118 protein-coding genes and 1 tRNA gene (1 of these 119 running past the window's edge) are annotated in these 97,999 nt (G+C 57.0%); 83 read left to right on the top strand and 36 right to left on the bottom strand.

Annotation, left to right across the window (positions count from 1 at the left end; all coding sequences use genetic code 11):
* Positions 1 to 46: 46 nt before the first annotated feature.
* Both AUC45_RS04680 and AUC45_RS04675 read right to left on the bottom strand, forming a co-directional pair.
* Positions 47 to 478 carry a hypothetical protein gene (locus AUC45_RS04680; protein WP_067598766.1) on the bottom strand — a complete coding sequence of 144 codons (432 nt, stop codon included), beginning with the start codon at positions 476 to 478 and terminating at the stop codon, positions 47 to 49.
* On the bottom strand, positions 468 to 785 hold the full coding sequence (locus AUC45_RS04675) for a hypothetical protein (RefSeq protein ID WP_156423737.1): 318 nt from the start codon (positions 783 to 785) through the stop codon (positions 468 to 470). The genes AUC45_RS04680 and AUC45_RS04675 overlap by 11 nt, the downstream gene beginning before the upstream one ends.
* Before the next feature lie 126 nt (positions 786 to 911).
* On the opposite strand from AUC45_RS04675, the gene AUC45_RS04670 reads away from it, so the two are divergent.
* Entirely contained in the window at positions 912 to 1,610 is a 699-nt protein-coding gene (locus AUC45_RS04670) for a S24 family peptidase (RefSeq protein WP_067598760.1), read from the top strand.
* Here AUC45_RS04670 and AUC45_RS04665 read toward each other — a convergent pair.
* On the bottom strand, positions 1,607 to 2,068 hold the full coding sequence (locus tag AUC45_RS04665) for a GNAT family N-acetyltransferase (RefSeq protein WP_067599102.1): 462 nt from the start codon (positions 2,066 to 2,068) through the stop codon (positions 1,607 to 1,609). The two genes, AUC45_RS04670 and AUC45_RS04665, sit on opposite strands and share 4 nt — an antisense overlap.
* A gap of 97 nt (positions 2,069 to 2,165) precedes the next feature.
* On the opposite strand from AUC45_RS04665, the gene AUC45_RS04660 reads away from it, so the two are divergent.
* Positions 2,166 to 2,807, top strand: a complete 642-nt coding sequence (locus tag AUC45_RS04660) for an MBL fold metallo-hydrolase (protein ID WP_067599100.1) — start codon at positions 2,166 to 2,168, stop codon at positions 2,805 to 2,807.
* Positions 2,808 to 2,838: 31 nt separating this feature from the next.
* Here the strand turns inward: AUC45_RS04660 and AUC45_RS04655 are convergent, their stop codons facing one another.
* A complete protein-coding gene (locus AUC45_RS04655; RefSeq protein WP_197409505.1) occupies positions 2,839 to 3,234 on the bottom strand; it encodes an MAPEG family protein in 396 nt (131 codons plus the stop codon).
* Between the two features lie 226 nt (positions 3,235 to 3,460).
* On the opposite strand from AUC45_RS04655, the gene rpmF reads away from it, so the two are divergent.
* From rpmF to AUC45_RS04630, 5 genes are all read left to right on the top strand, one after another.
* Positions 3,461 to 3,640 carry a 50S ribosomal protein L32 gene (gene rpmF / locus AUC45_RS04650; protein ID WP_067598757.1) on the top strand — a complete coding sequence of 60 codons (180 nt, stop codon included), beginning with the start codon at positions 3,461 to 3,463 and terminating at the stop codon, positions 3,638 to 3,640.
* 37 nt (positions 3,641 to 3,677) lie between these two features.
* A complete protein-coding gene (gene plsX / locus AUC45_RS04645) occupies positions 3,678 to 4,790 on the top strand; it encodes a phosphate acyltransferase PlsX (RefSeq protein ID WP_067598754.1) in 1,113 nt (370 codons plus the stop codon).
* Positions 4,787 to 5,782: a beta-ketoacyl-ACP synthase III gene (locus tag AUC45_RS04640; RefSeq protein WP_067598751.1), complete on the top strand. Its 996-nt coding sequence runs from the start codon at positions 4,787 to 4,789 to the stop codon at positions 5,780 to 5,782. Before plsX ends, AUC45_RS04640 begins: the two co-directional genes overlap by 4 nt.
* Before the next feature lie 136 nt (positions 5,783 to 5,918).
* The gene (locus AUC45_RS04635) at positions 5,919 to 6,218 is read left to right on the top strand and encodes an integration host factor subunit alpha (RefSeq protein ID WP_067598749.1); all 300 of its coding nucleotides are present in this window, start codon (positions 5,919 to 5,921) and stop codon (positions 6,216 to 6,218) included.
* Between the two features lie 50 nt (positions 6,219 to 6,268).
* Entirely contained in the window at positions 6,269 to 6,691 is a 423-nt protein-coding gene (locus AUC45_RS04630) for a MerR family transcriptional regulator (protein ID WP_067598746.1), read from the top strand.
* Between the two features lie 14 nt (positions 6,692 to 6,705).
* Here the strand turns inward: AUC45_RS04630 and smc are convergent, their stop codons facing one another.
* The 4 genes from smc to AUC45_RS04610 form a co-directional block, all read right to left on the bottom strand.
* Positions 6,706 to 10,128 (bottom strand): chromosome segregation protein SMC, encoded by a 3,423-nt coding sequence (smc, locus tag AUC45_RS04625; RefSeq protein ID WP_067598743.1) that lies wholly within the window; start codon positions 10,126 to 10,128, stop codon positions 6,706 to 6,708.
* Between the two features lie 23 nt (positions 10,129 to 10,151).
* Complete coding sequence (locus tag AUC45_RS04620) at positions 10,152 to 10,913, bottom strand: thioredoxin domain-containing protein (RefSeq protein ID WP_067598740.1); 762 nt, start codon at positions 10,911 to 10,913, stop codon at positions 10,152 to 10,154.
* A gap of 100 nt (positions 10,914 to 11,013) precedes the next feature.
* Entirely contained in the window at positions 11,014 to 11,784 is a 771-nt protein-coding gene (locus AUC45_RS04615; RefSeq protein ID WP_233998523.1) for a thioredoxin domain-containing protein, read from the bottom strand.
* Positions 11,781 to 12,350 (bottom strand): DUF721 domain-containing protein, encoded by a 570-nt coding sequence (locus AUC45_RS04610; protein ID WP_082700968.1) that lies wholly within the window; start codon positions 12,348 to 12,350, stop codon positions 11,781 to 11,783. The genes AUC45_RS04615 and AUC45_RS04610 overlap by 4 nt, the downstream gene beginning before the upstream one ends.
* A gap of 14 nt (positions 12,351 to 12,364) precedes the next feature.
* On the opposite strand from AUC45_RS04610, the gene AUC45_RS04605 reads away from it, so the two are divergent.
* Positions 12,365 to 13,405: an A/G-specific adenine glycosylase gene (locus AUC45_RS04605; protein ID WP_233998522.1), complete on the top strand. Its 1,041-nt coding sequence runs from the start codon at positions 12,365 to 12,367 to the stop codon at positions 13,403 to 13,405.
* Here the strand turns inward: AUC45_RS04605 and AUC45_RS04600 are convergent.
* A complete protein-coding gene (locus AUC45_RS04600; protein ID WP_067598732.1) occupies positions 13,402 to 13,623 on the bottom strand; it encodes a hypothetical protein in 222 nt (73 codons plus the stop codon). The two genes, AUC45_RS04605 and AUC45_RS04600, sit on opposite strands and share 4 nt — an antisense overlap.
* Positions 13,624 to 13,752: 129 nt before the next feature.
* Here AUC45_RS04600 and AUC45_RS04595 point away from each other — a divergent pair, with 129 nt between their 5' ends.
* From AUC45_RS04595 to AUC45_RS04565, 7 genes are all read left to right on the top strand, one after another.
* Positions 13,753 to 15,081: a serine hydrolase gene (locus tag AUC45_RS04595; RefSeq protein WP_067598729.1), complete on the top strand. Its 1,329-nt coding sequence runs from the start codon at positions 13,753 to 13,755 to the stop codon at positions 15,079 to 15,081.
* Entirely contained in the window at positions 15,081 to 15,983 is a 903-nt protein-coding gene (nudC, locus tag AUC45_RS04590; RefSeq protein WP_067598726.1) for an NAD(+) diphosphatase, read from the top strand. The genes AUC45_RS04595 and nudC overlap by 1 nt, the downstream gene beginning before the upstream one ends.
* Before the next feature lie 11 nt (positions 15,984 to 15,994).
* A complete protein-coding gene (locus tag AUC45_RS04585) occupies positions 15,995 to 16,696 on the top strand; it encodes a DsbA family oxidoreductase (RefSeq protein WP_067598723.1) in 702 nt (233 codons plus the stop codon).
* A gap of 15 nt (positions 16,697 to 16,711) precedes the next feature.
* Entirely contained in the window at positions 16,712 to 17,587 is an 876-nt protein-coding gene (locus AUC45_RS04580) for a DUF1295 domain-containing protein (protein ID WP_067598720.1), read from the top strand.
* A gap of 33 nt (positions 17,588 to 17,620) precedes the next feature.
* Complete coding sequence (locus AUC45_RS04575; protein ID WP_067598717.1) at positions 17,621 to 18,424, top strand: SDR family oxidoreductase; 804 nt, start codon at positions 17,621 to 17,623, stop codon at positions 18,422 to 18,424.
* Positions 18,425 to 18,558: 134 nt separating this feature from the next.
* Positions 18,559 to 19,056, top strand: coding sequence for a cytochrome c (locus AUC45_RS04570; RefSeq protein ID WP_067598714.1), 498 nt, complete (start codon positions 18,559 to 18,561; stop codon positions 19,054 to 19,056).
* 22 nt (positions 19,057 to 19,078) lie between these two features.
* On the top strand, positions 19,079 to 19,750 hold the full coding sequence (locus AUC45_RS04565) for a cytochrome b/b6 domain-containing protein (RefSeq protein ID WP_067598711.1): 672 nt from the start codon (positions 19,079 to 19,081) through the stop codon (positions 19,748 to 19,750).
* A gap of 76 nt (positions 19,751 to 19,826) precedes the next feature.
* Here the strand turns inward: AUC45_RS04565 and AUC45_RS04560 are convergent, their stop codons facing one another.
* The 3 genes from AUC45_RS04560 to mgtE form a co-directional block, all read right to left on the bottom strand.
* Positions 19,827 to 20,294, bottom strand: coding sequence for a GNAT family N-acetyltransferase (locus AUC45_RS04560; RefSeq protein WP_067598708.1), 468 nt, complete (start codon positions 20,292 to 20,294; stop codon positions 19,827 to 19,829).
* A gap of 220 nt (positions 20,295 to 20,514) precedes the next feature.
* Positions 20,515 to 20,904, bottom strand: coding sequence for a DUF1489 family protein (locus tag AUC45_RS04555; RefSeq protein ID WP_067598705.1), 390 nt, complete (start codon positions 20,902 to 20,904; stop codon positions 20,515 to 20,517).
* 31 nt (positions 20,905 to 20,935) lie between these two features.
* The gene (gene mgtE / locus AUC45_RS04550; protein ID WP_067598702.1) at positions 20,936 to 22,399 is read right to left on the bottom strand and encodes a magnesium transporter; all 1,464 of its coding nucleotides are present in this window, start codon (positions 22,397 to 22,399) and stop codon (positions 20,936 to 20,938) included.
* 124 nt (positions 22,400 to 22,523) lie between these two features.
* Between mgtE and AUC45_RS04545 the strand changes: the two genes are divergently transcribed.
* The 5 genes from AUC45_RS04545 (at position 22,524) to miaB (ending at position 26,204) form a co-directional block, all read left to right on the top strand.
* Entirely contained in the window at positions 22,524 to 22,985 is a 462-nt protein-coding gene (locus tag AUC45_RS04545) for a peptidylprolyl isomerase (RefSeq protein WP_067598699.1), read from the top strand.
* Entirely contained in the window at positions 22,985 to 23,449 is a 465-nt protein-coding gene (locus AUC45_RS04540) for a hypothetical protein (protein ID WP_067598696.1), read from the top strand. The genes AUC45_RS04545 and AUC45_RS04540 overlap by 1 nt, the downstream gene beginning before the upstream one ends.
* 13 nt (positions 23,450 to 23,462) lie before the next feature.
* Entirely contained in the window at positions 23,463 to 23,918 is a 456-nt protein-coding gene (locus AUC45_RS04535; protein ID WP_067598693.1) for a hypothetical protein, read from the top strand.
* Positions 23,919 to 24,037: 119 nt separating this feature from the next.
* A complete protein-coding gene (locus AUC45_RS04530; RefSeq protein WP_156423736.1) occupies positions 24,038 to 24,820 on the top strand; it encodes an alpha/beta hydrolase family protein in 783 nt (260 codons plus the stop codon).
* A gap of 61 nt (positions 24,821 to 24,881) precedes the next feature.
* Positions 24,882 to 26,204, top strand: coding sequence for a tRNA (N6-isopentenyl adenosine(37)-C2)-methylthiotransferase MiaB (miaB, locus tag AUC45_RS04525; RefSeq protein WP_067598687.1), 1,323 nt, complete (start codon positions 24,882 to 24,884; stop codon positions 26,202 to 26,204).
* Here the strand turns inward: miaB and AUC45_RS04520 are convergent.
* Positions 26,190 to 27,113 carry a hypothetical protein gene (locus tag AUC45_RS04520; RefSeq protein ID WP_067598685.1) on the bottom strand — a complete coding sequence of 308 codons (924 nt, stop codon included), beginning with the start codon at positions 27,111 to 27,113 and terminating at the stop codon, positions 26,190 to 26,192. The two genes, miaB and AUC45_RS04520, sit on opposite strands and share 15 nt — an antisense overlap.
* A 162-nt stretch (positions 27,114 to 27,275) precedes the next feature.
* On the opposite strand from AUC45_RS04520, the gene AUC45_RS04515 reads away from it, so the two are divergent.
* The 4 genes from AUC45_RS04515 (at position 27,276) to AUC45_RS04500 (ending at position 30,766) form a co-directional block, all read left to right on the top strand.
* Positions 27,276 to 28,328 carry a PhoH family protein gene (locus tag AUC45_RS04515; RefSeq protein ID WP_082700948.1) on the top strand — a complete coding sequence of 351 codons (1,053 nt, stop codon included), beginning with the start codon at positions 27,276 to 27,278 and terminating at the stop codon, positions 28,326 to 28,328.
* Positions 28,329 to 28,334: 6 nt separating this feature from the next.
* Positions 28,335 to 28,826, top strand: a complete 492-nt coding sequence (ybeY, locus tag AUC45_RS04510) for an rRNA maturation RNase YbeY (RefSeq protein ID WP_067598682.1) — start codon at positions 28,335 to 28,337, stop codon at positions 28,824 to 28,826.
* Positions 28,827 to 28,861: 35 nt separating this feature from the next.
* Positions 28,862 to 29,788: a hemolysin family protein gene (locus AUC45_RS04505; protein ID WP_067598680.1), complete on the top strand. Its 927-nt coding sequence runs from the start codon at positions 28,862 to 28,864 to the stop codon at positions 29,786 to 29,788.
* A 93-nt stretch (positions 29,789 to 29,881) separates the two neighbouring features.
* Positions 29,882 to 30,766, top strand: coding sequence for a LysR substrate-binding domain-containing protein (locus AUC45_RS04500; RefSeq protein WP_082700947.1), 885 nt, complete (start codon positions 29,882 to 29,884; stop codon positions 30,764 to 30,766).
* Positions 30,767 to 30,774: 8 nt separating this feature from the next.
* Here the strand turns inward: AUC45_RS04500 and AUC45_RS04495 are convergent, their stop codons facing one another.
* From AUC45_RS04495 to AUC45_RS04465, 7 genes are all read right to left on the bottom strand, one after another.
* A complete protein-coding gene (locus AUC45_RS04495; RefSeq protein WP_233998521.1) occupies positions 30,775 to 31,698 on the bottom strand; it encodes a 1-acyl-sn-glycerol-3-phosphate acyltransferase in 924 nt (307 codons plus the stop codon).
* Positions 31,699 to 31,710: 12 nt separating this feature from the next.
* Complete coding sequence (locus tag AUC45_RS04490) at positions 31,711 to 32,133, bottom strand: Fur family transcriptional regulator (RefSeq protein WP_067598677.1); 423 nt, start codon at positions 32,131 to 32,133, stop codon at positions 31,711 to 31,713.
* A gap of 167 nt (positions 32,134 to 32,300) precedes the next feature.
* The gene (locus tag AUC45_RS04485) at positions 32,301 to 32,732 is read right to left on the bottom strand and encodes a MucR family transcriptional regulator (protein ID WP_067598675.1); all 432 of its coding nucleotides are present in this window, start codon (positions 32,730 to 32,732) and stop codon (positions 32,301 to 32,303) included.
* A 126-nt stretch (positions 32,733 to 32,858) separates the two neighbouring features.
* On the bottom strand, positions 32,859 to 33,335 hold the full coding sequence (locus AUC45_RS04480; protein WP_067598671.1) for a GNAT family N-acetyltransferase: 477 nt from the start codon (positions 33,333 to 33,335) through the stop codon (positions 32,859 to 32,861).
* Positions 33,332 to 33,952, bottom strand: a complete 621-nt coding sequence (gene tsaB / locus AUC45_RS04475) for a tRNA (adenosine(37)-N6)-threonylcarbamoyltransferase complex dimerization subunit type 1 TsaB (protein ID WP_067598668.1) — start codon at positions 33,950 to 33,952, stop codon at positions 33,332 to 33,334. Before tsaB ends, AUC45_RS04480 begins: the two co-directional genes overlap by 4 nt.
* A 68-nt stretch (positions 33,953 to 34,020) precedes the next feature.
* Entirely contained in the window at positions 34,021 to 34,629 is a 609-nt protein-coding gene (locus tag AUC45_RS04470; RefSeq protein WP_067598665.1) for a malonic semialdehyde reductase, read from the bottom strand.
* A gap of 23 nt (positions 34,630 to 34,652) precedes the next feature.
* Positions 34,653 to 35,231: a NifU family protein gene (locus AUC45_RS04465; RefSeq protein ID WP_067598662.1), complete on the bottom strand. Its 579-nt coding sequence runs from the start codon at positions 35,229 to 35,231 to the stop codon at positions 34,653 to 34,655.
* A 111-nt stretch (positions 35,232 to 35,342) separates the two neighbouring features.
* On the opposite strand from AUC45_RS04465, the gene AUC45_RS04460 reads away from it, so the two are divergent.
* From AUC45_RS04460 to AUC45_RS15840, 8 genes are all read left to right on the top strand, one after another.
* Positions 35,343 to 38,342 (top strand): pitrilysin family protein, encoded by a 3,000-nt coding sequence (locus AUC45_RS04460; protein ID WP_067598659.1) that lies wholly within the window; start codon positions 35,343 to 35,345, stop codon positions 38,340 to 38,342.
* Positions 38,343 to 38,475: 133 nt separating this feature from the next.
* Positions 38,476 to 39,861: a class II 3-deoxy-7-phosphoheptulonate synthase gene (locus tag AUC45_RS04455; RefSeq protein ID WP_067598656.1), complete on the top strand. Its 1,386-nt coding sequence runs from the start codon at positions 38,476 to 38,478 to the stop codon at positions 39,859 to 39,861.
* A 120-nt stretch (positions 39,862 to 39,981) separates the two neighbouring features.
* The gene (locus AUC45_RS04450) at positions 39,982 to 41,052 is read left to right on the top strand and encodes a sensor domain-containing diguanylate cyclase (protein ID WP_067598653.1); all 1,071 of its coding nucleotides are present in this window, start codon (positions 39,982 to 39,984) and stop codon (positions 41,050 to 41,052) included.
* A gap of 61 nt (positions 41,053 to 41,113) precedes the next feature.
* Complete coding sequence (gene egtB, locus AUC45_RS04445) at positions 41,114 to 42,448, top strand: ergothioneine biosynthesis protein EgtB (RefSeq protein WP_082700946.1); 1,335 nt, start codon at positions 41,114 to 41,116, stop codon at positions 42,446 to 42,448.
* A 4-nt stretch (positions 42,449 to 42,452) separates the two neighbouring features.
* Complete coding sequence (gene egtD, locus AUC45_RS04440) at positions 42,453 to 43,439, top strand: L-histidine N(alpha)-methyltransferase (RefSeq protein ID WP_067598650.1); 987 nt, start codon at positions 42,453 to 42,455, stop codon at positions 43,437 to 43,439.
* A 31-nt stretch (positions 43,440 to 43,470) separates the two neighbouring features.
* On the top strand, positions 43,471 to 44,424 hold the full coding sequence (locus AUC45_RS04435) for an NAD(P)/FAD-dependent oxidoreductase (protein ID WP_067598647.1): 954 nt from the start codon (positions 43,471 to 43,473) through the stop codon (positions 44,422 to 44,424).
* 68 nt (positions 44,425 to 44,492) lie between these two features.
* Positions 44,493 to 45,254: an SDR family NAD(P)-dependent oxidoreductase gene (locus AUC45_RS04430; RefSeq protein ID WP_067598643.1), complete on the top strand. Its 762-nt coding sequence runs from the start codon at positions 44,493 to 44,495 to the stop codon at positions 45,252 to 45,254.
* A gap of 45 nt (positions 45,255 to 45,299) precedes the next feature.
* Positions 45,300 to 45,476, top strand: a complete 177-nt coding sequence (locus AUC45_RS15840; RefSeq protein WP_197409504.1) for a DUF5522 domain-containing protein — start codon at positions 45,300 to 45,302, stop codon at positions 45,474 to 45,476.
* 1 nt (position 45,477) lies between these two features.
* Here the strand turns inward: AUC45_RS15840 and AUC45_RS04425 are convergent.
* Both AUC45_RS04425 and yghU read right to left on the bottom strand, forming a co-directional pair.
* Positions 45,478 to 45,552: transfer RNA gene (locus AUC45_RS04425), tRNA-Gln, on the bottom strand.
* A 76-nt stretch (positions 45,553 to 45,628) separates the two neighbouring features.
* Positions 45,629 to 46,486 carry a glutathione-dependent disulfide-bond oxidoreductase gene (gene yghU, locus AUC45_RS04420; RefSeq protein ID WP_067598638.1) on the bottom strand — a complete coding sequence of 286 codons (858 nt, stop codon included), beginning with the start codon at positions 46,484 to 46,486 and terminating at the stop codon, positions 45,629 to 45,631.
* A gap of 189 nt (positions 46,487 to 46,675) precedes the next feature.
* On the opposite strand from yghU, the gene AUC45_RS04415 reads away from it, so the two are divergent.
* Entirely contained in the window at positions 46,676 to 48,745 is a 2,070-nt protein-coding gene (locus AUC45_RS04415) for an NAD(+) synthase (protein WP_067598635.1), read from the top strand.
* Between the two features lie 7 nt (positions 48,746 to 48,752).
* On the opposite strand, the gene AUC45_RS04410 is transcribed toward AUC45_RS04415, so the two are convergent.
* The 6 genes from AUC45_RS04410 to AUC45_RS04380 form a co-directional block, all read right to left on the bottom strand.
* Positions 48,753 to 49,151, bottom strand: coding sequence for a hypothetical protein (locus AUC45_RS04410; RefSeq protein WP_067598631.1), 399 nt, complete (start codon positions 49,149 to 49,151; stop codon positions 48,753 to 48,755).
* A 65-nt stretch (positions 49,152 to 49,216) separates the two neighbouring features.
* Positions 49,217 to 49,597 (bottom strand): hypothetical protein, encoded by a 381-nt coding sequence (locus AUC45_RS04405; RefSeq protein ID WP_067598628.1) that lies wholly within the window; start codon positions 49,595 to 49,597, stop codon positions 49,217 to 49,219.
* Between the two features lie 48 nt (positions 49,598 to 49,645).
* Positions 49,646 to 50,317, bottom strand: a complete 672-nt coding sequence (locus AUC45_RS04400; protein ID WP_067598625.1) for a glutathione S-transferase — start codon at positions 50,315 to 50,317, stop codon at positions 49,646 to 49,648.
* Complete coding sequence (locus AUC45_RS04395; RefSeq protein ID WP_082700944.1) at positions 50,314 to 51,339, bottom strand: rhodanese-related sulfurtransferase; 1,026 nt, start codon at positions 51,337 to 51,339, stop codon at positions 50,314 to 50,316. Before AUC45_RS04395 ends, AUC45_RS04400 begins: the two co-directional genes overlap by 4 nt.
* Before the next feature lie 3 nt (positions 51,340 to 51,342).
* Positions 51,343 to 52,422 (bottom strand): branched-chain amino acid aminotransferase, encoded by a 1,080-nt coding sequence (locus tag AUC45_RS04390; protein WP_067598621.1) that lies wholly within the window; start codon positions 52,420 to 52,422, stop codon positions 51,343 to 51,345.
* Positions 52,423 to 52,957: 535 nt separating this feature from the next.
* The gene (locus tag AUC45_RS04380; protein ID WP_233998530.1) at positions 52,958 to 53,605 is read right to left on the bottom strand and encodes a hypothetical protein; all 648 of its coding nucleotides are present in this window, start codon (positions 53,603 to 53,605) and stop codon (positions 52,958 to 52,960) included.
* Here AUC45_RS04380 and AUC45_RS04375 point away from each other — a divergent pair.
* A complete protein-coding gene (locus AUC45_RS04375) occupies positions 53,568 to 54,341 on the top strand; it encodes a TlyA family RNA methyltransferase (RefSeq protein ID WP_067598612.1) in 774 nt (257 codons plus the stop codon). The genes AUC45_RS04380 and AUC45_RS04375 overlap by 38 nt on opposite strands.
* Here AUC45_RS04375 and AUC45_RS04370 read toward each other — a convergent pair.
* Positions 54,338 to 54,994, bottom strand: coding sequence for a hypothetical protein (locus AUC45_RS04370; RefSeq protein ID WP_067598609.1), 657 nt, complete (start codon positions 54,992 to 54,994; stop codon positions 54,338 to 54,340). The genes AUC45_RS04375 and AUC45_RS04370 overlap by 4 nt on opposite strands.
* Before the next feature lie 181 nt (positions 54,995 to 55,175).
* A complete protein-coding gene (locus AUC45_RS04365) occupies positions 55,176 to 55,442 on the bottom strand; it encodes a hypothetical protein (RefSeq protein ID WP_067598606.1) in 267 nt (88 codons plus the stop codon).
* Between the two features lie 369 nt (positions 55,443 to 55,811).
* On the opposite strand from AUC45_RS04365, the gene AUC45_RS04355 reads away from it, so the two are divergent.
* From AUC45_RS04355 to AUC45_RS04335, 5 genes are all read left to right on the top strand, one after another.
* Positions 55,812 to 56,360, top strand: coding sequence for a TspO/MBR family protein (locus tag AUC45_RS04355; RefSeq protein WP_067598600.1), 549 nt, complete (start codon positions 55,812 to 55,814; stop codon positions 56,358 to 56,360).
* A 67-nt stretch (positions 56,361 to 56,427) separates the two neighbouring features.
* Complete coding sequence (locus AUC45_RS04350) at positions 56,428 to 56,676, top strand: accessory factor UbiK family protein (RefSeq protein WP_067598597.1); 249 nt, start codon at positions 56,428 to 56,430, stop codon at positions 56,674 to 56,676.
* An 18-nt stretch (positions 56,677 to 56,694) separates the two neighbouring features.
* Positions 56,695 to 57,297 carry a DNA repair protein RecO gene (locus tag AUC45_RS04345; RefSeq protein ID WP_067598594.1) on the top strand — a complete coding sequence of 201 codons (603 nt, stop codon included), beginning with the start codon at positions 56,695 to 56,697 and terminating at the stop codon, positions 57,295 to 57,297.
* 23 nt (positions 57,298 to 57,320) lie between these two features.
* On the top strand, positions 57,321 to 58,379 hold the full coding sequence (gene leuB, locus AUC45_RS04340) for a 3-isopropylmalate dehydrogenase (protein WP_067598592.1): 1,059 nt from the start codon (positions 57,321 to 57,323) through the stop codon (positions 58,377 to 58,379).
* Positions 58,380 to 58,388: 9 nt separating this feature from the next.
* Positions 58,389 to 59,495: a glycosyltransferase family 2 protein gene (locus tag AUC45_RS04335; RefSeq protein WP_067598589.1), complete on the top strand. Its 1,107-nt coding sequence runs from the start codon at positions 58,389 to 58,391 to the stop codon at positions 59,493 to 59,495.
* A 13-nt stretch (positions 59,496 to 59,508) separates the two neighbouring features.
* On the opposite strand, the gene AUC45_RS04330 is transcribed toward AUC45_RS04335, so the two are convergent.
* Together AUC45_RS04330 and AUC45_RS04325 are read right to left on the bottom strand one after the other, a co-directional pair.
* Positions 59,509 to 60,849, bottom strand: a complete 1,341-nt coding sequence (locus AUC45_RS04330; protein WP_067598586.1) for a phospholipid carrier-dependent glycosyltransferase — start codon at positions 60,847 to 60,849, stop codon at positions 59,509 to 59,511.
* A 44-nt stretch (positions 60,850 to 60,893) separates the two neighbouring features.
* Complete coding sequence (locus AUC45_RS04325; RefSeq protein WP_067598583.1) at positions 60,894 to 61,304, bottom strand: hypothetical protein; 411 nt, start codon at positions 61,302 to 61,304, stop codon at positions 60,894 to 60,896.
* Between the two features lie 74 nt (positions 61,305 to 61,378).
* Between AUC45_RS04325 and AUC45_RS04320 the strand changes: the two genes are divergently transcribed.
* The 8 genes from AUC45_RS04320 to apaG all read left to right on the top strand — a co-directional run bounded on the left by AUC45_RS04320 (position 61,379) and on the right by apaG (position 69,215).
* Positions 61,379 to 61,930 (top strand): TetR/AcrR family transcriptional regulator, encoded by a 552-nt coding sequence (locus tag AUC45_RS04320; protein ID WP_233998520.1) that lies wholly within the window; start codon positions 61,379 to 61,381, stop codon positions 61,928 to 61,930.
* A gap of 49 nt (positions 61,931 to 61,979) precedes the next feature.
* A complete protein-coding gene (metZ, locus tag AUC45_RS04315) occupies positions 61,980 to 63,200 on the top strand; it encodes an O-succinylhomoserine sulfhydrylase (RefSeq protein ID WP_067598580.1) in 1,221 nt (406 codons plus the stop codon).
* 280 nt (positions 63,201 to 63,480) lie between these two features.
* Complete coding sequence (locus tag AUC45_RS04310; RefSeq protein WP_067598577.1) at positions 63,481 to 63,996, top strand: cyclic nucleotide-binding/CBS domain-containing protein; 516 nt, start codon at positions 63,481 to 63,483, stop codon at positions 63,994 to 63,996.
* A gap of 188 nt (positions 63,997 to 64,184) precedes the next feature.
* Positions 64,185 to 65,699 carry a SulP family inorganic anion transporter gene (locus tag AUC45_RS04305; protein ID WP_067598574.1) on the top strand — a complete coding sequence of 505 codons (1,515 nt, stop codon included), beginning with the start codon at positions 64,185 to 64,187 and terminating at the stop codon, positions 65,697 to 65,699.
* 63 nt (positions 65,700 to 65,762) lie between these two features.
* Positions 65,763 to 66,383, top strand: coding sequence for a 2-hydroxychromene-2-carboxylate isomerase (locus AUC45_RS04300; RefSeq protein WP_067599077.1), 621 nt, complete (start codon positions 65,763 to 65,765; stop codon positions 66,381 to 66,383).
* A 15-nt stretch (positions 66,384 to 66,398) separates the two neighbouring features.
* Positions 66,399 to 67,472: a phosphotransferase gene (locus tag AUC45_RS04295; protein ID WP_067598572.1), complete on the top strand. Its 1,074-nt coding sequence runs from the start codon at positions 66,399 to 66,401 to the stop codon at positions 67,470 to 67,472.
* Position 67,473: 1 nt separating this feature from the next.
* Positions 67,474 to 68,544, top strand: a complete 1,071-nt coding sequence (locus tag AUC45_RS04290; RefSeq protein ID WP_067599074.1) for a hypothetical protein — start codon at positions 67,474 to 67,476, stop codon at positions 68,542 to 68,544.
* Positions 68,545 to 68,807: 263 nt separating this feature from the next.
* Complete coding sequence (gene apaG / locus AUC45_RS04285) at positions 68,808 to 69,215, top strand: Co2+/Mg2+ efflux protein ApaG (RefSeq protein ID WP_067598569.1); 408 nt, start codon at positions 68,808 to 68,810, stop codon at positions 69,213 to 69,215.
* A gap of 8 nt (positions 69,216 to 69,223) precedes the next feature.
* On the opposite strand, the gene AUC45_RS04280 is transcribed toward apaG, so the two are convergent.
* Positions 69,224 to 70,732, bottom strand: coding sequence for a DUF1036 domain-containing protein (locus tag AUC45_RS04280; protein WP_197409503.1), 1,509 nt, complete (start codon positions 70,730 to 70,732; stop codon positions 69,224 to 69,226).
* A gap of 426 nt (positions 70,733 to 71,158) precedes the next feature.
* Between AUC45_RS04280 and AUC45_RS04275 the strand changes: the two genes are divergently transcribed.
* Both AUC45_RS04275 and AUC45_RS04270 read left to right on the top strand, forming a co-directional pair.
* The gene (locus AUC45_RS04275) at positions 71,159 to 71,950 is read left to right on the top strand and encodes a LysR family transcriptional regulator (RefSeq protein ID WP_067598563.1); all 792 of its coding nucleotides are present in this window, start codon (positions 71,159 to 71,161) and stop codon (positions 71,948 to 71,950) included.
* On the top strand, positions 71,943 to 72,461 hold the full coding sequence (locus AUC45_RS04270) for a GNAT family N-acetyltransferase (RefSeq protein ID WP_067598559.1): 519 nt from the start codon (positions 71,943 to 71,945) through the stop codon (positions 72,459 to 72,461). Before AUC45_RS04275 ends, AUC45_RS04270 begins: the two co-directional genes overlap by 8 nt.
* A 4-nt stretch (positions 72,462 to 72,465) precedes the next feature.
* Here the strand turns inward: AUC45_RS04270 and AUC45_RS04265 are convergent, their stop codons facing one another.
* Complete coding sequence (locus AUC45_RS04265; RefSeq protein WP_067598556.1) at positions 72,466 to 73,131, bottom strand: hypothetical protein; 666 nt, start codon at positions 73,129 to 73,131, stop codon at positions 72,466 to 72,468.
* A gap of 216 nt (positions 73,132 to 73,347) precedes the next feature.
* Positions 73,348 to 74,082 carry a LuxR family transcriptional regulator gene (locus tag AUC45_RS04260; protein WP_067598554.1) on the bottom strand — a complete coding sequence of 245 codons (735 nt, stop codon included), beginning with the start codon at positions 74,080 to 74,082 and terminating at the stop codon, positions 73,348 to 73,350.
* A gap of 264 nt (positions 74,083 to 74,346) precedes the next feature.
* On the opposite strand from AUC45_RS04260, the gene AUC45_RS04255 reads away from it, so the two are divergent.
* The 29 genes from AUC45_RS04255 (at position 74,347) to AUC45_RS04110 (ending at position 93,183) form a co-directional block, all read left to right on the top strand.
* Complete coding sequence (locus AUC45_RS04255) at positions 74,347 to 74,880, top strand: winged helix DNA-binding protein (protein ID WP_067598551.1); 534 nt, start codon at positions 74,347 to 74,349, stop codon at positions 74,878 to 74,880.
* Between the two features lie 476 nt (positions 74,881 to 75,356).
* Entirely contained in the window at positions 75,357 to 75,728 is a 372-nt protein-coding gene (gene rpsL, locus AUC45_RS04245; RefSeq protein WP_007164630.1) for a 30S ribosomal protein S12, read from the top strand.
* Between the two features lie 133 nt (positions 75,729 to 75,861).
* Positions 75,862 to 76,332 (top strand): 30S ribosomal protein S7, encoded by a 471-nt coding sequence (gene rpsG, locus AUC45_RS04240; RefSeq protein ID WP_067598546.1) that lies wholly within the window; start codon positions 75,862 to 75,864, stop codon positions 76,330 to 76,332.
* A 111-nt stretch (positions 76,333 to 76,443) separates the two neighbouring features.
* On the top strand, positions 76,444 to 78,576 hold the full coding sequence (fusA, locus tag AUC45_RS04235) for an elongation factor G (protein WP_067598544.1): 2,133 nt from the start codon (positions 76,444 to 76,446) through the stop codon (positions 78,574 to 78,576).
* Positions 78,577 to 78,667: 91 nt separating this feature from the next.
* On the top strand, positions 78,668 to 79,843 hold the full coding sequence (tuf, locus tag AUC45_RS04230) for an elongation factor Tu (protein ID WP_067598541.1): 1,176 nt from the start codon (positions 78,668 to 78,670) through the stop codon (positions 79,841 to 79,843).
* A 312-nt stretch (positions 79,844 to 80,155) separates the two neighbouring features.
* Positions 80,156 to 80,467, top strand: coding sequence for a 30S ribosomal protein S10 (gene rpsJ, locus AUC45_RS04225; protein WP_061924928.1), 312 nt, complete (start codon positions 80,156 to 80,158; stop codon positions 80,465 to 80,467).
* 203 nt (positions 80,468 to 80,670) lie between these two features.
* Entirely contained in the window at positions 80,671 to 81,519 is an 849-nt protein-coding gene (rplC, locus tag AUC45_RS04220) for a 50S ribosomal protein L3 (protein WP_067598538.1), read from the top strand.
* A gap of 3 nt (positions 81,520 to 81,522) precedes the next feature.
* Positions 81,523 to 82,146: a 50S ribosomal protein L4 gene (rplD, locus tag AUC45_RS04215; RefSeq protein WP_067598533.1), complete on the top strand. Its 624-nt coding sequence runs from the start codon at positions 81,523 to 81,525 to the stop codon at positions 82,144 to 82,146.
* Positions 82,139 to 82,459 (top strand): 50S ribosomal protein L23, encoded by a 321-nt coding sequence (locus AUC45_RS04210; protein ID WP_067598530.1) that lies wholly within the window; start codon positions 82,139 to 82,141, stop codon positions 82,457 to 82,459. The genes rplD and AUC45_RS04210 overlap by 8 nt, the downstream gene beginning before the upstream one ends.
* On the top strand, positions 82,459 to 83,295 hold the full coding sequence (gene rplB, locus AUC45_RS04205; RefSeq protein ID WP_067598528.1) for a 50S ribosomal protein L2: 837 nt from the start codon (positions 82,459 to 82,461) through the stop codon (positions 83,293 to 83,295). The genes AUC45_RS04210 and rplB overlap by 1 nt, the downstream gene beginning before the upstream one ends.
* 6 nt (positions 83,296 to 83,301) lie before the next feature.
* The gene (gene rpsS, locus AUC45_RS04200) at positions 83,302 to 83,577 is read left to right on the top strand and encodes a 30S ribosomal protein S19 (protein WP_067598524.1); all 276 of its coding nucleotides are present in this window, start codon (positions 83,302 to 83,304) and stop codon (positions 83,575 to 83,577) included.
* The gene (gene rplV / locus AUC45_RS04195) at positions 83,577 to 83,954 is read left to right on the top strand and encodes a 50S ribosomal protein L22 (protein ID WP_067598520.1); all 378 of its coding nucleotides are present in this window, start codon (positions 83,577 to 83,579) and stop codon (positions 83,952 to 83,954) included. The genes rpsS and rplV overlap by 1 nt, the downstream gene beginning before the upstream one ends.
* A gap of 3 nt (positions 83,955 to 83,957) precedes the next feature.
* Positions 83,958 to 84,653 (top strand): 30S ribosomal protein S3, encoded by a 696-nt coding sequence (rpsC, locus tag AUC45_RS04190; protein WP_067598517.1) that lies wholly within the window; start codon positions 83,958 to 83,960, stop codon positions 84,651 to 84,653.
* Positions 84,654 to 84,677: 24 nt separating this feature from the next.
* Entirely contained in the window at positions 84,678 to 85,115 is a 438-nt protein-coding gene (gene rplP / locus AUC45_RS04185) for a 50S ribosomal protein L16 (RefSeq protein ID WP_067598514.1), read from the top strand.
* Complete coding sequence (gene rpmC, locus AUC45_RS04180) at positions 85,115 to 85,321, top strand: 50S ribosomal protein L29 (RefSeq protein WP_067598511.1); 207 nt, start codon at positions 85,115 to 85,117, stop codon at positions 85,319 to 85,321. Before rplP ends, rpmC begins: the two co-directional genes overlap by 1 nt.
* Positions 85,322 to 85,332: 11 nt before the next feature.
* The gene (gene rpsQ / locus AUC45_RS04175; RefSeq protein ID WP_067598508.1) at positions 85,333 to 85,635 is read left to right on the top strand and encodes a 30S ribosomal protein S17; all 303 of its coding nucleotides are present in this window, start codon (positions 85,333 to 85,335) and stop codon (positions 85,633 to 85,635) included.
* Positions 85,636 to 85,708: 73 nt separating this feature from the next.
* Positions 85,709 to 86,077, top strand: a complete 369-nt coding sequence (gene rplN / locus AUC45_RS04170; protein WP_010411138.1) for a 50S ribosomal protein L14 — start codon at positions 85,709 to 85,711, stop codon at positions 86,075 to 86,077.
* Positions 86,078 to 86,079: 2 nt separating this feature from the next.
* Positions 86,080 to 86,400 (top strand): 50S ribosomal protein L24, encoded by a 321-nt coding sequence (gene rplX / locus AUC45_RS04165; RefSeq protein WP_067598505.1) that lies wholly within the window; start codon positions 86,080 to 86,082, stop codon positions 86,398 to 86,400.
* The gene (gene rplE, locus AUC45_RS04160) at positions 86,393 to 86,968 is read left to right on the top strand and encodes a 50S ribosomal protein L5 (RefSeq protein WP_067598502.1); all 576 of its coding nucleotides are present in this window, start codon (positions 86,393 to 86,395) and stop codon (positions 86,966 to 86,968) included. Before rplX ends, rplE begins: the two co-directional genes overlap by 8 nt.
* 61 nt (positions 86,969 to 87,029) lie before the next feature.
* Positions 87,030 to 87,335 carry a 30S ribosomal protein S14 gene (gene rpsN / locus AUC45_RS04155; RefSeq protein WP_067598499.1) on the top strand — a complete coding sequence of 102 codons (306 nt, stop codon included), beginning with the start codon at positions 87,030 to 87,032 and terminating at the stop codon, positions 87,333 to 87,335.
* Between the two features lie 11 nt (positions 87,336 to 87,346).
* Positions 87,347 to 87,742 (top strand): 30S ribosomal protein S8, encoded by a 396-nt coding sequence (rpsH, locus tag AUC45_RS04150; protein ID WP_067598496.1) that lies wholly within the window; start codon positions 87,347 to 87,349, stop codon positions 87,740 to 87,742.
* Positions 87,742 to 88,275 (top strand): 50S ribosomal protein L6, encoded by a 534-nt coding sequence (rplF, locus tag AUC45_RS04145; RefSeq protein WP_067598493.1) that lies wholly within the window; start codon positions 87,742 to 87,744, stop codon positions 88,273 to 88,275. Before rpsH ends, rplF begins: the two co-directional genes overlap by 1 nt.
* A 1-nt stretch (position 88,276) precedes the next feature.
* Entirely contained in the window at positions 88,277 to 88,621 is a 345-nt protein-coding gene (rplR, locus tag AUC45_RS04140; protein ID WP_067598490.1) for a 50S ribosomal protein L18, read from the top strand.
* 2 nt (positions 88,622 to 88,623) lie between these two features.
* On the top strand, positions 88,624 to 89,448 hold the full coding sequence (rpsE, locus tag AUC45_RS15945) for a 30S ribosomal protein S5 (protein WP_156423734.1): 825 nt from the start codon (positions 88,624 to 88,626) through the stop codon (positions 89,446 to 89,448).
* Between the two features lie 6 nt (positions 89,449 to 89,454).
* A complete protein-coding gene (gene rpmD, locus AUC45_RS04130) occupies positions 89,455 to 89,631 on the top strand; it encodes a 50S ribosomal protein L30 (protein ID WP_067598487.1) in 177 nt (58 codons plus the stop codon).
* Positions 89,632 to 89,700: 69 nt separating this feature from the next.
* Complete coding sequence (rplO, locus tag AUC45_RS04125; protein ID WP_067599068.1) at positions 89,701 to 90,204, top strand: 50S ribosomal protein L15; 504 nt, start codon at positions 89,701 to 89,703, stop codon at positions 90,202 to 90,204.
* Between the two features lie 118 nt (positions 90,205 to 90,322).
* Positions 90,323 to 91,687, top strand: coding sequence for a preprotein translocase subunit SecY (secY, locus tag AUC45_RS04120; RefSeq protein WP_067598484.1), 1,365 nt, complete (start codon positions 90,323 to 90,325; stop codon positions 91,685 to 91,687).
* Between the two features lie 68 nt (positions 91,688 to 91,755).
* The gene (locus AUC45_RS04115; RefSeq protein WP_067599067.1) at positions 91,756 to 92,400 is read left to right on the top strand and encodes an adenylate kinase; all 645 of its coding nucleotides are present in this window, start codon (positions 91,756 to 91,758) and stop codon (positions 92,398 to 92,400) included.
* Positions 92,401 to 92,481: 81 nt separating this feature from the next.
* Complete coding sequence (locus AUC45_RS04110) at positions 92,482 to 93,183, top strand: hypothetical protein (RefSeq protein ID WP_067598481.1); 702 nt, start codon at positions 92,482 to 92,484, stop codon at positions 93,181 to 93,183.
* A gap of 26 nt (positions 93,184 to 93,209) precedes the next feature.
* Here the strand turns inward: AUC45_RS04110 and AUC45_RS04105 are convergent, their stop codons facing one another.
* On the bottom strand, positions 93,210 to 94,610 hold the full coding sequence (locus tag AUC45_RS04105) for an H-type lectin domain-containing protein (RefSeq protein ID WP_197409502.1): 1,401 nt from the start codon (positions 94,608 to 94,610) through the stop codon (positions 93,210 to 93,212).
* A gap of 472 nt (positions 94,611 to 95,082) precedes the next feature.
* Between AUC45_RS04105 and rpsM the strand changes: the two genes are divergently transcribed.
* From rpsM to AUC45_RS04080, 5 genes are all read left to right on the top strand, one after another.
* The gene (gene rpsM, locus AUC45_RS04100; protein ID WP_067598475.1) at positions 95,083 to 95,451 is read left to right on the top strand and encodes a 30S ribosomal protein S13; all 369 of its coding nucleotides are present in this window, start codon (positions 95,083 to 95,085) and stop codon (positions 95,449 to 95,451) included.
* A gap of 58 nt (positions 95,452 to 95,509) precedes the next feature.
* Complete coding sequence (gene rpsK / locus AUC45_RS04095; RefSeq protein WP_007164597.1) at positions 95,510 to 95,899, top strand: 30S ribosomal protein S11; 390 nt, start codon at positions 95,510 to 95,512, stop codon at positions 95,897 to 95,899.
* A 136-nt stretch (positions 95,900 to 96,035) separates the two neighbouring features.
* Positions 96,036 to 97,091 (top strand): DNA-directed RNA polymerase subunit alpha, encoded by a 1,056-nt coding sequence (locus AUC45_RS04090; RefSeq protein WP_067598473.1) that lies wholly within the window; start codon positions 96,036 to 96,038, stop codon positions 97,089 to 97,091.
* An 80-nt stretch (positions 97,092 to 97,171) separates the two neighbouring features.
* Positions 97,172 to 97,600, top strand: a complete 429-nt coding sequence (gene rplQ / locus AUC45_RS04085) for a 50S ribosomal protein L17 (RefSeq protein WP_067598470.1) — start codon at positions 97,172 to 97,174, stop codon at positions 97,598 to 97,600.
* Between the two features lie 85 nt (positions 97,601 to 97,685).
* On the top strand, positions 97,686 to 97,999 hold the start of the coding sequence (locus tag AUC45_RS04080) for a serine hydrolase (protein WP_067598467.1). Its footprint extends 1,108 nt past the window's final position; the window shows 314 of its 1,422 coding nt (coding positions 1–314); its start codon is at positions 97,686 to 97,688; its stop codon lies beyond the right edge, outside the window.

The following is a 97,999-nucleotide window of genomic DNA, read 5'->3' as shown; positions in this document are numbered from 1 at the left end:
GGCTATGCCCAGGCTCAGGCGGATGCCTGAGCCCCCCGGAAAAAGCTTACACTTCCTCGAGCAGCAGCAGCACCGCCGTCACAATCAGCCGTTCTTCAGCGCCGAAACGATGGTCGACTTCATTCACCGTCGCCTCTGCCACCAATTGGCCGGGGATTGTGAATTCGTGATCGGGTAGGTTTGCGATAAAATCTTCCCCCACCTCAACAGCGCGTGCACCTTCGAATTCAAGCACGACTTCATGCCGGGTGCCCGAAAACGTAATGGATGCCCAAGCCGTCTCTTCGTGACTGCGAATATCGGCTTCGCCCTTCGACAATACGATCAGCGCTTCACGAACCCGATCGGCCAGCGTGCGGCGCGGGCGATATCGTGTCGCGCGCTTGGCATCGAGCGAGGGGCTGGTCGCTGACTTCGTTTCGATATCAGCGGGGAGAGTGAGCGGGCTTTCAGCAAGGCGAGATTGATCAAGCAGCATGGGAAAGCTCCTTCGTATTGTGTTTTGCTTTGTGATTGGGACTGTCAGTGAAAACCGGATCGGGGATGGAAAATCTAAGGTCGGACACGTCGTCGCCTGCATTGCGACCTGCGGCACGAGCGGCTTTTCTGGCAGCGACCTCGTATTCGGCCATCCACCCTCTGGTTCGCGCTTCGGTTGCGCGGCGGGGCGTGCGGCCCATGCGCAAATCCAGCACAAAGCGCGGATCATGGGCGGCAAGCCGCCCGAACTTGGTGGCGGGCATATCGTATTGTTTGAGGAAAGCCTCAACGGCGCGGAGTAGCATGGTGATCCCTCTTGTCTGTCTCACCTCGATTGCCGGGGCGGGTTGGGCGAATCGCTCGGTGTTCACTAAATGTTCCATGTCATTTCCTACTTGTCTAGGAAAATTCCTTCATGTAGGAATGTTCACATGATTAAAGACTCGCAATCACCCGATTCCGTCCGCGCCCGACTGCTTGAATTGTCGCAGGAACGCGGCGCAAGTCTCGCCAGCTTGTCGGAGCTATTGGGGAGAAATCCTTCATATCTCCAACAGTTTATCACCAAGGGCAGCCCGAGAAAGCTGGCGGAGACCGATCGCAGGACGCTCGCGCAATTCTTCGGAGTGGATGAGCGGGTGCTGGGCGCTCCTGAACCCAGCGAATCATCCTTAACGAAGGATAAATCCTACAATGGGACAGTTTCAGCGAGTTCTTTGATCAAAAGAAACTGGGTGGATGTTCCGCGACTCGACATTGGAGCTTCTGCTGGGCCGGGCGCCTTGCCTGGACCGGAAGATGCCTTCGATACTTTTCGTTTCTCACGTCAATGGCTCAACGAACACGGCCTTGAAGGCGCGCAGCTTTCGGCGATTACGGTAGAAGGCGATTCCATGGAGCCTCTGCTGAACGATGGCGATGATATCCTGGTCGACCTCAATCAAAAATCTCTGCGTGATGGCATCTATGTCGTACGCCTCGGCGAAACGCTGATGGTGAAACGCGTTGCGAACGCTGGAGGAGGGCAGTTGTCGCTGCTGAGCCAGAATCTTGCCTACCCCCCGGTGCAGGTGGCGGTTGAGGAGATCGAGATTATCGGGAAAGTCGTCTGGAAAGGTGGGCGGGTTTAGCGCAGCTTCAGTTTGAAGCCCGTATGTGTCGGGCGAAATCCCAGCCTCTCATAAAAGCGATGCGCGGCCGGTCTATTTGTGTCGCTTGTTAGCTGGACAAGGCCGCATCTTCGTTCCTTGCATCGCTCAATCGCCCAGCGCATCATCTCGCCCCCAATGCCTTGGCCCTGATAATCGGGGTCTACTCGGACTGACTCAATCTGGCCGCGCCATGCGCCCTGTCGCGATACGCCAGGGATAAAGCTCAGCTGGAAGCTTGCGACTGGAACGCCCTCAAATTCCGCCACAAGCAGAAGATGATTGGGATCCTTCTGGATTGCCAGAAAGGCCTCGTTTTGATCCGCTTCATCCTGCGGCATTGCCGGATCGCGACGTTTTGAAACCGGATCTGTATCAATAAGACCGACGATAAAGTCCAAATCGTCAGCATCGGCCTCGCGTATCGAGAGTTTCGTCATGGCCTTGCGCTTATCACGAGCCAAGTGAATTGGCTTGTCTGTTGAATTGAACTGCATCTCGCTCCAAATACGCGAAATGACAAACCCCAATCCTCCGATGCGCGCGGCCATCATCCCGGTGACGCCGTTGCAGCAGAACTGCTCGCTTATCTGGTGCACCAAGACGATGAAGGGCGCACTTACTGATCCGGGCGGCGATCTTGATCGTTTGAAAGAGGGCGTGGCCAAGGCAGGTGTGACGCTCGAAAAAATCCTCATCACCCACGGCCATCTCGATCATTGCGGGCAGGCAGGGATGCTGGCGGATGAATTGGGGCTTCTCATTGAAGGTCCGCACAAAGACGATCTGTTCTGGATTGAGCAATTGGACGATGATGGCGCTCGCTGGGGCATGGAGGCCAAGACATTCACGCCCACACGCTGGCTGGAGCACGGCGACACCGTGACAGTGGGCGAGTTGACGCTCGATGTGATTCACTGTCCCGGCCACACGCCGGGCCATGTCGTCTTCTTCCACGGACCCAGTAAGTTCGCCATTGTCGGCGATGTACTGTTTCAGGGGTCAATTGGGCGGACGGACTTTCCCAAGGGCAATCACCAAGACTTGATCGACAGCATCACAAAACGCCTCTGGCCGCTGGGCGAAGACATAACCTTCATTCCCGGTCACGGGCCGACAAGCACCTTTGGCCAGGAGCGCAAAACGAACGCATTCGTTTCAGATTACGCGCTGTCTTGATCGACATCGTCCCGGCTTAAGGGAGCGGTCATCACATCACGCCAGCGCCAATCAGAGCTGCAACCACGCCAAGCCCAAGCAGTATAAGCAAGGTTGAGACGGTTCCGATCATGCGACCGAGTTGCATAGAGCCGCCATCCATACCGAACGCATGCGCCACGCGCGCGATCATGTAAAAGCCGGCCACGTAAGCAAGCCATGGCTGCCCCTTGCCGGACAGTTCGATCGCAGCAATCAGGACAAGCACAAAAGGCGTGTTCTCTACAAAGTTCGCTTGCGCACGCATCCGCCGCGTCAGTGGTTCATGTCCATCATCGCCGACGCTGATACCTGCTGCCTGTCGAACGGCTCCAATCCGGATCGAAAGCCAAATGTTGAGCACAGCTGCAGCGGCGGCCGCGGTCAATGTCACGGGTAGAATAATCATGTATGAGACCCCACTTATTGTCTGGTTCCCTCGCTAACGGGCCAGACACACGCTTGCAACGCGCGAATTTTGCGCTATAGCGCGCGCCTTCCCGCCCGTTTGGCAAGGATACGTCTCCGTGCAAGTTTGCTTGCGCGCACAACACCTTTGTCCTAGGGGCAGCAGCAGATTTCGGGGCGAAAGCCCTACACAAACACACGTATTTATTTGAGGAAATGGTGCCGCCATGGCTGTCCCAAAGAGAAAAGTATCCCCGCATCGCCGTGGCAATCGCCGCGCGCACGATTCGCTTAAAGTCGAAGCGTTCCACGAATGCCCGAACTGTGGTGAGCTGAAGCGTCCGCACAATTTGTGCCCAGCTTGCGGCTATTACAATGGCCGTCAGGTCATCGAAGTCGGCGTTTAAGAGCCGTCGAACACTTAGAGAATAGGAAGAAGTTGCCATGAGCCTGCCGCGTATCGCTGTTGATGCGATGGGCGGTGATGAAGGCGTGCGTGTAATGGTCGAAGGCGCTGCACTGGCTCGCCGGGATCACGACAGCTTCAATTTCCTATTGGTGGGTGATCAGGCGCGGATAGAAAAAGCGCTGGCCGATCATCCCAATATGCGCGGCGCCTCCGAAATCCTCCATTGCGAAGATGTCGTCGAAGGCGATGAATTGCCAAGCCGTGCAATCCGCCGCGCCAAATCGACCAGCATGGGTCTTGCCGTCAACGCCGTGAAGGAAGGCGAAGCAGGCGCAGCCGTCAGTGCGGGCAATACCGGCGCATTGATGGCGATGAGCAAGATTGCCTTGCGCACCATGCCCGGCATTGATCGCCCAGCGCTTGCTGCCTTGATGCCGACGCTCAAATCACACGATGTCGTAATGCTGGACCTTGGCGCCAACACCGAAGCGGATGCGCGCAATCTGGTGCAGTTCGCGGTAATGGGCGCAGCCTATTCGAGGATTGTGAACGGTTTTGATAAACCCAAGGTTCGTCTCCTCAATATCGGCACCGAAGAGATCAAAGGCACCGATGCCCTGCGAGATGCGGCCGCTCGTCTTCAGCAGGCGGCTGACAAGGGTGACGGCGGGCTAGCGCTGCAATTCGATGGCTTCGTGGAATCTGATAAGATCAACCGCGGCGAAGTGGATGTGGTCGTCACCGACGGCTTCTCGGGAAATATCGCGCTGAAAGCTATCGAAGGGTCCGCTCGATTCGTAACCGACCTGTTGCGCCAGGCCTTTACCAGTTCGCTGCGTTCCAAATTCGGTTTTCTGGTGTCCAAACCGGCCACCGAATTGCTGCGTCACCACCTTGATCCGAACAATCACAATGGCGCGGTGTTCCTTGGCCTTAATGGCGTCGTCGTGAAAAGCCATGGAAGTGCAACGGCAAAGGGTGTGGCGCATGCAGTGGCAGTGGCAGCGCGCCTGCTTGAAAACAAACTGACCGAGCGCATTGCGCAGGACTTGGCCGAATTGGGCGAAGACGCGCTGCGCACCAACGGAAATGGCAAAACACCAACGGCGAACGCTGCTGGAACGCCCGAGAGTGGGGAAGCCGCGTGACCTTTGCTGGGCCAGGTGCTCGGCTGGTCGGGACAGGTTCAGCTTTGCCTGAGCGGGTTGTGACCAATGCCGAATTGGCGGCCAAGATCGACACATCTGATGAGTGGATCATTGAGCGGACCGGCATTCGCCAGCGCCATATCGCCGGTGATGAGGAAACCACTTCCAGTCTCGCGACCAAGGCTGCGCGAACTGCCCTTGATGATGCAGGCTTGGAAGCCTCTGACATCGGCCTGATCGTCCTTGCGACCGCCACACCTGACAACACATTTCCGGCCACCGCGACAAAGGTGCAGGATGCGCTCGGCTGCAATGGCTGTGTGGCATTTGATGTTGCAGCGGTGTGTTCCGGCTTTCTCTATGCCTTGGCGACTGCCGATTCGCTTTTGCGCACGGGAATGGCAAAGCGAGCCCTTGTAATTGGGGCAGAAACTTTCAGTCGCATCCTAGATTGGGACGACCGCACCACCTGCGTTTTATTTGGCGATGGGGCCGGTGCCGTCGTGCTCGAGGCTCCTGATACGAGCGCGGCGACACCACAAGATAGCAGCGCTTCCGGCATCCTCGCGAGCAAGCTCCACGCGGATGGTGCTCAGCACGATTTGCTCTATGTCGATGGTGGTCCGTCAACCACGCAAACGGTCGGGCACCTACGAATGAGGGGCCGTGAAGTGTTCCGCCACGCTGTCGTCAATCTCTCACAGGTTCTCCACGAAGTGATTGAAGAAGCTGGTGTTTCGGTGAGCGATATTGACTGGGTCGTGCCTCATCAAGCCAATGCGCGGATCCTGGATGCAACGGCTAAAAAGCTTGGCATTCCAGCAGAAAAGGTCGTGGTAACCGTGCAGGATCACGCCAACACTTCGGCAGCGTCGGTGCCATTGGCGCTCGATACAGCGCGCCGAGATGGACGCATAAAGCCTGGCGATCTCATCATGCTCGAAGCCATGGGCGGTGGTTTTACCTGGGGCGCTAGCTTGATGCGCGTTTAAGCTGAGGCGTCATCGCCACAAGCTCCGAATTTAATTTTTTGCAACGAAGCCTGCTTCCATTGCGAATTCAGCACTTAACGAGTATGGTACCCGCAAGCTTCGAATGGGTCGCACCGACGAAGGGAGAAGGCGATTTATGCGTTCAATGGGCACACTTACGCGCGCCGATTTGGCAGAGACAATCAATCGGAAAATGGGCTTTAGCCGGGCTGAATCGCTCGATATGGTTGAGGCTATTCTGGGCAAGATGTGCGATGCGCTCGCCGATGGAGAGAATGTAAAAATCTCCGGGTTCGGCAGCTTCATTCTGCGCGACAAGAATGAGCGTGTGGGCCGCAATCCCAAAACTGGCATCGAAGTTCCAATCACGCCTCGCCGTGTCATGACATTCCGCGCAAGCCAATTGCTGAAAGAGCGGATCACAGCTGGCACATAGCATAACAGTGTGGTCTACTTCGCCCCTATCCGCTGGGGAAGACTGATATCATGGCAGATTTTGACGACGGGAAAGATGATGGGGCCTTGCGCACCATCGGCGAAGTCAGCGAAGCGCTTGGCATCAAAACTCATGTCTTGCGATATTGGGAGCAGCAGTTTTCGCTGCTCAAACCTCTAAAGCGTAGCGGCGGACGGCGATACTATCGCCCATCAGACGTCGAGCTGGTCGAAACGATCAACCGCCTCGTCAACGAAGAAGGGTACACGTTGAAAGGCGCGGAATCTGTCCTGCGCTCCAGCGGCAAATCAGAATTTGATCGGCGCGAGGATGATCGCCGCGCAAGCGATCGTCGATCCGCTGTTGAGCTGCGACGCGCGAGCGATGACGACGGATCGAAACGCAGCAAAGCCGAGATGGTCGCACAGCTAAAGGGCATTCGCGATCGGCTGGACAGCGCGCTCAATTCCTAAGTGAACTGGGCGCGTTATTCCGCCGCCATCAACTCCGCCTCGCCAAGGTCGACACTGACGAGGCGCGAGACACCTTTTTCAACCATGGTTACGCCAAACAGCCGGTGCATCCGGCTCATCGTCACCGCATTGTGCGTAACGATTAGATAGCGCGTATTTGTAGTGCGAACCATGGAATCGAGCAGGTCACAGAAGCGTTCGACGTTGGCATCATCAAGCGGCGCATCGACCTCATCGAGGACGCAAATTGGTGCGGGATTCGTAAGGAACAGCGCAAAGATAAGCGCGGTTGCTGTCAACGCCTGTTCGCCTCCTGACAGCAGCGAGAGGGATTGCAGGCGTTTGCCCGGCGGCTGGGCATAAATCTCGAGGCCCGCTTCCAAAGGATCATCGCTATCGACCAGCGCGAGATGCGCTTGCCCTCCTTGGAAAAGCCGGGTGAACAGCACACGGAAATGGCCGTCCACTTCCTGAAATGCCGCGCGTAAACGTTCGCGGCCTTCGCGGTTGAGATTGCCGATGGAGCCGCGCAAACGGTTCACTGCTTCGGCAAGTTCAGCCTGCTCGGTGGCGTTGGTGCCATGCTCTTCCTCAATCCTTGCAAGTTCTTCGGCTGCGACCAGATTGACCGGACCAATCCGTTCGCGGCTGGCATTAAGGCGCTCAAGCTCGGTCGATTCATCCGATGCGTCTTTAATTTCCGCTTCGTCAAAATCGTAGTTTTCGGCGAGCATTGGGGGAGGGCAGCCGAAGCGTTCGCCCGAAATGCGGGCCATTTCGCTGCGTCGCGCTTCCTGGCTTTCAGCGCGCGCTGCGAGCGTTGCACGGCCTTCGCGTGCCTGGATCAGTGTTTCATTGGCTGCAGATAGAGATTTGTCAGCATCGTTTGCGGCTGATTGACGCGCTTCCATCGCCGCTTGCGCTTCGGCCAATTCGCGCGTCAGTTTCTCGCGCACCGCATCGCCTTGTTCGATCTCGTCAATCAGCGATTGCGGTTTGGCAGCGACAATGCTGCGCTCTTCCTCGATTTCTTCAAGCCGTCGCCCGGCCTCAGCCACGCGCATGGCAGCTTCGCCAGAGCGTTTTTCCCAGTTGGACTGCTCGGTCTTTTGCGCTGCCAACCGCTCGCGCGCGACGGCCAGGGCCTGATCGTGTGAAGCAAGCTCTGCCATCGCAGACTGCACCGCCATACGCGCGGCGTCATTCTTTGCCTGGGCCGCTTCGAGAGTTGCGCGGCCTGTGTCCGGGGCAGGGAGTGAAGCGCGCTTTTGCTGTGCTTCGGCTTGTTCTTGCTCGGCTAGGGTGAGTTGCGCGGCAAGCTCTTCGGCCGATTGTTCAAGTTCAGTAAGGCGCGCCGCATTGCGTTCACGCGCAGCCTCTGCCCGGTCGAAATCGCGCAATGCCTGGCGCTCGGCTTCAATCGCACCCGCAATGGCGCGTTCCTGCGCCACCAAATCGGACTGAAGGGATTGTAATTCTTCGTGGCTCGCAGCTTCGGCCTGCTCTGCCTCCTCAGCGGCAGATTGGAGATCGGGAAGGATACTTTCCAATTCAGCCAAACGGTTCGCAGCCTCAAGTTTTGCAGCCTCGGCCGATCCTTCGCCACGTGCGATGAAACCATCCCAACGGCGCAGCTGACCCGATGTTGTGACTAGCCACTCACCCGGCGCTAGAGCGCGGCCATCATCGCTCTCTGCGCAATGGACGAGAGCGAGGCGCGCGCGCAATTCCTCAGGGCAATGCGTTACGTGATCGAGCAGGCTATCAGCGACGGGAGACGGCGCATCAGATCCCGTCCAAAACCGACCATCGCTCATCTCCTCCGGCGTGCCCAGAGGTGACTTGCCATCGCGGCCCAGCACTGCAGCGAGCGCGCGCTCATATCCCTTTGCGACGCGGACTTTATCGAGTGCGGAAGCCAGACCCTTGCGCGATTGCGCCGCCTTCTCCCGCGCATCGCGATCACGGGCGAGGGCATTGTGCTCGCGCTCAATTCCGGCAAGCTCTGCCTTGGCGCTAGCAAGCTTCGTCGCCGCTTCATCGCGAGCTTGCTGTAAATCGACCTTTCGCGTCTGTGCTTTTTCCAAAGCTGACCGAAGCTCTGCGAGTTCGCTCGATGCCTCATTCGCCGCGTCGCTCGCAGCGATCATTGCAGCTTCGCTCTCTTCATCGCTTTCCAGCGATGCGCGGGCTTCGGCAATACGCGCTTCGTCTGCTTTCAATCGCTCTAGTCGGCGTTCAGCCTGCTCGATTGCCGCTTCGGCGACACGCCATTCAGCCTCGACGCCAGCATGATCAGCGGTTGCCTTGGCAAGAGCCAGCTCTGCCGCCCGGCTTGAGCGTTCAGCATCTTCCGATTTCGCAGCCAGCGAGGGGCGTAGCTTCTCGTTTTCCTCGACCGCGCGTGCGGATGCATCGGCATCCTGGCTGAGCTTCTTAAGCGCATCGGCCGCATCCGCCGTCAACCGATCAGCTGCTTCTCGGTCTTCCTCAAGCCGCTTTTTCTGCCTTTCAAGATCTGAAAGTCGGGTTTGCGCCGCTTCCAGTTTTTCTGTGAGCGCCGCCATCCTGTGCCCATGCGCGCTCGCATCATCGCGGCGGTCAGTCAGAGTTTCGCGCGCTTCTGAAAGTTCCACGGCCAGCCGAGTCTGCTCAGCCTGTGCCGCGTCCACCGCCTTTTGCGCTTCAGCGACACGTGCATCTGCATCTTGCGCTGCATCGCGTGCTTCTTTCGCGGCATGCGCTGCCTCGCGCCAACGGGCGAACAGCAGGCGGGCTTCTGCGGCCTGAATTTGGGTGGTTAGGACCTTGTACCGCTCGGCCTGCTTTGCCTGACGGCGAAGCGAATTCATCTGGCTATCAAGACCCGCCATAAGGTCTTCAAGCCGGGCAAGATTTGCCTCGGTTGAGCGCAGCTTGCTCTCGGCATCCTTGCGCCGCACGTGCAGGCCCGAAATCCCGGCGGCTTCTTCGAGCATCTGGCGGCGTTCGGCGGGTTTTGCCGCGATCACTTGAGCGATTTTGCCTTGCGAAACGAGCGCTGGCGAATGCGCACCTGTCGCAGCGTCGGCAAATGTGAGCGCGACATCTTTTGCCCGGACATCTTGCCCGTTGACGCGGTAAGCGCTGCCTGCACCGCGCTCGATCCGGCGGGTTACGACTAGTTCTTCGCCTTCATCATCTGCGGCGTGCAAGACAACTTCGGCAAAGGCGCGTTCGGGCCGGGTTGATGTGCCTGCGAAGATCACATCTTCCATTCCGCCAGAGCGCATCGACTTGGCCGAGGTTTCACCCATGACCCATCGGATCGCTTCCAGCAGGTTCGATTTGCCGCAGCCGTTTGGCCCGACAACGCCTGTCAATCCGGGTTCAATGCGCAATTCAGCCGGCTCGACAAAGCTCTTAAATCCAGAGAGCTTGAGGCGGCTTATTTGCATGAGTGTGCCGTATTCCCCGCGCTTTACCGAGCGCCCGCGCGCTGGAGGATGGGTTCAAGTTCGCCCCAACTCGTGACATCCAGCGTTCGACCATTGAGAATGAACGTTGGTGTCGCATTGATATTCAATTCGTCGGCTTGTGTGCTCGAATTGTCAGCAATCGTTTCGACTTTTGCCTTGTCAGCAAGGCAGGTGCGCGCTTGATCAGAAGATAGCCCGCGTGCAGCGAAGAAATCGATCAGGCCAGCAGCCTCCGCGATGGTGACAAAGCGCTGTTCCAATGGCTGCGCACTGGCAGCTTCATACGCTGCATTGTTCTGCTGCACATTGGCAAACGTATCATTCAAAACCGTCCATGCCTGATCAGAAAGTGGCTGGACGTTTTCCTTGGCACCGCAGCGAACGAGGGTCGCAATAGTAAGGTCGATTGGATCGCGCACCAGATTGCGCTGTTCGAAGCTGACGACACCCGAGGCGATGTAATCGCTGATCAGCTTGTCTTTTGCCTGAGCTGAGAACGCTGCGCATCCGCCGCAAGTGTGAGAGGCGTATTCTACCAGCTTCAAAGGCGCATCGGGATTGCCAACGATGTACCCGTCAGATTCGCTCACCGTGACCGTCTCTGCCCATGACGAGCCATCGGGAGCGGGAATTGATGCGATTGCATCGCCTTCAATCGAGCCTTCTTCTTCAGCGCCATTGCACGCAGCCAAAACCAGGGCCAGCGGCGCGGCGAAACTCACAGTGCGCCACAGCGAACGGGTTGAAGTATCTGTCGATGCCATCGGTGAGAATCCTTATTTGATGAACTGAAAATAGCCGAGCTATGGGTGTTGCCCAAGGGTATTTACCCACGTGCTTGTGCACAAATGTGTCAGTTTGGAGTCAATTTGCCTCGTTTGAGGGCGCAATTTGGCCCGAAAGCACCGGATAAAGCGCGCCCCAAGAGTGGACGCCCTGGAGAAGCTGTCCGTTGAAGGCAAAGCTGGGAGTACCCGTGACGGCAAAGTCTGCTCGGTCAGCGTTGCTGTTTGCGACCAGTTTTTGCGCTGCCGCATCGTCAGAAAGGCATTGGTTTATTTGAGTGCGAGTAAGTCCGCGCGCTTCCATCAGATCATCAAAGCCCATGGCGCTCGCTAACCCGATCCGCGCGTTGCGATCACCGCGCGCCCAGATTTGTTGCTGCGATTGCGGTGCGTTCGTGAGCTTTGTGAGCCATTCGTTCTGCTTCGCCAAGAAAGCGCGATGGCGGTTCTTGAACCCGTCAGCATCGCCGCAGCCGACCAAAAGCGAAATGGTAAGATCGGGCGCATTGCGGATGACGGTCCGGATTTCGGCGCTCATATGGCCAGGTGCCAGCAGCGCCAGATCAATTGCGCCATCAGCCTCACGCGAAAAGCTCGCGCAATGGCTGCATGTGTAGCTGATGAATTCAATGAGAGCTGCGTCTGCATCAGGATTGCCGAGCAGATACCCGCGCTCTGTACGTTGCACTTCGGCATGCCAGCTGCGTCCGTCTCGCGCGGTAAAGGAACTGCGCGGATCGGACAGCTGATTGCCTTTGCCGCTTCCTGTATCTTGAGCAGAAAGGTTCGCTGCCAACGGAAGAGCCAATGCGGCCATTGCCGTCATCGCGCCCAGCAATGCAGTTTTCATCGATAGTCCTTCTTTTCCCCATCGCCCAGACTGCGCGCCAGCGATTCCAGCACGGTGCGCAGTTCCGGATCGCCAATATCGCGCAAGCTTTCCCCGAGCTCCATCGGGATCGGCTTCAATGATGGCGGCGGTTTTGCGGGCTTTTCAGCAGAAACGGGCTTAACCTGCCCTTGACGGATTTTGACCCGCGCCACCGCCTTATAGCCGAAGAAGCGATTGACCCGCTCCATAATCTCTTCGGTCACTTGCTGGATGAGCGGAGCATGGGCCGGGGCGACTACGAGTTGAAGGATGCCCTCGGCGCGCTCTCCGGGCGGAAATCGGATCGCCTCGGGACTGCAAACGCGGGCATGATGAGGGCCAACAATTTCGGGCCAGCGGGTGACAACAGAGCTCTGGACAAAGCCGAAGCGGCGAAATGCGGTTCGGCCGATTTCGGGCGTCAAATCACCAATAGCCTTGGCAGAGCCGCCGCGCGGGCGCGAGTATTGCTTTGCCGCTTTGCCCTTCGGCTTTTTGCCCGTTGATGGTTTTGGAGTATCGCTTCCCATTGTGCTGGCGCTCATGCCATAGGGCGGGCGTGACTGCCAGCATCTCCGACTTCCTGCTCCACTGGTACGCGAAACATTCGCGCGATCTTCCGTGGCGCACGCCTCCAGGTGAAAATAGGCCGGATGATCCGGCCTATCCCTATCGCGTGTGGCTTTCTGAAGTGATGCTGCAACAGACGACGGTCGCAGCGGTGAAGCCGTATTTTGCCAAGTTCACCGAAATCTGGCCGACGGTTCAGGACTTGGCAGCGGCGAGCGAGGATGAGGTGATGGCCGCATGGGCAGGGCTCGGCTATTATTCGCGGGCTCGCAATCTGGTGAAATGCGCGAAGGAAGTGGCAGCGAGAGGTGGGTTCCCTGAAACTGAAGAGAAACTGCGCGATCTGCCCGGTCTGGGAGCCTATACGGCCGCATCTGTCGCTGCGATAGCGTTTGGCGAGCGCGCAGTGGTTGTCGATGCCAATGTCGAGCGCGTGGTTGCGCGCGTGTTTGCGATTGAAGAACCACTTCCGGGAGCGCGCAAGGCGATCCGCGAAAAGGCAGAAACGATCACTCCGGATGAAAACGCAGGTGATTTCGCCCAGGCGATGATGGATTTGGGCGCGAATATCTGCACCAGCAAAGCGCCGCGATGCCTGCTTTGTCCGCTTTCCGACCAATGCGCAGCGCGCAAGGCTGGCGATCCGCAAAGGCTTCCCGTCAAACCGCCCAAGAAGGCAAAGCCTGAGCGTCGCGGCACGGCCTATTGGATAGAGCGTAACGAAAGTGAGCGCGAGGTGTGGCTTGTCACGCGGCCTGGCAAAGGCATGCTTGGCGGAATGCGCGCGCTGCCCGATGATGGCTGGAGCGCGCGGTCGGATGGTTCTGGCGATCCGCCAATTGCGACAAATTGGGAGGAGCTTGGTGCGGTACGGCACACTTTCACCCATGCGCATCTGACGCTCTCGGTGCGCCGGACTTTAGTTGACAAGACACCTCCTGGCGAAGGCATCTGGTGGCCAGTCAACAAGATGGAGGATTCCGGCCTTCCAACTCTCTTCGCCAAGGCGGCGCGGCTCGCTCTTGTCTAGAAAGTGCCGCCGGTAATCGCCATTCTCAGCACGATCAGAACAAACACCAGAATACAGAAATTACGGCCGCTATTGCTCGATGAAAGCGCTCCAAACCCAATGCCAATCGCGGTTACCGGGAGCAGCAACCAAAGCAGCAATCCCACACCGGGAAGCAGCATGGGAATACCGAGGACAAGGCATACAAGGCCGATGAGCCATGAGATCAGATTGAACATGCGTATTATATAAGTAATACACCTAGTGCGTTCAAGTCCTACGATTGCATTTTGCAACCCTTTCATTGACGCTTCATGTGAATCGCCCCATGCGTTCGCAAACACAAAACCGCAGGAGAACCCCCTGAGATGGCATTTCGCAGCTTTGACCCTTCAAACACTGGCGCCGATCTTTCGCGCAGAGCTCTCTTTCGTGCGGGTGGATTGCTTACCGCGGGCGCTGCCATCTCCGCGCTACCTTTCGGGCGCAGCCTGCTTGCCCATGATGTAAGCGAGGCATGGCCCAATGTCGCGGCGATGGCGAACAAGTATGTCAGCGAGAAAAAGCTCGCGAATATGTTCCTCACTTTCGGATGGAATCAGGAAGATCACGCGCACACGGTGGGTGGCGGCACGCTGAGCCTCAATGGCTCGCAAGAAGTCGATGAAGACACGCTTTATCGCATCTATTCCATGACGAAGCCTGTCACCGGCATGGCGATCATGATGCTGATTGATGAAGGCAAGCTGAGCCTCGATATGCCGCTTTACGAGGTGCTGCCAGCGTTCAAGGATACGCCCGTTCTAGCCGATCCCGAAGGGCCGCTCGATAATGTCGAGCCGGTGGCAACACCGATTACGATGCGCCAGCTTCTCACTCACACAGCCGGACTTGGCTACACTATCACGAGCAAAGGCCCGCTGCTTGATGCCTATGTCGAAAACGGCATTGTTGGCGGCCGCGTCAGCCGTTTCCCGATCCCCGGCGTTCCGAACCCGACACCTGCTCCCGGCCTTGAAGTGTGGGCAGATCGACTTGCCACGATCCCCCTGATGTACCAACCCGCGACCAAGTGGAGCTATTCGTGCAGTATCGATCTGCTGGGCCGCGTGATCGAAGTCGCATCGGGCATGGATTTTGAGACCTTTCTCAAAACCCGCATGTTCGAACCGCTGGGCATGGAAAGCACTTACATGACCGTTCCAGAGAGCGAAAAGGGCCGTTTTACAGACAATTACGGCATTCTCGCCGGCAATTTGCTGCCACTCGATCCTGCTGCAAACTCGATCTATCTCGACGAGCCGAAAGTGCCATCGGGCGGCGGGGGCCTTGTATCGAGCCCAAAGGATTATGACCGGTTCCTGCGCATGCTGCTGGGTTACGGAAAGCTCGGCAATGAGCGTATCATGAGCGAAGAGGCAGTGCGCGTTGGCGTTTCAAACCTGATCCCTGAGACGGTGAGCACAGCAGGCACCTGGATTGAGAATGAAGGGCATGGCGCGGGCGGTCGCTCTGTTGATGGCACGTTTGGATGGGGCGGTGCGGCTGGCACGCTGGGTGCGGTCGATTACAAGCTTGGCCTGCGCACCGCTCTGTGGACGCAATATATGCCGCCTGAAACCTATCCCGTGCGAGATGAATTCATCGCGGCAATGCAGGCAGATCTTGAAGCGATGCGCGCTGCGAAAGCGGCATAATGGCGGGCGTCGGGGTGACGAACGGGGCAGACACGCCGCCGATTGCATTCGCCGGATCGCCCATAGATCGCGCGGACAACATCCGCGTTGACGACAACGCGCTCGGCAATTTGATGAATTGGCGAGCGCGGGTGATGAATCTCGACGGCCTTCTGCCCGAATTTGACGATCAGGGCCATTTGTTATGGCACACGCTTGCCGACGTTGATCCCGAAACGGAGCTCGTCTTCCTGGGGATGATGGAGGAAAAAGCACATTTCGCACCCGTCCCTGCGCAAGGATCGGCTGCGCCAGCTATGCCGCGCGCTTGGCAGGTGATGCAGATGCTTCAGCCTGAAGACCTCGCCATTTACGGTGGAGCAAAGGCACTGATCGATTGGCACGCGCGCCATCAATTCTGCGCCCAATGCGGATCAAAAACGAAGCTTACCAAAGGTGGTTGGCAGCGTTCTTGCGACAATTGCGGCGCGCAGCATTTTCCGCGCACCGATCCTGTCACGATTATGCTGGTCGAACACGAAGATAGGCTCTTGCTTGGTCGCCAACCGCGTTTCCCCCCGCGCATGTATTCAGCGCTTGCAGGGTTTGTGGAGCCGGGTGAGACAATCGAAGAAGCCGTTCAGCGTGAGATTTGGGAAGAGGCGGGCGTGCGCGCTCACACCGTTGAATACATTGCTAGCCAGCCATGGCCATTCCCAAGCCAGCTGATGATTGGCTGCACGTCCAAGACCGATGATCCGGCGCTGACCATTGACGAAACGGAACTTGACGATGCACGCTGGTTCACGCGCGAGGAACTTGAGGATGCGCGTGCAGCGGGCGAACAGGGCAATGATGACCTGATCTTTCCGCGACCTTTTGCGGTCGCGCACACGCTCATCACATGGTGGCTCGATAAATAAGGACACGCTAAATGGCCGATACACTCACGATCGATATCTATTCCGACGTCGTGTGTCCGTGGTGCGTGATCGGTCACGGCCAATTGCGAAAAGCTCTCGCGGAGCTGGACGGCGAGATTGAAGCTGAAATCCGCTGGCGTCCGTTTGAATTGAACCCTGACATGCCTGCCCAGGGCGAGGATCAAGAAGCGCATTTGCAGCGCAAGTATCGCCGCTCCGCTGAAGAAGGCGCGGCGATACGCGGGCAGATGAAGGAAATTGCCGACGCGGCTGGAGTGTCGCTCTCCTATGAAGGCGAGGGTGAGGCTCCGCCCGCGATGATGTGGAACACACGCGATTGCCATAAGCTGTTGGCGTTGGCGCTTGAACAGCTTGGCCCGGCCGCGCAGACCGATTTGAAGCTCGCTTTCTTCAAGGCGCATTTCAATCACCGCCGCGCCCTTTCGGATCGCGATCTGCTGCTCGACATCGCTGCTGAAATTGGTCTTCACCGCGAAGCGGCCAAAGCCGCATTGGACGATCCCGATCTCGAAGCGCGTGTGATCGCTGAAGAGCGTCAGGCGTGGGATCTCAACATCACAGGGGTTCCGGCCATGATCGTGAATGACAAATTCATGATCCCCGGAGCCCAGGCTCCTGAGACTTACGTGAATGCTCTTAGACGTGTCGCAGCCAAAACACGCGAGCAATCGCAGGAACACGCGGCCTCCTGATCCGTTCACAGCCCCATGAAAAGCATACTTGTCGTCATTTTCGTGAGCCTGTTCTCACTTGCCTTCGCTTTTTACGCAGGGGTGCACAGCGTTGAGATTTTCGGGGTCAACGCATTTCTTATCTGCGCCGTCATCGCATTGCTGGTGAACTGGATCGCCTTTGTCCCCTCAGCGATTGCGCAGTCGGACAAGTATTACGACAGCTTCGGCGCTATCACCTATCTCAGCACAACGGGATTTGCGGTCTGGGCCGTGCTCGAGGCGCGCGGCGAAATCGATACGAGGGCGATCGTCCTCGCGGCAATGGTGGCGCTTTGGTGCATCAGACTTGGCACATTCCTATATATTCGGATCAAGGCCAAAGGCGGGACCGATTCCCGCTTTGAAAAGATCAAGAAAAAGCCAACACGTTTCCTCGCTGCCTGGACATTGCAGGCGCTTTGGGTGGTGCTCACGGCCTCTGCCGCGCTGATTGCGATCACGACGACTGACCCCAAGCCGATTGGCGTGTTCTTCTGGATTGGCCTTGTGATTTGGGTAGCCGGGATCACCATCGAAGCGGTCGCCGATGCGCAAAAGAGCAAGTTCAAATCCGACCCAGATAACAAAGGTGACTTCATCGATGTCGGTCTGTGGAAGTGGTCTCGCCACCCGAACTATTTTGGTGAGATCACGCTTTGGACGGGTGTTTTGATTATCGCCATTCCGGTGCTTCAAGGCCTATCATGGCTGGCAGTTATCTCTCCGCTTTTCGTGACACTGCTGCTGACCAAGATCAGCGGAATCAATTTGCAGGAAGAGCAAGCGCAAGAGCGCTGGGGTGATGATCCTGAATACCAGAAGTATCGCGAAAACACGCCCGTACTGGTCCCGATGCCGCCGAAGAGCTAATCTCCTCCCTTCTCGGACGTGAGGAGGGATGAGATGTCAGAATTTGCACCGCGCACAGCCGTTATCACTGGCGGGGCGAGCGGTATTGGCCTCGCACTGGCAAAGCGGCTCGCTCGCCAAGGAACTGAGGTTATCGTCGCCGACCTTCCCGGCGATCGTTTGGATAGGGCAGGGGCATCTAAAGGCATTCAAGCGCACGCTTGCGATGTGCCGGATCTCTCCCAAGTCGAAGCCTTGGCCGATGCTGCCTTCGACACGTTCGAAACGGTTGACCTCGTCATCAACAATGCCGGCCAAGGCGGTGTTCGCGGCAAGTTGTGGGAAGTGGACCCCGAAAAGGCGCGCGCGCATTTCGATGTCAATTTCTGGGGCGTGTGGAATGGCTGCAAAGCTTTCGCCCCGCGTCTCATCGAGCAGGATAATGAAAGCGCGATCTACAATACGGGAAGCGAAAACAGCTTCTTTTGCGCGGTACCACAAACTGCCGCCTACATTGCGGCAAAGCATGCCGTGCTGGGTATGACCGAAAGCCTGCGCGGCGATCTCCCGCCTCATGTCCATGCGGGCCTCATCATTCCAGGCTGGGTCTTCACCCCTCTCGGTCCCGAACAATTCATGAAATTCGGCATGGATGTGGACGAGTATGTAAACCGCATCCTGCCCCAAATCATCGCGCGCCGCCGTTTCGTCGTCAGTCACGGCTATAACGAGGTTCGCATCGCTGAACGCATGGACGAGCTGCACGAAAGCTACACAAGGTATGCGGTACCAGCGGAGACAGATGCCAAGCACGATGTGCAATTGGTGATGGAAGCTCTGCGCAAGCATCAAGCGTGACAGCCGCTCACATTTTTGCGCACTTGGAGCAGGCGCGATCCTCGTGTAAGTCCCTCCGCGCAATCAGGTATTGCGCTGCGCCCGGGATCGGAGGCAGGACTGACCATCGCAAGACACGCAAGGAGTCTTCACCTATGACCAATCGCTCTTTCACCCGTCTGATTATCGCCACCCCCATGATCGCAGTGCTTGCCGCATGCGGCGGCGGAGCAGGCGGCGATGGTGACGGTACAGCCGCTGGCGATGCGCCGCCCGAGATTGAGCAGCGTCAGGAAAATTTCGAGAAAGTCGGTGATGCGTTCAAGGCCATTCGCGAAGAGCTTGAAGGTGACAATCCCGATCTCGCATTTATAAAGACGCAGGCGGAAGATATCGGTGCGCGGATTGAAACCGCAACGGGCTTGTTCCCCGCAGGTACCAGCGTTGATGACGGCTATGATACCGAAGCTCTACCAACGATCTGGGAAAAGCCGGACGAGTTTGAACAAGCAGCTCAGACTGCAATCGAAGCCGCCGCAGAAATGGCAAGCCTCGCGGAAAGCGGGGATGCAGCCGCGGTTGCTGCAGCTGTCGGAACTGTGGGCAATGGCTGCAAAGGCTGTCACGAAAAATTCCGCGTAAAGAAGGACTAAGCGCCAAGACACTGCCGCATTGATGGGCACCAGCACGCATCAGGTTAGCATTTGGGATTGGCCAGTTCGGCTATGCCATTGGAGCTTTGCCGTGCTTGTGCCCGCCATGTGGTGGACGGCAGAAAACTCGGAATGGGGATGGCATCTGCGGCTGGGGCACGTGCTCCTCGCGTTGGTCCTGTTTCGCATCATCTGGGGCTTTGTGGGCTCGCGCACGGCGCGCTTTTCCCAATTCGTGAAAGGACCAAGCGCGCTCATCGATTATCTGCGCGGGCGCTGGGATTCAAAGCGCCAGATCGGCCACTCACCACTTGGCGCTCTGTCGGTTCTGGCGCTCCTCGGTCTCATGTTCGCCCAGGTCATAATGGGCCTGTTTGCGGGCGACCCCTATGACGGCGCAACCGGCCCATTGAATGGGTTTGTCAGCATCGGCACCGCCGACTTTCTCACAGACACACATGAATGGTTTTGGTGGGTGGTCGTGGGGATGATCGCGCTGCATCTTTGCGCCATCGGCTATTATGGCTTTGCGCGGATGGACGACCTCATCTCGCCCATGGTGAGCGGTGAAAAAATGGTGCCGAGCGAGATTGAAGGGATCGGCAAGGCACCGGGTCTGCGAGCATTTGGAGCGCTGGCTGCGGCGATTGGGATTGCTGTGTGGGTTTGGTTGGGCCTGCCGCCGTTTGGGTGACAGCAGCCAAGGCCATTTCTCTGTGGCACAGAATGGCGCGGGGAGAATTGGGCCGGACAGCGCCGGCCCAGTCTTTTTAGATCAGTGATTTGCGGAAAATGACTTTGTCATCACCGGCTTCATAATAATCCCTGATGCGTGCTTCGCGATCATAGCCAAGCATGTCGTAAAAGCCGCGCGTCCTTTCGAACTTGGGCGTGCCTGACGTTTCGACCAGCAGCAGCCGAGCTCCAGACTGGGCTAAGTCGGCCTCGACATAGCGCATCAATTGCGTCCCGATGCCCTTGCCGTGAACGTCCATGTCGATGGCGATCAACAGCAGCTTCCACGTCCCGTCCGTAAGCTGTTCGGGCACGTAGTAGGCAACGCCTTCAACGACGCCATCGTCGTAGACAATCCAGCGGTTCTGGGCTGTTTCACCCTCGAAATATGGCGCAGTCATTTCGCCAAGCATCTCGGAAGGGAACATCTCGTTCGTTTCGACCAATTGGCCCACCCGACCAAGGTCTTCGCGCACCATGGCGCGGATAAAATTATGCTTCATTGTGAAATCTTTCGGATAATTTTCGAGTACAACAAACCCTCCCGAAAACTCAGGCTTTCAGAGGGTGTGACAAATGCTGGCGCGAGGTCCGCCCAGCAGATCAGAGGGTCGTAGTCAAAAAATCTCCATCAACCGCCACAATGGCGGCGCCGATCTCTATGCAACGGAAAGTCAGGAAATTCAATTTAGGCACTTTCACTGCCTGTTCGCCATTCAGCGCCTAGACCAACCCAAGCTTCTCCAGCTTCGCTGCAAGCTTTCCCGGCAGTGCGTCGCCAATATCCTCTCCCGGTTTCAGATCGCGCGGGGGATCGCCCTTTAGATAGCGCCAGCCCTGATGCGCGCGTTTGGGGCGGGGGGAGACGCGGATGAGTTCTGGCTCAAGTTCAATCAGCCAACGCCCGCTGTCCGTTTGGGAGAAGCCTTTGATAACCGAACGCGCCACGATTGAATGCTGGTGTATCCAGTAGAGCGATCCGCCAATGCATTCCTCCCACTTCGTTGGGCGATATTTTGTGGTGAGATACGGACTGCGGCGTCCGGCATACCAGCTCTCGATGTCGGAATAGCTCTGCGCACCGAACGCGATTTTTGTAAGGTGGAGGGGCATGGGTGAAAGGTAGGAAGGCGCTGCGCTTCACTCAACCCATCGGCACCAATCCACTCACAACTGCTAGGCCGAGAAAGGCGAAAAAGCCCATGCTGTCGGTAATCATCGTGACGAAGACAGAGGAGGCGAGTGCGGGGTCTTGCCCGATCCGCTCGAACACCACGGGTACCAAAACGCCAGCAAGGCCTGCGACCACAATGTTGATGACCATTGCCGCGGCGATCACCACGCCCATCATGGGGGTGTAGATCACGCCTGCGGCAATCCCGATCAGCACCGCAACCGTTGCGCCATTGAGCAAGGCGACACGAAGTTCGCGCCAAACGATGCGCCAAGTGTTTGAGCGGGTCAGCTGATTGGTCGCGATTGCGCGCACGGCGACGGCCATGGTCTGCGTCCCCGCATTTCCGCCGATACTGGCGACGATGGGCATCAAGACGGCGAGTGCGACCAATGCCTCAATCGCTGCACCAAAAAATGCGATGATCGCGGAAGCCACCACCGCCGTGCCCAGATTTGCGATCAGCCAGCGCACGCGGCTGGAATAGGCTTCCTTGATAGGTTCGTTGATATCGCCATCGCCAGCGCCCGACAGAAGCAGTGCGTCTTCGCCAGCTTCTTCGGAGATGATGTGAACGATATCGTCCACCGTCATTTGACCGACCAGACGCCCGCTTTCATCGACTACAGCGGCAGAGATGAGCGCGTATTTCTGGAACATCAGCGCGACCTCTTCCTGATCCATCGTAACAGGGATCAAGGTCTGATCGCGCTTCATCACATCAGTGAGTTTCACCGAGCGCGGAGTGGTAAGGATCCAGTTGAGCGCGCACGTGCCCACCGGATGATGCGCGGCATCGATTACGAATACTTCGAAGAAATCGTGCGTCAGATCGCCTTCTTCGCGCAGATAATCGATGAGATCGCCGACAGTCAGATGCTCTGGCACCGCCATCACGTGGCGGTTCATCAATCGTCCGGCGGTCTCTTCGGGATAGGAGAGCGCACTGGTGACGGCGGCCTGCGTTTCCGGCTCCAGCTCAGCGATGATGGCCTGCTGATCGACCTCGTCCAGATCTTCCAGCAGCTGGACAGCGTCATCTGTTTCAAGCTGCTCGGTGATGGTCGCCACATCTTCTGGGGCGAGCGCTTCCATCATCAATTCGCGCACGTGATCGTTCAACTCGGCGATCACGTCGGATGACATTAAGTCTGTAATCGCAGCGGCGAGATCAGCGCGCTCATCCTTCTCAAGCAGTTCGAGAAGGTCGGCAATGTCAGCGGGGTGCAGTGGCTCAACAAGGTCGTAAACCGCGCCTTTGTCGCCAGCTTCCATCGCCTCGCGAACTGAGGCCACATATTCAGGTTTTAGCCGGTTTTCCTCGTCATGGCGCTCATCATCGACACGGTCATCGGGACGGACATCTGCCTCGACGTCTTCTGGCGGTTTTTCCGCTGTCAGCGTTTCGTCATCCAGATGCGTCGGTTCGGCCATAGGGGCGGGTTTAGAGTCGCAAGTGTGAAAAGCAAGGTGCGACAAAATTGGAGATTTGTTGGCGGGTGACAGGGCCACCCAAACCCGTTAGGTCCGCGCGCAAACTTTGAAGGAGAATTACCCAATGGCCGATACGCTCACTTTCACGCTCGACACCGGAGATGGCGAGGGCAAAGATGTTGTGATCAAGCTGCGCCCCGATCTTGCCCCAGGCCACGTGGAGCGCATCACCGAGCTTGCAAGCGAAGGCTTTTATGACGGCGTCGTGTTTCACCGCGTGATCCCCGGCTTCATGGCGCAAGGCGGTGATCCCACGGGCACTGGTATGGGCGGCAGTGATAAGCCCGATCTGAAAGCGGAGTTCAATTCCGAACCGCACGTGGAAGGCACTTGCTCAATGGCACGCAGCCAAATGCCCGATAGTGCAAACAGCCAGTTTTTTATCTGCTTTGAAGATGCCGAATTCCTCGACGGGCAGTACACCGTATGGGGCCAGGTTCAGAGCGGCATGGAACACGTCCACGCCCTGCCAAAAGGTGAGCCACCAGCATCGCCAGGCAAGATTGTGAAGGCCAGCGTGGGCTAATGCCGCAAAAGCGCCGTCGTTCTCCTCAGGAAAAGAAAGCCCTGTCCTATGCCAAAGACAGGCGCAATCTTTCTGGGATGAACGACAAGGCGTCGCGTAAGTGCATTCCACGCAGCCGTGCGCGCGGACACAGGGTCAACAGGCGTCAAGCAGCGTCCAAGCTGAGCCGATACGTAACATTTGACGAGGATGCAGCAGCGCTTGAAGAGAATGCCATGCTGCACGATCTTGATCGTTTAGGCCGCTGGAAAAAATGGCCGGACCAGACCCTTGCAGAGAAGGTTGAGCAACAGAACGCTCGGCGCAGGTGGCGAAAAGGCCGGAAAGTGTGGTCAAAGAAGGCCGCAGAAGAAGCGGAAAAGCGCGGCCTCAATTCATTTGGGCGCAGTTGGGGTGGATCGGAGGAAGCTTCTTCGCTTTTAACCATCGAAGGTGGAAAGCTGATAAAGGTCAGGCTCGATTGAAGGGGCCAATGCTTTGCTTCAGCCCAAGACTTCAAGCGCTCTTCTCTCTGTAGCTGACGCGATGCGGAATGCGGAAGATCCTTGGTGGATCATCGGCAGTGCTGCCGTCGCGCTTCACCGCGGCGACCCAGGCTCAATTGCCGATATCGACGTGATGACGTCAAAGCGCGATCTGGAAGCGCTCTACAAGTCTTTGCCCCTCACCAATACGCCCGAAGCGGGGAAGGCGATGTTCCGCTCAGAACTGTTCGGTCGGTGGTCGGAACCTGAGCTCGACGTAGAATTCATGGCAGGCCTCAAGCTTCGCGTGGGGGATGAATGGCAGCCCATTGAGCCAAAGACCCGCATGGCAATTCCGCTCGACAAACACACTCTCTATGCCCCCGAAAAGGCTGAGCTCGTCAACATCCTCTTGCGCTTCGGCCGCGAGAAAGATCGCCAACGCGCTGCTAGTCTTGGAGAGGTGTGAAAGTGCGCTGCATCCTTGCATGCCTGCTAATGGTTTTGTTGCCTGGTTGCGCAACATACCCAGATATCTCGCAATCGCGCTCTCCATGTCGCTTGGAGCCCGGCGGGTGGTGCGACTTCGTGCGCGAGGCAGCTGTGGATGCTTATCCTTATGCTATCGCGGCAACGCAGGCCTATTCGGGCGATGATAATCTTTACACCAATATCGGATCGCGCCTGAAGCGGATTGAGCGCCTGCCGATCTCGCATGACTACGAGAAGAAAGGCTTTGGCTATCAGCTGTTCGAGCAGTTTCAAAACCCGACTGACAAAGCTCCAAAGGCCCGCATCCTTGCCTTTCGAGGCACCGATTTCGATGGCCTGACGGACATATTCTACGGCACGCTTCGCAATGATCAGATCGAGATTGCGGTGCGCACTTTCGAAGCGGAAGCGGCGCGGTTCACAGACGATGTCCCCTGGATCGTGGTAGGCCATTCGATGGGCGGAGCGCTCGCCACTGAAGTTTCGATCAAACACCCGCAAGTGCGCGCTTACATGTTCAACACGTCTCCCTTTTATGGCGGCGAGGACATGACCAACGATATGCAGCGCACCGTGTTTAATGAGCGCGGAGAATTGCTGCGCCGCTTTGCGCGCTTTGATGCATCGCCTGCGGCAGACCTTTTCACCTTGAACTGCAGCCCGCAAAATGGGCGCCTTTCCAAGCACAAGCTCAGGCCGTTGGCTGATTGCCTGATCTGGATCGCGGCCTACGACGATGACGAGGCGGGACGCTTGGTCGCAGCCAATCAGATCGCCAAACCGATGGTGGAATGTGGGCCTGACGACAAACAGCATCCCGGCACGCAGCATCGGCAGTTGGTGCCATGTGTGCACAACGCTCGAACATCAAGCCGGTGAGGCCGCAGCGCGATGAGAACAATTGAACCGCGCGCCGCTTGCCGCTAAACGCGCGTCCATCATGAAACCGCAAACCCCTCCCAAGACCTACAGGGTCAAGTCTTTCGGCTGCCAGATGAACGTCTATGATGGCGAGCGTATGGGTGAGCTCTTGGCCGAAAAAGGCATCACCCCTGCGCCCGACGGTGAGGAGGCGGATCTGGTGGTGCTCAACACTTGCCATATCCGCGAAAAGGCAGCCGAAAAGGTGTATTCGGATATTGGGCGTCTGAAAAAGGACGATGGCTCCAAACCGATGATCGCGGTCGCCGGATGCGTTGCGCAGGCCGAGGGTGAAGAGATCATGGCACGCGCGCCAGCGGTGTCCATGGTTGTGGGCCCGCAGGCCTATCACCGGTTGCCCGATATGTTGGACAAAGCGGTGAAGGGCGAACGCGCAACAGACACTGACATGCCCGCCATTGCGAAGTTTGGAGCGCTTCCGCAGCGAACGCGGCGATCACCCACAGCATTTCTGACTGTGCAGGAAGGTTGCGACAAGTTTTGCACCTATTGCGTGGTCCCTTACACCCGCGGCGCTGAAATATCACGTCCGTTTAATGACTTACTGGACGAGGCTCGTAAGCTGATTGAAGCAGGCGCTCGCGAAATCACTCTGCTGGGTCAGAACGTGAATGCCTGGTCTGGCGAGGATGACAAAGGCAAGGCGGTAGGACTTGCCGGTCTGATCCGCGCTCTTGCGCCGCTCGATGGATTGGAGCGCATTCGCTACACCACATCGCATCCAAACGACATGGAAGACGACCTGATCGCGGCGCATGGCGAAGTCGAAAAGCTGATGCCTTATCTCCACTTGCCCGTGCAGTCCGGCAATGACCGAGTGCTGAAAGCCATGAACCGGGCGCACACGGCGGAGAGCTATTTGAAGCTGCTCGAACGCTTCCGCGTAGCTCGCCCCGATATTGCGCTCTCAGGCGATTTTATAGTGGGTTTTCCTGGCGAGAGTGAAGCGGAATTCGAGGACACTCTGAGCCTGATTGACGAAGTGCGCTATAGCCAAGCCTTCAGCTTTAAATACTCGCCGCGTCCGGGCACACCAGCTGCGGCGATGGACAATCAAATCCCGCGCGAAGTGATGGACGACCGTCTCCAACGCCTTCAAGCTCGCCTCAACCGGGACCAGCGAGCCTTTAACGATGCTCTGGTGGGCAAGACTTGCGACATTCTTGTCGAGCGCAAGGGAAAGCTACCCGGCCAATGGCTCGGCAAATCGCCATGGCTTACGAGCGTGTGGTTTGAGGGCGACGCGGAAATCGGCGATCTGGTTGAGGTCGATCTTGTCGATGCGGGCCCGAACTCTATGCGCGGCTCACTCCTCGCCTGATCTTTCGATCTTGGTCGTTTGCGCAGCGGTTCGTGCGATGACCCGACGCGGGCTAGAGAAGAGCGATGCGTTGTAAAGCTCATCAAGCAGGGCAAGATCATAGACGGTCAATGCCTCGGGCGGATTGTCCGACTGGAAAAGCGTTAGGATTGTCGCCGCAGCGACAGGTTCGCCCGGCTCTGGCACGGAGGTCGCGAGCAGAGTTCGCATCGTGATGTAGTCAGCGAGTTGAGCAAGAGATAGGCCTTGAGCGGCCTCAAGTTCGATCATCACCGCCGCGCCCGTGATCTCGTTCACGTTGATGGGGTCTGAGGTGGAGAAGGGCCGTAGCTCGGAAATCTGGTCCAAGGCGCCGAACACGCGCGCATTCCCCTTGCTGAACAGCAGGGGCTGCCCCCAGGCATCGCGCAAAACCACGCGGTTGTAGGCGCGCACGGGCCCCTCTTCGGTGAGCACCCAGTGCCGCTGATAAAGCGGCAAATGCGCAAGCTGGGGCGATCCCTCATCGAGCCAGCTCTCCGGCGGTCCTGCCTGCGCAGCCATGAAGGCAGCGCGAATGGTGGGTGTGCACTTGGCTTCATCGTCCGCGCCCAGCCCAACGCGCTCGGCATTTTCGCGAATGCGCGCCTCGATTGCCCGTGCGTCTTCGGCTGCAATTCCAATGACTTGCGGACAGATAGGGAAACGGAAGCTAGCAATGGCGCGTTTACGCCGCGGCTCGCGCACGATCTTCCGCGTAAACTCGCGTAGTTCTTCGCGCCGATCGCCTTCGCTTTTTTGCGGCTGGACGATGATCTGGGGCTTATTGCCCTGCGCTCTGGATTGCGTGGGAGGATCGACCTCAGCTGGCTCAGCTTGGTTCGCTGGCCCCACCATAGCACTCAAAGCGAAGGCGATTGCGGCAATCATGGTCCAATGACTCCTCTCAATCTGGAACGCCTGCATAACATGTCCGGTTCCAATATGACCGAGCTATGACTTTCCACCGCAAGGAACACACCCTAGATTGCTTTGACGCGTTTCCCCCTTACGCTCCCGAATCAGCCCTCAACCGCATTTGCAAAGGAATCTATGGGCCGCAGACCAACTCGTTCGATTGATCCGGCAGTTCTGCCCGATCCCATTAACGCCCCAAAGGATGCAGCGGTGCACCCGAACGATGTGACCCGATCCAGAACCGAGGTCAGTTTCGAAAACCAATCCCTCCTCGGCGCCTTGTTCGGGGAATTCGACGCCAATCTGGTGCAGGTCGAGAATCGCTTGGGCGTGATGATCCATGCGCGCGGTGATCAAATCGTGATTGAGGGACCTCAAGATGCTGTCGCGCGTGCTCGCGAGACGCTCACCACGATGTACGATCGGCTGGCCCTTGGGCAGGATCTCGATGCAGGTGCGATCGAGTCGCTGATCGCGATGTCGAACGAGCCAACCTTGGAAGGCATTATTTCGGGCGATAAGGAAGAACCGCCCATCATGATCCGCACCCGGCGCAAGACGATTGTGCCGCGCTCGGCCATGCAGATCGCCTACATGCGCAGCCTTGTGCGCGATGATATCATCTTTGCACTCGGTCCGGCGGGAACGGGCAAGACATACCTTGCGGTCGCACAAGCTGTCAGCCAGTTGATGACCGGCAGCGTGCAGCGCCTGATCCTTTCGCGCCCTGCCGTTGAAGCGGGTGAAAAGCTCGGTTTTCTGCCCGGCGATATGAAAGACAAAGTCGATCCCTATCTGCGCCCGCTTTACGATGCGCTTTACGATTGCATGCCGCCGGAACAGGTAGAGCGACGGATTGAGAGCGGCGAAATTGAGATCGCGCCGATCGCCTTTATGCGCGGACGGACTTTGGCCGATGCCTTCGTCATCCTCGATGAGGCGCAGAACACTACGCGCGAACAGATGAAGATGTTTCTCACTCGCTTTGGTCAGAACAGTCGGATGGTCGTGTGCGGAGACCCGCGTCAGGTCGATATTCCTGGCGGAGACCGGATGAGCGGTCTTGCCGATGCGGTGGAGAAACTGGAAGGCGTCGACGGCTTTAGTACGATCCGCTTTACCGCAGCCGACGTGGTGCGACACCCGATCGTCGGACGGATTGTTGAAGCCTATGAAGGCGGTTCATAGGCCTCTATGCAGCTGGACATTGCGTTTGAGGGTAGTTGGACCGAAAGCTCTGACACCGCCCAGCTTGCTGAATTCGCGTATGACGCAACGGCCCACGCCGCACCCGAATTGGGCAATGCCCGCTTGTGCGTGAGCCTCCTGTTCGCAGGAGATGAGGAGGTGCGCGCCCTCAATCGTGAATGGCGCAAGCGCGACAAGCCGACAAATGTGCTCAGTTTTCCGATGCTCTCGCGCGCGGAATTGCTTGAAATCGATGCCGAAGGCCCACCGGTAATGCTCGGCGATATCGCATTGGCTCACGAAACATGCGCCCGCGAAGCTGCTGACAAGGGCATTCCGCTAGAGAACCATGCAGCCCATCTCATCGTTCACGGTCTGCTGCATCTGGCGGGCTATGATCACGTCCATTCCGACAAAGAAGCAGAAGCCATGGAAGCTTTGGAGATAACTGCTCTTGCAAAAATGGGCATTCCAGACCCATATGGGGATCGACACTGAACTGGAGCACACAGGGCCGGGGCCCGAAACACACAATGCCCGATTCCCAATCCACTGCAGGAGAAGCGGAGAGTAGCAGCGGACTTCTGTCCGCTTTCCGCAAGATTTTAAAGCTCGACGAAGGCGATCGTTCGCTGCGCGCTCAGCTTGAAGAAGCCATTGACGAGCACGAGGGCGAAAACGGCGATACCGAGCCTGACGACAGCAGCGCGGGGGGCAATGGCGATCTTCTCCCGGTTGAGCGCCAGATGCTGCGCAACCTTCTGCATTTCTCCGAACACGATGCGGACGACGTTGCCGTGCCGCGCGGCGAAATCATCGCGGTGGATGCAGCGCTTAGCTGGGATGAGCTCGTTGCCGCGTTTTCAGAGCACGGCCATTCGCGCATGCCGGTCTATCGTGAGACTCTGGATGACGTGATTGGCATGATCCACATCAAGGACGTCTTCACCTACCTGACCGGCGACAAAAAACCGCCCAAGGATTGGACAATCCTGATGCGCCAACCGCTCTACGTCCCGCAATCACGCGGCGCATTGGACGTTCTTGCCGATATGCGGGCCCGCCGGGTGCATCTTGCCATCGTGCTTGATGAGTTTTCTGGAACAGACGGCATCATCACCATCGAAGACCTTGTCGAAGAAATTGTCGGCGAGATTGAGGATGAACATGACGAAACACCAGAGGCATTGATAGTGCCCATTGGCGAGGGGATGTGGGATTGTGATGCCCGCGCTGAATTGGACGACGTCGCCGAAATGGTGGACCCGCGACTCGCTGAAGTATCTGAATCTGTTGATACTTTAGGCGGCCTCGCTTTTGTGCTTGCCGAACAGGTGCCCCAAGTTGGGCGGATCCTGGAACATCCTTCGGGCTGGAGGATTGAAGTGACTGCGGGCGATGAAACGCACGTAAAGCGCTTGCGCCTTCATGCGCCTGAAGATGAGAATGACTTGCAGTAATTGCACAAAGAATCGTTTCTCACACTTTTTTCTTCGATTTTTTGCATCCTTTCGTCTCGACAGCCGTAGCTCCTTGCAAGAAGGAGTTGTTCAATGCCGTCACGTCGTCTTCCACCCCTGCGCGCACTCGAAGCGTTCATGCGCACGGTCCGTTTAGGGTCGGCTCGCGCAGCTGCTGAGGAGATTGGTCTGTCGCCGTCTGCATTGTCGCGCCGGATCACAAATCTTGAAGAGTTTGTGGGCAAGAAGCTGTTCACTCGTGCCCGCCAGTCCATGCAGCTTACCGATGAAGGTCAGGCTTTCTACGAAGCGGTGAACCCGCATATGGAAGCGCTTGCCCGCGCGGTGGAAAGCCAATCCGACAATATATCGCTTCTGCGCCTGCGCCTTGGTGTGCTGCCCCTGTTCGGCAGCCAGCGCCTGTTCCCGCGGCTTGGTGAATTGCGCAAACGTCACCCGCTGCTGCACATCGATATCGACACCGGGCCGCATTTGGAGGACCGCGTGGGTGATACCTTGGACGCAGCGATCATCTTGTCGCGTGGTCCGGCATCCGGGTTGCACGCTGTGCGCCTTGATCACAACCTGGTCCACGCGATCTGTTCGAAGGACGTTGCGCGCAATATCGGCGACGTCGTCAATGCCGAAAGCCTCGCCAAGCAGACTTTCCTTATTCACAATGAGCTGCCTGAGAGCTTTGTCGCATGGAAGGCGGCGCACCAGCTTGAGGAAATGGATCCGGCAGCGATTGACCATTACGACTCAGGCCAGCTCATGCTGGAAGCCGCTGCACAAGGGCTGGGCATTGCGATCATGCACGATGATCACATGCGGCGGGCGGCTGATAGCCGACTGACTGAACTTTCGAAAAAAGATGTCGAAAGCCCGTACAGTTACTGGTTTGTTTGCAAGCCGACGGCGCTCGAAACGCGGCCCGTGCGGCTGTTCCACGATTGGTTGGTGAGAGCGGGGCTCTAAACGCCCACTTATGCCTGCGTATCGTCGGGCACTTTAGCGGGTGAGGGCGCTTCGTACCGGATGGGCGCTACGTCATGCGCAAAATCGCGCAGAGGCCCGCCAATTGTTTCGCACAAGGCGTCTTCAATGCGGCGACGCGCTTCTTGGCTGATGGCTTTTCGTCCGCGGAAGTCTTCGGGGCTGAAAGGTTCAAGGAACTTGATCCGCAGCTCAAAAGTACCCTTTCGCGCAAGAACGCGCTTCGAATTGTTCAGACCGCCTTCGTCACCAATCCATCCGATCCATTCGGCTATTTCGCCGTAATCGAGCAGAACAGGCTGCACCAATACACCGGGCGGAGGTGGCTCAAGTACACTGAGCATGCTTGTCTTGAACGGAAGAAGAGAGCGGCCATCGGTTGTTGTGCCCTCTGGAAAAACGGTGACAGACCAATTGTCAGACAGCGCCTCTTTCAAAGCGTTGATCTGTTCAGCCACACCCATCCGATGTTCGCGTTTCACAAAAACGGTGCGATTGAGCGATGCAAGCCAACCAACAAGCGGTGACTGTTCGAGTTCTGCCTTCGCCACGAAAGCCGTACCGCAAGCACCGGCGAGTGACAGGATATCGATCCACGACACGTGGTTTGCGACATAGAAAACGTCGCGTTTTAGGTGTGTGCCTTCGGTTTTAACTTTCGCTCCCGAAATTCGCGCCGCATAGCGCAGGAACAACATCGGAAACGGTGAGCCGTAGGCAAAGATGCGATAGGCATAATGCAGCGGCACGAAGATGATCATCAAAAGAGCAAGCGCGAGTGCGCGAAAGAAAAGACGGACTTTTCCCCCCAAGGAGAGGGGCGTGGTCTCGCCACGCGCTGCTGCCACGCGCAATTCCCATTCGCGGGTTTCGGCATCGGCTGCCTGTTTCAGAGTGTCTGGATTACGTGCCAATATTGCAGCCGCTTAATCGTCGCGCGACAGGCGCACACCGTAAAGCTCCATCCGGTGATCAACGAGGCGGTAGCCCAGCTTCTCCGCAATCTGGCGCTGGAGTGCTTCAACTTCGGGATCAACAAATTCAACAACCTTGCCAGTTTCAACATCGATCAAATGATCGTGATGCGCCTCCGGCACAGGTTCATAGCGAGAGCGGCCATCGCCGAAATCGTGGCGGTCAAGAATCCCGGCCTCTTCGAACAGGCGGACGGTTCGATAGACTGTTGCGATGGAGATCTTCGGATCGATTGCCGATGCTCTGCTGTGCAGCAATTCCACGTCGGGATGATCGTCGCTGTCAGACAGAACCTTGGCAATCACGCGGCGCTGTTCGGTGATGCGCAGACCTTTTTCCGCGCAGAGTTGTTCGAGGTCGATTTTCTGGCTCAAGTCACAGCTCCATCTCTCATGCCAAGGCTTGGTGCTTAACCGTCCTTAGACAGGCTAAGCCAACTGCTCAAGCCAAGGCGATGACGCGGATGTGCGTGAATGGATGCATGTGCCCATACCGTTCGAGGGACCGGCCATTGCAGGCAGGCCCCTCAAACGAACAAAGCTTAACCTTTGCGGCGACCGCGACCGCTGCCTGGCTTGCGCCCAAGTCCGATCTTCTTGGCAAGATCGCGGCGCTTTTCGGCATAGTTCGGAGCAACCATTGGATAATCAGCAGGCAGATTCCAGCGTGCTCGATATTCCTCGGGGCTCATGTCGTAATTGGTGCGAAGATAACGCTTAAGCATTTTCAGCTTTTTGCCGTCTTCAAGGCACACCAGGTAGTCAGGCTTGACCGATGCGCGGATCGAAACGGCCGGTTCTGGCGGCGCCTCTTCTTCCTCATCAGGCCCACCCAAATGCGAAAGCGCGCCATAAACGCTGGTAATCAGCTCGGGCACATCTTCGACGGTGACTTCGTTGTTGCTAACATGAGCTGCGACGATATCGCTGGTAAGCGTTATCAACGTCTCTTTCTCGATTTCCAAATCTTGCATGAGTTCCCCATTTATTATTTGTCCGGATATTTCCGGTAGGGCGTGTCATGAACGAGCGAAGTTTTGAATGCAATATGATTTCAGCTGATACCGGATCGATTTCAGGTGAAAAAATGGTGACTACACTTATGAAATAGAGCGGCTGAAAGTAATTGCATCTATTCGTGTACCATTAGACATGCGGTAATACTGGGAGCGTTCACCGATCGGTTCGAACCCGGCGCTTCGATAAAGGTGTTCAGCCGGATTACCCCGTCGCATTTCGAGAAAAACGCGGGCCACACCTCTGGATTTCGCGCTTTCGAACAATGCCTTGATCAAGGTGTCGCCGAGGCCGCTGCGGCGGGCATTTGGCACAACTGCAATAAGCAGCAACTCCTCTTCATCAGCTGCATGGCGCGAAAGGACGAAGCCCGCCGCTTCGATTTCTTCTTCGTCACTCTCAATCCGATTGCCACTCGCATCGACCAAGATCGCATGGGTGCTGGGCATCGTAAGCGCGTCGGCAATCTGGCGCCTGTTCCATGCTTCGCCGTAGGTTGGATCGAACGCCGCTTCCATTACGGGCATGATCCGATCGACAAGGGCAGTGCGCGTAATCATAAAGCGACCTTTTGCGGCACAGCATCAGGCGCGCGGCCATAAATGGGCGACAGATCGTGGGTGAGGTTCGCTTCCTCCAGCGATTGGGTGTGCTGCGCGTTTGGAAGCCATTCCAGCGCGATTTTTTTGTCGCTGAACAATGCAGCGCATTCCTTGGCGCGGTTGCCGACAATCACGACATGCGTACCCATCTGCCTAACTGCATCGGGTGTAAGCGATTGTGCATCACCTACGATGCCGTCATCACTGCCGAAATTCTGCACAAACCATTCGCCATGCCCGCCATTCATGCACACTGTAACGCCCTCCGTGTGCTCCGCTTGGGCCATCGCCGCTAAGAGGGATAAGGTTGGATACCCCAACACCTCGGCTCCCCATGCAAAACCGAGCGCACGTGCGGTGGCGATGCCGATCCTCACTCCTGTAAAGCTTCCCGGACCAAGCGAGACAAGTATCCGATCCGCCCGGCCTTTGTCGGGCAATGCTGCGATCATCGGCACCAGCGCCTCGGCATGGCCGCGGCCAAGCACGCGGTGATCGTGCGCTATGCACGCGCTCCCATCAAAGAGCGCTACCGAGCAGGCTTCTGTCGCTGTTTCAATCGCGAGGATACGCATGATTGATGCCCGATGCCCGAGAGCGACGGACGCCGCAAGCGCGGATCATCAATCGCAACAGCTTCAGGTCAGACTATGGTGTTGAATTTTTCGAAGTCCGGGCGCGGGGAGCGATCAAAAATGCTCTCCGGATCGCCATAGCCAATTGAACAGATAAAGTTCACGCGGTGGCGGGGTTCATCGCCAAAGAATGCTTCGTTCACCGCGTCTTCGTCGAAACCTGACATCGGCCCGCAATCAAGTCCAAGCGCGCGAGCGGCGAGGATTAGGTAAGCACCTTGCAGAGACGAATTGCGAAATGCGCCTTCCTTGCGGCCGTCTTCATCGCCCTCGAACCAGCTTTTCGCATCGGCATGAGGAAACAGCCATGGAAGCTCTTCGTGAAAATCGATGTCGTAGCCTATGACGGCGGTTACTGGCGCAGCTTTGATCTTGTCCTTGTTTCCATCCGAGGCGCAATCGGCGAGTTTTGCCTTTTGTTCGTCCGATTTCACCCAGACGATGCGCACCGGCTGCATGTTAGCGGATGTGGGCGCCATCTTGGTAAGATCCCAGATTGCGCGGCATTGTTCATCTGAAACGGGCTTATCCAGCCAATCATTATAGGTGCGCGCCTCGTTGAAAATTTGATCGAGCGCAGTGTCGGAGAGGATGTGATCGTGAAATTGAGTTGTCATGTGAGTCCTGAAATCAAAGTGAGTTAGGCGGCTCTCACTTCAACAACTTCAGGCACGTAATGTTTCAATAAACCTTCGATCCCGTGTTTGAGGGTGGCTGTGCTCGAAGGGCAACCCGAACATGCGCCCTGCAATGTCAGGTAGACGACACCGTCCTTGAAGCCGCGATAGGCAATGTCGCCGCCATCTCCTGCGACCGCAGGGCGAACGCGCGTTTCGAGCAGTTCCTGAATTGCTGCCACGGTCTCGGCATCCTCTGGACTGTCTTCGACAGCCATTTCTTCTTCTGCCGGAACGTTGATGCCGTCCGCGCTTCCGCCTGCGAACAGCGGAGCTTCAGACACGAAATGATCGAGCAGGATTGAAATGACCTGTGGTTTCAACGCGCTCCAATCGCTGCCTGGAGCGGCGGTGACGGTCACAAAGTCCCAACCGTAAAAAACGTTCACGACTTCGCCCGTATCGAAAATCGCTTGCGCCAAAGGACTCGCTTCAGCCGCTTCTGGAGAGGGAAACTCGCGTGTTCCTGTCGACATGACCGTGCGGCCCGGCAAGAATTTGAGCGAAGAGGGGTTTGGCGTTGTTTCGGTTTCGATAAACATGGCTTGAAAGATAGTGGGCATGACACGGCGCGGCAATGGTTTCGGCGCATGAAATCGCACATGTTGCCGCATTCACTATCCCTTCAGACCTTGCGCCCCTATATGCACAGCATGAATGTTTTGAACCGGGCCGTTTTCGCTCTTTCTCTATTGGCTGCGCCGTTTGCGTTGTCATTTCCGCTTGCCGCTCAGGACGTCGCACCTGCGCGGCCGCCTGCATCGGAGGTGCCCGAACCGCAGGCGCTGCAAACTGGCGATGAAGTGCCATGGCTTTATCGCGGGAGTGATGTGCCGGTCGATGACAAATGGCTGTTTGGTGAAATGGATAATGGCCTGCGCTACGCCGTGCGGCGCAATGGCGTACCCCCGCGTCAGGTATCGATCAGGGTGCGTGTCGATGCAGGTTCCTTGCACGAGCGTGACGATGAGCAAGGCTTTGCGCACTTGCTTGAACACTTGTTGTTCCGCGAGAGTAAGTATCTGGGCCAGGCCGAAGCGATTGCCGCATGGCAGCGGCTGGGCGCGACATTTGGCAGCGATGCCAACGCCGAAACCAGCCCGACGCACACAGCATACAAGCTCGACATTCCCGACATTGATCCCGCGAAACTATCGGAGAGTTTCAAGCTGCTGTCAGGCATGATCCGCGAGCCAGTGCTGAGCGAAGTCAATGTCGCGGCGGAACTGCCCATTGTTCTGGCAGAAAAGCGCGAGCGGGGCGGGGCATCTCAGCGCGTGGCAGATTTGACCCGGCGCACGTTCTTCGCCGGACAAAGGCTTGCGACGCGCAACCCGATCGGAACTGTCGAAACGCTCAACGCTGCGACCGGTGCAAAGATGCAGGCATTCTATGATCGCTGGTATCGCCCGGAAAACACTGTGATCGTGGTCGCGGGCGATGCTCCTGCTGAAATTCTCGCTGGCCTCGTCGAACAATGGTTCGGCGATTGGGAAGGCACGGGCGAAGCAGGCGTTGCGCCTGATTTTGGTGATCCCGTTGCGCCAGCGGCAAACGACAATGACGATCTGGCTCAGCCGATTGGCGAGCTCGCCGTTGCAGTAGAAGCTGATCTTCCGCGCAATCTGACCTATGCCATCATGCGGCCATGGCGTCAGGTGGAAGACACGATCGTCTACAATGAAGGTCTGCTGTTGGATGCGATTGCGCAGGCGATCATTAATCGCCGGCTGGAAACCCGTGCAAGGGCTGGCGGCTCTTACCTTTATGCGCAGGTTTCCCAAGATGATGTATCGCGTTCAACCGATGCGACCTTTGTCGCTTTCGCCCCGCTTTCTGGTGACTGGGAAAATGCGTTGATCGACGTGCGCTCGGTCATTCAGGATGCAATAGCGAGCCCGCCCACGCAGGAAGAGATCGATCGCGAAGCTGCAGAATTCGATGTGATTTTCGCCAATCAGGTCGAACAGGAAAGCGTGCAGTCGGGATCAGAACTAGCCGATAATATCGTCAACGCGGTTGATATCCGCGAAACAGTCGCTTCGCCCCAAACGGTGCTGGACGTGTTTAGAGGGATGAGTGGCCGTCTCAACCCAGAAGAAGTGCACGAACGCACAATCAAGCTGTTCGAAGGCGATGTCTTGCGCTCTGTCTATGTCACGCCGGTAGCGGACGAAGCGGATCGCACGGCCTTGCGTTTCGCATTGGGACGCGAGATTGAGGCGGACGCAACCGCGCGCCTTGCAGCACAGACGATATCCTTCGATGAACTGCCCCAGGTTGGCGAACCGGGCGAAATTGTTTCGGCAGAGCCGCTTGGCATTCTGGAAGTCGAGCAGGTCAATTTCGACAATGGCGTGCGCGCACTTTTGTGGTCGAATAACGCAGAGCCGGGCCGAGTGACGGTAAAAGTCCGCTTTGGCGCTGGCTATCGTGCATTTGATGAAAGCAATGCCGTCTACGCCCCGCTTGGAGAAATGGCGCTGGTTGGATCGGGCCTTGGCGAATTGGGCCAGAACGAGCTCGACCGGCTGGCAACGGGCCGCAAACTTGGCTTTGATTTCCGGATCGATGATGCGGTGTTTACGTTCACCGCGCAGACACGATCTGATGATGTGGCCGATCAGCTTTATCTGTTCGCGGCCAAACTTGGCATGCCGCGTTGGGACGCAGATCCCGTGGTTCGGGCAAAGGCGGCTGGAGAGCTTGCTTACAATTCTTATTCAACCAGCCCCAGCGGCATCCTCAATCGCGATCTCGAATACTTCGCGACCGGTGGAGACCCGCGCTTTGCAACGCCTGATCCCGATGCACTGCGAGACGTCACCCCAGAGCGTTTCCGAGAAGTGTGGGAGCCGCTGCTCAAACAAGGCCCGATCGAAGTTCTGATTTTTGGCGAGTTTGATCGCGATGCGATTGTTCAAAAACTCAGCGAGACATTCGGCGCGCTGCCTGCGCGCGAGCCGATTAGCGAACAAGTTGCTGCCCGCGTTCCCAATTTTGCCGAAGACACCGGCGCTCCGCGAGTGCTGAACCATCGCGGCGATGGCAATCAGGCGGCTGCTGTCATTGCCTGGCCATCGGGTGGCGGGATGGAGAGAATTCGCGAATCGCGTCAGCTCGAAATCTTGACGCAATTGTTCAACAATCGCTTGCTCGAAGCCTTGCGGGAGAGACTGGGTGCTAGTTACAGCCCGCAGGTCTTTTCAAGCTGGCCGACGGATATCAATGGCGGCGGGCGGATTACGGCTCTTGCGCAATTGCAGCCCGATCTGGTGCCGATCTTCTTTGCAGAGGCGGATCGGATTGCGCGCGATCTAGCGGCCAATCCGCCGACTGAGGATGAGCTTGCGCGCGTGACCGAACCTTTGGCGCAGCTTGTGCGGCGCGCATCGACGGGCAATCAGTTCTGGCTCTATAATCTGGAAGGCTCGAGCACCGATCCGCAGCGTGTGCCGCTGCTTCGCACACTATTGTCGGATTATTCTCAGACCAGTCCGCAGATCATGCAATTCCTTGCCAATCGGTACTTTGTGGAGCGCACTCCGCTGAAGCTTGCGGTGATCCCCGAAGGCCAGGAATTGGCCGAAGGTCCTCCGCCTGTGCTGGACGCTCCCGTGCAACCTGCAGCAGCGATGGTTTCGGGACGCTGATCGGCTTTTGCGATCACAGCGCGCATGAAATAATATTGTCGAAGATCGCTTTGACGCTTTACATATAGAACACGACCCGTGTAGCCGCGCCGCCGCACGAACGAAAACAGAAGAAAAATAGAAAGCACAAGCCATGACAACAACATGGACACCAGAGAGCTGGAAAGCCCACGAAGCGCGGCACTTGCCCGCTTATGAAGACGCCAACGAATTGGCTCAGGCCGAAGAGGTTCTGGCTGCATATCCACCGCTTGTCTTTGCGGGAGAGGCGCGCGCGCTTAAGGCAGACCTTGCAGAAGTTGCCAATGGCAAGGCGTTCTTGCTGCAGGGCGGTGACTGCGCTGAGAGCTTTGCCGAATTCCATCCCAACAACATTCGCGACACGTTCCGCGTGCTGCTGCAGATGGCGGTTGTGCTCACCTTTGCGAGCAAGCGCCCCGTTGTAAAAGTTGGTCGGATGGCGGGCCAATTCGCAAAGCCGCGTTCTGCGCCGACAGAGACCAAGGGCGAAATAACGCTGCCGAGCTATTTCGGTGACAATATCAACGGGATTGAGTTCACTCCGGAACAGCGCCGCAACGATCCCATGCGGATGGTGCGCGCCTATTCTCAGGCTGCATCAACGCTCAATCTGCTGCGCGCATTCGCGGGTGGCGGGTATGCGAATTTGCGGCAGGTGCATCAGTGGACGCTCGATTTCATGGGCCGCACGCCTTGGACTGACAAATTCGCTGAAACCGCGGATCGTATCGGCGAAGCGCTGGACTTCATGGAAGCGTGCGGTGTGGATCCGGGCACGGTGCCGCAGTTGCAGGGAACAAGCTTTTACACCAGTCATGAAAGCCTGCTGCTGCCTTACGAGCAAGCGCTCACACGGCAGGATTCGCTGACGGGTGATTGGTACGCGACGTCTGCACACATGCTCTGGATTGGCGACAGAACCCGGTTTGACGGCAGCGCGCATATCGAATTTGCGCGTGGCATTGGTAATCCGCTGGGCATGAAATGTGGCCCATCGCTTGAGCCAGATGCGCTTATTCGGCTTCTTGATCAGCTCAATCCCGGGCGCGAAGCTGGCCGCATCACTCTCATCAGCCGTTTTGGCCATGACAAGGTTGAAGATGGGCTTCCAAAGCTGGTTCAGGCTGTGAAACGCGAAGGACATCCTGTTGTGTGGAGCTGTGATCCGATGCACGGCAACGTCATCAAATCGGACAGCGGCTATAAAACGCGTCCGTTTGACCGCATTCTAACCGAGGTGAAGGGCTTCTTCGCAGTGCATCGCGACGAAGGAACTCACCCTGGCGGCATCCATATCGAGATGACTGGACAGGACGTGACCGAATGCGTTGGCGGTGCAGTAGCCATCACCGACGATGCGCTGGGGGACCGCTATCACACCCATTGCGACCCGCGGCTCAACGCGGAACAATCGCTCGAATTGGCTTTCCTGATCGCTGAAACCTTGAACAACGAGGTTGGCGAAAAGATGGGCATAGCGGAAGCCGACGCTGCGTGATCGCCAATTGCTGACGGCGGCTTAACAGGTGCCGTTCACGCGGCCCCTCGGTTCGTATAGGTATTTACCCGAGGGTACACCGGGGCAACGTAACAAGGGTTTGCCCTTATCCGGGCCCGGATGGAGTACCTTGCTGCCTCCAATTCCGGCTCTGCGGCGCTGTTCGCAGCAGCGATAGCGCTCGGCTTGATTGCAACGGTCGCATGTGTGTCGGTGCTCAGAGCCCGCCGCGAAACTCAGATCATTGCCCGAATTGCTCGCGAACGCGCCCGCCGGATGAGCGACCTTTTGCGCACAATCGGCATGGCAGAGAAGATGGCAGGGCTGGGCATATGGCAATACGATCCTTCCACCGGAGCGCAGCAGTGGTCGCTCGGAATGCGGCGGATGTTCGGGGTTCAGCACGATGAACCGTTTGTCGAAGGCGATGCTGAAACGCTTCTCTATGCAAACGATGTCGATCTCATCGGCAACGTTACAAAGCGCGCGAGCGTGCAGGGGCCGTTCGCGATGTCCTTTGAGATTAATGGCGCCAGTAGCGATCCGCGAACCGTCAGCGTTGAGGCATGCAATTTGCGCGGGGATAGCGGAGAGGTAAGCCGCGTGGTTGCTGTCTTGCGCGATGTAACCGACGAAAAAGAACGCGAGCGCGAGCTTGAATTCTCACGGCAAATTGCGGTGCAGGAGGCACGGCGCGCCCGCGATCTGGCCGACACCGATCCTTTGACGGGACTTGCCAATCGGCGCCGGGTCATGGCCGAACTCGATCGTTTGATCATGAACGCGCGCCACAGCGAAGGGAGTCTTGTTCTGGTGCTGTTCGACATTGATCACTTCAAACTGGTGAATGACACGCACGGCCATCCGCAAGGCGACAAGGTCATCAAGAATGTGGCCCGCATTGCTTTGCAGCAAGCGCGAGAAGGTGATCTGGTAGGACGTGTTGGCGGTGAGGAATTCGTTTGGATCGTTCCCGGCGCCAATCAAGAATTCGCTCGAAAGATGACTGAAAGGCTGCGCGATGCGATTGCGCGAGGTAGTTCGGTTGGCGAAGTGCCCTCAGTGACGATCAGCATTGGTTATGCTGATTGGCAAGCAGGCGACACATCGCTCACGCTTTTCGCGCGAGCGGATACTGCCTTGTATGACGCGAAGAAAACGGGCCGTAACAAGGTTTGCATGGCGGCTTGAAGCCCGGTGAAGCGACGCGAAGTCGCGACCTAAGCCCTTTCAATTGCTCGCAAGTTCCGGCATGGCTGCTGCCAACGTACGGTTATGCGTTTCCATCGGGAGCAGCCGCGCGCAACAGGAGGAGCCTGTGGGCCTTCAAAGGCCGCAAGATGCAGATGGGGCGGATCAGGCGGCGGTTCTGAAAGATCGCTTCGCCGCAACGCGCGCTTTAACCGAGGCACTGGTTGAGCCATTGAGCGATGCCGATGCGTGTCTGCAATCAATGGAAGACGCTTCTCCTGCCAAATGGCATCTCGCGCACACGACATGGTTCTGGGAGACTTTCCTCCTGCGTGAATATGCGCAAGGGTATGACCTGTTTAGTGAGCATTACCCGTTCCTCTTCAATTCCTATTACGAGGCTGAAGGCGCACGCATAGCGCGAGACAAGCGTGGCATGTTGTCACGTCCGTCGCTCAGCGAAATCCTCGAATGGCGCGGCGCCGTCGATGAGGCCATGGTACCATTGTTGGAAGACCCTGAGCGCGCACAGCTTATCGAACTCGGTATCGCACATGAGCAGCAGCATATCGAATTGCTGCTGACTGATATCAAACATGGCTTTTTCCAGAACCCAACCGGGCCCGCAATTTGGGACGGCGCGCCGGAACCAGCCATGTCGGCGGGAAAAGGCGGTGTGGGCTGGTATGAGCATCCGGGTGGGATCGCGCTGATTGGCACTGATGGCGAAGGTTTTGCCTTCGACAATGAAGGGCCGCGCCACCGGGTTTTGCTCGAACCGTTTGCTTTGTCGCGGCGATTGGTGACCAATGATCAATGGACGCAGTTCATCGCTGATGGCGGGTATGACACCGCTTCGCTGTGGCTGTCCGATGGCTGGGCTTGGGTGAAAGAAAATGACATCACCGCACCGCTCTATTGGCGTGGTGATGCCTACTTCACCCATCAAGGATGGCAGGAGCGCGATCCGGACGCGCCGGTCACGCACATCTCTCATTTCGAAGCGGATGCTTTCGCGACCTGGGCGGGAATGCGGCTGCCGACCGAATTCGAATGGGAAGCCATTGCGCGGGGGCAGGAAGAAGGACCTGCAGCGCATAACCCTTCCGGCGGCAATCAATTGGACGGAGCTTATGCTCCCATGCCCGGCGGTGGAGAAAGCCTGTTTGGCGATTGCTGGCAATTCACCCGCTCAGCTTATCTGCCTTATCCCGGCTTCAAGCCCGCATCGGGCGCCGTTGGCGAATACAATGGCAAATTCATGAGCGGGCAGTGCGTCCTGAAGGGCGCCAGCTGTGCGACCGTTCGTGGGCATTCGCGAGCATCCTACCGCAACTTCTTCTACCCGCATCAGCGCTGGCAATTCACCGGGCTGCGGCTCGCAAAGGACATTTAGGGCAATGGCAACATCAGATGGGTTGATGCTGGTGGATCGCGATAATGCAGGCGTCGCCAACGCGTTTCGTGCCGACGTCTTGAAAGGGCTGTCGCAAACGCAAAAGGCAATCCCTGCGCGCTGGCTTTATGATGATGCGGGATCGCAGCTGTTCGAGGATATCACGCAGCTTCCAGAATACTACCCGACCCGTGCTGAAACAGAGATTTTGACGCAGCACGGCGATGAGTTCGCCGATCTGATTGGCCGAAACCGCGCCGTGGTTGAATTTGGCTCAGGCTCCTCTGTTAAGACGCCGCTTTTGCTGAAGGCGATTGATCCTGCCGCTTACGTTCCGCTCGATATATCGGGCGATTTTCTGCGCGCTGCGGCGAAAGACCTGTCTGCCAAGTTTCCCCGCCTTCCGGTGCATCCTGTCGAAGCTGATTTTATGCGGCAGGTCGAGCTCCCAAAAGCGGTCGCCGACTTGCCAAAGCTCGGCTTTTTCCCTGGCTCCACCATAGGCAATATGGTGGCGCGCACGGCTGTGGATCTGCTGCGATCCATGCGTGAAACACTGGGGACGGGCGCGCAGCTTCTGATCGGGATGGACCTGATCAAGGATGAAGATATGCTGGTCGCGGCATATGACGATGCGGCTGGTGTGACAGCCGATTTCAACACCAATCTCATCGCCCGCATCAACCGCGAATTGGATGGCGATATCCCGGCGGACAAGCTTCGCCATGAGGCGCGCTGGAATGATGATTTTGCGCGCATCGAGATGCACCTGGTCGCGTTATCAGACATCGCTTTCGCCGTATCGGGTGAGAGGTTTGCGATGCGCAAAGGCGAGACGATCCACACCGAAAACAGCCACAAATTCAATCGCCGAACTGGCAATATGCTGCTGCTTGCTGGGGGATGGGAGCCGCAGAAGCGCTGGCTCGATAGCAAGAAGCGCTTTTCACTGATCCTTGCCGAGGCGCGGCCCAATCGCAGCGCGCCTTGACGCAAGCCCTAAGCGTCTTAGGTGAGCGGACATGAGCGAAATCATCGTCATCGGCGCCGGAATGGCAGGCCTTACTTGCGCGGGCGAGTTGGCGCGGGCGGGGCATTCAGTAACAATCCTTGATAAAGGACGCGGCCCGGGTGGACGCATGGCTGCACGGCGAGCAGAAATTGCTGGCGAAACAGTGAGTTTTGATCATGGCGCGCAATACTTCACCGCGCGTGATCCTGCTTTCCAGAGGCGAATAGCCGAGTGGCAAGAACAAGGCGTCGTCGAACGTTGGACTGCAGCTGAGAAAGCGGACGGCGATGCTGCATGGGTTGGGGTTCCCGGAATGAACGGCCCTATCCGCGCCATGGCACAAGATCTCGATGTCCGCTGGGGCGTGCGCGCTGAGGCCTTGACGCGAACAACAGGATGGTTCGTGGATGCGGGCACGGACAGTTTTGAGGCAGATATTCTGCTTGTATGCGTCCCAGCTGAGCAGGCGAGCGAGCTGCTAGAGCCTTGCTCGCCAGATTTTGGGGCGATTGCTGGCTCCGTTACTTCAGAGCCGTGCTGGGCTGTGATGGCTGCTTTTGCGCAGAAAATCGGGCTGGACGCTGACACGGTGCGGATGCCCGATGCGCCGATCAGCTGGGCCGCGCGCAATTCGGCTAAACCTCATCGCACGGGCAGCGAAACATGGGTGCTGCATGCGAGCCCCCAGAAATCGCGCGAGATCATCGATATGCCCCAGGAGGAAGCGGCATCGCATTTGGTCGAGGTTTTCTTCGATCAAATGGGCATCGAACGCAGTGTACCCATCCACAGCGCCGCGCATCGCTGGCTGTATGCCATGCCAGCATCTCTTAACGGAGAATCCGCACATTACGATGCCGAGGCCAAGATCGGCATTGCAGGCGACTATCTTCACTCACCTCGCGTTGAAGGGGCGTTTCTTTCCGGCCAAGCGCTCGCGTCAAAGGTGCTGCGAACCCCATAAGGGTTAGTGGACGCCTTCATGGCCCTGCTCCATTCTCTCTTGCAAAACCAGACATGGGAGCAGGCAGAATGCAGGAACTCTTCGACCTCACAGGCAAGACAGCCGTTGTCACCGGGGCAGGCCGCGGGATTGGCGAAGGGATTGCAACCTTGCTGGCAGAGGCGGGCGCGAATGTAGTGTGCGCGGCGCGATCTGCAGATCAGATCGAGCATACGGCAAAAACCATCAACGACGCGAAGAACCAGTCGCGCGCGATCACCCAGCCTACTGATGTTTCGAGCCGGGATGCTATGATGGCGCTCGCACAGCGCGCAATCGATGAATTTGGACGGCTCGATATCTGGGTCAACAATGCGGGGGGATCGCTGGTTTCCGCTCCGCTCGCCGAACTGGACACTGCCGAATGGGACAAGACGCTGGCGGTCAATCTTTCCTCGGTCTTCTATAGCGTGCAGGCCGCAGTTCCGCATTTGGGAGAGGGGAGCGCGATGGTAAACATCTCGTCATTGGCCGGGCTCGAGCCTTTCCCGGGTAGTGCGCACTATTCCGCCGCGAAGGCAGGTGTGAACATGATGACGAAGACGCTTTCAATGGAGCTGGGGCCAAAGACGCGGGTGAATGCGATCATGCCTGGATTTGTGCCGACCGATACCGTGAAAAAAGCGCTCAATATGTCGGATGAGGATTTCGGCCCGTTGCTTGAACAATTGCAATTGCCCGCAGGAAGGCTCGGCACGCCGAGAGATATTGCCGGGCTGGTGCTGTATCTCGTCGCCCCCGCATCCGAATGGATCACGGGACAGTGCATCGCAATGTCGGGCAAACCCTAAATTCCCTTGATCTCACGCGATGGAGCGGCTGTAGGCACACCCATCATGAGCGAACCTGCCTACCACTCGATACACCAAGCCGCCTGCGAACGCGGGGAGCTTAGCTATGTCGATCCGGCAACTGGGTATGTGGTCTTCACAAGGCTGGCCCACGAGAAACGCGGGGTTTGCTGCGGTTCAAAGTGCAGGCATTGCCCGTTCGAGCACGTCAATGTGAAGTGATTGGCTGGGGTGGCAGGGATCGAACCTGCGAATGCCGGTACCAAAAACCGGTGCCTTACCACTTGGCTACACCCCAGCAGGAGACGCGCGATATAACGCGCCATTTTCAGATGTGAAGGGAAAACCTCACCAAAGCTGGTGAGGTTCCCAGATCAATCCAGTTTCTTGCCTTCGAAATCGGCAGCAGAGTGGCGTGTCCGTAATTGTGCATCTTCATCGCCCCATGTCTTGTTGACGATCCGCCCGCGCTTCACAGCCGGACGTGAAGCGATTTCGTGAACCCAGCGCGCGACGTTTGTGTATTCATCGATCGAGAGGAATGTCTTCGCCTCGTTGTAGATTTGGCCGAAAACGAACGGGGCCAGCCACGGGAAATTGGCAATATCGGCGATGGTGTACTCATCGCCGGCGAGGTATCGGCTTTTCGCTAGACGCTGGTCTGCGACGTCGAATATCCGCTTGGTTTCCATGGCGTAGCGGTTGATCGGATATTCGTATTTTTCGGGCGCATAGGCATAAAAGTGGCCGAACCCGCCACCGATGAAAGGCCCGCTTGCGACTTGCCAGAATGTCCAGGACAGCACCTCGGCACGTGCGGGGGGATCGGTGGGCAGGAATTCTCCGAATTTCTCCGCCAAATGCACCAGAATTGCACCTGATTCGAAGATTCGAAATGGTTTGTCGCCTGAATTGTCGATCAGCGCGGGGATCTTGGAATTGGGATTGATGCCGACAAATCCGCTGGTGAATTGCTCACCTTCGCCGATGTTCACGGTGAAAGCGTCGTATTCCGCGCCCGAATGACCTTTTTCGAGGAGTTCTTCGAGCATGATCGTCGCCTTCACGCCATTGGGGGTGGCGAGCGAGTGCAGTTGAAAGGGGTTGTCCCCTTTGGGCAATTCCTTTTCCTCACGCGCGCCAGCGGTAGGGCGATTGATCGAGGCAAAGCGGCCGCCGCTTACTGTGTCTGCGCTCCAGACTTCTGGCGGGGTGTAGGTTGGATCGGCCATGATGGTGTGCTCCTTAATCTAAGGGGAATTGTCCTGATGCCCTTCGTGAAAAGCCAAGTGGAGGCTTGGCATCATTCGCGCAAGCGCATTGCGGCAAACAATCGCATCTGAGCGCGAAAGCTGACCTTTCTTGGATGCCAACCTTCCATCGCTAGGCACTTTAACCAATTGCGGCTAAAGGGCGGAAATATGAGCGAGAACACGCATCCTTTCTACGATCTGCATCGCCATGGCCTTGTCCGTGTGGCGACGTCGACGCCGTGCGTGCGTCCGGCGGATGTGGCGTTCAACACCTCTAGCGTCATTGCGGAGGCGCAAAAGGCGCATGATCAGCATGTCGATCTGCTAGTCTATCCAGAGCTGACGCTGTCGGCCTATGCGATTGATGATCTCCATTTGCAGGACGCTTTGATCGGCAGAGTCGAGCGCGCCGTCGCTGAAGTTGTTGAGGCGAGCGAGGCATTGACGCCCGTTCTGGTGCTGGGAGCGCCGCTGCGCCGCAATGGGAAGCTGTATAATTGCGCGCTGGTGATTGCGCGCGGCGAGCTGCTGGGTGTTATCCCCAAAAGCTATCTGCCCAATTACCGCGAATTTTACGAGAAACGCTATTTCTCGCATGGGCGCGGCATTAAAGATGCTTGGATCGCTGTCGGCGATCTCGAAGTTCCCTTCGGCACCGATCTAGTCTTCGCCGCGCACAATCTGCCCGGCTTCACCATTGGCGTGGAGATTTGTGAGGATTTCTGGGCGCCCATTCCTCCCGGTACCATGGCTGCACTCGCCGGCGCGAATATCCTGTGCAACCTGTCCGCATCGCCCATCACAATCGGCCGCGCGGATGACCGTCACCTCCACTGCCGCTCGATGAGCGCGCGCTCAATTTGCGCATACGTCTATTCGGCCAGCGGGCACGGTGAAAGCACCACCGAGCTTGCATGGGATGGGCAAGGCGTCATCTATGAAATGGGCGGATTGCTGGCGGAAAGCGAGCGCTTCGATCTTGAGCCTGAATTGTGCGTTGTCGACGTCGATACCGATAGGATCGCGGCGGAGCGCATGCGCAATCAAACATGGAGCGATGCTGCAGAAGCTGCTGGTAGGCCCGAAGATACCTTTAGGCAGATACCGTTCGAACACGCAGCGAAGACTGCCGACATTGGCCTCATCCGCCCTGTACGCCGCTTTCCGTTCGTACCCAACAACGCGAAAACGTTGGACGAAGACTGCTACGAAGCCTTCAACATCCAGGTCGATGCACTCATGCGCCGGATTGAGGCTACCAAGGCCAAGAGCCTCGTCATCGGCATATCAGGCGGGCTCGATAGCACGCACGCTCTGATCGTTGCGGCGAAGGCTTGCGATCGGCTGGGACTGCCACGCACCACCATTCGCGGCTACACGATGCCGGGCTTTGCAACCTCGGACGCCACGAAATCGAACGCGTGGAAGCTTATGGACGCGTTCGGAATCACGGCTGAAGAAATCGACATTAAGCCCGCTGCCAACCAGCTTCTCACAGACATGGGCCATCCGTTTGCGCAGGGTGAGCCGGTTTATGATGTGACGTTTGAGAATGTGCAGGCCGGGCTTCGCACAGATTACCTATTCCGCCTTGCTGGCCAGCATGCAGGGTTTGTCGTGGGCACTGGCGATTTGAGTGAACTGGCGCTCGGCTGGTGTACCTATGGCGTGGGCGATCATATGAGCCACTATGGCGTCAATGCAGGCGTTCCCAAGACGCTGATCCGGTATCTCATTCGTTGGACCGTTGAAACCGAGCAATTCCTGCCTGAATGCAGCAAGGTGCTCATGGCCGTCTATGACACTGTAATTTCGCCCGAACTCGTGCCTGCGGACAAGGACGGGGCAATTCAGGATACGGAGGCGCATATTGGCCCGTATGAATTGAACGATTTCTTCCTGCACCACACGATCCGATATGGTCAGAAGCCTTCGAAAATAGCGTTTCTAGCATGGCACGCGTGGCGGGATGCGTCGGCGGGCGCTTGGCCGTCGGGCTTTCCGGAGGAGCGCCGACACCAATACAATCTCGAAGAGATTGCCGGGTGGCTTGAAAAATTCCTGAAGCGCTTTTTCGGATTTTCTCAGTTCAAGCGCAGCGCGCTTCCAAATGGGCCAAAAGTGTCCTCTCACGGCGCATTGTCACCGCGCGGCGATTGGCGGGCGCCATCGGATAGCGTTGCTGATGTATGGGTAGAGGAACTGCGGTCTAGCCTTCCACCCGGCGCAGAAAAGTAAGCAGCGATTAAGCCGGGCGACGAAGCCACTTGATCGCTTCGTCCTTGCTCTCGAAGGTTTCCAGATCGAGACCCTCATTGAGACGCGCATACTGCATTTTAACAAGCATGCTGTCGTAGACGACCGCACTACGGATTGTGCCCAGCTTGATGGCTTCGACCACCACGGTCCGGATTGCATTCGACACGTCTTTGTTCTGTGCGACAAAGCCTCTGAGATCAGCAAGCGAGCGCATCTTTATGCCGTTTTCGAAGAATGGCTTTCCCGCTGCAAGCAATTCGCGCTGAAATTCGGTCATGGTTTCCATCGACCAGAAGCCACTCATCGAAAAGTGGATTTCACCTGAATCGTCGATGCGGGTGACGGAATAGTGAGGCTCAAGTGTCGGGGCAGCGGTCGTTGACATTGCGATCACCTAAAATAGCTGAGTAAACAAACGTTTAGAATGGGGTTGAGCGTGAGGTAGGCGTCTCAATCCGCGTGTAACCAGGCCCGGGCAGCTGATTCAGTTTCAAAAAACTCGACATCCATGTCTTTCGTAATCCGGCGATATTGCAGGGTCACGAGTGGCGCAGCATTGACGACGGCGAAGCGTTTCAAACCGTTCTTGGCTGCAAGCAGAAGACTATCGCGGATCGCTTCGGCGGTTTCGCGGTTTTGTGGGACGAAATCTGTAAAGTTTCCGATTGAAACGAAAGGTTTCTTTGCCTTTATGAACGGGCCTGCCGCGCGCGAAAGATCATTAAGAAATCCGAGCATTTCTTCGTGAGGCCAAAAGCCGCCAATGCTGAAATACAGCTCATCGCGCAAATCATCGCGCTTGATCGTCTGGCTTGGGGCAAGCGTGCTCATCGAACGAGTCGTAGCAGCGCTTGGTAAACATCAGGTCAATTCGACGTCTTAATGGGCAAGGTTACCGTGGGGCGCGAAGAGGATTGGCTCATCGCCAGCCTTCCACGGATCAAACTTGGGCATGATGGCGGCGAACAAGTCTGACTTGAGATGCGCGTCGAGCCACCGCTGGAGGTGCGGGAGATCCTGAGTATCGAACCATGCCCTGTCGGTGTTTGCGAATTGGCGGATGAACGGAAACAGCGCAATATCAGCAAGGGTAGGGCGATCCCCGCAAAGCTGTTTGCTTTCCGCGAGCCGCTCATCGAGCTTTTGCAGGATCGCAAGGCCTTGGCTGCGGTGATGAAGGCCGAATGCGCTTTCATCACCGCCATTCTCGTCCGGATAGCGGACCGGATATTTGTAACGATCAAGGTGATGCTTGAACGGGCCATCGGCCTCATCGATCAAGGCCTGATCATCGCCGGAAAGCCAGTTTTCTGGATCGTTGCGCGCCAGCGCCCAACGCATCACCGCAATGCTTTCATCGATTACGGTTCCATCGGGCAAAACCAGGACTGGTACAGTCGCTTTGGGTGATGCCTCCGCTAATCCAGGCGGCTTGTTGGACAGCTTGACCTCGCGCAGCTCCACCGGAATGTCAGCGATGCACAGGGCCATGCGCGCACGCATCGCGTAGGGGCAGCGCCGAAAGGAATAGAGAATGGGAGAAGCGCTCACGCGTCTGCCTCCTGCTCCTCACCATCGCTTATCAAGCCGCCGGGAAAGTTTGCTTCCCACCCGCCACCGGGCAGTTGCACACCGCTTTCCATCTTGGGCTCGACGGTCGCGCCGACATGCGCTTCGCCACGTTTTTTGGCGAGCTGCTGCTGCCTTTGCCGCTCCGCATAGCGGGCGCGCTGCGTGTCGTCACGCGCGTCAATGCAATGCGGGCAGCTGATGCCTGGGGCATAGTCGGGGGACGCCATCTCTTCTTGAGAAAGCGGCATCCGGCAGGCGAAACACTGGCCGTAAGACCCCAGCTCGAGCCCGTGTTTTACCGAGACGCGCTGGTCAAAAACGAAGCATTCACCGTCCCATTTGCTCTCTTCTTGGGGGACGGTTTCGAGATACCGCAAAATGCCGCCCTTCAGGTGGAAGACGTCTTCGATGCCCTCTTGGCGCAGGAAACTAGTCGATTTCTCGCAGCGTATCCCGCCCGTGCAGAACATCGCGACTTTCTTTTTGCCTTCGAGTAATTCTTCGCGGTTTTCGCGAAACCATGCCGGGAAGTCACGGAAGCTCGGTGTCTTGGGATCAATCGCGCCCTCGAACGTGCCGATTGCGACCTCGTAATCATTACGCGTGTCGATCACGACCGTATCGGGATCCGAGATTAGCGCGTTCCAATCATGTGGATCGACATAGCGGCCAACGCTTGCGCGCGGGTCCACACCAGGTTCGCCCATAGTCACAATCTCCCGCTTAAGCCGCACTTTCATGCGGTTAAACGGCATTTCCTCAGCGGTGGAGAATTTGACGTCAGTGTCAGCGCAATCTTGCAGAGCGCGGATGTGATCGAGCACTTTGGCAACGCCTTCTGGCGAACCTGCAATGGTGCCGTTTATCCCCTCATGCGCGAGCAGGATCGTGCCTTTGGTGCCCGCTTCTTCGCAAACAGCCTTAAGCGGACCTTTGAGCGCTTCGTGATCGTCGAAGGGCGTGAAACGATAGAGGGCGGCGACTGTGATGCACTCCGTCATTTCTCAAACCCGCATTACCCAGCCATGCTTGTCTTCGAGATGGCCATTCTGGATACCCACCAGCTTTTCGCGCATTTTCATGGCCATTTGGCCGATGCCGCCTGTGCCAATTGTGAATTCGCCATCGGGTGAGGCCACCGTTCCCACTGGCGTCACCACGGCTGCTGTGCCGCAAGCAAGTGTTTCGAGCAGTTCGCCGCTTTCTGCCTCTTCGCGCCATTGGTCGATTGAATAGGGCTCTTCGCGGACCTCAAGTCCCTCTTCCTGCAGCATTTCGATCAGGCTGTGGCGGGTGATGCCGGGCAGGATTGTGCCGGTCAAAGGCGGAGTGAAAACTGAGCCATCCTTGCGCACGAAAAACAGGTTCATGCCGCCCAGTTCCTCAATCCACTTGTTCTCGATGGCATCGAGGAAGACGACCTGATCGCAGCCATTCTCAATCGCTTGGGCTTGAGGGACGAGAGAGGCCGCGTAATTGCCACCTGTCTTCGCCGCGCCAGTGCCTCCTGGGGCTGCGCGGACATATCCTTGCGCGACCCAGATTTTGACCGGGTTTATGCCTCCTTTAAAGTAGTTCCCTGTCGAAACGGTGATGACGACAAACTTGTATTGTTTTGCCGGACGCACGCCCAAGAATGCTTCTGATGCAAACATAAATGGCCGAATGTAGAGTGATCCGCCATCGACTGGCGGCATCCACGCGGCATCGGTTTCCACTGCGAGTTTGACCGCATCGAGGAACAGTTCCTCCGGTATTTCGGGCATGGCCATGCGCTGCGCACTCGAATTGAAACGGCGCGCATTTTCTTCCGGGCGAAACAGGGCAAGGCCGCCCTCTGCGTGGGGAAAAGCCTTCATCCCTTCAAAGATTTCCTGCGCATAATGCAGGACGCTCGCCGCCGGATCGAGCGCAATAGGTTCGCGCGGCCCAATTTGCGCTGAATGCCAGCCGCCTTTTGCCTCGTCATAATCGACGGTCACCATGTGATCGGTGAAGACAGTGCCGAAACCGGGATCGGCAATGGCGGCTTTGCGAGCCTCATTGGGCGTCGGGGCAGGGTTGGGGATGCGAGTGAATTCCATGGGAGTGCGGTTAATATGGGAGGAGGCCCGATACAACCAAAACAAGGGGCAAAACAAAAAGGGCGTTTCCGCCTTTCGGTCAGGAAACGCCCTTTCATGGTCAGCGGCGGTAAGCGCCGCTCACGAAGCCTTACTCGGTAGGATGAATTACCGAATATGCCTCGCGCGGAAACTTGCCGACCTCTCTACTGAACCATGAGACATCGGATCACCTCCTTTCGCGCTAGTAAGCCAAGACCCGTGCGTTTCACCGGCGGGCCGAGAGCCGCGTTCGCCGCTGGCCTCGAGCACATATTTGAGTCGTCGGGGCGCTGATGACAAGACTTGAAAAAAACTTTTCCCAAGTCATACTCGCTCGCTCCCACACAAGATCAGAATGAGGTGCCGCGGGGTTTTCCGGGCTTTTTTGTCGTGCGCAGTGGGTGTGGGCGCATTTGTGGACAGGTTGTGGAAACACCTGTGGATATTAACGGATAGAATCGGAGAAGGATCGTGCTGACGCTCACCGTTCCTAATCCCCCAAACCCACGTGTCGTTATCGACAATCCTCAATCACGCGGCTGATTTCCACCCAGACGGGCACGTACAGTGTCCGCATCCCTTCAACGCCAATCGATACGCGGCCCTTGGTGATCGCCATCGCATCGAGCACCGGATCGCCAGCTGGGATCAGCGCCATCAGCATGGGCCGTCCATCGGGTGATATCTGCGCATCGAGCGTGCGCTCAGTCGTTTCCGTTTGAATAGTCATTACGCGAGGTCCTGAACTGGCTCCCCCGCGGACCAATCGTATCTGGCGTGAAGGCTTGGCACATTCCACGCCAAACACAGCGGCTTTCCCGATTTCACCAAACGTCGCAAAACTGAGCTGCGGCGCATCGCGATAGCTCCATGCCCCCGCCGTTTGCGGTGCATCGAGGTAATTATCATATGCCGGCTCATTGACGACCGGCACAGGCGTTGGAGTAGGAGTGGGCGCGGGTGCTGGCGTTGCAATGGGCGTTGGTGCAGGTGAGGCTGGCTGAGCGGGCTCATCGACCGAGGGGACGCAAGCGCAGGCTGAAAGGCTCATTGCGAGCGCTGTGATGCATTTCAAATGGATCGCTTCCATGCATTCCCAATGCAAGCTATCGGTTGAGCCGTCCATGACCAATTCGCCGCCATCCTCAAAAAAAGCCAGCAAGCCTAAGAAGATGCGCGCTGACCAACTCTTGGTTGAGCGGGGTTTGGCTGAAAGTCGCACACGGGCCCAGGCTCTGATCATGGCGGGGGTGGTTTTCCTGGGGGAGCAGAAGCTCTCAAAGCCAGGACAGCAAGTGTTCGAAGACGCGGAGATCGATGTTCGCGGTCGCGATCATCCTTGGGTGAGCCGGGGCGGGATTAAACTTGCGCACGCTTTGGAGCATTTTGACCTCGATCCTACTGGCGCGATTGCGATGGATATCGGGAGCTCGACCGGTGGCTTTACCGATGTTTTGCTGTCCAATGGCGCAGAGCATGTCTTCGCCGTCGATAGCGGCACCAATCAGCTCGCCTGGAAACTGCGTGAGGACCCTCGTGTGACTGTGCTTGAACAGACGAGTGCACGGATACTCACTGACGCCCACATCACAAAAGACTGCAATTGGGTGGTGTGCGATGCGAGCTTTATTGCGCTTTCGAAAGTGCTTGAACGGCCGCTAGAGATGGCGGCGCGCGAATGTCAGTTGGTCGCGCTTATCAAGCCGCAATTCGAAGTTGCCCGCGAGGAAGTGGGCAAGGGCGGCGTGGTGCGCGATACCGCTCTGCATGAGCGGGTTTGTAGCGAAGTTCGCGAATGGTTGCAGGGGCTTGGCTGGGATATCAAAGGAGTTGTCCAAAGCCCGATTACAGGTCCACAAGGCAACATTGAGTTCCTGATTGCGGCTGAAAGAAATTAGGCTAGCTCAAGCGAGCCAATTTTCTCATCCAGATCAATCGGGATTTGGGCCAATACCTCAACGCCGCTCGCTTTTTCGTACCCCTTCTCGCCATGCTCGGCGACCAGCTCTGCCTGTCGTGTATCGCGTTCGCGCAAGAGCTCGGCAATCTCGTCACGGTAAAGTGCCACCATCGCAGTCACGAAGCGATTAACGAGGTTATCTTGTTTGGTGTGATCGACGTTGAAATCGGGCAAATGCTCGATCATCACATCAGCGGGGTAGAGAAATTCATTGGTCACAAATCGGTTGACCGCGAACCAGCTGCGCGGAATGCCGTTTGTGTCGATCGATAGGCCGATCAGATGGGTGACGTGGGCTTTCGCATCTTCGCCCTGCGGCGGCCACACTTTGGGCTCCAGACCCTTGGGCAATTGATCGCGGTGCATGAACAGATGGAAGTGGCCGTGCTCATCTTCATCGCGGCTTCCAGCGGCATGGACGTGATAATACCAGCGGCTCTTGCAATTCTTATCGCGTGCATCGCCTTTGGGATAATGCGTCCAGAATGTAGCGCCTTTTTCTGGCACAACGCGCAGCATGAGCGGTTTTTGCTCCGCAGCCATCTGCGTGATGGTTTCGATAACAGTGTGAGCAGCTTGGATCGGTGTCATACCGGACGACCTTAGCAACTGAGTTGGCTAGGTACAGCCGGGAATTTGCCTGGTTGTGATCGAATTCAAGGCGTTATTGCAGCGATCATGCAGATAACTCCCAGATACAAAACGGCCGACGGCATCGAGGATGCCATCGGCCAAATTGTGTCAGGCCATTGAGGCCCGGCAGAAACGCCGATTACTCGGCAGCTTCGCAGCCTTCTGCTTCGCAAGCAGCTTCGCAGCCTTCTGCACCGCATGCAGCTTCGCAGCCTTCCGCGCCGCAAGCAGCTTCGCAACCTTCTGCGCCGCAAGCGCCGCACTCAGCGCCGGCACATGCGTCAGCGTTTGCTTCGGTGTCTGCACCGGTGTCAGCAGCTTCTTCAGCAGGAGCTGAGCAAGCAGCGGTGGCGAGTGCGAGACCGCCGGTGACGGCGAGCATCGATGCAAAGTTGGTCTTTTTCATTATGTTCATTCCCCGAAAAAGAGTTCTCCACGAACCCATAGGATGAAAGTGAGGCACGCAAATTCGTCCAGTCCTGCCAAGGCGCACCCCGAATCACGGCAAGAATGTGGCGACGCTATCACAATCATTCGGGAACGCACATGCCTTTTGTAAATTCGTCCAAAAGCTGGCGGAAAACTGGGTTTTGCGCGACAAGTTTGGGCCGGATGATTGGCGCATTGGGGCTGCTCGTGTACGCGGAGGCGCTGTGTCAATCAGGCGAATCGCTTGGGGCTTTGTCCCTATGTGGCGAACGCTGAGTGACACCGCCGCTGATGTGTCCAACACAGCTGGCGGGATTGAAATGGTCGGGGCAATCAAGAGGTCCGAATGAACATTCTTGCATCCAAGGCGCAATTGCGAGCGAGCCTGCTGCGCTGGTTGCTTTTTCTTGTGCCTTTGATTGTTCTTTTAGGATTCGTCGCCGGACAATTGGGCAGTCCGCAAACGCCTTGGTTCCAAAGCCTTACGAAACCGGCGATCTTCCCGCCTTCTGCCGCTTTTGGGATCGTCTGGGGCATTTTATATGTCGTAATCGGATTTGCGGTCGCGCTTGTCGCGAGCGCTTGGGGCGCGCACGGAAGGGGCATCGCGATCATAGCATTCGCGCTCCATTTCATCGGTAATCTTGCATGGACCCCGGTTTTCTTCGGAATGCAAAATATGACCGGTGGGCTTTATGTGCTCGTTTACGTAGTCGTGAGCCTGTTGTTCGTGATAGCGCTCTTTTGGCGCGTCCGGCGTATCGCAGCTCTGTTGTTGCTGCCTTATCTCGCATGGGTGTGTTTCGCGACCGCGCTCAATTGGCAATTCATCGTCGAGAATCCCGATGGAGGCGAAGGAACTGGGAGCGGCGCGGCAGTTGGGATCGAGCTTTAGGATATTTGCCAACCGGCCCGTGCAGATCCGCTTGCGAAAACCCAAAAACATCCCCAAATAGCGCTCCATGCAAAGCCAAAACCCGATCATCGCCGATTTCGTCAAACTCGCAAACTCCGCCGCCGGAACCATGGCAGGGATGACACGCGAAGCGCGTGAGAATGCGCGCGAACGAGTGCGTGAGGCGATGGGCGGCATGGATTTCGTCAGTCGTGAAGAATTCGATACGGTGAAAGCCATGGCGCAAAAAGCGCGCGAACAGGCTGACGCTTTGGAAACCAAAGTCGCTGAGCTTGAGGCTAAGCTTTCCAAATAAGCCTGCCGGGCCAGGGGCGTGATCCTCTCCGCTCCTGCCATCCTTGTATCATCACGCGCGCATGGCGAGACCGCATGCATTGCGCGTTTTTTGACCAGCGAATACGGGCTTGTTGCAGGCTATGTCGCGGGAGGCAGAGGGCGGCAATTGCGTCCCGTCATGATCCCCGGCAATCGCGTCGCATTGGAATTGCGCGCTCGTTCAGCCAGCCAATTGCCATTTGCAAAATGTGAGCTTGAAGAAAGCTGCGGCCCTTGGCTGAGCGAGCCCTTGCCAGCTGCTGCGATAACGTGGGCCTGTGCAATCACGGCAAGCGCCTTGCCCGAGCGTGAGCCATTCCCGGCGCTCTATGATACACTGTATGCGCTGCTGACCGCGATTTGCCATGCGCCCTCGGCGCGCGGATGGCTTGCTGCAATGGTCGCTTATGAGAGCATGCTACTGCTCGAAATGGGATATGGCGGGGCCAAGCCTCACATGGAAGGCGATCTCGAGACGCAATTCGAGGCATTCCGCCAATTGCATAAGCCGATCCGCGACTACCTGCTTGCCGAGCGCTCTCGCGATGTTATGGCCGCGCGCACCGCTCTTGGAGAGCGGCTAGCCCGGATGATCAAGTAACGCTCGGTGAAGTAGGCACACACATGAAAATTGCAGTTCTGGCAGGCGATGGGATCGGCCCTGAGGTGACACGCGAAGCAGTGCGGGTTTTGGAGAACCTGGAACTGCCTGGCCTCACCTTGTTCGAAGGCGATGTGGGCGGCGCGGCCTATCACCGGCACGGCCATCCGCTGCCAGCCGAAACGCTCACCATGGCGCGTGAAGCGGATGCGGTGCTGTTTGGTGCGGTGGGTGATCCCTCTTGCGACGGGCTGGAGCGGCATTTGCGCCCCGAACAGGCGGTGCTGGGCCTGCGCAAAGAGCTGGAACTGTTTGCAAACTTGCGCCCGGCAAAGGTGTTTTTAGGGCTCGAGCATCTGTCGCCCTTAAAACACGACGTGGCAAGCGCGCTCGACCTGCTGATCGTTCGCGAGCTGACGGGTGATGTGTATTTCGGCGACAAGGGTATTCGTGAAAGCGATGATGGAGCGCGCGAAGGGTGGGACATGATGTCCTATTCGGAAAGCGAAGTGCGCCGGATTGCAGAAGTGGCTTTCAAAGCGGCGCAAGGGTCAGGCGGGAAGCTCACCTCGGTTGACAAAGCGAACGTCTTGGAAACCAGTCAGGTGTGGCGCGACACGGTTATGGGCGAAGCCGCGCGCTATCCGGATGTGACGCTTGATCACATGTATGTCGATAACGCCGCGATGCAGATCATTTCAAACCCTGCGCAATTCTCTGTCATGGTCACGGGCAATCTGTTTGGCGATATTCTGTCCGATCTGGCGAGCGCTGCGGTGGGGTCCATCGGGCTCTTACCGAGTGCCTCGATGGGTGCACGAGAGACAGCGCATGGCACTTATGGCCTTTACGAGCCCATCCATGGAAGCGCGCCTGACATAGCAGGGCAAGGCAAAGCAAATCCGATGGCGACGATCCTTTCAGTCGCAATGATGCTGCGCCATTCCTTTGGCAAGAACGATGAGGCCGCGCGCATCGAAACCGCAGTTGAAAAGGCGCTCGCTGACAGGATCCACGGCGGTGATCTTGGCGGTACGCACGGCACTTCTGCAATTGGCGATGCGGTGCTGGAGCGATTGTAGGGCAGGGCAATGCCGCTCACTCTCGCCATCGTTCTCCCAACGCTCAACGAGCGCGGCAATCTTGCGCCGCTTGTTGAGCGTATCGAGAGCACGCTGGGCTATGAGGGGTGGGAAGTCCTGATCGTCGATGACGATAGCAAGGATGGAACTGCCGATGAGGCGCGCGCGCTGGCCGGCTCTGACCGCCGCGTCCGCGTGATTCAGCGAATCGGTCGGCGCGGACTTGCAAGCGCAGCGATCGAAGGTTTCTGCGCAACGGCGGCAGAATATGTCGCGGTGATGGACGCCGATCACCAGCACGATCCCGCGCTGCTCCCGAAAATGCTGGAGTGCTTGAAAGGGGGAGAAACAGATATCGCGGTCGCCAGCCGTTTTGCCGACGGAGCGAGTACACTGGATTGGGCTGAGCCAGAGCGCGAGCGATTATCGAGCCTAGCCAATTCAGTCGCCCGCCGGATTACGGGAGTTGAATTGACCGACCCGATGAGCGGCTACTTTATGCTTCCCACGGCTACCGCGCGCAGTTTGGTGCCAAGACTTTCAGGCATCGGTTTTAAAATCCTGCTCGATCTGCTCGCAACTTCGCAAACGCCCATGCGCGTTCAGGAATTTCCGCTGAACTTTGCTGCTCGCCGCGAAGGGACGAGCAAGCTTGATCGTGCGGTGCTCTTCGATTTCCTCGCCGGGCTATATGACAAACTGCTGGGCAGAGTTATCCCAACTCGATTTGCCTTGTTTGGGACGGTGGGAGCACTTGGCGTGCTTGTGCACTTTGCCGTTTTGACAAGTCTGCTGTTCGTTTTTGATGAAGCGTTCGCGCTCTCATTTACGCTTGCTCAGGCCGCTGCAGTCCTCACCGCGATGAGCTTCAATTTCTGGCTCAACAACTGGCTGACCTATCGCGACAAGCGGCTCAAGGGCTGGGGCGATGTGCTGCGCGGCTGGGCAGGCTTTTGCGCAACCTGCGCAGTGGGCGGGTTCGCCAATGTGGCGGTTGCGACTTTCCTTGAGGGAAGCGGCGCGTATTGGGCGCTTGCAGCGCTCGCCGGGATACTAATCGGCTCGGTCTGGAATTATGCGTTGTCGAGCCGGTTTGTCTGGGGACGGTTTGGGTAGCGTCCCTTCGGCATCACATCCACCCTGAAATCCAGGTCCAATCAGCAAAGCTCATTGGCCCGTCCAGAGGTGCGGCGGACAGAACCTTGTAAAACACAGCGAACATCGCGGTTGATGCGGCCAGAATGCCATAGCTCCACTTCGCCCAGCCATTATTGCGAAGCTCGCTCAAGCACAGGGCGAGGGTGGCCAGCAGAAATACGCTGGGCATCATGTAATGGTAGTAGAATTGCACAGGTTTGGGCGCGATCAACCACAGACCGAGGCTCACGCCGAACCCGATGGCAGCGCCCAGTTTGGCCCAATCGCCGCGAACAATCCCCGTGCCTGCGGCCCAAATAAGCGCGGGCAGCCCCAGCAGCATCGTCAGAGGATTGCCAATCAGCAGGATCCCGCGCTGCGCGCCATCTGCATATTCGTAGAGATACCAGATGCCGCGCGTGTTAAGCACCCATTGATCCCAAGTGCTCTGGTAATTGTGAGGGGCAAGCACTTGCTGTTGCAGTGCGAGGATCTCCTGATGAAATCCGATCAATCCGGCCTCCGCAAGGGGAGAAGGGCGCAGATACTCGCCCAGCCAGTACCCAGGCGCAAAAGTGAGCGCGTAGATCGTGAGCGGTACTAACCCGAGCCAAACGAACGCCTCGGCCAGAGAAATGCCGGGCACAGGAATGCCTCGCGTACTGGCGACTAGGCGGCGGCGACCTGCAGAGAGGCGCGCCGCAAAGAATGTGAGGCCCGGCACCATTGCGAGCGGCACCGCGTTCCACTTTGATCCCAGAGCGCAACCGATGGCAATTCCTGTCACAGCCAAGCGCCATCGCCCTGTTTCAGGTTCGCGGCAAGCTGCGGCGAATTGCCAGGCGGCGATGCTCAGGAATGCCGCCATAAAGATATCGAGCATCGCAATGCGCGCATGGACGAAAAGGTGAAAACCGGTTGCCAGAAGTATGCCGAACGCAATTACCGCAAAGCGATCATGGCTTGCCTGCCATAATGCGCGCATGCTGGCAGCGATCGTGAGCGTACCGAAGAAAAGCGACATGATCCGCCAGCCCAGCGGATTGTCGCCGAAGAGATAGATACCCAACGCAATGAATTGCTTGCCCAGCAGGGGGTGCTCTGGGTTGAGGTATCGGCCGCCTTCTCCCAACCCCATTGAAATCAATTCACGCGCGGCGGGCAAATAATGCACTTCGTCAAAGTAGGGCGCGCTGGGAATGCTGAGCCGGAAACTGGCGAGCGCCGCAAACAGAGCTGGGATCACCAAACACCATACCCAGGGATCGCTGGGCCGGGGCGGCGGCCCCACTTCTTCGGGTGCAAAAGTCTCTGGAGGTGCGACCGGCGACATCGGACGCGCGTGTTAAGCGCGCGCCCGAACGAGAGCAAGCCGGTTTAGGTGGTGGCTGCCTTTGCGGACGCGCCTTCGCTTTGGTTTTCAAGCCAGAACAATCGCGCGCACATGGCTAGCAATCCGATGCTGGCAGTTGTGCCGATCAGAAGCGCCCAGGGCACGAGGTTCATCCCCTGCGCCCGTGCGCGCGGAGCGATGAAGAAAAACGCGATCACCACGCACATCACCAGATCCCACCAGACTTGAATGCCTGTAAGGTTGCTTGCGTGATTGGTGAAGAACATCACCACGCCTTCTTGCGCGATCTGCACCAGAGTATAACCGGAAAACACCGCACAAAGCAGCGCTGCGACCAAAGCATTGCCCTTTTGAGGTTTGGCAATCAGGATGTAGATGCCCGCCAAGGTGCTGGCGCTGATAATGGCGAAGAAGAGGATTTGCAGAGTGTCCATGATAGAATCTCCTATTTTTGTAGCGAGTGCTACATACTCTGTTATTCCATTGTAGGGCTCGCTACAAGAGCAAAATGACGATGCCTGCTGCAAAGCCCAAAATGTCAAAGGAAACGCTGCTTCCACTGCTCGCCAGTCATGTCCTCACCAATGGGCTGGGCGGCGCGAGCTTGCGTCCGCTTGCCAAGGCTGCTGGCACGTCAGACCGGATGCTGATCTATCATTTCGGCAACAAGGAAACGCTGATTACCGAATTGCTCGATCATATCGCTGGTATCTATTCAGCAGCGCTCGATGCGGCGATAGGGGCGGAGCGGCCCAAAACGCGCCGCGAGTGTTTTGAGCGCGTTATGGCGCAGGGAAGCCATCCCATGATGCAGCCATTCATGGTCCTTTGGTGGGAGATTGTTGCAGGCTCTGCGCGCGGACTGCCTGGTTATCGCGATGCAGCTGAAGCGATGATTGCCAAGCAACTCCTTTGGCTCGAAGGGCAAATGCCCGCTGATGATCCTGACCCTGCTGGCGGCGCGCGTTATTTGCTGACGCTAATGGAAGGCACACTAATGCTGAATGCTGTGGGGCATGAAGTCACCGCCCGCGATGGCATCCCGGCGAGCGGTCTTTAAGAAACACGCGGCTTGTAACCCTACGCGCTCCCCACTAATCGGCTTGGCGATGAAGAAGACCACAGGCATGGACCGCGCGGCAACGCGCAAATGGCGCCCGCAAACCCAAGCGGTGCGTGGCGGCACATGGCGCAGCGAACATGGCGAGACGAGTGAGGCTTTGTTCCTCACCTCTGGTTACACCTATGAAGATGCGCAAACGGTGGCAGATCGGTTCGCGGGCGAAGCCGATGGGATGACCTATTCGCGACTCCAGAACCCAACGGTTGCGATGCTCGAAGAGCGCATCGCGCTGATGGAAGGAGCAGAGGCGTGCCGTGCACAAGCAAGCGGGATGGCAGCGATGACAGCTTCGTTGTTGTGTCAGCTTTCCGCAGGCGATCATTGCGTTGCGGCGAGAGCGGCTTTCGGCTCATGCCGCTGGCTGGTCGATAATCTGCTCCCGCGTTTCGGGATTGAGACGACCGTAATCGACAGCGCCGACAATGCGGCATGGGAAGCGGCGATCCGGCCAAACACGAAGGTGTTCTTCTTCGAGACGCCCGCAAACCCCACGCTCGATATCGTCGATCTTCAGTTCGTGTGCGATCTGGCAAAGGCGCATGGCATCACCATGGTGGTCGACAACGCGTTTGCTTCACCTGCGCTGCAAAAGCCGATGCAATTCGGTGCTGACGTAGTCGCATACTCTGCAACCAAGCTGATGGACGGACAGGGCAGAGTGCTCGCCGGTGCCATCTGCGGGAGCGAGGAGTGGATTAACGAGGTTCTTCTACCCTTTCAGCGCAACACCGGCCCCAACATTGCCCCGTTTAACGCGTGGGTGGTGCACAAGGGCCTTGAAACGCTGGACTTGCGCGCTCGCCGCCAAAGCGAAAACGCCGTGGCTTTGGGTGAATTCTTGGAACCGCGCATCGAAAAGGCAGGCGGGCGAATGCTGCATCCCGGCCTTCCAAGCCATCCGCGCCACGATCTTGCGATAAAGCAGATGGAGGCAACTGGCCCGATCTTCGCGTTCGACGTGGGCACGCAGGATACTGCTTTCGCCATTCTCGACGCGCTCGAACTGGTCGATATCTCCAACAATATAGGCGATGCGAGAAGCCTGATGTGCCACCCCGCATCGACCACGCACGCCAGCATGAGCGAGGAAGCACGCGCAGAAATGGGCGTTACCGAAGGACTGCTGCGGATCAATGTTGGCCTAGAAGACGTGGCCGACGTGATTGAGGATATGGATCAGGCGCTTGCACGCGCTGGCATTCGGTAGACCTCGCCCAAGATTCTCCACCAAATCGCGCCGCTTTGAAAATCACTGCGGAACAATTTTCGTGTGATGCGTTGAAATAAATGAGAATTACCGAAGAGTTTGGCGCATCACGAAGTTCTCAGGGGCGTTTCCACAACGGGAACTCAAGTGTCGCCTTCCCAATTTGGTTGGCAGGATAAAGGCATCTAGCCACCGCTCCTTGGGGCGCGGCCGCCCTCGACCTTTTATTGGCTTCGTCATGTCGCGAACCCTTCGGCGCAAGATATGAGGAAAAAGCCGAATGAAGATTAGTGATCGCAAGGAATTTGCAAACAAACCGCAACCTCTCACCTGCTCTCCCGAAACCGTGGTTTTCGATGCAGTGAAAGAAATGGCCGAAAAGAATTTCGGTTCGATCATCGTTGTGAACGAGGATGAAAACGTCGTCGGGATGATGACCGAGCGGGACATCTTTCGCCGTTTGATCGCAGAGGAGCTCGAACCCAAGAAAACCACTGTTGATCAGATAATGACCACCTCGGTCAAAACCGCGAAAGCCAACGACGAATTGCTCGATTGGCTGAGGATGATGTCAAACGAGCGCTTCAGGCGTCTCCCGATTGTTGATGACAACGGAAAACTCGTCGCGGTCATGTCGCAGGGCGACTTTGTTTCATATACCTGGCCCGACCTTTTCGAACACGCTCAGGAACTTGCGCGGGCAAGTCTGCCAGAGAGGGTAAACCCGACTTTCATCCTTGTGAGCATGTTTATCTACACCGCAGCAATCGTGTTTGCAGTGGCCAGCCTCACCTGACGATCGAGGGTGAAAGTGTTGTTGGGCCATTTGGCGGCTCCAACTCTGTCTCAAAGTTTCAACAACGGCAAAGCGGCATCTAAAACATCGCCTGCTTGTGCAATGCAGCATTTATCCCTAGGCGCTTGGCCACTCTCTCCCGGCGCATTGGGATCAGACTGCGCCAAAGACTCAGGACACTTTCGCCCATGGCCCAGACCCGCTCTTTCGCGGCTACGTTCAAACGCGATTGGCTTGCGCAGCCGCGTGCTGATATTCTTGCAGGCATCGTCGTAGCGCTCGCCCTGATCCCAGAGGCAATTGGCTTTGCGCTTATTGCGGGGGTGGACCCCAGCGTTGGCCTTTATGCGAGCGTCGCGATTGCCATGGTAATCGCGCTCACCGGCGGGCGGCCCGGAATGATCTCGGCAGCGACTGCCGCTGTCGCGGTTGTGGTGATCCCGCTGGTGGACGAATACGGTGTCGATTATCTGTTTGCCGCAACCATTCTGATGGGCATTTTTCAAGGCATCGCGGCTGTTCTGCGGCTCGATCTCTTAATGCAGTTTGTATCGCGCAGCGTGATCACAGGCTTTGTAAACGCGCTCGCAATCCTGATATTCATGGCGCAGATCCCGCAGTTGAACCCCTACAATGATGGCGTGGGAGTGCAGACCTACATCATGGTCGCTGTTGGCCTTGCTATCATTTATGGCTTTCCCCGTATCACCAAAGTCGTGCCGAGCCCGCTTGTTGCTATCGTCCTTCTGACAGCGGCGGCGGTGTTTTGGGGCCTACCAGTCAACAATGTCGCAGGCGAAGGTAATCTGCCCGATGGCTTGCCAACTTTCGCGCTGCCAGACGTCCCGCTGACTTGGGAAACGCTGCAAATCATTGCACCCTATTCGCTTGCGATGGCGGCGGTCGGCCTCCTTGAAAGTCTGCTCACCGCGCAGATTGTCGATGACATGACCCACACCGATAGTGACAAGCGGCGCGAAAGCGCTGGCCAGGGCGTTGCCAACATCGTGGCAGCGTTCTTTGGCGGAATGGGCGGCTGCGCGATGATCGGGCAATCGGTCATCAATATTGCATCAGGCGGGCGAGGGCGCCTCTCGACTTTTACCGCTGGTGCGTTTTTACTGTTCCTGCTGACGGTGCTGGGTTCTTATGTGGGCCAGGTGCCCATGCCCGCTCTTGTCGCGGTGATGATCATGGTGAGCATTGGGACTTTCAGCTGGAATTCGATCCCGAACCTGCGCATCCACCCGCCATCAAGCTCGCTTGTGATGATCGCGACCGTCGTGGTCGTCGTATGGACGCACAATCTTGCATTGGGCGTGGTCGTCGGTGTGTTCATGTCGGGCATTTTCTTCGCCAATAAAGTCCGCTCGCTCTTCACCGTAGAGCGCGTGCGCCGTCCGCATTCTGCGGTTTATCACGTACGTGGTGAGCTGTTCTTTGCAAGCTCGGACAAGTTCCAGCGCATGCTTGGCCCTGAGAGCGCACAGGAGGACCCGGCCGACGATGTCATCATCGATGTGGCGCAAGCGCATTTCTGGGATATCTCGGCTATCGGAGCGCTTGAAAAAGCGGTCGAACGGATGCGCCGTAATGGCCGCCATGTTCGAGTAGTCGGCATGAACCGGGCTAGCGCTGATCTGGTTGATCGGTTTGCGCTGGAAGATCGCACGGGATTGGAGCAGGGGCTCGCGCCGCATTGATGTGACGGCTCTTGCCAATCCGGTTTCACCATGCAACTCACCTATCAAAAGGGAGAGAATGTCATGGCCAACCGTGTTGAGCTGATTTTCGATTTTGTCAGTCCCAATGCCTATTTCATTTGGTGGCCGCTTCGTGATCTGATGAGGCGCACGGGCGCAGAGCTTGACGTAACGCCCGTGTTTCTTGGCGGGATGCACAAGCTAACAGGCAACGCACCCCCGATGATCAGAAACAAGGATGTGAAGGGCAAAGTCGAATACGATATGCTCGAGATCCGGCGCTTTATCGAAACGCATCAATTGACCAGGTACAAGATGCATCCGCAATTCCCCTTCAATTCAATCACGCTGCAGCGCATGCTTTATGCGGCCGATCAGGATGGGCGCGGGGTGCAGTTTGTCGAAGGGATGCTGCCTGCAATCTGGGAAGAAAACATCGATCTAGGCGACCCTGAAGCTTTAGGTGCTGCCGTCACCAAAGCGGGCTTTGATGCAAAAGACCTGTTCGCGCGCTCACAAACGGACGAAGTGAAACAGGGTCTTGCCGCAAACACCGATCATGCTGTCGAGCGCGGTGCTTTTGGCATTCCCACCATGTTCGTGGGGCCAAAAGGCGGCGATACAGAAATGTTTTTCGGCAAGGAGCGCCTCGCCCAGATTGAGGATGAATTGGCGAAGGGGTGAGGGGAGTGACATTTGATGAGCGGATTTCCCGCGAAGGCGGATGACGTCAGCGCTGAATGGCTGGAGCGGCGTCTTGAAGGTTCACCATTTGCAGAGAAAGGGCCAATCCTGGCCCAGTCATGGGAGCCGATAGGCACGGGTCAGGTCGGCGACAGCGTACGCTTCCACCTTGAGCACGCGGACGGCAAAAGAAGTACGCTTGCTGCCAAGTTTCCTGCAGCAGACCCCAAAAGCCGCGCAACCGCCGCCATGCTTGGCCTGTATGCAAAGGAAGTGCGTTTTTACACTGACATTGCCCCGCATCTGGCCGTTCGGACGCCGCAGATTGCGCATGCCGAGATGAATGCAGAAGGCACCGAATTCATCCTTCTGTTCGAAGATCTTGGCCCGGCGCGTGTTGGGGATCAGTTGGCTGGCTGCGACATCGAAGAAGCGCGCGCCGCAATCCGCCAGGCGGCGGCCATTCACGGGCCAAGCTGGGAAAACGAGGCCATCATCGGTGCAGACTGGCTCCACACACCACAGGCCGTCACGCAGCAGGTCAACGCGCTTTACCCCCAAGCACACGCAGTATTTCGCGAGCGCTATTCCGGCACGTTGGAGCGCGAATACATGGCGCTGTGCGAAGCGGTCGCAGCCCTTCCTGAACTGAGCGCGGTTCGCCTGTCTCCACCGCAATGCATCGTTCACGGAGACTTTCGCCTCGACAACATGCTGTTCGATATCAAGGACGCAGCAGAGCCCATTGCTATTCTTGATTGGCAGACAATCGTGGCGGGCCGCGCGATGACCGATATCGGGTATCTGATGGGCACTGGATTCGGCGACGAGCTTCGCCGCAGGCATGAGGATGAATTGTTGGCGCTCTATTGCAGCGAAATGGCCCAATATGGTGTCACCCTGTCACGCGATCACATATGGCGCGACTATCGCGTTGGCGCGCTCCATGGTTTGACGACAGCGGTGTTCAGCGCTGCCTTTGTTGAGCGCACAGAACGCGGAGATGCCAATTTCCTGTCCATGGCGCGCGGTGCTTGTGCACTTGCGCTTCAGCACAATTCTCTGGGCGCCTTAAAGGAGAGTGTTTGAAATGGTCTTGTCCCGCGGTGATGATTTTCCCATTCACCAGACGCCCGAACCCATCGCATTTGCCGGTACGGATCGCAATTTTTACGATCGGTATTTCTTCAACGGCTATGCGCCCGATGGCAGCAATTTCTTCGCGCTCGCATTTGGCGTCTACCCGCATCTGGACCTGGCAGATGCGCATTTCAGCTTTATCCGCGATGGCAAGCAATACGCGCTCCACGCATCAACGCATCTCAATATGGAGCGCATTGCGCTGCGGGCCGGCCCCATTGCGATCGAAGTGATCGAGCCTTTGCAGCGCTTGAAAGTCACGATCGACGAATGCGAAGGGATCGAAGGCGAGTTCACGTTCGATGGCCGCGCATTTCCTATCGCTGAGCCGCGCTTTACTCACCGCATCGGCCCGCGCGCGTTTATGGATTATTCGCGCATGACTCAGAACGGGCATTATGCTGGCTGGATTGCGCTTGATGGGGCGCGACAGGAGATGATCCCCGGCACGCTGGGCACGCGCGACCGAAGCTGGGGTGTGCGCCCCATCGGCGCGCGCGATCCGCAGCCCATGCCCGACAATCCGATACCGCAGTTTTTCTGGCAATGGATGCCGCTCAATGTGGAAGGTGGCTCGATCTTCTTCCACATCAACGCCGATAACGATGGCGCGCCTTGGAACACGCGCGCAGTCTGGGCAGCTGATGGTGCGGGCGAGGGAGCGCTCGTAGAAGGCGAGGGCAAGCTTGCATGCGACCTAATCGAAGGATCGCGTTGGCCAGCCTCTGCCACTCTTGATCTCAATGTGAAGGGCGCGCCTTCCAGCCTGCGCCTCAGCGTGCGCGATCGTTTCCAAATGAAAGGCATCGGATACACTCACCCCAGCTGGGGACACGGCGTCTACCAGGGAGCCCTCAAGACAGAGCGCGAGGAATTCGACCTCGCCGCAGTTGATCCCGCCCAAATGGAAAACCGCCACGTCCAGATGATCTGCGCGGTCGAAGGCGATGCAATAGGCACAGGCATTTTCGAACAGCTAATCCTCGGCCCCTATGAACCTCTAGGGTTACATGGCATTTGAAAGGGAGAAAAAACAGCGCGTCAAAGACGGACCCTGTTTTCGACCGCTACCCTGCACTGCCTGCGCAACTGGACCAATCTCATTTCCGCACGACGATGCGATTTCGCTTCGCTAATGCATTGATTGTTGGAGCTTGTTTTTCTTGGCCCGCCAGACGCGGGCCTCTACATCGAACACGAAATGAAAATTATGCGGGATACAGCCGGGATTAAGCGCGTTGGTGTACTTGTCGCTGGTGCAATAATGCTTACTCTGAGAGGTGTATGAAAGAGCTGTTTCAACACGCTGCCATTACCGAGGGCGTCACCGTACGCGTTGCGGTGAATTTCCTGCCGGAGCAATCGCATCCGGAAGCGGGGAAATGGTTTTGGGTGTATCATATACGGATTGAAAACGGCTCTCACGAACCGCTGCAATTGCGCACGCGGCATTGGCGGATCACTGATGCGCGCGGCATGGTGAACCATGTTGATGGCGAAGGCGTGGTTGGCGAACAGCCGCTGCTTTCCCCCGGCGAAAGCCACGACTACGTTTCGGGTTGCCCGCTTACAACACCGCACGGCTCAATGGAAGGGTTCTACACCTTCTCGCGCAATGATGGCACGCCGGTTGAGGTGCGTATCCCGTTCTTCCCGCTTGCCGCTCCTGAAACGGCGGACGGGCGCTCGTAAGCTACGGCTCAGTTAGTTTTATCACTGTTCAGAACGAAGGCGTTGGTTGATGCGCCTGTGAATTCCATCGAAAGATTGGGCTTGAGGTCCAACTGTCCCAGCAACCGGGTTGGGGCGCGAAACTGACTTGGTTGACCGCAGCGATTGGTCTGTGTGTCAGAAAGCCTTCCGAATTGTGCCGGATCCCGCAGACAAAAGACCTGGTTTGTCCCGCCCCAAACACGCTTTCTATCCGTTGCGAAGGCATAGATCTTCGATCCCATAGGTGTGCCATCTGAATTGGCGAGATCGAGTGTCCGGCATTCGCCGCGCGCGATTTCGAACCATGCGTGAGCATAGGTTCTCGAAGGCCCCTCGATCCCGAGACCAGTATAGAGAACTGGAGCAGGCGTCTTATTACATAAGGTGGCCGAGTATGCCGGCAGAGAAGCTTGCTGAGGCGCTGGCGAAAAATCGGGCGCACCAGTAAAGGCAAATGTGGTCCGCTGCGATGAGGGAATGTCGCGCACTTCATATGTCGCGGTATCAAAAAGATCAGGATCATCAGTGACACAACCGCGATCCACATTAGCCATTCTCAGCGGCGCATTCGCATCGGGCGACAGGACACACATCGCCACCGCGCCGCGTCCCCACCATGCTCCGTTGGCCGTGGCGAAAAGGTAAACATCGCCGCCATACGCCTCTCCGGTCGCGTAGTTGGGAATGGTCGTTGTCTGGCAGCGGCCTTTGCCGATTTTCTTCCAGCCTTTGGCGGACCAGCCGGTCTCACCCATCGCCGATCCATCGTCCCAGAACCCAAATCCTGCATAAATGAACTCTTCGTCGGTCTCATTGCAGAGGCGCAGCTTGGTCGAGCGTTCGGAAGGCGCAACATATGGGGCGGGGTCGTAGCTATCGCTCGAACCATTGTTGTAGCCACCCGAACGCGACTCAGATGCGATTGCTGGCATTTTTCGCGAGGTGCTGCGCGCGACGGTATTGGTGCGGCTGTATCCCCATTCGCCCTTTGCGCCTGCTGTCAGGATCACCGCCACGCTTTGCAACTGCCCCTGATAGCTGAACGATGCGCCTGCGCCGCCTCCTTTCAGAGCAGTGAAGGTTCTGCTTGAGCTGAGTTCATCCCCGGCAATATTGCTGACTGTTGCTGGACCTTTGCCGAGCCCAAGAACAATCGCTTTGCCGCCGCCAAAGCTGAAATAAGTCAGTCCGCGTGTTTGGTAGAACACCGGAGCATTTTGCCCGGCCACGTCAAAGGCAAAGCCCGTTTCGACATCACCGCCAATGCCGACGCCAAGGCTTGCCGAAACGCCGATGGTCACGTGACCATACCCTGCGTTCTTGGCGACGGCTCGCACTTGGCTGAGACATTCGCTTTGCGAGATTGCGCCGTAGAAACTGTCTCTGCTGCCCGCTGCCTTGATCAATTGTCCAGGGGTAAGACATCGGCTCCAGGCTGCGGCTACCTGCGCCAGCGCGCCGCTGTTTGCCTTGATCGCATTGCCTGCGTCCCTCATGACGCTCGAGCGAGACTTTGAGCATTTCCCGCCGAGAAAGGTGGTGGGCTCCAATCCCTTTTTGCACGCGCCGATCTTGTAATATCGTGCATCGGCGATGGTACAGGATCGTTGGTTGAGATTACCGCAATTTGCGGCCTTGGCTGCGGAAGCAGGGGCTTCGATTAGCAGGCTTCCTAGTGGGGCGAAGCTTAGGCTCACCAGCGCGAAAGTCAGCGCGCAAAAGAGCCTTCGCTGCCCATTCCAAAAGAGTTGTGCCACCTGACTTGCCCCTCTTCCCCAATGAATGCCTAATACCACTATTCGCCCTGAACCAGAAACGGGCGCTGAACGCGGCGTTCTCGCTCTGGCAATGTTGGGGCCGCACCGGGGGAGGGTCTTCAATTGTTGCGGTGCCCTTGGTGAGCGGTTAGGCGCAGAACCACCATGAAGCGCACCCATCTCCCGCTGAACGCCCTGCGTGTCTATGATGCCGCCGCCCGGCATTTGTCCTTCACCCGCGCAGCTGATGAGCTTGCAGTAACGCCTGCGGCCGTCGGCCAGCAAATCCGCGCGCTGGAAGATCATCTGGGCGTGGTCCTTTTCCGCCGCACATCGAAAGGATTGGAGCTGACGCCTGAGGGGGAGGCGGGCCTTGATCCTTTACGCGAAGGGTTTTTGCGGTTCGAAGAAAGCGTGCAGGCCATGCAGGCAGGTCAAGCCTCGGACCGGTACACCATCGCTGCCCCGCGTGAATTTTACGCCGAATGGCTGAGCCCGCGTCTCGCTGTCTTTCAAGCGGACACGCCGGGCGTGCTCTATTCCTTTGTCGCCGATGAAAATGCCGACTTTACCGAGGCCAATCTCGACCTTGCGATCCGGCTGGTCGATGGGCCAGGCGATCTTGAAGGCGTGCAATTGGCGCCTGCTGAACGCGTGACTGTCGTCGCTCCAAAAGCGCGCGATGCGTGGATTGACTGGCCCGGCGCCTCGCTTCCTGAAGGTGTCAAACCGTGCATCAAGGCTGGATCTGCGGGGCAAGCGCTTTCATCTGCGTTGGCAGGGATGGGCAAGACGGTGCTGCCTCTACCACTGGTAGAAAAGGCACTGGAAAGCGGCGCTCTTACAGCGCTTGAAGGGCCGGAGGAAAGCCGCCGCGCCTATTGGCTAGTCGCACCCACGCCGCAATGGCGCAGCAAGAAGGTGAAAGCACTGGTCGCATTTTTGACTGATGGCTGACATCGAAGTTCTGACAACACTCCGCTTTAAAATGCGCCCTTTGCAGCACGGGGATGAGGCGGCGCTTTTTCCGACGCTCGGTGATGAAGCGCAATGCCGGTATCTCTCGCACCCTCCGTTCGAAAGCGAGCAGCAATTGTGGGACTGGCTCGCCGACCCGGAATGGCCAGGGCTCAGCTGGATCGCGATCGATGAAGCGGGAGAGGTCGCGGGGCGATTTGTCGCTGTTCCCGGCCCTGCCGATGGGGTGTTAGAGATCGGCTATATCGTGTGCAAGGACCGCCAGGGTGAGGGCATCGCACGCGAGTGCATGGAGGCCTTGATCGCGCATCTGTGGTCAACAGGCGCGCGAAAACTGACTGCTGAGATTGACACCCGCAACACCGCCTCGCTCCGGCTGATCGAGAAGCTGGGATTTACGTGCGATGCTCATATCAAGCACCATGAGGAAACGCATATCGGCGTGTGCGACATGTATTTCTATGGCAAGTTGCGGCCTTCGGAAGCCTAGCCGTCTAGAAGCCTTTCGCTTCTTTTTCCTCCGCCTCTCGTTTCTCCCGCTCAACCTTCAGCCGCAATGCCTCGATCTTGCGGTCGATGCTGTCGCGCACCGCCTGAATTACCTTGGGATCGTTGGCCTCGCGCCGCCGCTCCTCTTCGATCTCGCGCCGGATCCGCTCATACACCGGATGCCCCGGAGCGATATGCGCCTGCGGTGAGTAGCGATCGGCGAGGCGGTTGCGCAGGAAGAACATCACCAGCGCCTCGTTGTGAAAACGCTCGGTCCCCACCAGCTCGCCATCGCGGTAGACCTTGCGCTCCGATCCCTCGATGGCGCGCGCCAAGGCTGTATCTTCCAGCCGCTCCACCCCCATCTGCACGGCCCGGTCCCACGCCCGCTTGAACCCTTCCGCCCCCGGTTTTTGCTTGAGGTTGTACAAAGCCTCCATGGATCGCCCAATCTTGCGCGCCGCACTGGTGACGATGCCTGTTGCCGCGAGATGCGCGATAAAGGTGCGCTGGAGATCAGGCGTAATCGAGTTCGAGCGCGGACGCGCATGCATATAGGGCTCAAAGGCAAGCAGCGGATCATCGTCCTCCAGAGGATCGCGCACGAATGCGACACGGCTGGTGGCTTGCTTGGGGAGTTTGCGAGTGGGGACGGGGAGATTGCTACTCATCCACAAGCTTGGAGCAGGTTTTTGGCGAGTAGGAAAATGAATATACTTCATCGGCTTGCGGGAGGGGAGTTCACCGCATCACCCCCGTCGCAATTACTCGAACAGCCGCGCATTTGCCTCTTGCGGAGCGAGCATTTGATGATCGGGTTCGGTGAGCATCCAGACGCGCCCGGCGTCAAGTTGGCGATAGGGGGCAGTAGGTCAGCAGGTTCTTGTCTACCAGCGAAGGATTCCTGACCGGTTCGCCTTGAGCACTAAGCCTGCCCGATCTGAGACCTCCATTTTTGTGTAGAGTCGTCTGACATAAGTCTTTACGCTTTCAGGTGACAGGTCGAGGATCACCGCTATCGAGCTTACCGATTTACCTTGGGCAATCCATTTTAATACGTCGCCTTCTCGCTTCGATAGCTTCGGCAAGGTTTGAGTTTGCTTTAGTAAGATAGATATTCTCTGAAACGCGCATTGCGCAATGGCTCGCACAGTGCCAACCGTCATTGGCTTAATGTCTTCGATGGGCTTGCCAAAATCGAATGAAGCGTAGGTTTCCCTTCCATCAGGACCATAAAGCGGAATCCCACAACCGTGGATCAGTCCAAAGTCTTTCATGGCTACGAAGTATTCTTCGTGCGCGGCTGAATTCTTTTGCAATTTCATTGCGTCAGACCATTTTAGCATCGAACCATGCGCGATGGTTCTCGCAGGAATGGGATCTTTTGCCCTAAAATCCGCATTTTCATACAATTCGACCCAGTCGTCCGAATAACCATCGCTGCAAACCGCAACGCTCACGGCGTTTGGCAGTCTTGATCGTGGGGTTAAATGGGCGCTTTGCCTAATAACTCCTAAGTCACGGCATTTCGCAAACGCCAGTCTGTAAATCTCGCCGGGATCATCCAGCCTTTCAATTTCTTCCAGTGCTCTCTGCAAGGCATTGCCCCGATATGCGATCATCTCTCTAGAATTCGCATTAGTCTTAACACACTGTCGAGGTCGGAAGGGATTAAATTCTCCAAAGGGGTGATTGGAGAGGAGACGATCATGTGTGTTCAAGAGTTACATAATTCTCTGTTTACAAGTGTTAATATTTATCTTCAAATTTTGTCACTGAATTGGGGGACAAAGTAATTCTACGTAGACTGGTTAGGTGACAATACTAATGCGTTTCTGAAGTTATGTCCGTTATGGGATCATGGTTAATCCATTTTGGGGCGCAAAATGAAAAAGGGTAATGAAAGAAGTATCGAATTTGACCTTATGCAGGCCGAATACCTCATTCGTAAGATGAGAACTGCTGTGAGAATTTCAGAACACAGCCAGGATTTGGGGGATCCTGATTCAGATGAAATTTCGATAAAAGAAAGAGATGGTTATAATATTGAGAGAAAGTCTTCCACTTTCAATAAATCTGTGAATGGTGCGAGGATTTCTGATCCAGATTTTTTTTCAAACTGGCTTAAAGCTCGTGAAAAGAGAGCTGAATTCTTCGAACCCGGAATATTCGCTGATCCTGCATGGGATATCTTGCTTTATCTGTTTTCAGCTAACGCAGATCACCGGGTCCCGATAATTAAGGAGGTGGTGAGTGCCGCAAACGTTCCGGCCACAACGGCCTATCGATGGATAACGATTCTCATCGAGAAAGGTCTGGCTGAGAAACGAAGCGATCCGATAGATCGGCGGAGAGGATTCATCGTTATCACCCCGAAAGGGATCGACAACATGAAGGCTTATCTGCAACGCTGGGCGTAAGGGTCCCCTCAGTTCCCCTTGACCCCCCACCAAAACCTCTCTAACGGGCACCCCACTTGAGGAGTGGCCTCGCCTTTGCGGCAGGATCACCCCTCGAAACATAGAGCTAAACAATGGCGGCCTAAGTTACCTCCGTGGTAAACGGTCGGCAGAGTAATCCGGCGGTTTCGTCTGGGTGGAGTGTTTTCAGCTCGCGCTTATTGGCGAGGCGGCCGCATTAGAGTGCGGCGTTTTGGTCTTGCCGCTTTTCGGCCTTTGCCGGGATGACGGTTTAAGCGCGGACTTTGATCCATTCCATCTTCATGAAAGTGCCAGTGCGGTTCGGGGCTTGTTTGCTCTCTTACCGCGCATTTGAATACGAGATTTCGGTTTTTGCCGAATGCGCAAGGGAATTGGCAAGCGCCGCGCTCCCTTCAGCAAAAGTGGGAACCGGTTTTGCGCTCGGAAGGGGCGCGCAACGAACGAAGTGAGATAATATGCCAACGATCAACCAGCTGGTCCGCAAGGGCCGCACTCCGCAGAAGGCCAAATCCAAGGTCCCTGCAATGGAGCAGAACCCGCAGAAGCGCGGTGTTTGCACGCGCGTCTACACAACGACGCCGAAGAAGCCGAACTCGGCGCTGCGCAAGGTTGCCAAGGTGCGCCTGACGAACCAGCGCGAAGTCATCTCCTACATCCCTGGCGAAGGGCACAACCTGCAAGAGCACTCGGTTGTCCTGATCCGCGGCGGCCGTGTGCGCGACCTTCCCGGCGTGCGCTATCACGTGCTGCGCGGCGTGCTCGACACGCAAGGGGTGAAGGACCGCAAGCAGAGCCGGTCTAAGTATGGGGCGAAACGGCCTAAATAATTGAGACGCGGCGGCGGTCCTCTCCCCCGTGCTTCCATCCATAGGGATAATTTCCGGGTGGAAGGGCGGGGGAGAGGGCCGGTGCCGCAAGACGCTCGCGGATGCGAGCGGCTCTCCGAAGGAGTAAGAAAACATGTCACGTCGTCGTCAGCCGCCTAAGCGGGAAATCTTGCCTGATCCCAAGTTTGGAGATCAGGTGCTGTCGAAATTCATGAACAACCTGATGCTGGACGGTAAGAAGGCCGTTGCTGAAGGAATTGTGTACTCAGCGCTCGATACAGTCGAGACCAAGGCGAAAGCCGATCCGGTGCAGCTGTTTCACGATGCATTGAACAATGTGAAGCCGCAGGTTGAAGTGCGCAGCCGCCGTGTGGGTGGTGCTACGTATCAGGTGCCGGTTGAGGTTCGCCCTGACCGCGCTCAGGCGCTTGCCATTCGCTGGTTGATCTCGGCCGCGCGTGGTCGTCCTGAAACTACGATGAGCGCGCGTCTCTCGGGTGAACTGATGGATGCAGCAAACAATCGCGGCAACGCTGTGAAGAAGCGCGAGGACACGCACCGGATGGCCGATGCGAACCGCGCGTTCTCGCACTATCGTTGGTAAAGAATGTGGACGGGCGGAAATGTTGGACTTCCGCCTGTCACATTTGCAACTATATGGGGCGCGTGACCGTTTGAGGTTGGCCCCCGAACTCTCTCTTTAAGGAATAGGCATATGGCCCGCGAATATCCGCTGGAGCGCTATCGCAATATCGGCATCATGGCGCACATCGATGCTGGCAAGACTACGACGACCGAGCGTATCCTGTATTACACCGGAAAGTCCTACAAGATCGGCGAAGTGCACGATGGCGCTGCGACGATGGACTGGATGGAGCAGGAACAAGAGCGTGGAATTACAATCACTTCCGCCGCTACCACGACGTTCTGGACCGCTGAGGATCCAACAAAGGATCCAATGAGCGACCCCGAAGCTCTGCGCGAAGGTCAGGAAAAGCACCGCATCAACATCATCGACACGCCAGGCCACGTCGACTTCACAATCGAAGTCGAGCGTTCCTTGCGAGTATTGGACGGTGCAGTCGCAGTATTCGATGGCGTTGCCGGAGTAGAGCCGCAATCGGAAACTGTTTGGCGTCAAGCAGACAAGTACGGCGTACCTCGCATGTGCTTCGTAAATAAATTGGACCGTACCGGCGCGGACTTTTATTACTGTGTGCAGTCGATCATTGATCGTCTCGGCGCGACACCTCTTGTTCTTTATCTCCCCGTAGGTGCGGAAAGTGACTTGCAGGGTGTGGTCGATCTGGTTGGCAACCGTGCGATCATCTGGGAATCGGAAGGTCTCGGCGCGAGCTACAAGCACGTCGAAATCCCTGCCGACCTCGCTGACAAGGCCGCTGAGTATCGTGAGAAGCTGATCGAGCTTGCTGTGGAGCAAGACGATGACGTGATGGAAGCATATCTTGAAGGCAATGAGCCTGATGTTGCGACACTCAAAAAACTGATCCGCAAGGGCACCATGGAGCGCGCATTCGTTCCTGTCCTTTGTGGTTCTGCTTTCAAGAACAAAGGCGTTCAGCCGCTGCTTGATGCCGTGGTTGACTATATGCCATCACCGCTGGACGTGCCCGCGATTAAGGGTGTGCTTCCTGATAGCGACCAAGAAGAAACGCGCCCGTCTTCTGATGACGAGCCGTTCTCCGCGCTTGCGTTCAAGATCATGAACGATCCGTTCGTGGGTTCGCTTACCTTTACCCGCATCTATTCAGGCCAGCTGACCAAGGGCAGCGTCCTGAACTCGGTCAAGGCTAAGAAGGAGAAGATCGGCCGCATGCTGCTGATGCACTCCAACAACCGTGAAGATATCGATGAGGCGTTTGCCGGCGATATCGTTGCGATTGCAGGTCTTAAAGAGACGACCACGGGTGACACGCTTTGTGATCCATCAAAGCCCATCATTCTTGAGCGGATGGAATTCCCCGATCCCGTGATCGAGCTTTCCGTTGAGCCCAAGACCAAGGCTGACCAGGAGAAAATGGGTGTTGCGCTCAATCGTCTGGCAGCTGAAGATCCAAGCTTCCGTGTGACGACTGACCACGAAAGCGGTCAGACGATCATCAAGGGCATGGGCGAACTTCACCTCGACATTCTTGTCGATCGTATGAAGCGCGAGTTCAAAGTCGAAGCGAATGTCGGTGCACCGCAAGTGGCGTATCGTGAATCGCTCGGTCGCGAAGTCGAGCTTACCTACACCCACAAGAAACAGTCGGGTGGTTCGGGTCAGTTCGGTGAAGCCAAGGTTGTCGTCACTCCGGGTGAACGCGGCCAGGGCATCATCTTCGAAGACGAGATCAAGGGCGGTAACATTCCGCGCGAATACATCCCGTCGGTTGAAAAGGGCATGCGCGAGCAAGCCGAGAGCGGCTTCCTCGTTGGCTTCCCAATCATCGATTTCACCATTCGCCTGGTTGACGGCAAGTATCACGATGTCGACTCCAGCACGGTCGCATTCGAAATCACCGGTCGCGGCGCGATGCGTGAAGCGGCACAAAAGGCAGGGATCAAGCTGCTTGAACCAGTGATGAAGGTTGAAGTCGTGACGCCTGAGGATTATCTGGGCGATGTAATCGGTGACTTGAACAGTCGCCGCGGACAAATCCAAGGCACAGACAGTCGCGGCAACGCGCAGGCAGTCGAAGCATTCGTACCGCTTGCAAACATGTTCGGCTATGTGAATGAGCTTCGTTCGTTCACGCAAGGTCGGGCGCAATACACCATGCAGTTCTCTCACTATGAGGAAGTGCCGGCGAATGTTGCTGCAGAAGTTAAGGAGAAGCTTGCTTAACACACCAAGCAAGGCTAGGGGCGGCGCCTGATTCAGCGGGCCCGCCCTTTCTCCCGCAAGGATTGAAATTCTAACAGAGGTTATTTGAGAAATGGCGAAGGAAAAATTTGAGCGTAATAAGCCGCACTGCAACATCGGCACCATTGGTCACGTTGACCATGGTAAGACGACGCTGACGGCCGCTATCACCAAGGTTATGGGCGCATCTGTCGATTTCGCTGACATCGACAAAGCACCTGAAGAGCGCGAGCGTGGTATCACGATTTCGACCGCTCACGTTGAGTACGAAACCGACAACCGTCACTACGCACACGTCGACTGCCCCGGCCACGCTGACTATGTGAAGAACATGATCACTGGTGCGGCGCAAATGGACGGCGCAATCCTGGTTGTGAACGCTGCTGACGGCCCAATGCCGCAGACGCGCGAGCACATCCTGCTTGCTCGTCAGGTCGGCGTTCCCGCTCTGGTTGTTTACATGAACAAAGTTGATCAGGTTGACGATGAAGAGATCCTCGAGCTGGTTGAACTCGAAGTCCGTGAACTGCTTTCCAGCTACGACTTTGACGGCGACAACATTCCGATCATCAAGGGTTCGGCTCTTGCTGCTCTCGAAGGTCGCGATCCTGAAATCGGCGAAAACTCGATCAAGGAACTAATGGCAGCTGTCGACGAGCACATCCCGCAGCCCGATCGTCCGGTTGACCAGGACTTCCTGATGCCGATTGAAGACGTGTTCTCGATCTCGGGTCGTGGTACCGTTGTTACCGGCCGCGTTGAAACCGGCGTTGTGAATGTTGGCGACGAAGTTGAAATCGTCGGCATCAAGGACACAACCAAAACGACTGTTACCGGCGTTGAAATGTTCCGTAAGCTGCTCGACAGCGGCGAAGCAGGCGACAACATCGGTGCTCTCATCCGCGGTGTTGGCCGTGAAGATGTTGAGCGTGGTCAGGTTCTTGCGAAGCCCGGTTCGGTTACGCCGCACACCGAGTTCAGTGCAGAAGTTTACGTTCTGTCGAAAGACGAAGGTGGCCGTCACACGCCGTTCTTCGCCAACTACCGTCCTCAGTTCTACTTCCGTACGACTGACGTGACCGGCGAAGTGATCCTTCCAGAAGGCACCGAAATGGTGATGCCTGGCGATAACGTAACCATCAACGTCAAGCTGATCGCTCCGATCGCTATGGACGAAGGTCTGCGTTTCGCTATCCGCGAAGGTGGCCGTACGGTTGGTTCGGGCGTTGTTGCCAAGATCACCAACTAAAATCGGACCCATCAGGGTATGAAATTGGCGGCTCGGCTCACTTGAAGGTGAGCCGGGCCGCTTTTTATGCAAGCCCAGTTTTTGCAGCTATGGTGGCAGTAGAACTGGCAGCTTGAGAATTGCGCCAAAAATGCGGGCGATAGGGGGTTGCCAGTTGCCCGCCTCAGACGTATACGCGCGCCTCAAGGCGAGGATTCGTTCTCGCGACCGCAATTTTGTAAGGCCGCCCGTGGATGGAAACGGAAACGGGGCCGGCCTTTTGTTTTTGAGGTGGGGCAACCCATCTTAGGCTCTTTCGCATCGGTGTAGGTAATGGAAGCTCAGAATATTCGTATTCGCCTTAAGGCGTTTGACCACCGCGTTCTTGACCAGGCAACTGGAGAGATCGCAGAAACAGCGCGCCGGACCGGCGCTCTTATTCGCGGCCCCATTCCGATGCCGACGCGTATTGAAAAATTCACCGTGAACCGCGGCCCGCACATCGACAAGAAGTCGCGCGAGCAGTTCGAGGTACGTACGTATAAGCGGCTGCTCGATATTGTGCAGCCCAACGCTCAAACTGTCGACGCGCTTATGAAGCTCGATTTGGCTGCTGGCGTAAACGTAGAGATCAAACTGGCTTAAGCTGGTTTGGGATTCGGAATTGATCCGGGTCCCGCAGACATAGAGATACCGCCGGCCTTTTGGCCGGGCTGCGTCTCCCGTCTCGCTTGAACGACCATCTGGTCGCAAGAGCATCAGCCCGGACGGGGCTCGTAGCATAAATCATTGGGTTGGCACGCACCTCGGGGATGGTCCTCCTGGTGCCTCTGTAAGGAGTAAAGACGATGCGCACTGGCGTGATCGCGAAAAAGGTAGGGATGACCCGCCTCTTCCAGGAGGACGGTCGGCACGTGCCGGTTACCGTTCTGGCTTTGGAGGATTGCCAGGTCGTCTCGCACCGCACTCAGGACACGGATGGCTATTTCGCCGTTCAGCTTGGTGCAGGCGAAGCGAAGCAAAAGAACGTAGCAAAGCCGCAGCGTGAGCATTTTGGCAAGGCCGGTGTAGGCCTCAAAAAGCGCGTGGCGGAATTTCGTGTTGAAGGCGAAGACGGCCTTGTTCCCGTCGGGTCGCTTATCAGCGCTGACCACTTCGTTGCTGGTCAAAAGGTCGACATCACCGGCCACACGCAAGGTAAAGGCTTTGCGGGCGCGATGAAGCGCTGGGGCTTTGGTGGTCTTCGTGCGACGCACGGTGTGTCTATCTCTCACCGTTCGCACGGTTCGACGGGTAACCGTCAGGATCCGGGTCGCGTGTTCAAGGGCAAAAAGATGGCTGGTCACATGGGTGATCGTCAGCGCACCCAGATGAACCTCGAAGTGGTTCGCACTGATGCGGATCGCGGCTTGCTGTTCATCAAGGGCTCTGTTCCTGGTGCGAAGAATGGCTGGTTGCTTGTTCGCGATGCGATCAAACTGCCGGCTCCTGAAGATGCACCGTTCCCCGGCGCTGTTGTTGAAGCTGGCAAGCCTGCCAATGACGAGCCTGCTGCTGAGGCCCCGGTTGAAGAAACCGCAGTGGACACAGCGGCAGAAACGCCAGCTCCTGAAGCGCCCGCCGCAGACACACCTGCTCCCGAAGCCGAAGCTCCTGCAGCCGACGCTCCGGCAGCGGATGAGAAGAAGGAAGACTAAGCCATGAAGGTGAAGGTCCAGAAAATCGACGGGAAGGCGTCAGGCGACATCGAATTGAACGATGCCGTGTTTGGTGTGGAGCCGCGCGCTGACATCCTGCACCGCGTCGTTACGTGGCAGCTTGAAAACCGTCGCGGAACCGCGCGGCCGACGCGTGAGCGTTCTGACGTTGCTCGCACGGGTAAGAAGTTTGGTGCCCAAAAGGGTTCAGGCGGCGCTCGTCATGGTGCCCGTTCCGCTCCGATCTTTATCGGCGGCGGTAAGGCGCATGGTGCCCGCAAGCGTGATTTCGAGCAGTCGCTCAATAAGAAGATTCGTGCACTTGGGCTCAAGATGGCTCTTTCGAGCAAGGCAAAAGACGGCCTCGTGGTCGTTGACAGCCTCACGCTGAAAGATGCCAAGACGAAGGCGCTCAAGGGTCACTTCGACAAAGCTGGTTTTGTTGGCAAAGTCCTCGTGATCGACGGCGAAAGCGTCGACGATGGTTTCAGCCGCGCTGCTGGCAATCTCAAAGGTGTGAATGTCATGCCCGCTGCTGGCGCCAATGTTTATGACATCCTCAATCACGACACGCTCGTTCTTACCAAAGACGCGGTCGAAAAGCTGGAGGCGCGCTTCAATGGCTAAGAAATCCGAAGTCGCTGCAAAGCATTACGATGTAATTCTCTCTCCGCACATCACCGAGAAATCGACGATGGCGTCTGAGAACAACGCTGTAGTGTTTAGAGTCGCGAATGATGCGACGAAGCCGCAAATAAAGGAAGCCGTGGAGGCGATCTACGCTGACCAGAAGGCCAAAGTCGTCTCGGTCAATACGATTGTCACCAAGGGGAAGACGAAACGCTGGCGGGGCAAACCCTACAAGCGCTCGGACTTCAAGAAAGCGATTGTGAAGCTCGAAGAGGGCACCATGATCGACATCACTGAGCAGGTGAGCTGATGGCACTCAAGAATTACAAACCGACAAGCCCTGCGCGGCGCGGCCTTATTCTGGTCGACAAGTCGGGTCTCCATAAAGGTGGCCCGGTCAAGTCGCTCACCGAAGGCAAGCGCAAGACGGGTGGCCGCAACAACAAGGGCCACGTGACATCGCGCGGCATTGCTGGCGGTCACAAGCAGAAATATCGCTTCATCGACTTTAAGCGTCGCAAGTGGGATGTGCCTGCAACCGTTGAGCGGATTGAATACGATCCGAACCGCACCGCTTTCATCGCGCTTCTTAAATACGAAGATGGAGAGCTTGCTTACATAATTTGCCCGCAGCGATTGGCTGTAGGTGACACTGTTGTTGCTGGCGAAAAGACCGATACGAAGCCTGGCAATGCCATGCTTTTGGGGCAAATGCCGGTTGGCACGATCTGTCACAATGTCGAGATGAAGCCGGGTAAGGGCGGTCAGATCGCTCGCAGCGCCGGCGCTTATGTCCAGCTCGTCGGTCGTGACCGCGGCATGGTCATCGTGCGTCTCAACTCGGGCGAACAGCGGTACCTGCGTGCCGATTGCATGGGTACGGTTGGCGCGGTGTCAAACCCCGACAACCAGAACCAGAATTTCGGTAAAGCTGGCCGCACTCGCTGGAAGGGCCGTCGTCCGCTTACTCGCGGTGTTGCAAAGAACCCTGTCGATCACCCCCACGGTGGTGGTGAAGGCCGGACCTCAGGTGGTCGTCACCCAGTGACGCCATGGGGCAAGCCGACCAAGGGCGCGCGCACTCGTAAGAACAAGCAGACGGACAAGATGATCATCCGTTCGCGTCACGCGAAGAAGAAGAGGTAAGACACGATGGCACGTTCCGTCTGGAAAGGTCCGTTTGTCGAGCTCAGCCTTCTCAAGAAGGCCGAAGAGGCACAGGACGCAAACAACACGAAGCCGATCAAGACCTGGTCGCGTCGTTCGACAATTCTGCCGCAATTCGTTGGACTTACGTTCAACGTCTACAACGGTCAGAAATTCATCCCGGTTTCGGTTTCCGAAGAAATGGTTGGCCACAAGCTTGGTGAATTCGCGCCTACGCGCAACTTCCCTGGTCACGCGGCTGACAAGAAGGGCAAACGCTAATGGGCAAGGCAAAATCACCTCGCCGCGTGGCTGACAATGAAGCTCTCGCCGTTGGTACGCAGATCCGTGGCAGCGCGCAGAAGCTCAACCTTGTTGCGGAACTGATCCGCGGCAAGAAAGCCGAAGAAGCGCTGAACATCCTGTCGTTTTCAAAGAAGGCGATGGCAAAAGATGCGAGCAAGGTTCTCGCGTCTGCTATCGCTAACGCCGAGAATAACCACGATCTCGATGTCGATGCGCTCGTCGTTGCAGAAGCATCGGTTGGCAAGTCGATCACGATGAAGCGTTTCCACACACGTGGCCGCGGCAAATCGACGCGCATTCTGAAGCCATTCAGCAAGCTGCGCATCGTCGTTCGCGAAGAAGAAGAGGCATAAACCATGGGCCAGAAGAGTAATCCGATTGGTCTGCGTCTTCAGATCAACCGTACGTGGGACAGCCGCTGGTACGCCGAAGGGCGTGACTATGCAGGTCTGCTCGCAGAAGACATCAAGATCCGCAAGTACATCACGAAAAACCTGCCTCAGGCAGCGATTTCAAAAGTTGTGATTGAGCGTCCGGCGAAGCTTTGCCGCATCTCAATCTATGCGGCTCGTCCGGGTGTTATCATCGGCAAGAAGGGTGCAGACATTGAAAAGCTGCGAGCCAAGCTGTCGACCATGACGTCGAGCGAAGTGAAGCTGAACATCGTCGAAATCCGTAAGCCTGAAGTCGATGCGAAGCTTGTCGCACAAGGCATTGCGGATCAACTTATTCGCCGTGTGGCTTTCCGCCGCGCGATGAAACGCGCGATGCAATCCGCCATGCGTCTGGGTGCTGAAGGCATCAAGATCGTATGCGGTGGCCGTCTTGGCGGTGCTGAAATCGCTCGTGTTGAGCAGTATCGTGAAGGCCGTGTGCCGCTGCACACGCTGCGCGCAAACATCGACTATGCCGAAGCCGAAGCGCTCACCGCTTATGGCATCATCGGCATCAAGGTGTGGGTCTTCAAAGGTGAGATCCTGGGCCATGATCCGACGGCACAAGATCGCCTCATGATGGAATCGCAAACTTCGGGCGTTCGCCCCGCTCGCTGAGGGGCTCGCTAAGAGAGACAGACAATGCTGCAACCGAAGAAAACCAAATATCGCAAGGCCTTCAAGGGCAAGATCAAAGGCGATGCCAAAGGCGGCACCACGCTGAACTTTGGCTCCTATGGTCTCAAAGCGCTTGAGCCTGAGCGTATCACCGCTCGTCAGATCGAGGCGGCTCGTCGTGCCATTACGCGTGCGATGAAACGTCAGGGTCGTCTGTGGATCCGCGTGTTCCCCGACGTGCCTGTGTCGAAGAAGCCTGCCGAAGTCCGTCAGGGTAAAGGCAAAGGCTCCGTTGAATACTGGGCTGCTCGCGTGAAGCCAGGCCGTATCCTGTTCGAACTCGACGGCGTTGATGGCCAATTGGCCGCGCTCGCATTTGAGCGCGCCGCCATGAAGCTGCCGATCAAGACCAAAGTTGTTGCCCGTTTGGGTGACACATCGCACCTCGGAGGAGGCAAGTAATGGCTGATATCGCCGATCTTCGCACCAAGACAGATGATCAGCTTTCGATCCAGCTCACTGAGCTGAAGCGTGAGCAGTACAATCTGCGTTTCCAGGCTGCGACCAACCAATTGGACAACCCGTCTGAAATGCGCCGCGTCCGCCGGACGATTGCGCAGATCAAGACGCTTCAGAATGAGCGCGCTGCTTCGGCAGCGAAAGCTTGAGGGAGTAGACAATGCCGAAACGTATCCTGATCGGGACTGTCACTTCCGACAAGACCGACAAAACCGTGACCGTACTGGTCGAGCGCAAGGTGAAGCACCCGCTTTACGGGAAGATCATCCGTCGCTCGAAAAAGTATCACGCTCACGACGAGAAGAACGAATACGCCATGGGTGATGTCGTTCGTATCGAAGAGACAAAGCCAATCTCCAAAACCAAGACATGGGCTGTGAAAGACCGCGTCGTGGCTGGCGGAGTGCAGGCAATCGAGGCTGATCTGGAAGTGGCAGAAGTCACTCCAGGCGGCGCAGAGTAAGACGTAACTAGGAACTGCTGAGCCCCGGCCAGAAATCGGGTGTCCCAGCAAGCCAAGAGAAGGAACCGGATCCATGATCCAGATGCAATCCAATCTCGACGTCGCGGACAATAGCGGCGCAAAGCGCGTCCAGTGCATTAAGGTGCTGGGCGGGTCTAAGCGTCGTTTCGCTTCCGTTGGCGACGTGATCGTGGTCTCTGTGAAAGAGGCTCAACCGCGCGCTAAAGTCAAAAAGGGTGACGTTCACCGCGCTGTGATCGTCCGCACCAAGAAGGACGTTCGTCGTCCCGATGGCAGCGTGATCCGTTTTGACAGCAACGCAGCGGTTCTCGTGAACAAGAGCGAAGAGCCCATTGGCACTCGTATCTTTGGCCCTGTCGTGCGCGAACTGCGCGGACGCGGCTTCATGAAAATCATTTCGCTTGCTCCGGAGGTGCTCTGATCATGGGTGCTGCAAAGATCAAAAAAGGTGACAGCGTTGTCGTGCTGTCCGGCAAGGACAAGGGCCGCACCGGCACCGTCCAGCAGGTTATGCCCAAGGATGGCAAAGTGATTGTCGAAGGCATCAATATCGCGACCCGTCACCGCAAGCCAAGCCAGCAAAACCCGCAGAGCGGCATCGACCGTTATCCGGCGCCGATGCACCTGTCGAAAGTTGCGCTCGCCGATCCCAAGGATGGCAAGCCTACGCGCGTCCGGTTCGAAGAAAAAGACGGCAAGAAAGTGCGCGTCGCTGTAAAGAGTGGGGAGACGATCGATGGCTGATTATACGCCCCGTCTTAAGTCCAAGTACGAGGACGAAATCGTCAAGGCGATGACCGAAAAGTTCGGTTACACCAATCGCCTACAAGTCCCACGGCTTGAAAAAGTCACGCTCAACATGGGCGTTGGCGAAGCGAGCCAGGACAAGAAGAAAGTAGCCACGGCTGCTGAAGAAATGGCGCTGATCGCTGGTCAAAAGCCGGTCATCACCAAGGCGAAGAAATCGATCGCTCAGTTCAAGCTGCGCGAAGGCATGCCTATCGGTTGCAAGGTCACCTTGCGCCGTGATCGCATGTACGAATTCATGGATCGCTTGGTGACCGTTGCGATGCCGCGCATCCGTGACTTTCGTGGTCTCAACGCCAAGTCCTTTGACGGACGCGGCAATTACGCGATGGGTTTGAAAGAGCAGATCGTGTTCCCAGAGATCTCGTACGACAAGATCGAAAAAGTGCGTGGGATGGACATTATCGTCACCACCACCGCCCAAACCGATGAAGAGGCGCGCGAGCTTCTCCGTCTGTTCGGCTTCCCATTCCAGGGAATGAACGAAGAGAAGGAGGCGGCGTAATTACGCCCCCGCGCAATTCTTATGATGAACGAAACAACTCAAGAGAAGAGAGCTTAAGTCCATGGCGAAACTGAGTTCGATTAACAAAAACGAGCGCCGCAAGAAGCTCGTGAAACAGTACGCAGCGAAGTATGAGAAGCTGAAAGCGATTGCGAATGACCAATCGCTTGATGAGAGCGAGCGCCTGATGGCTCGTCTCAAAATGGCTGAACTGCCGCGCAATGCAAACCCGACCCGCGTGCGCAATCGTTGCGCCACCACCGGCCGCCCGCGCGGCTATTACCGCAAGTTCGGCATCAACCGTATCGAACTGCGCGATCTCGGCAACAAGGGCCTGATCCCAGGCCTGACCAAGTCGAGCTGGTGAGGAATTAAGATATGGCTATGACCGATCCTCTGGGTGATATGCTCACCCGCATCCGCAACGGCCAGCAGGCGAAGAAGGATAGCGTCCTTTCGCCCGCGTCGAAACTGCGTGCGAACGTTCTCGAAGTGCTTCAGCGCGAGGGCTACATCCGTGGCTACAGCGAAGACGCATCGGGCAAGCACCCAGCTCTGCGGATTGAGCTCAAATATTTCGAAGGCGAGCCTGCGATCAAGCATGTGAGCCGCGTTTCCAAGCCTGGCCGCCGCGTCTATTCGGGTTCGAAAGAACTGCCGACTGTGCGTAACGGCCTTGGCATCACCATCGTCTCGACCCCGCGTGGTGTCCTTTCGGACAACGAAGCGCGTGAGAATAACGTCGGCGGTGAAGTGCTCGCGGAGGTGTTCTGATGAGCCGCATTGGTAAGAAAGCGGTTGCGATCCCAAGCGGCGTTACCGCTACGATCGATAACGGCACGCTGAGCGTGAAGGGGCCCAAGGGCACTCTTTCCATGGGCCTGTCTGATCTTATCGACTACAAAGTCGAAGGCGATGAAATCCAGGTCAACCCGGCCAACGACACCAAGCAAGCGCGCTCCTTCTGGGGCATGCAGCGCACACTTGTGTCGAACCTGGTTGAAGGTGTGACCGAGGGCTTTTCAAAGACGCTTGAGATATCAGGTGTTGGTTATCGTGCCAAGGCACAGGGAAAGACTTTGAAGCTGGAACTGGGTTTCAGCCACGATGTCGATCTCACTGTGCCAGAAGGTCTCGAAGTGAAAACGCCGGATCAGACAACGGTCGAAATCAGCGGCATCGATAAGCAGGCCGTTGGCCAATTCGCTGCCGAAATCCGCGAGTTCCGCAAGCCTGAGCCTTACAAGGGCAAGGGTATTAAGTATCGCGGTGAGTATATCTTCCGCAAGGAAGGGAAGAAGAAGTAAGATGGCAAAGCTTTCCCTTTTTGAACGTCGCCGCCGCCGTGTCCGCACGGCTCTGCGTGCGCGCGCTGGCGATAAGCCACGTCTGTCGGTGCACCGCACTGGCCGGCATATCTATGCGCAGATCATCAACGATGCCGAAGGCAAGACGGTCGCAGCGGCGTCCACTCTTGGTGAAAAGTCATCGGGTGCAAATGTCGATGCCGCTGCCAAGGTTGGCAAAGACATCGCTGCTGCTGCGAAGAAGGCTGGCGTCACCACTGTCGTGTTTGATCGCGGCGGGTTCCTGTTTCATGGCCGCGTAAAGGCGCTGGCCGATGCCGCTCGCGAAGGCGGGCTGGAGTTCTAAGAATGGCAGACGAAAAAAAGACCGAAGAACAGCCGGCAGAAGCCAAGGTTGAAGAAGCGCTGACGCCGCAAGAGGGCGACACGATCGAGGTTCAGAAGGCCAAGGCCGACGCTGAAACTCCTGCTGTTGCGCAGACCCCTTCCGAAGCTGCTGACAATCAGTCCGCTGCTCAAGGTGCCGAAGGTCAGCCGCGTGAGCGTGGCGGACGTGGGCGCGGCGGCAATGATCGCGGTGGACGTGGTCGTGGTCGCGGAGGCCGTGACGGTGGCCGTGGTCGCCGTGAGGAAGAAGATGATGGCATCATCGAGAAGCTCGTCCACATCAACCGCGTCTCCAAGACGGTTAAGGGTGGTAAGCGCTTTGGCTTTGCAGCTCTCGTCGTTGTCGGCGATGGTCAGGGCCGCGTTGGCTTTGGCCACGGTAAAGCACGCGAAGTGCCTGAAGCGATCACGAAGGCAACTGCCGCTGCTCGTAAGAAGATGATCCGCGTCCCGCTCAAGGAAGGCCGCACGCTGCACCATGATGGCAATGGCCGTTTTGGCGCTGGCAAGGTCACCGTTCGCACCGCGCCTCCGGGAACCGGCATCATCGCTGGTGGTCCGATGCGTGCGGTATTCGAGAGCCTTGGTGTTGCAGACGTGGTGACCAAGTCGGTCGGCACATCCAACCCTTACAACATGATCCGCGCCACTTTCGAGGCGTTGACTGATCAGACTTCACCGAAGTCTGTGGCTCAGCGTCGCGGCAAGAAAGTTGCCGACCTTCTGGGTCGCGGCGGCGCCAACAAGGCAGAGGCAGAAGCCGACGCCGCAGCAGTTGTGGAGTAATCGACAATGGCTACCATCAAGATCAAGCAGATCGGTTCGCCGATCCGTCGTCCAGAAAGCCAGCGCAAGATCCTGATCGGTCTTGGGCTGAACAAGATGCACAAGATCGTCGAGCGGAAGGATACCCCTGAAGTTCGCGGCGCGATCGCCAAGATCCCGCATCTGGTTGAGGTTGTGGACTAAATATTGGAGGCCTCGCAAATGCGGGGCCTCAATCTTTCAGCGCGAAGAAAAGCGAAAGCGAGTGCAATTATGAAACTTACAGACATCCGTGACAATGCAGGCGCCCGTAAAGGCCGCATGCGTGTGGGCCGTGGTATCGGCTCTGGCAAAGGCAAAACTGCAGCGCGCGGTCAGAAGGGCCAAAAGAGCCGTTCTGGTGTGGCCATCAAAGGCTTTGAAGGCGGCCAGATGCCGCTTCACATGCGTCTGCCAAAGCGTGGCTTTAACAACCCGTTTGGCAAGGATTTTGCCGAGGTAAACATCGGCATGGTCCAGAAATGGATCGACGCGAAGAAGCTCGATGGCAAAAAAGACATCACCGAAGAAGCGCTGCGCGAATGCGGATTGGTTCGCGGCGGTAAGGACGGTGTCCGTCTGCTCGGCAAAGGCGAGATCAAAGCTAAGGCTAAATTCGTTGTTGCTGGCGCTACCAAAGGCGCAATTGCGGCGGTCGAAAAGGCTGGCGGCAGCGTCGAAGTGACCGCGCCTATCAATGCCGAAGTCAAAGCTGCGAAAGCCGCCAAGAGCGAATAATCGGATAAAAGGGCATACGAGGGGTTCGACAAAGGGCCTCTCGCTCCCTACTTAGTGTGTCTGCGCTGCGTTCGGCCTGCGAGCTGACCCAGCAGACAACCAGGATCGATAGAGCATTATGGCTTCACGCGCCGATAACATCGCAAGCAATATGAACTTGGGCAATTTTGCTCAAGCGACAGAATTGCGCCAGCGCATCTGGTTCACCATTGGTGCGCTCATTGTCTTCCGGTTTTTGAGCTTTATTCCGTTGCCCGGTGTTAACCCAGCTGCGTTGCAGAATCTCGCCGATCTTGGCCGAGGCGGAATTCTTGACATCTTCAACACGTTTTCGGGTGGTTCGCTTGAGCGGATGAGCCTGATTGCGCTGGGCGTTATGCCGTATATCACCGCGTCGATTGTGGTTCAGATGGCATCGGCGCTTCACCCAACGCTGGCAGCTCTCAAGAAAGAGGGCGCGACGGGTCGGCAAAAGCTCAACCAGTATACGCGCTATGGCACCGTGTTCCTGTGCGCGATTCAGGGTTATTTCCTCGCCTCGGGGCTTGAAAGCTTCGGCGCTGCCAATGGCATTTCCGCCGTTGTGAACCCAGGATACATGTTTCGCGTCGGCGCTGTGATCAGCCTTGTTGGCGGCACCATGTTCCTCCTCTGGCTGGGTGAGCAGATCACCTCACGCGGGATCGGCAATGGCGTTTCGCTCATAATTATGGCGGGTATCGTTGCGCAATTCCCGACCTTTGCGACCAACCTGTTCGAGGGCGGCCGCACCGGTTCGATCTCACCAACAATCATCATCGCTTTCATCGTGATGGTCGTGGTGCTGATCCTCCTCATCAGCTTTGTCGAGCGCGCACAGCGCCGCCTGTTGATCCAGTATCCCAAGCGCGCAACGCAGCGCGGTATGATGCAGGCAGACAGTTCGCACCTCCCGCTTAAGCTCAACACTGCAGGTGTTATTCCGCCGATTTTTGCAAGCTCGCTGCTGCTTTTGCCGCTGACGATTTCGCAATTCGCCGGCAACTCGGTTGATACTGACAGCACCTTTGGCGGTGTCATCGTGACGCTCAACCAATATCTTGCACACGGACAGCCGATCTACATGGCGCTCTATGGCATCGGAATCATCTTCTTCTGCTTCTTCTACACCGCAGTTGTGTTCAACCCCGAAGAGACAGCGGATAACCTCAAAAAGAATGGCGGTTTCATCCCCGGCATTCGTCCCGGCAAGCGCACGGCGGATTATCTCGAATATGTGCTGACCCGCATCACAGTGGTTGGCGCGATTTACCTGACCGCTGTCTGTGTGATCCCCGAATACATGATCGCTCAAACCGGCATTCCGCTGTTCCTTGGCGGTACGAGCTTGTTGATCGTCGTGAACGTGACGGTCGATACGCTCAGCCAGGTTCAGTCGCACCTGCTCGCGCACCAATACGGCGATCTAATCAAAAAGGCTAAATTGAAAGGTCGCATGCGGTAACGCACAAGGGCTTTTCGAAGTTACAGGAATGCGCGTGAGAGAGGCGCGCAGGAACAGGGGATGCGTTGGTGAACATCATTCTTCTTGGCCCTCCCGGGGCTGGCAAGGGTACGCAGAGCGCCGGGCTGGTTGAACGCCACGGGATGAAGCAGCTTTCCACCGGCGACATGCTGCGGGCCGCTGTCAAAGCTGAGACGCCTGTCGGGCTGGAAGCCAAAGCCGTGATGGATCGCGGCGAACTTGTGTCGGACGAGATTGTCTCTTCGCTGATTGATGAGAACCTTGCTGCAATGCCTGCAGATCAGGGCGCGATATTCGACGGATATCCGCGCACTGCTGCGCAGGCAGGTGATCTTGACCGGATCCTTGCCAAGAATGGTCGTTCGCTCGATCACGTTATTGAACTTGACGTGGATGAAGACGCTCTGGTCGAGCGTATTTGTGGTCGTTTCTCGTGTGCCAACTGCGGCGCGCTTTATCACGACACAGCGAACCCGCCTTCGAAAGAGGGCGTATGCGACACTTGTGGTTCTACCGAATTCAAGCGTCGTCCCGACGATAACGAGGAAACCGTGCGCAAACGCATGGGTGTCTATCGCGATGAGACCGCGCCCATCCTTCCAGGTTACGAGGCGCGCGGGATCGTCACCCGTGTCGATGGCATGGCTGGTATTGATGAGGTCGCTGACGCGATTGACGCTATTCTTACGTAAGCTCGGACGGGCGTCAGCTTTTCAGGCTTTACCCTGATTGATCGGTTTGCTTAGGGTCTCCTGACGGGAGAACGCTTTGCCATGCTGAACAACCTTACTCGTATCATCGCCCTTGGTGGTGCCTTGGCTGCTGCGCCAGTGCAAGCGGAAGTCACGCGAACGACTGACAATGGTTTCACCACGCGCGATGAGGCGGTTGTCGAAGCGACACCCAAGGCCGTTTGGCTCTCTCTGATTTCTCCAGCGGATTGGTGGAATTCAGATCACACCTGGTCAGGCGATGCCGGCAATCTGACGCTAATGCCGCAAGCGGGCGGATGCTTCTGCGAGAAAATCCCGGAGGTTGACGAACCCGACCGCTTCACGCTCGAAGGGAGCGTTGAGCATATGCAGGTGATCCAGGCCTATCCAGAAAGCGCGCTCAGAATGCGTGGGGCTCTGGGGCCGCTTCAAAGCGAGCCGGTCACGGGCATTCTCACCATTGCGATCAGCGAAGTCGATGAAGGCACGCGGATCGTGTGGGAGTATAATGTCGGCGGCGAAATGCGATACGAAGTGGCCGAGATTGCCAAGGCGGTGGATGGAGTGATGAGCCAGCAATTGTCAGGTCTTGTCGATAAGCTCGGCCGCGTCTCGGGACCGCAAACCGATCTTGCCCCTCAAGAAGAAGTGGGCGATGCAGAAGCAGCCGAGGATGAAACGCCAAGCGACGAGGAAGAAGAGACTAAGCCCTCTGTAGAAGATGCCTTCGGCGATTTGTCACAAGAGGCTGAGCTCGAATAATCAACGCACCAGCGCTCGGCTAAATCCTATTGCACTTGCGCACGCAGGTTCAACGTAAAGGCCGGATCGCCGCTACCCGTGTCGCCAAACATGAAACCTGTGGGGCGAATGCGGATAAAGCGAACGCTCGGATCGGTTCCGTCTCCGCTATCAACGGGCTGATACGAAAAGTTCACGCCGTCCTGTGAGAATTCAAAGCAATCCGTAGTGCTCGCAAACGAGACGAAGGTGCAGGTCATGCCAGTGGGCGGCGCGCCATCGGTGAAAACGATTGGTCCCGAGCCTGGCCCCGCAAAATCGCTCAACACCAGCGCCAGTTCGGCAGGCAGTTCCTCGGTCACAAGCACACTGCCAAGATTGGGCGGGGCATTGCCAGAATTGGTTACGGTGATGAGATAGGTGACGATCGCATCGGGAATACCAAATGCACCTCCAAGCCCGTCATCAGTGGCCGTGCGTGCTTTTACCACGTCCAGAGATGCTGCCAGATTGGCATGGAAACTTTGGGAGAATGCAATGATGGACGCGCTTTCTGCATCGGCAACCGCCACGCCGCGTTCGTTATCCTGATTCCGGTCTTCATCAACCCTCAGCGAAATGGTATTCGAGTTGATCGTGCAGTAACGCAGCCAACCGCCATCATCGTTGTTTCGAGAGATCTTTTTCGCAATCACAATTGGATTGCTGGCACCTGTCAGGCCGTGCGAATTCGTAAAGCAACCATTGTCCCAGCCGCGTATGTTGGCGGGGGTGTTGCGAGTGCTCCAATTGATTGTCGTCCCGCCCGTATCGGGAAAACTGCTGTTCAAGCCCGCTGGAAAAGCGATCCAGCCGATTTGTTCAGCTGATGGGAAGGGGCCGCTATTGGCCTGGCTGCGATCAATCGCGAGCTGAAATCCGGTCGCGCTCAGGTTTTGTGCAATCGAGGAGATATGCGGCCGGGAGCTTTGGCTTGCGACATTGCGGGTCTCGCTGTTTGCGGTTTGCAGATGATGCACAACCATGGGCGTGCCTGAAATTGGCTGAGAAAAGGTGATATTGGCCCAGCTACGCGTTCCACCTGTAAAGCCTGTGCCGAACTGCACATTGGAAAGCGTTACTCGGCCTGCTTCGATCACAGTGCCATCGGGCAGCACATGGCGGCCCGGCTCCACTGCAATATACTGGATCGCCATCGATATATGGCGCCCGTCCCAATTGTCGGGCTCGAGCGCCAGTTCGTCAAAGCCGGTTGTCGTGACGTTCGTGATTCTGATGGTGGAAGAATTGTTGCCACTTTGTGAGGGCAGCGCGACAACGATGGGTGGCTGGTCGAATGGCTGCTGGAAGTTGACCCGTGTGGGGAGACGCGACCCGGAAATCGTGTCGTTCGAATTGAACGTACCCGCCTCGATGCGACCGGCGGTGGCTGCAGTGGTATTCAGCACCGCGAAAAGCCCCGCAACAGCAATGATCGCAAGGCAGTGTCGCTTTATGCGAAAGAGAGCTTGATAGGGACTTCTCTCCATAGAGCCGTAATTAAAGTCGTATGGTTAACGAATTATAGGATTCTTGCGGCGTGCAATGTAAGAAGATGTGTCGCAAATCGGCATGTGGAGAAGTGGGAATTGGCTTTGCCGCAAATTTCCTCTATTCATGCCCCTTGAAAGACGAGCGTTTCGGACCATTTTGATGGCTCGAACCAGAGCGCTCGCCTCGCCTGTTGACGCGCGCTGCGAATCCTCGTAAGCGCGCGCTTCATTCGACACTTTCGAATCTCGTCCGGCAGCCGCTGCCCTCGCAGTGCGCAAACCGGACTTTTGTCGTTTAAGGCAAGATCGAATTTGGCGAGTTGTTTGAGCGTCGAGATAGGGCCGTGATCAAATTCGCAAAGCCCTGTGGAGCATGGAGAAGAACTAAGTGGCTCGTATTGCCGGGGTAAACATCCCCACAAACAAGCGCGTTATTATTGCGCTGACATATATTCACGGGATTGGCCGCACAACGGCTGTCCAGATCGCTGACAAGCTTGGCATTCCGCACACCGCACGCGTGCAAGATCTGACTGATGAGGAAGTTCTGCGCATTCGTGAGACGATTGATGCCGATCACATGGTGGAAGGCGACCTTCGCCGTGAAACCGCGATGAACATTAAGCGTCTGATGGACCTGCGTTCATATCGCGGCCTGCGTCACCGTAACCAGCTGCCCGTTCGCGGTCAGCGTACGCACACCAATGCCCGCACCCGCAAGGGCAAGGCCAAGCCGATCGCTGGGAAGAAGAAGTAAGCTCTGGATTTTTCAGATACGCTTTTTCCTTCTCCCTTTCGAATAAGGAACCGAAACAATGGCACGCGAACCCGGCAAAGTAAGACGCCGCGACCGTAAAAACATCACAAGCGGCGTTGCGCACATCAACGCCAGCTTCAACAACACCATGATCACCATCACCGATGCACAGGGCAATGCGATCAGCTGGTCCTCTGCTGGCATGATGGGCTTTAAGGGTAGCCGTAAGTCTACCCCTTATGCAGCCCAGGTTGCCGCCGATGATGCGGGCAAGAAAGCCGCAGAACACGGTGTGCGCACTCTCGAAGTGGAAGTGAAAGGACCAGGCTCGGGCCGTGAAAGCGCGCTTCGTGGTCTGGCCGCTGTGGGCTTCAACATCACATCCATCCGCGATGTGACGCCGATCCCGCACAACGGCGTGCGCCCGTCCAAGCGTCGCCGCGTCTGATCCGTCTCAAGTGCGGGGAGCCTCGCCGCTTCCCACACTCCCTCCGGCGGGTTTGGCAAGCAGTATCGCCCAACAGTTTGCTTGCCGCTCGCACCAAAATTTGAACCGCTTACGATAAGCGAATTAGGGGAAATCCATGTCCGTCAATACGAAGAACTGGCAGGAACTGAAGAAACCCAACGCTCTTGAAATCAAGGAAGGCTCCGACAAGCAACGCAAAGTGACTTTTGTCGCTGAACCGCTTGAGCGCGGCTTTGGCCTCACACTTGGCAACGCTTTGCGCCGTGTGCTGCTTTCCTCGCTTCAGGGCGCCGCGATCACATCGATCAAGATTGAAAACGTACTGCACGAATTCTCGTCGCTTGCCGGCGTACGTGAAGACGTGACCGACATCGTTCTCAACGTGAAGCAAATCGCGCTGAAGATGGAAGGCGAAGGCCCCAAGCGACTGCAGCTTTCGATGACTGGCCCTGCTGAAGTGAAAGCAGGTGATATCGCTGTAACCGGCGACATCGAAGTGATGAACAAAGACCTCGTCCTGTGCCACCTTGACGAAGGTGCGACGCTCAACATGGAGCTGACCGCTGACGTTGGTAAGGGGTACGCGCCTGCCGTGCAGAACCGCCCCGCGGATGCGCCGATTGGCCTGATCCCTGTGGATTCGCTCTACTCGCCTGTTCGTCAGGTGAGCTACAAGGTCGAAAACGCACGTGTTGGCCAGGAGCTTGACTATGACAAGCTGAGCCTGACTGTCGAAACCGATGGCACGGTAACGCCTGACGATGCGGTCGCTTATGCCGCGCGCATTTTGCAGGACCAGCTGACATTGTTCGTCCACTTCGAAGATGGCATCCCGCAGCCTCAGTCCGCAATGATCGGTCAGGCCGCTCAGCCGCAGGAAGACGATGCAAACCAGCTCAACCGTTACCTCCTCAAAAAGGTCGACGAGTTGGAACTGTCGGTTCGCAGTGCAAACTGCCTCAAAAACGACAACATCATCTACATCGGCGATTTGGTTCAGAAAACCGAAGCCGAAATGCTGCGCACGCCAAACTTTGGCCGCAAGTCCTTGAACGAGATCAAGGAAGTGCTCTCAAGTATGGGTCTGCGTCTCGGCATGGACATCCCCGGATGGCCGCCTGAGAACATTGAAGAAATGGCGAAGAAGTTGGAACAGGAACTTCTTGGTTAAACAGGTTCCGGCGGCGCACCTGAAGCGCCGCCAGCACTGGGCTACCTCACACGGGCCCTTTTCGAACGAAGGAAAACAAAATGCGTCACGGAATTTCACAGCGCAAACTCTCGCGCAAGTCGGGCCACCGCAAGGCTCTCTTCCGCAATATGGCGGCTGCTCTTATCAAGCACGAGCAGATCATCACCACACAGGCCAAGGCGAAAGAACTTCGTCCTTATGTCGAAAAGCTGGTGACACTTGCCAAGCGTGGTGGCCTTTCGAACCGTCGTCTGGCGATGACGCGTCTGCAGGACGAAACGCAGCTCAAGAAGCTATTTGATGTTCTGGCCGAGCGCTATTCTGATCGCGACGGCGGCTACACCCGCGTGATCAAGGCCGGATATCGCGACAGCGATGCGGCTCCGATCGCCGTGATCGAATTTGTCGACCGCGATGAAGAAGCGCGCGGCCAGGATTCCGGTCCGGACATGAGCGAAGTTGACGAGTACGCTGAAGCCGAAGCGTAAACTTCTCCGAAGAAACACAGAAAGGGCCGGCGCAGCAATGCGCTGGCCCTTTTCTTTTGGGCGGTGCTCTCTAGGGTCTGTGTTCATGAAGACACTCACGCTTACCGCCGCTTCCGCCGCACTCGTCCTGTCGTCCGCTTGTGCCGAGGCACAGAGCCAGCAGGATCGCCTTGATGCGAGATATGATCGTGCGCTGGCTGCCGGTTACAAGGCGCTCTTCCTGTGCAGCGCGATTGCTCATGCTGAAGCAGCGGGCACCACTCGAACCCCTGAAAGCGTGCACGAATGGGAATTGACCGGCATTTATCCCGCGCTCGATCCAATTGTCCGCGACCTTGAATATGAGATTGTGCGTCGTCCAACGGGACAAATCGCACATGTGCAGGTCGACTGGGCGGA

This window comes from Erythrobacter sp. YT30 (assembly GCF_001542875.1).
In the GTDB taxonomy this organism is placed as follows: Bacteria; Pseudomonadota; Alphaproteobacteria; order Sphingomonadales; family Sphingomonadaceae; genus Erythrobacter.
Note: the sequence above shows the minus strand (reverse complement) of the source record. Positions and strands in the feature narration are given on the sequence as shown.

Coding starts and splice junctions, on each gene's coding strand:
- AUC45_RS04680 (WP_067598766.1), bottom strand. CDS start 478: ATGCTGCTTGATCAATCTCGCCTTGCTGAAAGCCCGCTCACTCTCCCC.
- AUC45_RS04675 (WP_156423737.1), bottom strand. CDS start 785: ATGCTACTCCGCGCCGTTGAGGCTTTCCTCAAACAATACGATATGCCC.
- AUC45_RS04670 (WP_067598760.1), top strand. CDS start 912: ATGATTAAAGACTCGCAATCACCCGATTCCGTCCGCGCCCGACTGCTT.
- AUC45_RS04665 (WP_067599102.1), bottom strand. CDS start 2,068: ATGACGAAACTCTCGATACGCGAGGCCGATGCTGACGATTTGGACTTT.
- AUC45_RS04660 (WP_067599100.1), top strand. CDS start 2,166: ATGCGCGCGGCCATCATCCCGGTGACGCCGTTGCAGCAGAACTGCTCG.
- AUC45_RS04655 (WP_197409505.1), bottom strand. CDS start 3,234: ATGATTATTCTACCCGTGACATTGACCGCGGCCGCCGCTGCAGCTGTG.
- rpmF (WP_067598757.1), top strand. CDS start 3,461: ATGGCTGTCCCAAAGAGAAAAGTATCCCCGCATCGCCGTGGCAATCGC.
- plsX (WP_067598754.1), top strand. CDS start 3,678: ATGAGCCTGCCGCGTATCGCTGTTGATGCGATGGGCGGTGATGAAGGC.
- AUC45_RS04635 (WP_067598749.1), top strand. CDS start 5,919: ATGCGTTCAATGGGCACACTTACGCGCGCCGATTTGGCAGAGACAATC.
- AUC45_RS04630 (WP_067598746.1), top strand. CDS start 6,269: ATGGCAGATTTTGACGACGGGAAAGATGATGGGGCCTTGCGCACCATC.
- smc (WP_067598743.1), bottom strand. CDS start 10,128: ATGCAAATAAGCCGCCTCAAGCTCTCTGGATTTAAGAGCTTTGTCGAG.
- AUC45_RS04620 (WP_067598740.1), bottom strand. CDS start 10,913: ATGGCATCGACAGATACTTCAACCCGTTCGCTGTGGCGCACTGTGAGT.
- AUC45_RS04615 (WP_233998523.1), bottom strand. CDS start 11,784: ATGAAAACTGCATTGCTGGGCGCGATGACGGCAATGGCCGCATTGGCT.
- AUC45_RS04610 (WP_082700968.1), bottom strand. CDS start 12,350: ATGAGCGCCAGCACAATGGGAAGCGATACTCCAAAACCATCAACGGGC.
- AUC45_RS04600 (WP_067598732.1), bottom strand. CDS start 13,623: ATGTTCAATCTGATCTCATGGCTCATCGGCCTTGTATGCCTTGTCCTC.
- AUC45_RS04595 (WP_067598729.1), top strand. CDS start 13,753: ATGGCATTTCGCAGCTTTGACCCTTCAAACACTGGCGCCGATCTTTCG.
- nudC (WP_067598726.1), top strand. CDS start 15,081: ATGGCGGGCGTCGGGGTGACGAACGGGGCAGACACGCCGCCGATTGCA.
- AUC45_RS04585 (WP_067598723.1), top strand. CDS start 15,995: ATGGCCGATACACTCACGATCGATATCTATTCCGACGTCGTGTGTCCG.
- AUC45_RS04580 (WP_067598720.1), top strand. CDS start 16,712: ATGAAAAGCATACTTGTCGTCATTTTCGTGAGCCTGTTCTCACTTGCC.
- AUC45_RS04575 (WP_067598717.1), top strand. CDS start 17,621: ATGTCAGAATTTGCACCGCGCACAGCCGTTATCACTGGCGGGGCGAGC.
- AUC45_RS04570 (WP_067598714.1), top strand. CDS start 18,559: ATGACCAATCGCTCTTTCACCCGTCTGATTATCGCCACCCCCATGATC.
- AUC45_RS04565 (WP_067598711.1), top strand. CDS start 19,079: ATGGGCACCAGCACGCATCAGGTTAGCATTTGGGATTGGCCAGTTCGG.
- AUC45_RS04560 (WP_067598708.1), bottom strand. CDS start 20,294: ATGAAGCATAATTTTATCCGCGCCATGGTGCGCGAAGACCTTGGTCGG.
- AUC45_RS04555 (WP_067598705.1), bottom strand. CDS start 20,904: ATGCCCCTCCACCTTACAAAAATCGCGTTCGGTGCGCAGAGCTATTCC.
- mgtE (WP_067598702.1), bottom strand. CDS start 22,399: ATGGCCGAACCGACGCATCTGGATGACGAAACGCTGACAGCGGAAAAA.
- AUC45_RS04545 (WP_067598699.1), top strand. CDS start 22,524: ATGGCCGATACGCTCACTTTCACGCTCGACACCGGAGATGGCGAGGGC.
- AUC45_RS04540 (WP_067598696.1), top strand. CDS start 22,985: ATGCCGCAAAAGCGCCGTCGTTCTCCTCAGGAAAAGAAAGCCCTGTCC.
- miaB (WP_067598687.1), top strand. CDS start 24,882: ATGAAACCGCAAACCCCTCCCAAGACCTACAGGGTCAAGTCTTTCGGC.
- AUC45_RS04520 (WP_067598685.1), bottom strand. CDS start 27,113: ATGATTGCCGCAATCGCCTTCGCTTTGAGTGCTATGGTGGGGCCAGCG.
- AUC45_RS04515 (WP_082700948.1), top strand. CDS start 27,276: ATGGGCCGCAGACCAACTCGTTCGATTGATCCGGCAGTTCTGCCCGAT.
- ybeY (WP_067598682.1), top strand. CDS start 28,335: ATGCAGCTGGACATTGCGTTTGAGGGTAGTTGGACCGAAAGCTCTGAC.
- AUC45_RS04505 (WP_067598680.1), top strand. CDS start 28,862: ATGCCCGATTCCCAATCCACTGCAGGAGAAGCGGAGAGTAGCAGCGGA.
- AUC45_RS04500 (WP_082700947.1), top strand. CDS start 29,882: ATGCCGTCACGTCGTCTTCCACCCCTGCGCGCACTCGAAGCGTTCATG.
- AUC45_RS04485 (WP_067598675.1), bottom strand. CDS start 32,732: ATGCAAGATTTGGAAATCGAGAAAGAGACGTTGATAACGCTTACCAGC.
- AUC45_RS04480 (WP_067598671.1), bottom strand. CDS start 33,335: ATGATTACGCGCACTGCCCTTGTCGATCGGATCATGCCCGTAATGGAA.
- tsaB (WP_067598668.1), bottom strand. CDS start 33,952: ATGCGTATCCTCGCGATTGAAACAGCGACAGAAGCCTGCTCGGTAGCG.
- AUC45_RS04470 (WP_067598665.1), bottom strand. CDS start 34,629: ATGACAACTCAATTTCACGATCACATCCTCTCCGACACTGCGCTCGAT.
- AUC45_RS04465 (WP_067598662.1), bottom strand. CDS start 35,231: ATGTTTATCGAAACCGAAACAACGCCAAACCCCTCTTCGCTCAAATTC.
- AUC45_RS04460 (WP_067598659.1), top strand. CDS start 35,343: ATGAATGTTTTGAACCGGGCCGTTTTCGCTCTTTCTCTATTGGCTGCG.
- AUC45_RS04455 (WP_067598656.1), top strand. CDS start 38,476: ATGACAACAACATGGACACCAGAGAGCTGGAAAGCCCACGAAGCGCGG.
- AUC45_RS04450 (WP_067598653.1), top strand. CDS start 39,982: ATGGAGTACCTTGCTGCCTCCAATTCCGGCTCTGCGGCGCTGTTCGCA.
- egtB (WP_082700946.1), top strand. CDS start 41,114: ATGGCTGCTGCCAACGTACGGTTATGCGTTTCCATCGGGAGCAGCCGC.
- egtD (WP_067598650.1), top strand. CDS start 42,453: ATGGCAACATCAGATGGGTTGATGCTGGTGGATCGCGATAATGCAGGC.
- AUC45_RS04435 (WP_067598647.1), top strand. CDS start 43,471: ATGAGCGAAATCATCGTCATCGGCGCCGGAATGGCAGGCCTTACTTGC.
- AUC45_RS04430 (WP_067598643.1), top strand. CDS start 44,493: ATGCAGGAACTCTTCGACCTCACAGGCAAGACAGCCGTTGTCACCGGG.
- AUC45_RS15840 (WP_197409504.1), top strand. CDS start 45,300: ATGAGCGAACCTGCCTACCACTCGATACACCAAGCCGCCTGCGAACGC.
- yghU (WP_067598638.1), bottom strand. CDS start 46,486: ATGGCCGATCCAACCTACACCCCGCCAGAAGTCTGGAGCGCAGACACA.
- AUC45_RS04415 (WP_067598635.1), top strand. CDS start 46,676: ATGAGCGAGAACACGCATCCTTTCTACGATCTGCATCGCCATGGCCTT.
- AUC45_RS04410 (WP_067598631.1), bottom strand. CDS start 49,151: ATGTCAACGACCGCTGCCCCGACACTTGAGCCTCACTATTCCGTCACC.
- AUC45_RS04405 (WP_067598628.1), bottom strand. CDS start 49,597: ATGAGCACGCTTGCCCCAAGCCAGACGATCAAGCGCGATGATTTGCGC.
- AUC45_RS04395 (WP_082700944.1), bottom strand. CDS start 51,339: ATGACGGAGTGCATCACAGTCGCCGCCCTCTATCGTTTCACGCCCTTC.
- AUC45_RS04390 (WP_067598621.1), bottom strand. CDS start 52,422: ATGGAATTCACTCGCATCCCCAACCCTGCCCCGACGCCCAATGAGGCT.
- AUC45_RS04375 (WP_067598612.1), top strand. CDS start 53,568: ATGACCAATTCGCCGCCATCCTCAAAAAAAGCCAGCAAGCCTAAGAAG.
- AUC45_RS04370 (WP_067598609.1), bottom strand. CDS start 54,994: ATGACACCGATCCAAGCTGCTCACACTGTTATCGAAACCATCACGCAG.
- AUC45_RS04365 (WP_067598606.1), bottom strand. CDS start 55,442: ATGAAAAAGACCAACTTTGCATCGATGCTCGCCGTCACCGGCGGTCTC.
- AUC45_RS04355 (WP_067598600.1), top strand. CDS start 55,812: ATGAACATTCTTGCATCCAAGGCGCAATTGCGAGCGAGCCTGCTGCGC.
- AUC45_RS04350 (WP_067598597.1), top strand. CDS start 56,428: ATGCAAAGCCAAAACCCGATCATCGCCGATTTCGTCAAACTCGCAAAC.
- leuB (WP_067598592.1), top strand. CDS start 57,321: ATGAAAATTGCAGTTCTGGCAGGCGATGGGATCGGCCCTGAGGTGACA.
- AUC45_RS04335 (WP_067598589.1), top strand. CDS start 58,389: ATGCCGCTCACTCTCGCCATCGTTCTCCCAACGCTCAACGAGCGCGGC.
- AUC45_RS04330 (WP_067598586.1), bottom strand. CDS start 60,849: ATGTCGCCGGTCGCACCTCCAGAGACTTTTGCACCCGAAGAAGTGGGG.
- AUC45_RS04325 (WP_067598583.1), bottom strand. CDS start 61,304: ATGGACACTCTGCAAATCCTCTTCTTCGCCATTATCAGCGCCAGCACC.
- AUC45_RS04320 (WP_233998520.1), top strand. CDS start 61,379: ATGACGATGCCTGCTGCAAAGCCCAAAATGTCAAAGGAAACGCTGCTT.
- metZ (WP_067598580.1), top strand. CDS start 61,980: ATGAAGAAGACCACAGGCATGGACCGCGCGGCAACGCGCAAATGGCGC.
- AUC45_RS04310 (WP_067598577.1), top strand. CDS start 63,481: ATGAAGATTAGTGATCGCAAGGAATTTGCAAACAAACCGCAACCTCTC.
- AUC45_RS04305 (WP_067598574.1), top strand. CDS start 64,185: ATGGCCCAGACCCGCTCTTTCGCGGCTACGTTCAAACGCGATTGGCTT.
- AUC45_RS04300 (WP_067599077.1), top strand. CDS start 65,763: ATGGCCAACCGTGTTGAGCTGATTTTCGATTTTGTCAGTCCCAATGCC.
- AUC45_RS04295 (WP_067598572.1), top strand. CDS start 66,399: ATGAGCGGATTTCCCGCGAAGGCGGATGACGTCAGCGCTGAATGGCTG.
- AUC45_RS04290 (WP_067599074.1), top strand. CDS start 67,474: ATGGTCTTGTCCCGCGGTGATGATTTTCCCATTCACCAGACGCCCGAA.
- apaG (WP_067598569.1), top strand. CDS start 68,808: ATGAAAGAGCTGTTTCAACACGCTGCCATTACCGAGGGCGTCACCGTA.
- AUC45_RS04280 (WP_197409503.1), bottom strand. CDS start 70,732: ATGAGGGACGCAGGCAATGCGATCAAGGCAAACAGCGGCGCGCTGGCG.
- AUC45_RS04275 (WP_067598563.1), top strand. CDS start 71,159: ATGAAGCGCACCCATCTCCCGCTGAACGCCCTGCGTGTCTATGATGCC.
- AUC45_RS04270 (WP_067598559.1), top strand. CDS start 71,943: ATGGCTGACATCGAAGTTCTGACAACACTCCGCTTTAAAATGCGCCCT.
- AUC45_RS04265 (WP_067598556.1), bottom strand. CDS start 73,131: ATGAGTAGCAATCTCCCCGTCCCCACTCGCAAACTCCCCAAGCAAGCC.
- AUC45_RS04260 (WP_067598554.1), bottom strand. CDS start 74,082: ATGATCGCATATCGGGGCAATGCCTTGCAGAGAGCACTGGAAGAAATT.
- AUC45_RS04255 (WP_067598551.1), top strand. CDS start 74,347: ATGAAAAAGGGTAATGAAAGAAGTATCGAATTTGACCTTATGCAGGCC.
- rpsL (WP_007164630.1), top strand. CDS start 75,357: ATGCCAACGATCAACCAGCTGGTCCGCAAGGGCCGCACTCCGCAGAAG.
- rpsG (WP_067598546.1), top strand. CDS start 75,862: ATGTCACGTCGTCGTCAGCCGCCTAAGCGGGAAATCTTGCCTGATCCC.
- fusA (WP_067598544.1), top strand. CDS start 76,444: ATGGCCCGCGAATATCCGCTGGAGCGCTATCGCAATATCGGCATCATG.
- tuf (WP_067598541.1), top strand. CDS start 78,668: ATGGCGAAGGAAAAATTTGAGCGTAATAAGCCGCACTGCAACATCGGC.
- rpsJ (WP_061924928.1), top strand. CDS start 80,156: ATGGAAGCTCAGAATATTCGTATTCGCCTTAAGGCGTTTGACCACCGC.
- rplC (WP_067598538.1), top strand. CDS start 80,671: ATGCGCACTGGCGTGATCGCGAAAAAGGTAGGGATGACCCGCCTCTTC.
- rplD (WP_067598533.1), top strand. CDS start 81,523: ATGAAGGTGAAGGTCCAGAAAATCGACGGGAAGGCGTCAGGCGACATC.
- AUC45_RS04210 (WP_067598530.1), top strand. CDS start 82,139: ATGGCTAAGAAATCCGAAGTCGCTGCAAAGCATTACGATGTAATTCTC.
- rplB (WP_067598528.1), top strand. CDS start 82,459: ATGGCACTCAAGAATTACAAACCGACAAGCCCTGCGCGGCGCGGCCTT.
- rpsS (WP_067598524.1), top strand. CDS start 83,302: ATGGCACGTTCCGTCTGGAAAGGTCCGTTTGTCGAGCTCAGCCTTCTC.
- rplV (WP_067598520.1), top strand. CDS start 83,577: ATGGGCAAGGCAAAATCACCTCGCCGCGTGGCTGACAATGAAGCTCTC.
- rpsC (WP_067598517.1), top strand. CDS start 83,958: ATGGGCCAGAAGAGTAATCCGATTGGTCTGCGTCTTCAGATCAACCGT.
- rplP (WP_067598514.1), top strand. CDS start 84,678: ATGCTGCAACCGAAGAAAACCAAATATCGCAAGGCCTTCAAGGGCAAG.
- rpmC (WP_067598511.1), top strand. CDS start 85,115: ATGGCTGATATCGCCGATCTTCGCACCAAGACAGATGATCAGCTTTCG.
- rpsQ (WP_067598508.1), top strand. CDS start 85,333: ATGCCGAAACGTATCCTGATCGGGACTGTCACTTCCGACAAGACCGAC.
- rplN (WP_010411138.1), top strand. CDS start 85,709: ATGATCCAGATGCAATCCAATCTCGACGTCGCGGACAATAGCGGCGCA.
- rplX (WP_067598505.1), top strand. CDS start 86,080: ATGGGTGCTGCAAAGATCAAAAAAGGTGACAGCGTTGTCGTGCTGTCC.
- rplE (WP_067598502.1), top strand. CDS start 86,393: ATGGCTGATTATACGCCCCGTCTTAAGTCCAAGTACGAGGACGAAATC.
- rpsN (WP_067598499.1), top strand. CDS start 87,030: ATGGCGAAACTGAGTTCGATTAACAAAAACGAGCGCCGCAAGAAGCTC.
- rpsH (WP_067598496.1), top strand. CDS start 87,347: ATGGCTATGACCGATCCTCTGGGTGATATGCTCACCCGCATCCGCAAC.
- rplF (WP_067598493.1), top strand. CDS start 87,742: ATGAGCCGCATTGGTAAGAAAGCGGTTGCGATCCCAAGCGGCGTTACC.
- rplR (WP_067598490.1), top strand. CDS start 88,277: ATGGCAAAGCTTTCCCTTTTTGAACGTCGCCGCCGCCGTGTCCGCACG.
- rpsE (WP_156423734.1), top strand. CDS start 88,624: ATGGCAGACGAAAAAAAGACCGAAGAACAGCCGGCAGAAGCCAAGGTT.
- rpmD (WP_067598487.1), top strand. CDS start 89,455: ATGGCTACCATCAAGATCAAGCAGATCGGTTCGCCGATCCGTCGTCCA.
- rplO (WP_067599068.1), top strand. CDS start 89,701: ATGAAACTTACAGACATCCGTGACAATGCAGGCGCCCGTAAAGGCCGC.
- secY (WP_067598484.1), top strand. CDS start 90,323: ATGGCTTCACGCGCCGATAACATCGCAAGCAATATGAACTTGGGCAAT.
- AUC45_RS04110 (WP_067598481.1), top strand. CDS start 92,482: ATGCTGAACAACCTTACTCGTATCATCGCCCTTGGTGGTGCCTTGGCT.
- rpsK (WP_007164597.1), top strand. CDS start 95,510: ATGGCACGCGAACCCGGCAAAGTAAGACGCCGCGACCGTAAAAACATC.
- AUC45_RS04090 (WP_067598473.1), top strand. CDS start 96,036: ATGTCCGTCAATACGAAGAACTGGCAGGAACTGAAGAAACCCAACGCT.
- rplQ (WP_067598470.1), top strand. CDS start 97,172: ATGCGTCACGGAATTTCACAGCGCAAACTCTCGCGCAAGTCGGGCCAC.